The organism is Streptomyces sp. A0642 (assembly GCF_004795105.1).
GTDB lineage: Bacteria > Actinomycetota > Actinomycetes > Streptomycetales > Streptomycetaceae > Streptomyces.
Genome location: NZ_SSBL01000024.1, coordinates 1 through 111,038 on the forward strand (window position 1 = coordinate 1; position 111,038 = coordinate 111,038).

The following is a 111,038-nucleotide window of genomic DNA, read 5'->3' on the forward strand; positions in this document are numbered from 1 at the left end:
CGCGCTCACCCACCCGCATCTCGTCGGCGTCGCCGCGCAGCTGGTCTCCGGCACCGCGGAGCAGCGCATGTCCTGGGGCATCGCCACCCTGGTCAACGGCATCCGGGACACCCCGGTACCCGCCGCGGACGTCACCGAGGACGCGCACATCTGATCACCGGCCGCCCGCACCGAAACCGGCAGGCGGGCGGGCGCGCAGGCCCCTTCGACGCACGCGGCGGCCGGCATCGAGTCGATGCCGGCCGCCGCGTGCGTCCCTCCCTTACCGCGCCCCTCCCTTACCGCGCCCGCCCCTTACCGCGCGTGCCGGCCCCGTGCCTCACCACCCGCCCGGAGCCGGTGGCGGGACGACCACGGGCCGGTCGTCGCACGTGATCGTGTTGGGCAGCAGCCAGGGGGCGAGCCAGTCCCCGTCGTTGCCGCCCAGGTCCGTGAGGGAGAACTCCGAACCGGTCGCGGGGAAGTGGAAGGACCCGCAGTTGTTGACGCCGACCGCGCCGACGTGGCGCGCGTCCACGTTCTCGAAGCTCGCCCCGCCCGCCGCGCGGGCGCTCAGCACCGAGGTGCCCGTGCCGTCGACCCTGATGTCCTTGAAGTGGACGCCCTCGATGTCGTACTGGTCCTTCACGGCCCAGTCGGAGACGAGCATGATCGCGTTGTACGTGCTGTCGAGGTAGTGGTCGCCGGTGACCCGGATGTCGGCCGCGTCGATGCTCTTGTCCAGGGCGAAGACCCACAGCGCGCCGAGCCCGATCTTCCAGTTCAGCTCGTACGTACCGGCGCGCACCGTCGTGTTGTCGTGGAGGTCCAGCTTTCCGGTGAACGGTTCCGCGCCGAAGCGGGAGCCGATGTGCAGGGCGCTGCCCTCTCGGACCGGGTCGGCGACCAGGTTGTTCGACACGGTGTTGTCGGTGCCGCCGTAGAGCGCGATGCCGTTGGCGAGGACCGGCGTTTGAACGGTGTTGTGGTCGAAGATGTTGCGGGCGTTCGCGGTCTTCTCCGACCACAGGGCGAGGCCGTCGTCGCCCGAGTTGCGCACGAACGTGTTCGTGACCCGTGAATCGGTGACACCGGTATGGAAGTTGAGGGCGTCGGCGATCTGGTCGACGATCGTGGTGCCGCTGATCCGCAGGTTCTTCATCGGCCCGTCGAACCACATGCCGACCTTGGTGTGGCTGATGTGCAGCCCCTCGACGGTCGAGTCGCTCAGCGCGCCGCCGATGCCGTTGACCTGGTCGGTGTCGACGCGTTCGCGTACGTCGCCCTCGATGGCGAAGCCGGACAGGTGGACGTTGCGGCTGCCGCCGTCGGCGGCGGACTTTCCGTAGAACCCCACGCCGGTGTGGACCGATCCGTCGGCGGCCGGCTGAGCGAGCGTCACCTCGCGGCCCTTGATCTTCGTGTACCAGTCGCCCGCTCCGGTGATCGTGACGTCGTCGACGACGATGTGCCGGTCCACACGGTACGTACCCGGCGGGATGTACACCTTGAGGTGAGCCCGCCGGGCGAAGGCGATGGCCTTCTCGATCGCGCCCGCCGCATCGCGCCGACCGGTCGGGTCGGCCCCGAAGGCGAGGACGTCGGCGGCGCGGAGTTCGACGTGCGGACGCCCGACGAGCTCCGAGTCCAGCAGGTCGACGACGGTCCACGCGGCCCTGCTCCCGGCGGGGGCGGTGAGCCGTACGGTGTCGCCCGCGCGGTACGTCCGGCCGAGCAACAGGCGCTGCTCGTCATAGAAGTGGCTGGGCCGGAAGGGCTTGGCGAGGGCCGGTACGGGGGTCGTGGCGGCGGGCACGCAGGAGCACTCGGTGATCCACCAGTCGGGGTGGAGCAGCCCCGCGCCCGGGTCGTTGGAGAACGGGTACTGGTTGTACAGCCAGGAGAACTGCGAGGTCAGCGTCATCGTGGAACGCTTCTTGCCGTTCACCGCGACGTCCAGCGGCGCCGTGATCCCGCCGCCGCCCGGTGCGTCCGGGATGCTGTAGCGGACGGTGATCGCGTTGGCCGCGCTCGGCAGCGTGAACTCGACGTGCTCCCCGGGCTCCAGACGGACCGCCTGCCGGCCGGACGCCTCGGACGGGAGCGTGTACGCGGTGCGGTCGGGGCCGATGACCGTGCCGTCGGTGGCCGCGTTCTCGGCCTCCTGCTCGGCGAACGCCACCTTCGCGCCCCGGCCCGCGACGAGCGCCGGGTCGAGGGCGGCCCGGGTGACGACGGGGGCCGGGGCAGGGGGCACCGGGGCAGCGGGGCGAGCCCCCGCGGGCGCACCGGCCATCACCCCGAGGCCGACGGCGGCCGCGGTCATCGAGGCGACGGCGGCCGCGTACAGCCCCGTTCGCCGCGGTCTTCGCGCACTGGTCGCTCCGTAACCGCTGATCTTCCGTGACATCGCGGGCTCGTTTCTCTGAGGCGGTCCGAGGAGGTCCGAGGAGACCTGAAGAGCTCTGAGGAGGGGGCGAGGAGACCGGGGCGTCCGGGTGAGGCGGCCGCCGAGAAGGTGAGGCGACAGTAGGACGCGCACGACATGCCCCACAAGAGTTCTGCGAGCAGATTTCGAGAGACTGACGAATAACTGCGCTGCCTCATCGTCTTTTTGCGTCCAGCAGCGGCGTCATTGCGGCAGTCCGCCAGGGAGGGGCCGCACGGAAACCCGTGATCCGGGCAGGGTTGCACCAAGGAGCGACGTGCGGACGTAATCGGCTACCGCTGAGCCGGGGTCTGCACCGGGCCCTGGGCCGCGGCCCGCGCCGGGGCCTGGGACCGGGCGGGCCCGGAGGCGGACTCCCCGGACGGGGTGTCGCGCAGACCGAGCCGCAGGTGCTCGACGTGGAAGAGGGCCTGCCCCAGAAGTTCGGCGACATGGTTGTCGTACAGGGCGTAGACGATCGAGCGGCCCCGGCGCTCTCCGGTGACGAGTCCCAGGTTGCGCAGCAGGCGGAGCTGGTGGGAGCAGGCGGAGGCTTCCATGCCCACGGCCTCGGCGAGGTCGCCGACCGAGCAGGGCCCCTCCTGGAGCCGGGCCAGGATGTACAGCCGCGAAGGGGTGGCCAGGGCCTGAAGGGTGGCGGCGACGTCGGTGGCGCCCGCCGCGTCCAGGCGCTCGCGGGGCGTGGCGTGGTGCGTGTCGTCGACTCCGTGACCCATGATGTCCATCCTACCGGCGACACCTGAAAACCTGTTCAGATGTTCCTGTACGGTGGACGCGTTGCCGCCCTCCGCCCGAAGAGGTTGCCCTGCCATGCCTTCCGACCTGCTCCAGCGGCCCGAAAGGGCTGCTCCGGCCGCCGCACCCACGGCTCCGAGGCGGCGCACCCGGGTCTTCGCCCTCCCCGAGGCCCGCTGGGCCACGGCGGCGCTGGCGCTGTTCCTGCTCGCGCTGCCCCTCCAGCTGACCGGCGCACCCGGCTGGGCCTGGGGCCCGCTGTACGCCGCCGCCTATGTCACCGGCGGGTGGGAGCCGGCCTGGGCCGGGCTCGGGGCGCTGCGGGAGAAGACCCTGGATGTGGACCTGCTGATGATCGTGGCCGCGCTCGGGGCGGCGTCGATCGGGCAGGTGATGGACGGTGCGCTGCTGATCGTCATCTTCGCCACCTCCGGGGCGCTGGAGGCGCTGGCCACCGCCCGCACCCAGGACGCGGTGCGCGGTCTGCTCGACCTCGCGCCCGCCACGGCCACCCGGCTGGCCGACGACGGGAGCGAGTCGACCGTGCCCACCGGGGAGCTGGCGGTCGGCGACACCGTCCTCGTCCGCCCCGGCGAGCGGGTCGGTGCGGACGGCCACGTCCTCACCGGGACCAGCGAGGTGGACCAGGCCACCATCACCGGGGAACCGCTGCCCGTCGCGAAGGAGGCCGGGGACGAGGTCTTCGCCGGCACGCTCAACGGCACGGGAGCGCTGCGGGTGAGGGTCGGACGGGACCCGTCGGACTCGGTGATCGCGCGGATCGTGGCCATGGTCGAGGAGGCTTCCGGGACCAAGGCGCCCACGCAGCTGTTCATCGAGAAGGTCGAGCAGCGGTACAGCCTGGGCATGGTCGTCGCGACCCTGGCGGTCTTCCTGTTCCCGCTCGCGTTCGGCGCGGACCTGACCGGCTCGCTGCTGAGGGCGATGACCTTCATGATCGTGGCCTCGCCGTGTGCGGTGGTCCTGGCGACGATGCCGCCGCTGCTGTCGGCGATCGCCAATGCCGGACGTCACGGGGTCCTGGTGAAGTCCGCCGTGGTCATGGAGCGTCTCGGGCAGGTCGACGCGGTGGCCCTGGACAAGACCGGCACCCTCACCGAGGGGATCCCCCGCGTCACGGATATCCGCCCCCTGGACGGCTCCCGGCTGACCGAGGACGCGTTGCTGGCGCTGGCGGCCGCCGCCGAGCACCCCAGCGAGCACCCCTTGGCGCGCGCCGTCGTGGACGCCGCCCGCGCCCGGGGCCTGGTCCTCGCCGACGCGCGCGACTTCACCTCCACGCCCGGCGTCGGGGTCACCGCGACCGTCGACGGCCACCGGATCACGGTCGGCACGCCCGCCCGCCTGCCCGGCAGCCGGGACGGGAGGGGCGACGCCACCACGGCCCGCGTCGCGGCAGAGCTGGAGGACAGCGGCCGCACGGCCGTCCTGGTGCTGCGCGGCGACTCCCCCATCGGCGTCCTCGGCCTCGCCGACCGGCTGCGGCCCGACGCCGCCGCAACCACCGCGGCGCTGACCACCCTGACCGGCAGCGCCCCGATCCTGGTGACGGGCGACAACCCCCGCGCCGCCGCCCGCCTGGCCGCCGAGGCCGGCATCACCCGTGACCACGTCCACGCCGGCCTCCTGCCCCAGGACAAGGTCGAAGCCGTGCGGCGTCTGGAGGGCCGAGGGCGCAAGGTGCTGTTCCTCGGGGACGGCGTCAACGACGCCCCCGCCCTGGCCGCCGCCCACACCGGCATCGCCCTGGGCAGAGCCGGCTCGGACCTCGCGCTGGAGACCGCGGACGCCGTCATCGTCCGCGACGAACTCGCCACCGTCCCCACCGTGATCGCCCTCTCGCGGGCGGCCCGCCGCCTGGTGGTGCAGAACCTGGCCGTCGCCGCGGCGTTCATCTCCGGGCTCGTCGTCTGGGACCTGGCGGGCCACCTGCCGCTGCCCCTCGGCGTGCTCGGCCACGAGGGGTCGACCGTCATCGTCGGCCTCAACGGCCTGCGCCTGTTGCGCGATGCCGCCTGGAACCGCGCCGCGCAGGACATCCGGTGAGCCGCCGCACCAGGAAGGCAGCCTCCGGGAAGGCCACCTCCACGCCGCAAGCGCCCCGGCCCACCGTCACCGTCTGTCGCGGCTGCTGCTGCGGCACCCCGGAGAAGGTGCCGCACCTGGACCACGAAGCCCAGCTCGCCGACCTGCGCACCCTGCTGGCCGGGGTCGCGATGGTCCGTCGGACCGACTGCCTGGACGCGTGCGAGCGCGCCAACGTCGTCGTGATCCAGCCGTCCGCCGAAGGCCGCAGGGCCGGGGGACGCCCGGTCTGGCTCGGGCAGGTCAACGACCCCGACGCCGCCGCCGACATCGCCGCCTGGGTCCGAAACGGCGGCCCCGGCCTCGCCGAGCCGCCCGACGTCCTCGACCTGTACACGTTCGCCCCCTCCCGACGCGTCCGCCACGAGCTCGAGGACTGACCGCACCCCTTTCCGCGTCACCGAGGCAGCTGCCCCTCCCGGTTGACCTCCGTCACCCTCGCCCGCAGGACGAGCCCCGGCGGCGCCGGACTGACCCGGTCGGGCGGGCAGTCCCACTCCGCGCCGCCGCCGGGTGGCCGCAGCTGCACGTACGGGCCGACCCGCCCCATCACCCGGCCCACCCGCCCGTCCCGCTCATCGACCGCGAAGGAACCGGGCTCCGGCGTACACGCCTCCAGCCCACCGGCGTCAGCCACCATGCCCCGCCGCCTTGCCTTCGAGCACCTGGGTCAGCCGCAGAGCCGTATCGAGGTTGCAGCGGCCCAGGTCAAGGAGCACGACGGGATCGTCGCCCGCGAACGAGACCGGGTCGAGCCGCAGCGACGGCAGCACGATCCCCACCCCCGCGAACCCTCCCCGCAACCGCGCCACCAGCTCCTCGGCCTCCCGCACCCTGCCCGCTACCGCTTTGCGCCGCTCCGTAGTCGTCATGATCCATTCCTTCCACTCTGCGTAGTGTCAATGCATACCCAGCGTGGTCAATATCTCGTTAGCCTGGAAGAGGTGCCGTTCCAACAACCGCACGTGTGCCACAGGGAGTTGTCATGCCAGGTCCCAGAAAGCTCGACCCCTCCTCCTCTCCGCGCGCCCTTCTCGGCGCGGAACTCCGCCACCTAAGGGAGGACGCGGGCCTCTCCCAGGCCGAACTCGGCGCCCCGCTCTTCGTCAGCGGCTCGTTCATCGGGCAGCTGGAGTCCGGCGGATGCAGATGGACCAGGCGGAGAAGTTCGACGAGATCCTGGGCGCGGACGGCTTCTTCGTACGGAACTGCGCGGCGCTGAAGACGTCGAAGTACCCGGAACACTTCGCGGAGGCCGCCGAGGCCATTTGGGAGTACGCGCCTCAGCTCATCCCGGGGCTTTTGCAGACGGAGGCGTATGCGCGGGCGGTGTTCCGGGCGTACCAGCCGACAGCAGTGGAGAGCGCGATCGACGAGTTGGTGACGACCCGTCTGGAACGTGCCCGGATCCTCACCGATCCAACATCCCCACTGTTGTGGGTGGTGCTGGAGGAGGCGGTGTTACGCCGAGTGGTGGCGGGGCCGCAGGCAATGGCGGCGGCGCTCCGGCATATCGCGGGCCTGGTCAGACAGCGCCGGATCATCGCGCAGATTCTGCCATTCTCGGAGGGCGCTCACATGGCTCTGGAAGGGCCACTCAAGCTGATGGCGTTCCCGGACGCTCCCCCACTCGCGTACCTCCAGGGCTTGGGCACCGGACAGTTGCAGGACGATCCGGCCACAGTCGGCCAATACGAACTGACCTACGATTTACTGACAGCCAGTGCGTGCTCCCCGGCAGCATCCCTGGCCTTGATCGAATCGGTGGCGGAGGGTTACGACCATGAAACTCAGCAGCTCTGACTACGACCTTTCTACGGCGATCTGGCACAAGTCCTCGCACAGCGGCGGCGACGGCGGCGACTGCCTGGAGATGGGCACCTGGCGCAAGTCCACGTACAGCGGCGGAAGCGGCGGGGACTGCCTCGAAGTCCTCGACGGCGTGCCTGAGATCGTCCCCGTCCGCGACTCCAAGGTGACGGACGGCCCGGCGCTGGTGTTCCGCGCGGCGGCCTGGTCGACGTTCGTGGCCGGGCTGAAGAAGTAGACGCGCCCACCCTCCTCGGAGCTCGAGCGTCGGCACCCTGCTGTCGGACCCCTGTCACTACAGACGCACCTCCGCCGACCCTGATGAGGCCTGCCGATCGCATAAGCTCGGCTTGAACCAAGTCGCCTATACCGCAAGGCGGTTGCCCACCCAGTCGCCGCTGGGGGAGACTACTGGTGAGCCGAAAGCAGGTGCGCCCGTGCCAGCAGCCGAACCGGAGAACGTCGCCTGGATGAGCGAGAGGCAGCTGGCCCGAGCCTGGCCGACCATCCGGGCGACGTGCCTGGACGCCACCGCGAGGGCCAACGGCGTCCGCAACAACCACCACGTGTCACACTCCACGTGGGGCGAGCTCAGATGGCGCGGCTACCACCCCGCAGACGTCGCCCGGGTGGCAGCGGCGATCGCCGACGGCACCGCGGAGCTCCAGCCGCACTGGCGCAACGACACCCCCGAGGCCAAGTTGCTCGATAAGCGCCTCCGCAGGGAGAACCTGCCCGGCGCCATCGGGTGCGCCCTGCTCGTCGCGATCGGGGTGGCGATCGTCGTCACTTTCCTGGTTCTCACCTGGAACGCCTCCGGATCTGGTTCGTCTTCGCCCTCCTACTGGCACTGACCCGCTCGCGCTCCCGCCGAGGCCCGTCATCGCTCGGGGCTCAAGTGTCGAGATCCGAGCGCTCTTTCAGCGGAATGGATGGCGGGATTGATTCCCACCCACCCTCCCTGCCTGGCGGGTTGACTTTTCGCGACCGACTTGCGACGGAGGGTAGCGACGCTCTAGCGTCAGCCTCGACACGACGGCCCCCGCCGGTGCGCAAACACCGAGCAGGGGCCTGACCACGACGATCGAAAGAGCGATCTCATGGCTGCCGACCAGTTTAGTGCTGCCCCTGTTTCCCAGCCCTGCCCCGTGCCCACGCTCGACCATCCGATGGCCAATCCCGGATACGGCAAGCGTTCGGCACCGGATCAACGCCCCCGTGCCGGCCACGACTTCGCGCACCTGCTCCCCCGCGACGCGGCCATCGCCACGTACATCGACGGGCTGTGCGAGGGGGCCGACATCTCCGTGAAAACCCTCGCCAAGGTGCTGCCGTACGGGCAGTGCGCACTGCGGACGAGCCTGAACCGGCTCCAGGAGGCGGGGCATCTGCGCCGGGGCAGCGAATGCGTCGCGACCGAGGAAGCGCTGATCTGGGTCACCCGCACGTTCTTCTCCCGTACCGCGCGCGACGACGACTGGTGGGCGGCGTTCACCCGGGGCGACGTGCCGCAGGAGCGGCAACGGCCCACCCGGTCGCGGTCCTTCATCCTGCTCGCCGCCCTCGGGAAGGCAGCGCCAGCGCTGCAACTGCCCGAAGCGGGCTGTGTGCAACTGGAACCGCAGGTCAGCGAGTGGTTCGAGCGGGGCGCGACCGAGGCCGAGATCTTGTGCGCGCTCACCCAGGGACTCCCGGCCCAGGTGTACAGCCCCGTCGCGTTCGTCGGCCGCAGGCTGCTCGACAAACTGCCGCCCGCGCGCATCGCCGCCGTACGAGAAGTCGTCCTGCGGACTCTGGAATGCCGGGAGTGCCGGGCACCCGGCAGCCCAGAGGCGATGCGGGGCGGCGTGTGCGGAGCGTGCCGGGGCAAGCCCGGCGACACACCCAGGGGTCCGGCGGGCGCCGTGCCCGTACAAGGCGTGCGGGCCCGGATGAGCGCGGTGCGGGCGGGGCTGGTGCCCCGGAGGGAGCGGGCCGGGTCCTGACGGGCCGCGGGGCGGCGCGGGCCGGGCTTTGACGGCCGCGGGACGGGCCGGACGTCCTCGCCGGTGCCGTCCGCCACGGTCAGCTCGGTCGGCCTAGGTTCTGTCGTCAAATGTCACGCCCACATCAGGAGTGAGGCGAGGGTGGCGGCTGCTTCGTAGGACTCGACGGTCTTGTCGTACCGGGTGGCGATCCCTCGCCATTGCTTCAGGCGGTTGAAGCACCGTTCCACGACGTTGCGGCGTTTGTACGCCTCGCGGTCGAAGGCCGGCGGGCGGCCTCCGTGGCTGCCGCGCCGGGCCCGGTTGCGGACCTGGTCGGCCCGCTCCGGGATCGTGTGCGGGATGCCGCGGCGGCGGAGCCAGACGCGGATGGCCTTCGAGCTGTAGCCCTTGTCGCCCAGGACGTGATCGGGCCGGACGCGGGGCCGTCCCGGTCCGATCCGGGGCACCCTGATCGCTTCCATCACGGTGATGAACCGGGTGCAGTCGTTGGTGTTGCCGCCGGTGACGACGAAGCCGAGGGGACGGCCCCGGCCGTCGCAGGCCAGGTGGATTTTGCTGGTCAGACCGCCTCTGGAGCGACCGAGCGCCGGGTCGCGGAGCCCCCTTTTCGGGCCCCGGCCGCGTGCTGGTGGGCACGCACGACGGTCGAGTCGACCGCGACGAGCCATTCGACGTCACCCGCCGCATCGGCTTTCGCCTGGGCGGCCCGGAGCATCCGGTTGAACGTTCCGTCCATCGCCCACCTGCGGAAACGGGTACGGAGCGTGGCCCATGGGCCGTAGCGCTCGGGCACGTCCCGCCAGGCCGTCCCGGTCCGGAACTTCCACACGATCCCGTTCAGGACCTTGCGGTCGTCCAGCCGCCTCCGCCCCCGCAACGACTCGGGCAGCAACGGCCGGACGAACTCCCACTCGGCATCGCACAGTTCATGGCGACGTATCACGCCACTATGATCCCCAGGCAAGATCATTTGAAGACATCGCCTAGGGCCAGGTGCTCGCTCCGGCCGTGCGAACGTCCAGGGGGACGCCTCCGATGCGGTAGCCCTGTTCGTCGAGGAGATGGCCGCTGAGCTTCAGCGGCCACAGTGCCACGGCCCGGTCGGTGATCTCCAGGCCGGGAACGCGCTGGGCGAGTCGTACCTCGAAGCGCTGCACGTCGGTGAGGGACTTCACCCAGGCGATGATGAGGACGTTGTTCCGGCCGGTGACGCCGGCGCACAGCCGTACCTCCCGGGCACCGGTGACTCCGCGCGAGACGCGTTCCAGCTCGCCCGCGGCCGCCCGCCCCCATTGGATCACCGTGACCGGCCACTCCGACAGGGGGCGTGCGACCTCGCAGCGGGTCTGGATCATGCCGGCGGCAAAGAGCCGGCCGAGTCGTCGGCGGACCGTGTCCGGGCTCGCCCCGCAAGCGTCGGCGAGCGCGCGGTAGGTGGCGCGGCCGTTCATGGAAAGGGCAGCGATGAGGGCGTGGTCCAGGTCGGTGAGTGGGAATACGGGTGCCTCGGTGCGGGCGGTGTCGGTGTCGGCGAGGCGGGCGATCTGGGTGCGGTCGAGGGCGCGCAGCCGCCAGCGGCTGCCCTCTGTGTAGACGGTGCTCGCGAGGTGGGTGCGGCTGGCGACGACGCCCGGTATCGCGCCGATGCCGCGGGTCATCCAGTGGGTGAGTGCCGCGAGGTCCGGGGCCATCACGGTGAGCAGCAGGTCGCGGTCTCCGCTGACGTGTTCGACGGCAGTGACGTGGGGCAGCCGGGCGAGGGCCTGAGCCACGGCCAGCAGGCTGCCGCCGGCGCAGTCCACTTCGACGAAGGCGAGCAGTCCCTGTCCCGCCGAGGCGAGGGCGGGCGACGGGGAGCAGCTGATCCAGGCGGCGCCGGCTTCGGTGAGCCGGTGCCAGCGGCGGCCCACGGTCACGGCGTCGAGGCCGAGTACGGCGCCGATCTCGTTCCACCCGGCCCGCGGGGCGATCTGCAGTGCGTGCACCAGGGCCTGGTCGACGTCGTCGAGCGCCCGTACCACGCCGTGTGCGGAATGCTGCGTCATTCGATGCCCCTTGCGTGTTTCCTGCGATTCAGAGCCAACGTGAGGGTGAGTACTTCAGTCTTGCCCCACCGAAAGCCGGAACCGTACCAGGAGGTTGACGCAGCATGTCCGTACTGGAACGCGCCAGGGAACTCCAGCCCGATCTCGTGCGGCTGCGCCGCTCGCTGCATCGTGAGCCGGAGCTCGGTCTGCGGCTGCCGCGTACGCAGGAGAAGGTCCTCGCCGCGCTCGACGGTCTCCCGCTCGACATCACGCTCGGCCGGGAGCTGACCTCCGTCACGGCCGTGCTGCGAGGTGGCCGTCCCGGTGGGGCGGTCCTGCTGCGGGGCGACATGGACGCACTGCCGGTGGACGAGCTCACCGGGGTGGAGTATGCCTCCGAGGTGCCGGGCCGGATGCACGGCTGCGGGCACGATCTGCACACCGCCGGACTCGTCGGCGCGGCGACGCTCCTCGCGGATCGCCGGGAGAGCCTCCAGGGCGACGTGGTGTTCATGTTCCAGCCGGGCGAGGAGGGGCACAACGGCGCGGGCGCGATGATTGACGAGGGTGTCCTGGACGCGGCGGGCAAGCCCCTCAACGCGGCCTTCGCGCTCCACGTGTCGGCCAACCGCCTGCCCGGCGGCTGGGTCGCGTCCCGGCCCGGCACCGTCATGACGGCATCCGACGTCCTGCGGGTGACGGTACGGGGCGAGGGCGGGCACGGTTCGGCTCCGCACCACGCCAAGGACCCGGTGCCCGCGGTCTGCGAGATGGTGACCGCGCTGCAGAACTGGGTGACGCGCACCTTCGACATCTTCGACCCGGTGGTGGTGACCGTCGGACGGCTGCACGCCGGCACGCAGCACAACGTCATCCCGGACACGGCCGAGTTCGAGGCGACCGTACGCAGCTACTCGGAAGCCAACCACGAGCGGCTGGCCCAGGGGCTGCCGCGCCTGGTGCGCGGGATCGCGGCCGCGCACGGCCTGGAGGCGGAGGTGGAGTACGAGATGCTCTACCCGGTCACGGTCAACGAGCCGGCCGCGACGGAGTTCGCCCTTCAGACGGCGCGCGACCTGTTCGGCCCGGGCGAGGTGTGGCACGCCCCCCAGCCCGCGAGCGGTTCGGAGGACTTCTCCCTGGTGCTGAACAAGGTGCCCGGCGCGATGCTGCTCGTCGGCGCGGCACCCGAGGGCGTGAATGTGGAGAAGGCGCCGCAGAACCATTCCCCGCGGGCCATGTTCGACGACCGGGTGCTCCACCGCCAGGCCGCGCTGCTCGCCGAGCTCGCGGAGCGGCGGCTCGCCGCCGGGACATCCGCGTGAGGGCGCCTGGCGGGACGGAGGTGGCGGCGCCCCGGGTCACCGCCGTCGTGGGTCTGCTGGTCGTCTTCGAGCTGGTCAGTGGCTTCCTCCAGGGGTCGGGCCCGGCGCTGGTGCCCGCCGTGCAGGACTGGCAGTCCATCAGCGCGTCGCAGGCGCAGTGGTACATGGCGGTCCAGTTCCTGGCCGCCGCAGTGGGGGTGCCGGTGTTCGGGCGCCTCGGCGATCTGTACGGGCACCGCCAACTGGTCCGGATCGCGCTGATCTGTGTCGCGGCGGGCACCGTCCTGGTGGCCCTCGCACCCAATCTGACGGTACTGCTGGTGGGTCGAGCCCTGATGGGGCCGCTGGCGGCGCTGCTGCCGCTGGAGATCGGTCTCGTACGGGACCGGCTCGACCTCGAGGGCGCGCGGCGGGCCGTAGGGCTTCTCGTCGGCGCGCTCACCCTCGGCTCGCTCCTCGGCCACGGCCTGGCGGGCCCCCTGCTCGAACTCACCGGCGGCGTCCAAGCGACGCTCTGCGTCCTCGCCGCAATCGCCTGCGCCTGTGTGGCCCTTTCGTACTGCGCGATCCCCGAGTCCCGGACACGCGCGCCCGGCCGGATGGACTGGACAGGGGCACTGCTGCTCGGCATCTCGCTGCTGCTGTTCCTCGGCACGACGGCGCGCGGCCAGACCTGGGGCTGGACCTCACCGCTCACCCTGGGCGGCCTCGTCCTCTCCCTGTCCCTCCTCGCCTGGTGGATCCGGCTCGAACGGGACCGGCCGCACGCCCTGGTCGACGTCCGGGCAGTGGCCCACCCCCGGTCCGCGCCGTACTACGTCTCCGGTTTCGTCTTCGGCGCCGTGATGCTGGGCGGGCAGGCAGTCGCCATCTCCTACATCGCCGCATCGACGGTCGACGAGGGGTACGGATTCGGGCTCACCACCTGGGAGATCAGCGCGTGGGGCGCGGTGCCCCACGTCCTGGCCTTCGCCGGAGCGAGCCTCGTGGCCCGAGTGGCGGCCCGCACCGGCTACCGTCGCGTCCTGCTGCTCGCCTTCGCACTGATGGCCGCCGGCAACGCGGGAATGATCGCCGCCCACACCACGCTGCCGCTGTTCGCCCTCGCTTCCGCAATTTCCGGCTTCGGCATGGGCCTGGCCATGGGCGGCCTGCCCACCCTGATCGCGGAGCGCAGCACCCCGGACCGCACGGCGAGCGCGACCGCCGTCTACAACAACCTCAAGACCCTGGGCGGCAGCCTCGCGGGCGCGGGCTCGGCCGTCGTCCTCGGCACCCTGGTCGTCAGGGACACGGACGTCCCCGCGCTCTCCGCCTATCTGACGATCTGGGGACTGGGCTCCCTGCTGTGCGTGGGCGCGCTCATACTCCAAGTCCTGACCAATCGTCAGGCGGATGCCTCGGGTGCGGCGAAGAACCGCCGCTCGGATACGCGTACGCACAGCGACGCGGGCACGTCAGCCGGGGAGTAGCGGGCGATACCGGAGATCCATCCCGGCATCCGGACGAACAACTGCCGGGGCAACATCAGCGGCGGGCCCGACGACCACTGCGGGAAGAGCGAGGCCAACCTCACCTCGAAAGCTGACTGCCACCGCGGGGCCGACCACGGGAATGGACCCGCTGAACGCGATCCAGGCGGTCAGTGCGTGTGGAGCGGCGGCGCCCAGCGCCCTGGCGCCGTCGTCGGGGGTCTGTCTCCCGGAAGGTGGCAGACCTCGCAGTCCGCCGCACGTACCAGACAGCATGTATGGAAATTGAGCCCCGGCAGCCACTTACGGACGCGCCAGGTCCACGGCTCCGGGAGCGTCCGCGGGGGTGAGCCCCGTGGCCCAGACCCGGCCGTACACGGACAGGTCCCGCAGATGTGCGGTGATCTCCTCAGCGCTGTAGCCGGTGTCGCGCTCCACCCACCAGGACAGCAGGCCGATCAGTTCACCGGTCCAGGCGCGGGCGACGACATCGAGCGGGACGCGCGGCGTGACGCCGAGCTGCTCGGCGCGGGTACGGAAGACCCTCTCGGCCTGCGCGGAGATGATCCCGGTGAACTCGCGCAGCGCCCGTCCGTCGCCCTCACCGCGCAGGATGACCCGGTAGACGGGCCGCTCCTGCTCGGCATGCTGGAAAACGTACAGCACCGGCAGGCCGGTGAAGCCCTTGTCCTGGGCCTGTTCGACGGCCGGCAGGAGCCGCTCACGGTCCTCGGAGAGGTCCCGCACGATCCCCACGAGCAGGTCTTCCTTGTCGCGGTAGTGCGCGTAGAAGGTGGCGCGTCCGACGTTCGCGCGTTCCGTGATCTCCTCGACCGTGATCGCGTGGAACCCCTTCTCCAGGACCAGATCGACCAGCGCCGTGCGCAGGGCGGCACGGGTCCGGCGGACGCGCCGGTCGCCGACGGGCTTCGTTTCCACTGTGTCTCCTTCTCGTCCGGACCGTTGACCTGACCTTAACGCTGGCCTTACGTTGCTGAACACCAAGCTAGATATCAGACAGTCTGTTCAGTAACTCGGTGTGGAGTGACGATGAACCTGGGGCGCTACATCCGCCGGACAGCGGGCCACCAGCCCGATGCCGAAGCCGTGGTCTGCGGCACGAGTCGGCTCACGTACGCGGAACTGGACGACCACAGCGACCGGCTCGCGGTCGCGCTGCGCGGACTGGGCCTGCGTCAGGGCGAGCGCGTGGCGACACTCGCCGGCAACAGGGCCGAGTTGGTCGTGACAGAGATCGCCCTGTACAAGGCGGGATTGGTGCGCGTCCCGATCAACGCGCGGCTCGGCGCCCATGAGGTGTCCCACCTCCTCCGCGAGTCGGATGCGCGGGTGCTGCTCACGGACGCCGCCCACCTGGAGGATGTACGGGTCGCCGTGCCCGACACGGGAACGAGGGCCGTCATCGGCTACGACGGCCCTAGCGACCTCGGGCCCGCCTACCTGGACATGTTGTCTGGAAATGCTCCGCAACCTGTCGACGTCGAGTGCGCTGAGGGCGACGCCGCCGTTCTGCATTTCACCTCAGGCTCCACCGGCAAGCTCAAGGCCGCGATCCAGACGTACGGCAACCGTCTGGCCCTGCTGCGGAAGATGGTGATGAGCGCCGACACCCGGGTCGGCCCCGGCGACAAGAAGATCCTCGCCGGCCCCGTCACGCACGCCTCCGGCATGCCGCTGCTCGGTATCTTCTTCACCGGCGGCTGCGCGGTGATCCTGCCGCGCTGGGAGCCCGAGGAGTTCCTCGCCACCGTCCAGCGCGAGCGTGCCACCCATGCGTTCGTCGTCCCGACGATGGTCAACAGCGTGCTGGCGCTGCCCAACGCCCGCACCTACGACACCTCCAGCCTGCGTCAGCTGATCTACGGCGCCGCACCCATGTCCGCTCAACGCATCCGCGAGGCATGGGAGTTCTTCGGACCGGTGCTGTCCCAGGGCTACGGCTGCGGCGAGACGACCTCCGGGGTGCTGTTCCTGTCGACCGACGACCACCGCCGAGCCATCGAAGGCGAGGACGAGGAACTGCTGCTGTCCTGCGGGCGCCCGCTCGCCGAGGCCGAGGTGGCGATCCTCGACGAGGACGGAACCCCCCTGCCCGACGGGGAGATCGGCGAGATCGCCGTGCGCGGACCGGACGTCGTCCCCGGCTATCTGGGCGCGCCCGACCTGACCGCCGCCTCCTTCCGTGACGGCTGGTTCCTCACCGGCGATCTCGCCCGTCGCCGAGCGGACGGCTATGTCTTCATCGTCGACCGCAAGAAGGACATGATCGTCTCCGGCGGGTTCAACATCTACGCCGTCGAGGTCGAGTCCGTCCTGCACCAGCACCCCGACGTCTACGAGGCGGCCGTCGTCGGCGTCCCCGACGAGCAGTGGGGCGAGGCGGTCAAGGCGGTCGTCGTTCTGCGCGAGGGAGCCACGCCGGCCGAGTCCGACCTCGTCGACTTCTGCGCCGACCGGCTGGCCCGCATGAAGAAGCCGCGCTCGGTCGACTTCGTCGCCGCGCTGCCCCACAACCCCAACGGCAAGATCGACCGCCGCGCGATCCGCGACCACTACTGGGCGGGCGCCGACCGCCGCGTCAACTGAACAGAAAGCACCCTTATGACCTTCACCCTCGAACCCTCCTACGACGACAACCCCCGCCTTCAGGACCTCATCGTCCGCCTGCGCTCCTACCTGCGTGACGAGCTCATCCCGTACGAACTCGAGCACGGCATCACCGCCGAGACGAAGCTCGACCGCACCATCCTCGAACACATCTGGAAGCGCAGCGCGGAACTCGGCTTCTACGGCATCAGCCTGCCCCCCGAGCTCGGCGGCCAGGGCCTGAGCTTCTCCGAGCTGTGCGCGCTCAAGGAGGAGCTGACCGCCTCAGGAGCCGCCCTCTCCCACTCCGTCCTCGGCGACATGGGAGGCCCGCTGCGCGTCGGCGCGATCGTCAAGTACGCCACCGAGGAACAGCGGGAGCGCTACCTGATGCCCGTCGTCCGGGGCGAGCGGGCATGCTGCTTCTCCATCACGGAGGAGGACGCCGGCTCCGACGTGCGCCGGATGACGACCACCGCCACCCCGGACGGCGACACGTACGTTCTCAACGGCAAGAAGGTGTTCAGCTCCGCCGCCCCGTTCGCGGACTTCGCCATCGTCGTGGCCCGCATGGCCAGCACGGAGGAGGCGTACAGCGCCTTCCTCGTCGACCTGGACACCCCCGGCTGCCAGGTCCTGGACGGCGAAGTCCCCATGTCCGGACAGCAGATGGAGGGCGACCTGCTCTTCGAGGACTGCCGAATCCCGGCCGCCAATCTGCTGGGTGAGATCGGGCAGGGCTTGCGCATCGGCATCGGCCGCATCACCCTCAACCGCCTCCTGCACTGCCCGTCCCTGATCGGCGCGGCCCGTCGTGCCTGGGACCTGTCCCTGGACTACGCGATGAACCGCGCCGTCTTCGGTCAGCCCCTGCTCGCCCACCAGGCCATTCACCACAAGATCGCCGAGATGGCCACCGAAATCTACGCCGCGCGCTCGATGGTGATGGCGACGGCGGCGAAGGCCGACCGGGGCGACAACGTCTCCGTCGAGGCGAACATGTGCAAGCTGTTCACCTCCGAGGCGTGCTTCCGCGTCGCCGACCAGGCCGTCCAGATCCACGGCAAGGCCGGGCTGACCCGGGGTAACGAGGTCGAGCAGATCTTCCGCAGCCTGCGGATGTTCCGGATCGTCACCGGAACCACCGAGATCCACAAGAACGCCATCGCCAAGGGTCTGATCTGACCCCACCCCCTTGGTGTCCCAGGGCGGTGCCGCAGACCCTCGCAGGCGGGGGTTTGCGGCCCCACGGGATCCGCCCCTGTTTGCACGGCCCCCTGCCCCACCCGCACCCGCAGGAGTCGCCCATGACGCCCAACCCCTTTGCGCGCTCGGCCCGGCGCGAGAACGCCGCCCCCGCACCCGTTGGCCGCAGGGCCTGGCTGATCACGGCCATGATCGTGACCTTCATGGTGATCAACTTCGCCGACAAGTCCGTCCTCGGCCTCGCCGCCGTACCGATCATGGAAGAGCTGGACCTCAGCAACAGCACATACGGACTGGTCTCCAGCTCCTTCTTCTTCCTGTTCAGTCTCTCCGGACTGCTCGTCGGATTCCTCTCCACCCGGATCTCCAGCCGCATCCTGCTCTTCGGCATGACGCTGCTGTGGGCCGTGGCCCAGCTTCCGGTCCTGGCCGTGGCCTCGATACCCACCCTCATGGCCAGCCGCATCCTGCTGGGCGCCGCTGAGGGACCAGCGGCCTCGATGTCCATGCACGCCCTGTACAAGTGGTTCCCGCCCGAGCGCCGCGGCCTGCCCTCGGCCCTCCAGATCGGCGGAGCGGCGCTCGGCATGCTCCTCGCGGCACCCCTGGTCACCTGGCTGATCGAGGGCTTCGGCTGGCGCTCGGCCTACGCCGTCCTCGCCGCGGTCAGCGCGGCATGGGCGCTGGCGTGGTGGCGGATCGGGCACGACGGACCCTACGGCCACACGCGCGCCGGCTCCGTGGGCGGCCCCGGCCTCAGACTGCCGTACCGCAGGATCCTGCTGACCGGCACCGTCCTCGGCAGCGTCTCTAGCGCCTTCGGCGCGCAGTGGGCGCTGTCCCTCAGCCACGCCTGGCTGCCCACCTACTTCAGGAACCAGCTAGACATGTCGGCCGAGACCGCCGCCACCGTCATCAGCGTCATCTCCGGTTTCGGCCTGGTGCTTCTGTTGGCGGTCTCGCCCTTCGTGGACGCGCTGAAATCCCGGGGCGTGAGCAGTCGTTGGTCCAGCGGGGCGGCACAGGGCATCGCCGTGTGCGTGTCGGGCTGTGCGATGGCGGCGTTCCCGCTCGTCGATGCGTCCGGTCTGCGCCTCGCCCTGATCGCGCTGGCCTTCGGCGGGACCGCGATCGCCGTCCCCCTGCACTACATGACGACGGCCGAGGTCGTCCCGCCTGCACAGCGCGGCGCCGTCTTCGGCATCGTCGCCGCCACTGGCACCCTGCCCGGCCTCATCGCGCCATTCCTGACCGGGCACTTCATCGACGCGGCCGACAGCCCGGCCGCCGGCTACACCACCGCGTTCCTCACCGCCGCCGCGGTGATGGTCACCGCCGGCGCCCTCGCCCTGACGGCCATCCGGCCGGAGCGCGACGCACACCGCCTCGGCCTGGAGCACGCCGTGGCGGACACCGGCACTGATCCAGCGGACCCCGCCACACGTGTGGGACCACCGCACGCACGTCATATCGCGGAGCCGTGACCTGCGGCGCTGCAGACCGCCTCACAACGATGGCCAGGCCCCTGTCTCAGAACGGGGCCGTGAGCTGGTTGGCAACTTCGCCGCCGTCACCTTCTGGTGTTGCCGCCCGTCACGACGAAGGCGAGCGGACGGCCCCGGCCGTCACAAGCCAGGTGGATCGTGCTGGTCAGCCCGCCCCGGGACCGGCCGAGGGCCGGGTCGCGGAGCCCCCTTTTCGGGCCCCGGCCGCATGCTGGTGGGCCCGGACGACCGTCGAGTCGACCGACACCAGCCAGTCGATGTCGCCCGCCGCATCCGCCTTGGCCCGGGCGGCCCGCAGCATCCGGTCGAACGTCCCGTCCGCCGCCCACCTGCGAAAACGCCTATGCAGCGTGGCACACGGGCCGTAACGCTCGGGCACATCCCGCCAGGCCGTCCCGGTCCGGAACTTCCACACGATCCCGTTCAGGACCCGGCGATCGTCCAGCCGCTCCCATCCCCGCAACGACTCGGGCAGCAACGGCCGGAGGAACTCCCAAGCGGCATCGGACAGCTCATGGCGACGTATCACGACACCATGATCCACCAGCGACGATCATTTGAAGACACTGCCTAGTCCTGCGACGAGGACGGCGACCAGTCTGCGGGCGTCGTAGCGCGCGTCGCTGTCGGCGCCGATGCAGAGGTTCCCGATGCCGCGCATGAGCTGGTACGCGTCGAGGTCGGAACGGATCTCGCCGGACGCGGTGGCCGCGTCGAGGAGCTCGGTGCACACCGGGAGAAGACGGTCCAGGAAGTAGGTGTGCAGCGTCTCGAAGTCGGCGTTGCCGTTCCGCAGCGCGGCGGCGAGGCCGTGCTTGGTGACGAGGAAGTCGACGAAGAGGTTCAGCCAGCGCTCCAGTGCGGCATGAGGGGTCGGGCCGGTCGCCAGCAGGGCCGGGCCGGCCTCGGCGCAGGCGTCGACCTGGTGACGGTAGACGGCGATGATGAGATCCGCTCGCGTCGGGAAGTGGCGGTAGATCGTGGCCGTGCCCACGCCCGCCTCGGCCGCGATGTCGCGTACCGGCGCTTCCACGCCCGACGCGACGAAGACCATGGCGGCCGCATCGAGCAGGGTCTCCTTGTTGCGCCGGGCGTCCGCCCGTTGGGGCGGGGCCGAAGGCCCTGTGCCCGGGTCGCCGTCATGCATCGCGTCACTCTCTCCGTCGCCCATGCTTGCTAAACGGGACACCGTTCCGTATCTTCAAACGGGACAGCGTTCCGTTTCTCATGATGTCAGAGCAGGGGCCGGCAGCCAAGCCATGGCCGCCCCCCGCGCTGTCCCCACTCCACCAGCAACGGAGGAACATCGTCATGCAGTACCGCACCTTGGGCCGTACCGGTCTGCAGGTCAGCTCCCTCGCGCTCGGCGCGATGAACTTCGGCACGATGGGACGCACCACGCAGGACGAGGTCACCGCCCTCGTCGACGCCGCTGTCGAGAGCGGCGTCAACCTCATCGACACCGCCGACGTATACAGCAACGGAGAGTCGGAAGAGCTGGTGGGCAAGGCCATCGCCGGTCGCCGCGACGACATCGTGCTGGCCACGAAAGCGGGCCTCCCGATGGGCGACGAGCGCAACCACCGGGGCGGTTCGCGCCGCTGGCTGACCACCGCGCTGGACAACAGCCTGCGCCGTCTCGGTGTCGACCACGTCGATCTCTACCAGATCCACCGGTGGGACCCGCGCACCGGCGACGAGGAGACGCTGTCGGCGTTGACCGACCTCCAACGTGCCGGGAAGATCCGCTACTTCGGCTCTTCCACGTTCCCCGCCTACCGCATCGTGCAGGCCCAGTCGGCAGCTCGCGAGCACCACCTGAGCCGCTATGTCACCGAGCAGCCGAGCTACTCGATCCTGCAGCGCGGCATCGAAGGCGACGTGCTGCCCGTGGCCGAGCAGTACGGGCTCGGCGTGCTGGTGTGGAGCCCGTTGGCATCGGGCTGGCTGTCGGGCGCGATCCGCGAAGGCCGCGAGGTGACCACCAGCCGCTCCACGTTCATGCCGCAACGCTTCGACACCGCCATCCCCTCCAACCGGGCCAGGCTCGACGCCGTGGAGCAGTTGGCCACCGTCGCGGACGAGGCGGGCCTGACCCTGATCCAGCTCGCGCTCGGATTCGTGACCGCGCATCCCGCCGTGACCGGCGCGCTCATCGGTCCCCGCACCCTGGACCACCTGCACACACAGCTCGCCGCCGCCGATACCGTGCTCTCCGCCGACGTGCTGGACGCGATCGACGCGATCGTCGCTCCCGGCACCGACCTGGCCGCGCACGAGAAGAACGACACCCCGCCCGCGCTGCTCGACCCGGGGCTCCGACGCCGCTGACACCCCGCCCCGCCGGGCAACGCTCTCTGCCCCAAGGGACCTGGCCCCCTCCCGTACCCCCCGGGTATACAGGAAAGGTTCGCTCCGCCCAGCCCGGAAGGTCACCCGGATGCGCCCGCACGCCTCCAAGCCCGCCCACGACGGCGTCGAGACCGAGCGTCCGGCGGCGCGCAAGCCTCCGCAGGCGTCGGAGAGGGAAGGGAGCGCCGCCCCGCACGGGCTGTTCCCGCTTCCCCGGGCGGCGGGGAACGCGGCCCTGGTCCAGCTGCTGCGGCAGGCGGGCCACCCCGGGGCCGAGGAGGCGCATCAGCGCGAGGGCGGGCAGGTGTCCGGGCCGCCCGCCGCCGCCCACGACGTACAGCGTTCCGCCGTCCACGACGTGCTGCGCTCCGCCGGGCAGCCCCTGGACAGCGGGACCCGTACGGACATGGAGGCCCGGTTCGGCGCGGATTTCGCCGATGTACGCGTCCACAGGGACGGCGCGGCCCGCACCTCCGCCGCCGAGATCGGGGCCCGCGCGTACACCTCGGGGAACCACATCGTGCTGGGCGACGGCGGGGGCGACCGGCACACGCTGGCGCACGAGCTGACCCACGTCATCCAGCAGCGCCAAGGCCCGGTGAGCGGCACCGACAACGGCGGCGGTCTCCGGGTCTCCGACCCTTCCGACCGGTTCGAGCGCGAGGCGGAGGCACAGGCGAGGCGCGTCCTGTCCGGCAGTGCCCCGGTTCGTGAAGCGGCGGAGGCGACGACCGCCTCGCCCGGCTCCGGCGATCCGTCCGTGCAGCGGATGCGCAGCGACAACCCCCACGCCTCCGGCGGCGCGCACAACGGGTGGGAGCTGACCGCGCACCACGTCGTCGCGCACTCCCAGCTGACCGGGGCACTGGACTCCGTGGACCCCGGGAAGCGGGCGGTCCTGCTGCGCGAAGCCGTTCCCGAAGAGATCACCGACACGATGCTGGCGAATCTGAAGGTCGAGATTCCGCCGCACATGAACCGGGACGATTTCAGGAAGAGGTTCCGCGCCGCACTGGTCAAGCCGGGCGGGGGCGACAAGGCCGAGTTCCTGGGGAACAACCTCAACGAGATCCGCTACGCCTTCTACGAGTGGCAGGGCGGCAATCAGTTCCTCGGGCCCAACACCAGCATCCGCGCGGAACCGACCGGTCATGGGGAGGACACGGACTACGACGGCCAGGCCTTCTCACCGCTCGGCGACCGGTTCGCGGATCTCATCGCCCTGGGAGACGAGTTGAAGGCCGCGAACGCGGCCCGGGACAAGAAGAAGCAGACCCGGCTCCTGCACGACATCCTGCGCATCACCGTGAACGCCACCCCGCGCCCGTTCGACGCCTCGGCCTGGACCGAGGTGACGTCGGTGGGTGAAGTGGACCGGCTGGCCGTCGCATTGGGCCGGGACCACATGCGGGACTACACCTACTTCATGATGCGGATGGACGACGTCGCGAAGGGGAGGTACACCGGGATCTCCCAGAACGAGGAGAAGACGAAGTTCTTCTACTTCGGAGAGCCGATCAGCCCCTTGGAGATCAAGGGGTCGTTCCTCTACATCAAGCTGAACACGGCGCAGGAGACGGTCGTCACGAAGGACAAGGTGGCACTCGCCAAACTCCTGCCCAACGCCCAGGCGGTCGGCGGGGACGTGGAATTCGATCTGCCCGCGGGCGGAGAGTTCGACAACGGGTCCCTCACCCTGCCCGGGTACGCGGGATCGGTCCCCGCCGAGGAAACCGCGACCGGACGGTACCGGGTGAAGAAGAACATCTACCAGAACCGGAAGCTCGATACGGACGCCTCCGGAATGAAACTGTCGGACTACTGCCAGCAGGTCCGCGTCCCGACCTCCACCTTCCTCCCCCGCGTCGTCGTGGAGGCGCTGGGTTAGGGGTTCGTGGCCGCGCCGGGCGTCCTGGCGTTCCCGCCGGGGCCGCAGGTGCGGGTGGAACTCCTGAGGTTCCCGCCGGGGCGGCCGGAGCGGGTGAGCTCCTGACGTTCCCGCTGGGGCCGCAGGTGCGGGTGGAGCGGCATGGGGGCAGAGGGCCGCCTGACGGTGGGCCGTGCGGCGGCACAGGGGCGGAAGGCCGCCGGACGGTGGGCCGTGCCCGAGCGCGTCACCGTGAGCGCAACGTTCGACGACACCGGCCCCCGGGGACGCATCCCCGGGGGCCGGTGTCGTGAACTGCTGTGCGAGAACTACCGATCCGTCAGGATCAGAAGTCCATGTCACCGCCCGGCATGCCGCCCGGAGCGCCGCCGGCAGCGGCCTTCTCCGGCTTGTCGGCGATGACGGCCTCGGTGGTGAGGAAGAGCGCGGCGATGGACGCGGCGTTCTGCAGGGCGGAGCGCGTGACCTTCGCCGGGTCGAGAATGCCCTCGGCGATCATGTCGACGTACTCGCCGGTCGCGGCGTTGAGGCCGTGACCGATCGGCAGGTTGCGCACCTTCTCGACGACGACGCCACCCTCGAGACCACCGTTGACGGCGATCTGCTTGAGCGGGGCCTCCAGCGCCAGCTTGACGGCGTTGGCGCCGGTCGCCTCGTCACCCGAGAGCTCGAGCTTCTCGAAGACGGCCGAGGCCTGGAGCAGAGCCACGCCACCACCGGCGACGATGCCCTCCTCGACGGCGGCCTTGGCGTTGCGCACCGCGTCCTCGATGCGGTGCTTGCGCTCCTTGAGCTCGACCTCGGTCGCGGCGCCGGCCTTGATGACGGCCACGCCGCCGGCCAGCTTCGCGAGGCGCTCCTGGAGCTTCTCGCGGTCGTAGTCCGAGTCGGAGTTCTCGATCTCGGCACGGATCTGGTTGACGCGGCCCTGGACCTGGTCGCTGTCACCGGCGCCGTCGACGATCGTCGTCTCGTCCTTGGTGATGACGACCTTGCGGGCGCGGCCGAGCAGGTCGAGACCGGCGTTCTCCAGCTTGAGGCCGACCTCTTCGGAGATGACGGTGCCACCGGTGAGGATGGCGATGTCGCCGAGCATGGCCTTGCGGCGGTCACCGAAGCCCGGAGCCTTGACGGCGACGGACTTGAAGGTGCCACGGATCTTGTTGACGACCAGGGTCGACAGGGCCTCGCCCTCGACGTCCTCGGCGATGATCAGCAGCGGCTTGCCGGACTGCATGACCTTCTCGAGCAGCGGAAGGAGGTCCTTCACGTTGCTGATCTTCGAGTTCACGATCAGGATGTACGGGTCGTCGAGGGACGACTCCATGCGCTCCATGTCCGTGGCGAAGTACGCCGAGATGTAGCCCTTGTCGAAGCGCATGCCCTCCGTGAGCTCCAGCTCCAGACCGAAGGTCTGGGACTCCTCGACGGTGATGACGCCTTCCTTGCCGACCTTGTCCATGGCCTCGGCGATGAGCTCGCCGATCTGGGTGTCGGCGGCGGAGATGGAGGCCGTCGAAGCGATCTGCTCCTTGGTCTCCACGTCCTTGGCCTGCTCCAGGAGGGCGGCGGAGACGGCCTCGACGGCCTTCTCGATGCCCCGCTTGAGAGCCATCGGGTTCGCACCCGCGGCCACGTTGCGAAGACCCTCGCGGACGAGCGCCTGAGCGAGAACGGTGGCGGTGGTCGTACCGTCGCCGGCGACGTCGTCCGTCTTCTTGGCGACCTCCTTGACCAGCTCCGCACCGATCTTCTCGTACGGGTCCTCCAGCTCGATCTCCTTGGCGATGGAAACACCATCGTTGGTGATCGTGGGGGCGCCCCACTTCTTCTCAAGGACGACGTTGCGGCCCTTGGGGCCGAGGGTGACCTTGACGGCGTCGGCGAGCTGGTTCATGCCGCGCTCAAGACCGCGCCGGGCCTCCTCGTCGAAGGCGATGATCTTGGCCATATGAAGTGGTCCTCCCGGACAGGGGTGGATTTCTCCGGACCGAGAGGCGCCCGCGACGGACGGCCTGCGTGTCTGCCGGTTCCTTGCCCCGGAGACCTGCGGGCCTCACCGGCCCGGTCCAAGTTTCTGTCACTCTCACCCAGAGAGTGCTAAGCCAATAATTAGCACTCGACCCCCGAGAGTGCAAGCGTCGCCCTCGGAGTGTGGACAGCGGCCGAGCGGGACGCGCAAGCACCCGCGGACACGAGCACGCCCCCGCCGCGGCGCCCCCGGGACGCAGGAAGGGTCCGTACCCCAGGGGTACGGACCCTTCGTGCGTGAGTAGTGACGTCGGCCGGCTGTGCGGCGGCTGGCCGGGCTCAGCCGACGGCGAGCTTGACCATGTCGGCCTGGGGCCCCTTCTGGCCCTGCGAGATCTCGAATTCAACTCGCTGACCCTCTTCGAGGGTGCGGTATCCGTCCATCTGGATCGCGCTGTAGTGGACGAAAACATCCGCACCACCGTCGACCGCGATGAAGCCGTACCCCTTCTCCGCGTTGAACCACTTGACGGTGCCCTGAGCCATGCCTAACTCCCCTATTACTGGCCCTTGCACAGGACCGCACTTCGCGGGCCCGGGTCAGAACTCACCCTCCGACAGGAGAGGGCTCGTGCGCCGGAACGCGTCGACCGCGGCCGAATGTATCTGCCCAACTGCCCTCTGCAACAGGTCAATCGGACGAGAATTCTGAGCAGCATCGATCGCCCGAATGCGGGGAAGTGAGGGGATTCCTGGGCAAGTCGGGCCAGGCAAAGGTGACTTATGGCGCAAGGAGCTCAGCGACTTTGGCTGCATCTTGTCGTGGCCGGGCGCATTCTCATATGCGGGCGGCACGGGCAGCGGAGGGGACTTCCCACACTGTACCGCGCTCAACCATGCAGAATTGCCCCCTCCGCTTCTCTCGCAGAGGGGGCAACTCCGGTGACACGGTGAAGTCGGACCCGCCCCGTGAAGGGCAGGTCCTTTCGTCTGGATCAGGCCGGACCCCGCGAGCCCGGCCTGATCCGAACGAGAGGGTCTGCGCCCGCGGCTCAGCAGCCGCCGGCGACGGCCGGGATGATCGAGACGCCGGCGCCGTCCGGCGTGACCGCGTCAAGGCCCCCCTCGAAGCGCACGTCGTCGTCGTTGACGTACACGTTCACGAAGCGGCGCAGCTTGCCCTGGTCGTCCAGGACGCGGGCGGCGATGCCCGGGTGGTCCTTCTCCAGGGACTCGATGACCTGGGAGAGGGTCGCGCCCTCGGCCGGGACCTCGGCCTGGCCGCCCGTGTAGGTGCGGAGGATGGTGGGGATACGGACCTTGACGCTCATGGTGGGTGCCCTTCCTGGTGTCGGGTGGTCAGCTGGTGGCGAGGCCCGCGGCGCGGAAGGCCTCCAGGCTCGGGCGGATCGTGGCACTGGCCTGCGAGGTGGCCGCCACGGCGTCCAGCGTCTTGAGGCCGTCACCGGTGTTCAGGACGACGGTGGTGAGCGTCGGGTCGAGCACGCCGGCGTCGATCAGCTTCTTCGTCACGCCGACCGTCACCCCGCCCGCCGTCTCGGCGAAGATGCCCTCGGTGCGGGCCAGCAGCTTGATCGCGTCGACGACCTGCTCGTCGTTGACGTCCTCGACGGCGCCGCCGGTGCGGCGGGCGATGTCCAGGACGTACGGGCCGTCGGCCGGATTGCCGATCGCCAGGGACTTGGCGATCGTGTTCGGCTTCTGCGGCCGGACGACGTCGTGACCGGCCTTGAAGGCCGCGGAGACCGGGGAGCAGCCCTCGGCCTGGGCGCCGAAGATCTTGTACGGCCTGTCCTCGACCAGGCCGAGCTTGATCAGCTCCTGGAGGCCCTTGTCGATCTTCGTGAGCTGCGAGCCGGACGCGATGGGGATGACGATCTGGTCGGGCAGCTGCCAGCCGAGCTGTTCGCAGATCTCGTACGCCAGGGTCTTGGAGCCCTCGCCGTAGTACGGGCGCAGGTTGACGTTGACGAAGCCCCAGCCCTCGCCGAGCGGGTCGCCGATGAGCTCGGAGCAGAAGCGGTTGACGTCGTCGTAGTTGCCCTCGATGCCGACCAGCTCGCCGCCGTACACCGCGGCCATGACGACCTTGCCCTGCTCCAGGTCGTGCGGGATGAACACGCACGAGCGCAGGCCGGCCCGGGCGGCGGCGGCGCCCACGGCGCCGGCGAGGTTGCCGGTGGAGGAGCAGGAGAGGGTGGTGAATCCGAAGGCGCGGGCGGCCTCGACGGCGATCGCGACGACGCGGTCCTTGAAGGAGTGCGTCGGGTTCCCGGAGTCGTCCTTGACGTACAGGCCGCCGGTGACGCCCAGCTCGCGGGCGAGGTTGTCGGCCTTGACCAGCTTGGTGAAGCCGGGGTTGAGGTTGGGCTTGTCAGCGACGTCGGAGGGGACCGGCAGCAGCGGCGCGTAGCGCCAGATGTTGTCCGGTCCTGCCTCGATGCGCTTCTTCAGCTCGTCCGGGGAGCCGCTCGGCAGGTCGTATGCCACTTCGAGCGGCCCGAAACACGAGGCGCAGGCGAAAATGGGACCGAGTGCGAATCGCTCTCCGCATTCGCGGCAGGAAAGCGCCGCGGCGGGACCGAGGTCCACGGAAGATTCGGTGTGTGCTGCAACAGTCTCAACAGCCATGATGGCGAGGCCCTTTCTCCTCATCTTCCTCGCGACGCATTTCGTCACGAGACGGAATTGGCACCTTCCCCACCTGACCTCGCGGTCGGCGGGAGGGTTGCCGGGACTTCAACGGGCCGTTCCCTCTGTCCCTCTGGATGAGCGCTATGGCACTGGACCATGGATCCAGGCGTTTATCGGCGTACCGACCCCGGCATGCGAGGGTCGTCCGCGTTGTTCAGACTGTAACCGAAGCACCGGACTGTTGAGATAGTCGTCCGTACCGCGAGATGGATCACATACAGGGAGTATCGACCGTGCTCGAAGAGGTCGAACGCTGGCTGACCAGGCGTTCCTGGTCGGCCGACGACCGTCCGCTGGACCGTCTGCTGGACGCCAGGAACGAGGCGCACGGCTCGCGCGTGAGCGTGGTGCTGCCCGCGCTGAACGAGGCGGAGACGGTCGGGGACATCGTCACGACGATCCGGCGCGAGCTCATGGAGAAGGTCCGGCTGGTCGACGAGCTCGTGGTCATCGATTCCGGTTCCACGGACGCCACCGGGGAGGTCGCCCGCCGGGCCGGCGCCCGGGTGGTCCACCGGGACGCGATCCTGCCCCGCATACCCGCCGTCCCCGGGAAGGGCGAGGTGCTGTGGCGGTCACTCCTGGTGACGAGCGGCGACATCGTCTGCTTCATCGACGCGGATCTGAAGGACTTCTCGGCCGACTTCGTCTCCGGCACCGTGGGCCCGCTGCTCACCGATCCCCCGGTGCAGTTCGTCAAGGCGATGTACGACCGCCCGCTCGACGGAACCACTGCTCAGGGCGGCCGGGTCACCGAGATGGTGGCACGCCCGCTGCTCAATCTGCACTGGCCCCAGCTGGCCGGCTTCGTCCAGCCCCTCGGCGGCGAGTACGCCGTGCGCCGCTCGCTGCTGGAGCGCCTCCCGTTCCCGGTCGGTTACGGAGTGGAGTTGGGCCTGCTCGTCGACTCCCTGCACACCGTCGGCCTGGACGCCCTCGCCCAGGTGGACGTCGGCGTGAGGAAGCACCGCCACCAGGACGGCCAGGCGCTCGGCCGGATGGCGGCCACCATCTACCGGACCGCCCAACTCCGCCTCTCCCGCGGCCCTCTGGTCCGTCCGTCGATCACCCAGTTCGAGCGCGGCGAGCACGGCTTCGTCCCGCACACCTACCCGGTGGACACCGAGGAGCGGCCGCCGATGTGCGAGATCGAGGAGTACGTTTCACGCCGCGCGGCCTGAGCCGGTCTGACTTCGCACGTTTGGGCGGTTCGTGATCGGGCTAGATTCCGCCCATGGTCTCCGAGCACGCCCACACCCCCCAGCCCGCTGCCCAGGTACTCGTCGCGTCCAACCGCGGCCCCGTCTCGTACGCGCTGCGCGAGGACGGTTCCCTCGACGCCAAGCGCGGCGGGGGCGGACTCGTCTCCGGACTGAGCGCCGTGGACGACAAGATGTGGGTCTGCGCCGCCCTCGGGGAAGGTGACCGGGAGGCGGTGCGGCGCGGGGTCGGCGAGCCGGGCGTCCGGATGCTCGACATCGACGCGGACGTGCACGCCGACGCGTACAACGGCATCGCCAACTCGGTGCTGTGGTTCGTCCACCACCTGCTCTACCAGACGCCCGTCGAGCCCGTCTTCGACGCGGAGTTCCGCCGGCAGTGGGCGTCCTTCGAGACGTACAACCGGGCCTTCGCCGAGGCGCTCGCCGAGGAGGCGGGCGAGGGCGCGGCCGTCCTCGTGCAGGACTACCACCTGTCGCTGGTGCCCGGCATACTCCGCGAACTCCGCCCCGACCTGCGCATCGGCCACTTCTCCCACACCCCGTGGGCGCCCGTCGACTACTTCCGGCTGCTGCCCGACGACATCGCCGAGAAGCTGCTCCGCGGCATCCTCGGCGCCGACCGGGCGGCCTTCCTGACCCGCCGCTGGGCCGACGCGTTCATCGGCTGCTGCACGGAGATCCTCGGCGGCACCGGCCGCACCCGGATCGGGGTGCACGGCCTCGGCGCCGACGCGGACTTCCTGCGCCGCCGCGCCCACGAGCCGGATGTGGACGAGCGGATGGCGGCGCTGCGGGAGCAGGTGGGCCCGGGCCGGAAGACGATCGTGCGGGTGGACCGTACGGAACTCTCCAAGAACATCGTCCGCGGCCTGCACGCCTACCGGGCCCTGCTCGACGAGCGGCCCGAATGGCGCGGGCGCGTCGCCCACATCGCGTTCGCCTACCCCTCGCGGCAGGACCTGGCGGTCTACCGGGAGTACACGGCCGAGGTGCAGCGCGTCGCCGAAGGGATCAACAAGACGTACGGGACGGCGGACTGGACCCCGGTCGTCCTCCACGTCAAGGACGACTTCGCCCGCTCGCTCGCGGCGTACCGGCTGGCGGACGTGGCGCTCGTCAACCCGATCCGCGACGGGATGAACCTCGTCGCCAAGGAGGTCCCGGTCGTCTCCGACGCCGGCTGCGCGCTGGTGCTGTCGCGGGAGGCGGGGGCGTACGAGGAGCTGGGCGCCGACGCGATCACGGTGAACCCGTACGACGTGTCCGCCACCGCCGCGGCCCTCCACGAGGCGCTGACGATGGCGGACGACGAGCGGACGGCCCGCACGGAGCGGCTGGCCGCGGCGGCCACCGCGCTGCCGCCGCAGCAGTGGTTCCTGGACCAGCTAGAGGCGCTGCGCCAGGGCTGACAGGAACGCGACGACGGCTCCCGGGCCGGGCAGCGACAGGTCGGCGCGCTCGGCCAGTTCGGGCACTTCCGCGCCGCTGCAGACCAGCAGGCCGGGGGTGCCCTCGGGGCCCTCGGTGCGCAGTTTGTCGACGGCGGCGTACGCGGCGAGGTCGCCCAGGTCGTCGCCCGCGTACAGCACGGACGCGGCGCCGGTCTCCTGCACGTACCGGGTGAGGGCGACGCCCTTGTCCATGCCGGGGGGCCGCAACTCCAGAACCAGGCGGCCCGGTTCGACGATCAGCCCGTGGCGGGCGGCGAGCTCGCCCAGGGGGCCGCGCAGGGCGTCGAAGGCGGCCTGCGGGTCGGCGGCGCGGCGGGTGTGGACGGCGAGCGCCTGCCCCTTCTCCTCTATCCAGGTGCCGTGCCAGGAGTCGAACCTGTCCAGTACGCCGGGGAGTTCGGCCCGCGCGGCGGCGACGCCGGGGTGCGGGGCTGGGGCCTGGACGGTGCCGGAGACGGCGTCCCACCGTTCGGCGCCGTAGTGGCCCAGGACGACGAGCCGGTCCAGCCCCTCGACGCCGGCGAAGCCGCCGTAGCGGACCGCGACACCGGCCGGGCGGCCGGTGATCACGGCGATCGACGCCACCTTGGGGGCGAGCGCGGCCAGCGCCTCGACGGTGCCGGGGTGGGCGCGGGCCTGTTCGGGGTCGGGGACGATGTCGGCGAGCGTGCCGTCGAAATCGAGCGCGATGACGGCGCGGTCGGGCCGCGCGAGAAGCGCGGCGAGGCCCTCCTGGCCGGCGGGGGTGGTCGGAGCCGGCAGGGGCGGGGTGTGCGGAGTGCTGCCCATGCCCCGAGCCTATAGGCGGTGGCCTGGACGCGGTGCCGGGGCGGGGTGCGAGTGCGGTGCTCCCGGGGGGCGGTTACCCCCGGGAGGGGCGGGACCTTCCGGGCGCGGGTGCTCCCGGGGCGGGGGGCCGTCGGGCGCGGGTGCTCCCGGGGCGGGGGGCCGTCGGGCGCGGGTGCTCCCGGGGCGCTGCCCCGGACCCCGCTCCTCAATCGCCGGAGGGGCTTGAATTGGCCCGGCTTGGCTCTGGCCTGCCCCGCGCTTGGATTTACCCCGGCTGGGCCCGCCCCTGCCCGCATTTACCCCGCTGGGCCCGCCCCCGCCCGCGCCCGCATCTACCAGGCTGGGCTCTGCCCTGACTGCGCCGGTGTTGCCCGGCTGCGCTTGGGTTTGCCCGTATGGGGCTTGACGCACACCCGGCGGGCACCGCTGTGCGCGGTCGCCCACGACGCACCCAGCCCCGCCGGCGATTGAGGCGCGGGGTTCGGGGCGGAGCCCCGGGAGCTCCGGCGGCCGCGCCGCACCTCCCGAACCCGGCGCGCCGCAGCGTGCAGGGGCGCCGGCGGTCGCGCAGCGCCCCGAGGTCATCGGCGTCCGCGGCGGGCCTCACGCACGCGGCGCAGGCGGTTCACCGTCACCGGGTCCGCCTCCAGGGCGCGCCGGTCGTCCAGCAGGGCGTTCAGGAGTTGGTAGTAGCGGGTCGGGGACATGCCGAGCTGTTCCCTGATCGCCCGCTCCTTCGCCCCCGGCCCGGCCCACGACTGCCGCTCGACCGCCAGGACCGCGCGGTCCCGGTCGGAGAGTCCGGCGGGAGGGGCGGGCTCGTCGGGGCCGTTCGGGGGGAGGGCGGTCATATCAGCCAATATATGGCGCGGTCCGCGGGTCGTGGGGCGCCGGCCGGCGGACCGTGCCCGCGGGCCGCTACTCCGCGGTCTCCGCCGCCGTGGACTCCTGCGCGATGTGCTGGAGCACGCTCTCCGGGTTGGCGCCCGGCTCGACCGCCTTGCCGATGTTCTCCTTGATCGACTCGCTGGCCTGGGCCCAGGACGTCTTGCCGAACGGGTAGAACTCCGCGCTGGACAGCGCTGCCAGGAACTTCCGCAGCGGCTTGAACTTGGGGTCGCTCTCCATCGACGCCGAGGCGGAGTCGGTGACCGGCAGCAGGTCGTACTTGTCGGCGAACTCGATCACGTTCTTGTCGCTGAACATGAAGTCGAAGAACTTGCCCATCTCGATCCGGTGGCCGTTCTGCTTGAACCCCATGATCCAGTCGGCGACGCCCATCGACCCCTCGGTGGGGCCGTCGGCGCCGGGCAGCTTCACCATACCCACGTCGACGCCCTGCTTCTGGGCTTCTTCCATCAAGGTCGGGTGGCCGTTGAGCATGCCGACGTCGCCCTTGGTGAACGCCGCGAAGGCCTTGGCCCGGTCGAGCTTGCCGGGGGCGACGGGGCCGACGAGCCCCTTGTCGACGAGGTTCGACTTCAGCCAGTTGAACGTCCTGACGTTGTCGACCGAGTCGATGTCGTACGAGCCGACGTCGTCGGTGTAGCCACCGCCGCCGCTGAGCAGCCACATCAGGGTCTCGGCCTGGGACTCCTCCTGGCCGAGCGGCAGCGCGAACGGGTACTTCACCCCGCGCTGCTTGAGTGCCGCGGCGTCGGCGGCTATGTCGTCCCAGGTCTTCGGGGCCTTGATGCCCGCCCCGGCGAAGAGGTCCTTGTTGTAGAAGAGCAGCCGGGTGCTGGCCACGAACGGCAGCCCGTACTGGATGCGGCTCACCCGTCCGGCGTCCGCGAGCTTCGGCAGGAAGTTGGCCTGGGTCGGGATGCTGAGCATCTGGTCGGCGGAGTAGAGCTTGCCGGCCTTGGCGTAGTCCGCGTACGCGCCGATCTGCGCGATGTCCGGGGCGTTCCCGGCCTTCACCATCTCGGCGACCTTGCGGTCGACGTCCGTCCACGGGTAGACGGTCACGTCCACCTTGATCCCGGGGTGGGACGCCTCGAAGCTCCGGGCGACGTCGTCCCAGTACGTCTGCGACTTGTTGGCCTCACCGGTGCCGTAGTCGGCCGCGACCAGTTTGAGCGTGACGTCGCCCGAGCCGGCGCCGCCGCCACAGCCCGCCAGCGTGGCCGTCATCCCCAGTGCGGCGACAGCCGCCGTCAGTCCCAAGTAACGCCGCTGCACAGCTCAGTCCGTCCTCGTTGATTACGTCACCCGTGGCACCCATGTCCGCATGGGCCCTACGGGTGAGCTGCGATTTTGCACCACTCCGGGCAGGAGGTCTACACCACCGGGGTATCGCTTCCGCAGCACAGCAGCATTGCACGGGACGTGGAGCGACTGCTAAGGAGGTCTCGGCCGGGCAGCACCTGGCCCCGTCCCGCCCTGTTCCGTACCCCGTCTCCGCCCTGTCGGGCGCGTCCGCACGCACCCGGTGCCACCGGGCCGCCCCAGCCACCGCCCAGCCGCAAGGAGCCGTCCAGCATGTCCCGTACCGCAGCAGAAATCGCCACCCAGCCCAGCAGCTGGCGCCGCGCCGCAGAGGCGGGTGCGGCCTTCGAGGGGCTGCCGCGTCCGGGCGAGCGGGTCGCCGTGACCGGGTGCGGCACCTCCTGGTTCATGGCCATCGCCTACGCGGCGCTGCGGGAGGCGGCCGGGCAGGGCGAGACGGACGCGTACGCCTCGTCGGAGTTCCCCGCCGGCCGGACGTACGACCGGGTCGTGGCGATCACCCGCTCCGGTACGACGAGCGAGGTGCTGGCGCTGCTGGGGGAGCTGCGCGGCAGGACGGCCACCGTCGCGCTGACCGCCGACCCGAAGACGCCGGTCATGGAGGCCGCCGACACCGTGGCCGTACTGGACTGGGCGGACGAGGAGTCGGTCGTCCAGACCCGGTTCGCCACCACCGCGCTCGCCTTCCTGCGGGCCGGCCTGGAGGCGGCGGGACCGCTCCCGGCCGGAGTGAAGACGGTCGCCGAGGCCGCCGTCGACGCGGAGCTGGCGGTGACCGAGCCGCTGGACGAGGCGGTGGTGGCGGCCGAGCAGTGGACGTTCCTCGGGCGTGGCTGGACGTACGGCCTGGCACAGGAGGCCGGGCTGAAGATGCGTGAGGCCGCGGGCGCCTGGACGGAGTCGTACCCCGCGATGGAGTACCGGCACGGCCCGATCGCGATCACCGGCCCGAACCGGGTGGCCTGGGTCTTCGGCCCGCTGCCCGAGGGGCTCGCCGGTGAGGTCGCCGCGGTCGGCGGGACGCTCGTGGCCCACCGGTCGGCGGACCCGATGGCCGACCTCATCCGGGCGCAGCGGCTCGCCGTGGTCCTCGCGGAGTCGAAGGGCTACGACCCGGACCATCCCCGCAACCTGTCGCGCAGCGTGATCCTTCCGGAGTAGCGCCGTCGCCGGCGGGCGGCCCGTCGTGCCGCCGCCCGCCGGACTCCGGCGTCCTGCGCGGCCGCTCCGCACGGCGACGGGCGTCCTCACTGTCGCCGGTCGTGCCGGTTGGCCCCGGTAGCCGCCGGTTGCCACCGCTTGCCGCCGGTTGCGCCCCCGCTTTTGTATGGATGCGCAACAAACAGCGATAGTGGACTAGACCTTTTGCCTTCGCCGGGCGAAACTGTTTCCCGTGAAACACGTCATCGCCCTCGATGTGGGCGGCACCGGAATGAAGGCCGCACTGGTCGGGGCCGACGGCACCCTGCTGTACGAGGCGCGGCGCGCGACCGGCAGAGAGCGGGGCCCCGACGCCGTCGTGGAGTCGGTTCTCGGCTTCGCCGCGGACCTGCGCGCGTACGGCCAGGAGCACTTCGGCGCGAGCGCTCTCGCGGCCGGCGTCGCGGTGCCCGGCATCGTCGACGCCGTGAACGGGATCGCCGTCTACGCGGCGAACCTGGGCTGGCGCGACGTACCCATGCGCCGACTCCTCGGCGAACGGCTCGGCGGCGTACCCGTGGCCCTCGGCCACGACGTCAGGACCGGCGGGCTCGCCGAGGGCCGGATCGGTGCCGGCAAGGGCGCCGACCGCTTCCTGTTCGTGCCGCTCGGGACCGGGATCGCCGGAGCCATCGGCATCGCCGGCGCGATCGAGGCGGGCGCCCACGGCTACGCGGGCGAGATCGGCCACATCGTGATCCGGCCGGACGGCCCGGACTGCCCCTGCGGCCAGCGCGGCTGCCTCGAGACGCTGGCCTCCGCGGGCGCGGTCAGCCGTGCCTGGGCGGAGGCCTCCGGCGACGCGAAGGCCGACGCCGCCGACTGCGCCAAGGCCGTCGAATCGGGCGACCCGAAGGCCGTCGGGGTCTGGAGCGACGCCGTCGACGCGCTCGCGGCCGGACTCGTCACCGCGCTCACCCTGCTCGACCCCCGCACCCTCATCATCGGTGGCGGTCTCGCCGAGGCCGGGGAAACCTTGTTCACACCACTCCGTGCGGCCGTCGAGGAACGCGTCACGTTCCAGAAGCTGCCCCACATCGTCCCGGCGGCCCTCGGGGACACCGCCGGATGCCTGGGCGCAGGGCTGCTCGCCTGGGATCTTCTCTCCACGGAGGTATCCGCCTGATGGCCGGACGCGCAGACAGCACCGTTCTCGCAGGTGGCCGGGTGGTACTCCCCACCGGCACCGTCGAGAACGGCCGGGTGATCGTCGAAGGCGCCCGCATCGCCGGAAGCACGGCGGAGGGCGCCCCGGCCATCGACCTGTCCGGCCACTGGATCGTTCCCGGCTTCGTGGACATGCACAACCACGGCGGCGGCGGCGCGTCCTTCACCTCCGGCACCGTGGACGAGGTCCTCACCGGCGTCCGCACCCACCGCGAGCACGGCACCACCACCCTGGTCGCCTCCACCGTCACCGGCGAGATGGACTTCCTCGCCGAACGCGCCGGCATCCTCTCCGAACTGGTCGAACAGGGCGACCTGGCCGGCATCCACTTCGAGGGCCCCTTCATCTCCCCGTGCCGCAAGGGCGCCCACAGCGAGGGCCTGCTGCGCCACCCGGACCCGGCCGAGGTCCGCAAGCTGATGGACGCCGCGCGCGGCACCGCGAAGATGTTCACCCTCGCCACCGAACTGCCCGGAGGCATCGACTCCGTACGGCTGCTCGCCGAGCACGGCGTCATCGCCGCGATCGGGCACACGGACGCCACGTACGAGCAGACCGTCGAGGCCATCGACGCCGGCGCCACCGTCGCCACGCACCTGTTCAACGCGATGCCGGCCCTGGGCCACCGCGCACCCGGCCCCATCGCCGCCCTCCTGGAGGACGAGCGGATCACCGTCGAGCTCATCAACGACGGCACGCATCTGCACCCGGCCGCCCTGGAGCTCGCCTACCACCACGCGGGCGCGCACCGCGTCGCGCTGATCACCGACGCCATGGACGCGGCCGGTTTCGGCGACGGCCGCTACCAGCTCGGCCCGCTCGCCGTCGACGTGGAGGACGGCGTCGCCCGGCTCGTCGAGGGCGGCTCCATCGCGGGCTCCACCCTCACCCTGGACACCGCGTTCCACCGGGCCGTCACCATCGACCGGATCCCGGTGGGCGACGTGGTGCAGTCCATCTCCGCCAACCCGGCCCGGCTCCTCGGCGTGTACGACCGGGTCGGGTCCCTGGAGCCCGGCAAGGACGCCGACCTCGTCGTCCTGGACGAGGACTTCCGGCTCACGGGCGTCATGCGCCGGGGCGAGTGGATCGTCCGGCCGCCGCAGACCCGCTGAATCCGCACGTGTCCCCCGCGCTCCGCGTAACGAAGAGACGGCGGTTGACCCCGACGTCTGGGCCGACCGCCGTCTCTTTGGCATGATCACCTGGGAAACCAGCAGGGAAAGCGCGTTCTGGCAAGGGATCCGCGCTCCACACGGATCGAGGGGGCAGCCGAGGTGATCCTCACGGTCACGCTGAACACGGCGCTCGACCTGACGTACGGCGTGCCGGCGCTCGTCCCGCACACCAGCCACCGCGTCACCGACTTCTCCGAGCGCCCCGGCGGCAAGGGCGTCAACGTCGCCCGAGTCCTCGCCGCCCTCGGCCACGACAGCGTCGTCACCGGCTTCGCCGGAGGCACCACCGGAGCCGTCCTGCGCGAACGGCTCGCCGCACTCCCCTCCGGTCCCGCGGCCGTCACCGACGCGCTCGTGCCCGTGGCCGGCGACACCCGCCGCACCCTGGCCGTCGTGGACCGCGCCACCGGGGACACCACCCAGTTCAACGAACCCGGACCGCACGTCACCGCCGACGAGTGGGCCGTCTTCCTCAGCTCGTACGGCGAACTGCTCGGGGCCGCCGACGCCGTCGCCCTGTGCGGCAGCCTGCCGCCCGGCATCCACGTCGGCGCGTATGCCGAGCTGGTCCGCCTCGCCCGCGCCGCCGGGGTCCCCGCCCTCCTGGACACCAGCGGCGAACCGCTGCGCCGGGGCATCGCCGCCCGCCCCGACCTGATCAAGCCGAACGCCGACGAGCTCGCCCAGCTCACCGGCGCCCGCGAACCCCTGCGCGGGGCCCGGGACGCCCGCCGCCGCGGGGCCCACGGGGTCATCGCCTCGCTGGGGCCCGACGGCATGCTGGCGGTCTCCCCCGACGGCACCTGGCAGGCGAGCCCGCCCGCGGCCGTGAAGGGCAATCCGACCGGAGCCGGTGATTCCGCGGTGGCCGGGCTGCTGTCCGGACTCGTGGAGGGCCTGGACTGGCCCGACCGGCTGCGACGGGCGGTGGCCCTGTCGACGGCGACCGTGCTCTCGCCCACCGCCGGTGACTTCGACCGTGCGGCGTACGAGGAGCTGCTGCCGCGCGTCGGTATCGAGAAACACGCAGACGCGGCCTGAGAGCGCCGCGCCCCCAGCGGGACCCGCCCGCCGGGGCCCGAGGAAGCCACAGAGGTCAGCATGCCGCTCGTCAGCACCGGTGAACTCGTCTCCGCCGCCCAGGCGCGGGGACGCGGGATCGCCGCCTTCAACGTCATCACGCTGGAACACGCCGAGGCCATCGCCGCCGGCGCCGAGCGCGCCGGCGCCCCCGCCATCCTCCAGATCTCCGAGAACGCCGTGAAGTTCCACGGCGGCCGGCTCGCCCCCATCGCCGCCGCGGCCGCCGCCGTGGCCCGCGCCTCGGACGCCCCGCTCGCCCTGCACCTCGACCACGTCGAGTCCGTGGAACTGCTGCACCGGGCCCACGACGAGGGCTTCGGCTCGGTGATGTTCGACGCCTCCAAGCTGGGTTACGAGGAGAACGTGCGGGCCACCGCCGCGGCGGTCGCCTGGGGGCACGAGCGCGGCGTCTGGATCGAGGCCGAGCTCGGCAAGGTCGGCGGCAAGGAGGGCGAGGCCCCCCTCGACGCCCACGCCCCGGGCGTCCGCACCGACCCGGCCGAGGCCGCCGCGTACGTCCGCGCCACCGGCGTCGACGCCCTGGCCGTCGCCGTCGGCTCCTCGCACGCCATGACCGAGCGCACCGCCGCCCTGGACCACGAGCTGATCGGCCGGCTCCGCGACGCCGTCCCCGTCCCGCTGGTGCTGCACGGCTCCAGCGGCGTCCCCGACGAGGAGATCCGCCGGGCCGTCGCGTCCTCCGGCATGGTCAAGATCAACGTGGGAACGGCGCTGAACACCGCGTTCACCGGGGCCGTGCGCGCCCACCTGGCCGCGCACACCACGGGCGTGGACCCGCGCAAGTACCTCGCTCCCGGCCGCGAGGCGATGGCCGCGACGGTGGCCGGCTTCCTGGCCCTGATGGGCTGATCAACGGACCGGCCCCCTCGCCGCAGGGCGAGGGGGCCGGAACGCGCAGGCGTGAGGGCAGGACGGGTCAGCGCCCCTGGTGACCGGCCTTCAGGGACAGCTGGTCCAGGTTGGCGTCACACTGGTCGCCCTCGTTGCAGGAGATCATCAGAGTGTTCTGCCCCTTGGTGAGGTTGACGTAGGCGTACGTCGTCGTCCACCCCTTCTCCAGATCGCCCTCGGGCGCCTGGGCGAAGTTCGTCATGTTGATGGAGCGCGGGGCCTCGGCGTTGACGGTGAGGGACGTCTTGGCGTCCTTGCCGGGCACCCCGTACGTCACGAACAGCGTGTACTCGCCGGCCTCCGGCACGTCGACGGACCAGGTCGCGGACCTGCCCACGGCGTTGAGGTTGATGTACTGCCCGTTGTTGCTCTTGGCGCCCTTGACGGTGTTGTCGAGCGCCGCGTCGCCGCCGAGCTTCAGAGACGCCGCGTCCTGCTTCGGCAGTTCCGCCGGGGCGTCGGAGCTCGCGCTCTGCTTCGGCGTCGGCGACTGCTCCACCTCACCGGCCGGGCCGGAGGAGGACGTGGCCTCGGCCTTGTTCTTGTCCTTGCCGTCGTCGTCCGTCATCAGCGCGACACCGATGCCGATGAGCACGACCGCGACCACCGCGACCGCCGCGATCAGCAGGCCCTTGGTGTTGGGACCGCCCCGGCCGGGGTCGCCGCCACTGCCGCGGCCGCCCTGGTGCGGCACCTGCGCGGTGGCTCCACCGGGATACGTCTCCGGGGCCGCGTACTGGGCGCTCGGCTGGCCGTACGGGGCGCGCGGCTGACCGTACGGCGCCTGGGGCTGCCCGTACGCCTGCTGCGGCGGCACCTGGCCGTACTGGCGCTCACCGACGGTCCGCACCTGGTTGTACGAGGTCCGGGGCACTCCCGGCTGCGCGGCGGGTCCCGGGTAGCCGTAGCCGCCCTGTCCCGGCGGCTGCGCACCGGCTGCCTGCCCGTCCTCGTAGAGGTAGCCGAACGGATCGTCGTCCTCGGGTGTGCTCGCGCCGTTGTTCCCGGCCATCCCTGGGTCACTCCTCACCATGTCGCCAGCCGTCGCCGAATATCGCCAGTCGTCGCCGACCGGCCGAGCCTACCCCGAACGGAGCACGCCAAGAATTGCCGGAAGCGGGGACCCGAGGAGCCGCGTGCCCGCGGAACCACGGCGCGGCGAACGTCAGCCGGCTCTGCGGTGAACCTTGGAACGGGACCGTTTCTCGACGTACATCCGCTGGTCGGCGGAGCGCAGCACCTCTTCGGCCGTCATCCCGCAGGCCGCCCAGCCGATACCGAAACTCGCCCCGACGCGCACCGCCCGGCCGTCGACCCGAATGGGCGGAATGATGGCGTTACGCAGGCGTACGGCCAGGTCCGCGGCGTCCGCGTTCCCCAGACCGTCCGCGAGAACGACGAATTCGTCACCCCCGAGCCGGGCGACGGTGTCACCGTCCCGGACACACGTGGTGAGCCGACGGGCGACCTCGATGAGAACCGCGTCACCCGTGTGGTGCCCGAAGCGGTCGTTGATCGACTTGAAGCCGTCGAGGTCGCAGAAGAGGACCGCGAGCCCCTTCGAGCCGTCGTCGTTCCCCGTGTCCGGTGCGACGGAATGCACATGGTGGTCGTACGGTCCGACGCCCCGGCCGGCGTCGAAGCCCTCGGCGGGGTAGCCGTGCATCCGGGCCTCGTCCACATCGCCGTACGCCGCGTCCAGCGCCTGCACGTCGGTCGACGCCACCGCGTGCGGGCGCTCGCACAGCCGGGCGCTGAGCCGGGCCCGCAGTTCCGCGCTGTTGGGGAGCCCGGTCAGGGCGTCGTGCGAGGCGCGGTGCGCGAGGTTCAGCTCGTGCCGCTTGCGCTCCTCTATGTCCTCCACGTGCGTGAGGAGGAAGCGCGGGCCGTCCGCGGTGTCCGCGACGACGGAGTTGCGCAGGGAGACCCACAGATAGGTGCCGTCCCGGCGGCCCAGCCGGAGCTCGGCCCGGCCGCCCTCGGCGGAGGTGCGGAGCAGGGTGCCGATGTCCTCGGGGTGGACCAGGTCGGCGAAGGAGTAGCGGCGCAGGACCGAGGCGGGGCGGCCCAGGAGCCGGCACAGGGCGTCGTTGGTGCGCAGCAGCCTGCCGTGCTGGTCACCGCCCATCTCGGCGATGGCCATGCCGCTGGGGGCGTACTCGAAGGCCTGGCGGAAGGATTCCTCGCTGGCCCGCAGCGCCTGCTGTTCCCGCTCCAGGCGGACCAGGGCGCGCTGCATGTTTGCTCGGAGTCTGGCGTTGCTGATCGCAATGGCCGACTGGGAGGCGTACATCTGGAGGGCCTCACGGCCCCAGGCGCCGGGCCGGCGGCCGTTGCGGGGGCGGTCGACGGATATGACGCCGAGGAGGTCGCTGCCGCCGCCCGAGGCGTACATCGGGGCGTAGAGCCGGTCCTGCGGGTGCCACTCGTCCTCGAAGCGGGGCTCGGGGCCCTCGGTGTGCCACTGCGGGACGTCGTCGTCGAGGAGGACCCAGCCGTCGGTGTGGGGTATGAAGCGGAGCTCGTCCCAGACCTCGCCCATGGCCAGCCTGCGCTCCCAGGAGATACGGGAGCCGACACGGCCGGTGATGAGGGCCTCCGCGGCGCTGTTGCCGGCGAAGGCGGCGACGACGAGATCACCGTCGGGACGGACGAGGTTCACGCAGGCAAGCTCGTATCCGAGACCGGCGACGATTCCGTCGGCGACGGTCTGCAGTGTGTCGGCCAGGCTCCGCGCCGTGTTGAGATCGGCGACGGCCTGGTGCAACTGCCGCATCGTCGCAAGACGGACGTACGGCTCCGACTCGGCCTCCATTGCTCGCACTCCCCGAGACCTCGACAGCACTCCAGATTTCATATCGACGTACTTGACGTACTGACTGCAGTGTCACGGCCACTGAATCACAGTGAGCTGTGCACCCGGTACACAGGGTCAACAAATACTGCACTCTGTGACTTAAGTCACAACAGGTGATGAAGGGTCAGAAGTGCCACGCTTGAGCGGTCCGTCCTTTTCTTGAACGCAAAACGCAAATCCCCGCCGTCGTCGGCGGCCCGGGGCGACCGGTCCTAGGACCCGGCTGGTCCCTTGGCCCGATGCGGGGGACCACCGTACGCGGCTAGCGTTCCCGGTGTGTTGCAGACGAAGCCCCCCACCCCGCGTACCGAAGCCGTCCCCCATGCTGAGGGGGTGAGCAATGACGAGTTCCGCGGCGCCCTCGCCCGGCTGGCAGCCGGAGTGGTCCTGATCACCGCGCAGGAGCCCCCGCTCGACGAGCACGGACGCGGCGAGGACGTGGGCATGACGGCGACCGCCTTCATGTCGGTGTCGCTCGACCCGCCGCTGGTCATGGTGAGCGTGCGCAACGACTCCCGGATGGACGATTTGCTGGCGGAGCAGCCGCTGTGGGCCGTGTCCGTGCTCTCGGAGAGCCAGCGGCACATCGCGGGACGGTTCGCCATGAAGGGCCGGATCAGCGACCGGCTGCTCTTCGAGGACATCCCGTACGTACGGGGAGAGGTCACCGCCGCACCCCTGGTCGGCGGGGCGCTGGCGACGCTGGAGTGCCGCACGGAGCAGCGGATCACGGCGGGTGACCACACGCTGGTGATCGGCCGGGTGCTCGGCGCGCAGCTGCCGACCGGGGACGGCGGCCCGCTGACGTACTTCCGCGGGCGCTACCGCCAGCTGGACTGAGACCGACTGGCCGGCGTGCGGTGCGGTGCGGCGGCACTAAGAGTCCCGGCGCGAGTGCCTCGACTCCGGGCGGCGGGAGGCCAGAACCCCGGTCCCGGCCGGAGCGGCCTCGGCTCGGGGCGGCGAACGACTGCGGCCCCGGTCCCGGCGGCCTTGATGCAGGGCGGCGGGTGACCGCCGGCCGCGGCCGGAGCGGCCTCGGCTCCCACGCGGCGGGCGGCTACCAGTCCCTGCCGGAGCGGCCGCGCTTGGTGTCGCCGCGCTGCTTCTTCTCCCGCAGCCTGCGTTCGTTGATCCCGCGAGGGATCTTGCGCTTCACGCGCGCCTTGGGCGGCGGGGCGGTCGCCTCGGCCAGCAGGGCCGTGAGCCGCACGGCGGCCGTTTCCCGGTTGCGCCACTGCGAGCGGTGCTCCGAGGAGCGGACCGACACCACGCCGTTGACCAGCCGGTTCGCCAGCCGTTCCAGCGCGCGCTCCTTCCACACCTCGGGCAGCGACTCGGTCGCCGCCAGGTCGAAGCGCAGCTCCACCTGGGAGTCGCTGGTGTTGACGTGTTGCCCGCCGGGCCCGGAGGACCGCGAGAAACGCCACATGAGCTCGGCCTCCGGCAGGGAGACCGCACCGCGGATGACATAGGGCCCGGACATGACACCCATGTTCCCCGGCCCACCGGGGGTTCGTCACCTCCTTTTGACGCCGGCCCTTCCTCCGTCTGCCCGCGCACCGTCATCACTTCGGTAAAGAAAGTAAAGGCGGCAGGAACCTCGCGGGGCCCTGCCTGCGTTATGGACTGTGACGGTAGCTTCGTGATGGCACGAAGCCCGCACATGACAGATGAAAGGGACTTCCCATGGCAGTAAGCCTGTCCAAGGGCGGCAACGTCTCCCTCACCAAGGAGGCCCCCGGCCTCACCGCCGTCACGGTCGGCCTCGGCTGGGACGTCCGTACCACCACCGGCACCGACTTCGACCTCGACGCCTCGGCGATCGCGGTCAACGCGGCGGGCAAGGTCTTCTCCGACGCACACTTCGTCTTCTTCAACAACAAGGCGACGCCGGACCAGACCATCGTGCACACCGGTGACAACGTCACGGGTGAGGGCGAGGGCGACGACGAGCAGATCAACGTCAACCTGGCGGGCCTGCCGGCCGACATCGACAAGATCGTCTTCCCGGTGTCGATCTACGACGCCGAGACCCGCAGCCAGAACTTCGGCCAGGTGCGCAACGCCTACATCCGCATCCTCAACCAGGCCGGCGGCGCCGAGATCGCGCGCTACGACCTGAGCGAGGACGCCGCCACCGAGACCGCCATGGTCTTCGGCGAGCTGTACCGCAACGGTGCGGAGTGGAAGTTCCGCGCCGTGGGCCAGGGTTACGCCTCGGGTCTGCGCGGCATCGCGCAGGACTTCGGCGTCAACCTCTGACGCCCGACACCTGCGCTTGACACAGGAGCCCCCGGCCGAACGTCCTGCGGCCGGGGGCTCCCGCATGTCCTCGGGACCGTGTCCGCATACCACTGAGCGCGCCCAACGGGCCGCAGTACACGCGGCGTTGTCCGATCGATGGAATTTCGCCGGATAGCGAACACGAACGTCTTCCAGTCGGACAAGAAACGGTCAAAGAATTGTGAGGTAATTGTCGGCACACCGTCAAAATTAGTCATTCGGTGGCACGCTCCCTGCTCGTAACCCCCCACGGAACGAGCAACGGAGTACGCATGACCCCCCACATGAACACCCGTCGCGCCGCAGCCCTGGCCGCCGTGGCCGCGATGGTCGTCGTCGGAGTGCAGACCGGTGCGGCGAACGCCACCCCGGGCGCCTCGGACCACGGTTCCTCCGCCTCCCCCCGCTCCGCATCACCCGCCTTCAACAGCGCCTCCGCACGCACGACCGCCATCAAGTCGGCTCAGACCGAAGCCCCTTCGGCGGCCGGCTCGCTGGGGCTCGGCTCCCAGGAGAAGCTGATCGTCCGTGACGTGATCAAGGATGCCGGCGGCACGGTCCACACGCGCTACGAGCGCACCTACGCCGGCCTGCCCGTCCTCGGTGGCGACCTCGTCACCCACACCGCGAGCAGCGGCAAGCTCAAGGGCGTCACCAAGGCGACGAAGGCCCGGATATCCGTGCCGTCCACGACGGCGAAGATCAAGACGGCGGCGAACGCCCGCAAGGTGATCTGGGCGCGCGGCACCACGCCCGTGCTCGCCTTCGAGACCGTCAGGACCGGTGTGCAGAAGGACGGCACGCCCAGCCGGCTGCACATCATCACGGACGCCACCACGGGCAAGGAACTGCACAGCTACGAGGCGGTCGAGACGGCCGGTATCGGCAACAGCCAGTACAGCGGCAAGGTCGACCTCTCCACCACCGCGGCCGGTTCCGGCTTCGAGCTCACGGACGGCGACCGCGGCGGCCACAAGACGTACGACCTGGGGCAGGGCGAGAGCGGCACCGGCACCCTCGTCACCGACGACGACGACACCTGGGGCGACGGCACGGGCAACGACCGCCAGACCGCGGCGGTCGACGCCCACTACGGCGCCGCGAAGACCTGGGACTTCTACAAGTCGGCCCTCGGCCGCGACGGCATCGCCGGTGACGGCAAGGCCGCCTACTCCCGGGTCCACTACGGCGACGCGTACGTCAACGCCTTCTGGGACGACAGCTGCTTCTGCATGACCTACGGCGACGGCGCCGACAACAAGAGCGCCCTCACCGGCCTCGACGTCGCCGGCCACGAGATGAGCCACGGCCTGACCGCCGCCACCGCCAACCTCGACTACGCCGGAGAGTCCGGCGGCCTCAACGAGGCGACCAGCGACATCCTCGGCACCTCCGTGGAGTTCTTCGCCGACAACGCCACCGACGTCGGCGACTACCTCATCGGCGAGAAGATCGACATCAACGGCGACGGCACCCCGCTGCGTTACATGGACAAGCCCAGCAAGGACGGCGGCTCGGCCGACTACTGGAGCAGCGGCGTCGGCGACCAGGACGTGCACTACTCCTCCGGCGTCGCCAACCACTTCTTCTACCTGCTGGCCGAGGGCAGCGGCGCGAAGACCATCAACGGCGTGGACTACGACTCCCCGACCTCCGACGGCTCCACCGTCACCGGCATCGGCCGGGACAAGGCGGTCCAGATCTGGTACAAGGCCCTCTCCGAGTACATGACCTCGACCACCGACTACGCGGCCGCCCGGGTCGCGACGGAGAAGGCGGCGACCGACCTGTACGGGGCGGACAGCGCCGAACTCAAGGCCGTGGACGCCGCCTGGACCGGCGTCAACGTCAAGTAGCACCTGCCGTACGGAATGCGGAGCCGGGCAGCCGTCGCACTCGGCGGACCGGCTCCGCAGCACCGCCACCGGAGCCGGTCCGCCCTCGTCCACCGCGGGCCGGCTCCGCACGACGGCGCTCTGAGCCGGCCGGTCGTCCCTCGGCCGGCAGGCTCCACAAGGCGAACGCAGCCGGTCAGTCGTCCGCGGCCGGCCGGCTGCTGCCGTACAGCCAGTTCTTCCACAGGTCCGACAGGTCCTCGCCGGTCTCCTCCTCCACGTACGCGGTGAAGTCCGCCGTCGAGGCGTTGCCGTGCCGGTGCGCCTTCGTCCAGCCGGCGAGCAGCGCGAAGAAGTCCTCGTCGTCATCGACCACTTCGCGGATCTTGTGGATGACCATGGCCCCGCGTCCGTACACCGGCGACTCCGAGATGTCCGCCGCGCTCGGCGGATCGGCGGGCGGGAACGCCCAGTTGTCCTCGTCCTCGTACGCCTCGTCGAACGACTCCCGGGCCGGGACGTCCTCCTTCTCCTCGGCCCACAGCCACTGCGCGTAGGTCGCCAGGCCCTCGTTGAGCCACATGTCGCGCCAGGTCGCGGGCGTGACCGAGTCGCCGAACCACTGGTGCGCCATCTCGTGGACCAGCAGGTCCATGTCCGGCGGCCCCGGGAAGAACGGCCGGTTCTGCGTCTCCAGCGCGTACCCGGCGTCGTCCTTGCGGTCGATGATCGCGCCCGTCACGGAGAACGGGTACGGACCGAAGTGCTCCGCCTCCCACGCCACCACCTCGGGGACCCGGGCCAGCGTCCGCGCGCTCGCCTTCGCCGATTGCGGGTCCACGGCGGTGAACACCGTGATCCCGCCCGCCATCGTCGAGGCCTTCGTGGTGAACCGGCCGACAGCCAGGGTCGCGAGGTAGCTCGCCATCGGTTCGGCCGTGTGCCAGCGGTAGGTGGTGCGCTCCCCCGCCGTCGTCGGCGGTCCGGCGGGCACCCCGTTGGAGACCGCCGTCAGCCCCTTGGGGACGGTGACCTCCAGGTCGTACGCGGCCTTGTCGCCCGGGTGGTGATTGCCCGGGAACCAGGCCATCGAGCCGGCCGGCTCCCCGAGGGCGAGCGCGCCGTCGTCGGTGGGCAGCCAGCCCTCCTCGGACTCGTCGGCATCGGTGATGGTCTTCGGGGAGCCGGAGTAGCGCACGACCGTGCGGAACGTCTCGCCCTTGTGGAGCCGGTCCTCGACCTTCGCGTCCGTCCGCAGCGTCAGCTCGTTTCCCGCCCGGTTGACGGCGGCCGGACGCCCCTCCACGGTCGCCGAATCCACGGTCAGGCCGGCGAGGTCGAGGTTGAACGAACTCAGGTCCTGGGTGGCCCGCGCGGTGATCACGGCGGTCCCGCGCAGGGTCTGCTCGTCCGGGTCGACGTCGAGCGTGAGGTCGTAGTGCGTCACGTCGTAGCCGCCGTTGCCGAGCTTGGGGAAGTAAGGATCACGGACCCCGGAGGCGCCGGGTGTGCCCTCCACCGCGCCGGTGTCGGCCGTGCAGGCGGGGGCGAGGACGGCGAGGGCGAGAAGCAGCGCGGCGGCCCCGGCCGTTCGGCGGGGGGCGTGTGCGGTGGTGGGTGCGGTGCCGCTCGCCGTGTCGCTGGGCATGCCGTGTGCCGGGGGTCGGTGATCCACACCGGTGATCCTATGTGCGGAATGTCGGACTCCGCGGGCTCCGGGACCGGACACGGCGGCTCCGGCCGTCAGAGCACCGCGATGCCCGGCGGCCGCTCCCCCGTCAGGGCGCGGATTCACTGGAGCACCTCGCGACTCCGAGCAGGTGCCATCACTTCGCGGAAGGCGAGGGCGGCGAGCAGCGCGAGCAGGACGAGGAGCCCGCTGGCCCACAGTGGCCCACGGTTCCCGACCGTGCCGAGGGTGGCCGCGGCGACGAGAGGGCCGGCGGCGGCCCCGACATTGAGTGCCGCCGTGGCGTACGCCCCGGACATCGTGGGGGCTCCTGCCGCCTCGTAAAGGACCCGCGTGATCAACGTGCTGCCCACCGCGAAGGACAGCGCGCCCTGCACCAGTACGAGGGCGAACAGAGCGATCGGCGTTTCGGCGAGTACGGCGAGAGCCGGCCAGCCGATGAGCAGCAGGGGGCCGCCGACCGCGATGACCGGACCGGGGCGCTGGTCCGAGAACCGTCCGGCGAGAGTGACACCGACGAAGGAACCGGCCCCGAAGACCACCAGCGCGACCGAGATCCACGGCCGGGCCAGTCCGGCGTCGGTGACGAGGGGCGCCAGAAAGGTGAAGCTGCCGAAGGTCGCCGCGTTGATCAGCGCGGCGAGCAGCATGACCAGGAGCAGCCGCGGGCGCTTGAGCTGCGCGATCTCCGACCGCAGGGCCCGTGCGTCGGCTGCGTGCGGCTGTCCCGGACGGGTGGGGAGTCCCCTGAGGATGCCGAGGGCTGCGGGCAGGCAGAGGACGGCGACAGCCCAGAAGGTGGCCCGCCAGCCGAGCATCGTGCCGAGCAGGGATCCCCCCGGGACCCCGGCGACCGTGGCCACCGTCGTGCCGGACAGCAGGACCGCCAGCGCACGTCCCTTCCTGTCGGGGAGAACCAGCCCGGCGGCGGTGGTCAGGGCGATGGCGAGGAACCCCGCGTTCGCCACCGCGGCGACGACGCGGGTCGCGAACAGGACCGCGAAACTCGTGGTGAGGGCGCCCACGACGTGCGCTGCCGAGAACACGAGGACGAAGCCCGGGAGGCTGCTCCGCCCCGGCCTGTTCCGGGCGAGTGCGGCCACGAGGGGGGCGCCGACGATCATCCCGATCGCGAAGGCCGAGGTGAGGGTGCCCGCGGCCCCGACGGACACGTCGAGGTCGGAGGCGATGTCCGGCAAGAGACCGGCGATCATGAATTCCGAGGTGCCCATGGCGAAGACCACCAGGGCGAGCAGATACAGCGGGAGAGGCATCGAAAGGCTCCGGGACGAGGAGAAGCACGACAGGAAGACGTCTCGTCACCGCAGTCAGCGCCCACGGGCGCACGCGTCCGGCCGCGGAACGCGGCGGGACGACAGGGACTTCGAACTCAGTGGTTCAGGGAGCTGACGGCGTGACCGAAAGCCCCCGCCTTGGCTGCCTCAGGGCTCGACATGCGCCGCACGCTACCCGACCGGTCCCCGGCGAAGCACCCCGGTTTCGCGCACGCGCCGGTCCGTTTCACCGCCGTCGTGTTCCCCGGCAGCTGGGCCTGTTCGCCCTCTCAGATGTCTGACGGGGCTTTCTCCCCGCCGCGGACGACGAGCCGCGCCGCCGCCGACGGGGCGTCCGGCGCGGACGACGAGCGGCGTGACGGAGCGCTCCGTGCGGCGGCCGGGCTGTCCGGCGTGTCCGCGGGCTCCGTGGCGCAGCCGGCCGGCGCCGCCCCGGCGGCGAGCGCCTCGAGCACCGGCGCGACACGGCGGGCGGTCACGGGCCGTCCCGGCGGTCCGCGGCCTCCCGCAGCAGAGCGGCGATCTCCACGAAGCCACGGCGTTGCGCGTGCGCCAGGGCCGTGACGCCGTCGCCGTCCGGCAGCCCCGGTGTCGCCCCGGCGGCCAGCAGCAGTCCGACGATCTCCTGGTGCGCCCGCCCGCCGTCGCCGAGGATCACCGCCTCCAGCAGGGCCGTCCAGCCCAGCCGGTTGACGTGGTCGACGTCGATGTCGGTGACCCGGAGCAGCTCCCGTACGTAACCGACGTGGCCGCGCTCGCTCGCCGGGATCAGTGCGATGCCGCCGAACCGGTTGCGGAGCTTCAGGTCCGGCCCGGCCGGCAGCAGGACGTGGAGCATCGCGACGCTGCCCGTCACACCGGTGGCCAGCCAGGGGCTCTCCTCCCGGCTGTCCTGCGCGTCGGGGTCCGCGCCCGCCGCGACGAGCAGCCGGGCGGCCTCCACATGGCCGCCGTGGACGGCCAGGAGCAGCGGGGTGCGCAGTTCCTCGTCACGGACGTCCACCCGGGCGCCGCCCTCGACCGCCCTCTGCACGGCATCGGTGTCGCCGGTGCGTGCGGCGTCGAGCAGGTGCTGGTCGAGGGCCTTCATACCCGTCTCCCGTCCGTCGGTGCGACTACTTCGCGAGGGCGGCGACGCCGGCCCGGGCGAACTTCTCGTCGAGGTCCCCGCTGGGCGCGCCGGCCACACCGATGCCCGCCACCGGAGCGCCCTTGACCTGGACCGGGGCCCCGCCCGCGAGGAACAGGGTGCCGGGGATGTCCTTCAGGTTCGGGGCCTGGGCGAGCCGCCCGGCCAGGACCGAGGTCGGGGCGTTCCAGGAGACGGCGGTGTACGCCTTCTTCTCGGCCGACTCGTACGCCTGCGGGCCGGAGCCGTCACCGCGCAGCGTCACGATGGTGTTGCCGTTGCGGTCGACGACCGAGACGGCGACGCGCTGGTTCTCCTTCGCCGCGGCGTCGAGGGCGGCCTGCGCGGCCTTCGTGGCGGCGTCCACGGTCAGGTGCGTGGTCTGCTGGAGGTTGCCGTTCGCGGTGTCCGCCTTGACGGTGGTGGCGGGCGCGGCGGCCGGGGCGGAGGCGCTGGCGGACACGGCGCCGAAGGTACCGGCCCCGAGGGCGGCGGCGGCGACGGCACCGGTCAGGACGCGGGTGCGCAGCGACATCTTCTTCATGGCGGGCTCCTTGGTGCGGTGTGGGGTGGTGGTGGGCTGGTTGCCTCGTTCCGTCTTCCATCCTCGGGCCGGGTCCGGGCCCCTACGGTCGTCGTACCGGCTCGACGCCTCGCGCTGAACGGCTGACGGCCCCATCAGCCGATCGGTTGATGCGGGGCCGCCCGTTCGGGGCGACGATGAAGGTCCGCGCAGGTCAGGAGCAGGAGTACGAGGTGGAGCAGAGGTACGAGGCGAAGCGGCGAAGCCCCTCGCCGTCCGGCGCCGGACAGGTCGGCGACCCCGGCGCCCGAGGACTCGCGCTGCTCATGCACGCCGCGTTCTTCCTGCTGCTGGGCGCCTCGCTGACCCGGTTCCTGCTGCGGCACCCGGGCGAGACACGCACCCCGTGGATCATCGGCCTGTCCGTGGCCCTGGCCGCGCTGTACCTGCTCGGGCCCGTCCTCGGCTCCCGGCCGACACCGCGGAGCCTGGCCTGGCTCGGGGTGCTGGTCGCCGTGTGGATGGTGCTGGTCGTCCTCGCGCCGAGCTTCGCCTGGTGCGCGGTCCCGCTCTTCTACACCGGGCTGCGCATCCTGCCGCCGCGGGCCGCGCTCGCGCTCGTCGCGCTGCTGACGCTGTTCGTCGTCGCGGCGCAACTGCGGCTGGCCGACGGCTTCGACCCGAACCTGGTCCTCGCCCCGCCGGCCGTCGCCGCCGTCGCGACCGCCGTCTTCGTCCACATGCAACGCCAGGCCGCCACCCAGGACGAACTCATCGACGACCTGCTGCGCACCCGCCGCGAACTGGCCGCGACCGAACGGCGCGAAGGAACCCTCGCCGAACGCCAGCGGCTCTCCATGGAGATCCACGACACGCTCGCCCAGGGCCTGTCCAGTCAGCAGATGCTGCTCCAGGCCGCCGACCGCACCTGGGACACCGACCCGGCGACGGCCCGCCGCCACGTCCGCACCGCCACCGGCATCGCGGAACACAACCTCGCCGAGGCCCGCCGCTTCGTCCACGACCTGGCCCCCGCCGACCTCGCCGAGGGCGGCGGCCTGGAGGCGGCGCTGCACGCCCTCGCCGCCCGCGAGACCGTGCAGGCGCAGGGCCGGCTCACCGTCCGCTGCCACGTCGAGGGCACACCGCACGCCGCCCTGCCCGACCGCGTTCAGTCCGCCCTGCTGCGGATCGCCCAGGGCGCCCTGGCCAACGTCACCGAGCACGCGGGCGCCTCCGAGGCCGCCCTGACCCTCACCCACCTCGACGACCGGACCGTCCTCGACATCGCGGACAACGGCCACGGCTTCACCCCCGCCACCGGCACCGCACCGCCGGCCGGGGTGCGCGGACACGGGCTGCCCGCGATGCGCGCCCGGCTCCGGCAGCTCGGCGGCACCCTGGCCATCGAGTCCGCTCCCGGCGAGGGCACCGTGGTGACCGCCGCCGTCCCCGTCACCGCCGTCCCCGCCGCACCGGGCGGTCCCGGCGGCCCGGCGGCCCCGCTCACCGACCTGCCGGCGGGCGCCGGCACCCCGTTGCCCGGCACACCCGCCGGCTCCGGCACCCCCCTCACCCCAGAGGACCCCGCATGACGACCGCGCCCCCGCCCGTCCGGATCCTGCTCTGCGACGACCACGCGGTCGTCCGCGCCGGGCTCCTCGCCCTCCTCGGCAGCGAGCCCGACATCGAGGTCGTCGGCGAGGCGGGCAGCGGCGAGGAGGCCGTCGCCCTGGCCGCCAAACTGACCCCCGACGTCGTCCTGATGGACCTCCAGCTGGGCGAGGGCATCGACGGCGTCGAAACGACCCGCCGCATCGTGGCCGGAACCGACGGCGTCCACGTCCTCGTCCTCACCACGTACGACACCGACGCCGACATCACCCGGGCCATCGAGGCGGGCGCCACCGGCTACCTGTTGAAGGCGGAGCGCCCCGAGGAACTCTTCGCCGCGATCCGCTCCGCCGCCCAGGGCCGAACCACCCTGTCCCCGCCCGTCGCCAGCCGCGTCATGGCCCGCATACGCACACCCCGGCCGGCGCTCACCGACCGCGAACGCGACATCCTGGGCCAGCTCTCGCAGGGCCTCGGCAACCGCGACATCGCCCGCGCCCTCTTCATCAGCGAGGCCACCGTCAAGACGCACCTGGGCCGCATCTACGACAAGCTCGGCGTCGACACCCGCGCCGGTGCGGTGTCCGTGGCCAAGGAACAACGCCTGCTGCCCTGACACCCCGCCCTACCCCGCGCGCCCCACCCGCGCCACGGCTCCGCCCGGCGCACGCGCCTCCGGGCCCCCCGGCCCGCTGGGCGGGATCACTCGGCGGGGCCCGTCGTCCGCCCACGGCCCCGCCTCCGCATCCGCTGAGGCGGGAGCGGTCCGCCGGGCATGACACCATCGAACCGTGCTCGACATCGGCTACTCCCTCTCCCGACGCTTCCCCGATCCCCCGCAGACCGACTACCGCCGAGCGGACGTCCACGCGCTGCGCCACGATCTGTTCTCCGGGGACGTCTACCTCGCGGACACCAAGGAGGACCGCGAGGTATCCACAGCCTGGGGATGGGTGCCGGTGCTCGACTTCGCCTGGGCGCTGTGCGACATCGTCGAAAAGATCGACCAGGACCCCCGAGGCAATCGCTCGCACCGCCGCCAGTTCGCCGAACTCGACTTCACCGAGTCCTCCGACCGCATGCTCTTCGAGCGCCGGTTCGGCTGGGTCGACGTCGAAGCCGACTGGATGCCCGCCGAGGAACCGCCCCTCACCTTCAGCCACTCCCTGCTGCGCCGCGAGGCCCGCGACTTCCTGCACGACCTGATCGCCGACCTCGCCGACATGCACGAAGGCCTCGCCGACAACCCCACCATCTGGGACCTCCAGTCCCGCTTCCCCCGCCTCTGACCGGTCCCGCCCCCGGAGCCGGGGCGCCCGCCCGCCCTTGACCGGGGCGCGCCCGGATTCAGGCATCCCCCGTCCGGCCGGGCTGCACCCGGAGCCGGGGCGCTCGCCCGCGCCTGACCGGGCTGCCCCCGGACCTGGACGCCCCGCGCCCCCGAGCCCTCCGACCGGTAGCGCCGCCCCCGGATTCGGGCCTCACCCGCCTCCGACCGGGCCGCCCCCTAGGCCACCGGGACCCCCGCACCCCCCGGGACTTAGGCGCCCGTCCCCGCCCCGAGGTGCACCCCCCTCACGCCTCCACCCGCACCCCGATCTGCGCCGCGAACGCCGGAGCCAGCTCCATCAGCTGTGACGGGCTGATCACCGCACCCGCCAGCCGCTCCACACCCCGCGCGATGTCCAGCTCGGCGACCGTCCGCAGATCCACCGCCTCCATCCGCACCGCACTGAAATCGGCCCGCTTCAGCACACAGTCCCGGAACTCCACCCGGGCCAAATGCGCGCCCCCGAAATCCGGCTCCGAGAGCACACACCCCTCGAACACCACGTCCTTCAGGCGGGCCTTGCGCAGATTGAGGTAGTCGATCTTCCCGCCCCGGACCAGGACCCGCTCCAGGACCGCCCCGTGCATCTGCACCCCGCCCAGCCGCGCGTCCACGATCTCCACATCGCGCAACGACACCTCAGCGAGATCGGTGCCCACCCCCCGTACCCCCGTCAGCACGGAGTCGATGAACCGGGCCCTGACCAGATCCGTACGGTCCAGGGCGCAGCCGTCGAGAGCGCAGTCCATGAACCGGGCGCCCGGACCGGACGCGTCCGCCAGGTCCACCGCGTCGAACCGCAGGCCGTCGTAGTCCCCGTCCGGCTCCAGGCCGCCCCCCTCGAACGCCACCAGCGGCGGCAGCCGCACCTCCGGCCGCCGGGCCTCGGCGACACCGCCCTTGCCGCCCCTGCCCGTACCGCCACCACTACCGCCGCTGCGCACCATGCCCCCCATCGTGACGCACGCCACTGACAACGCCCGCCGCCGATGTCACATCCCGGCCCCCGCCGGCCGTCCCGTCACCAGAGACACCTCCAACGGAACCGAAGGAGACCGGGACCATGCAGCGCATCCACATCGTGGGCGGCGGCCTCGCCGGCTTCACGGCGGCGATCACCGCAGCCGAATCCGGCGCCCGGACAACCGTCCACGAGGCCCACCACACCCTCGGCGGACGGGCCAGAACCGCCGAGGGCCCCTACCGCACGAACCACGGCCCGCACGCCCTCTACCGCCACGGCCCCCACTGGACCTGGCTCCACCGGCGCAACCTGCTCGGCGACACCGTCACCGTGCCACCCCTCGAAGCCCATCGCCTCCGCTTCCGCCACCACGGCGCCCTGCGCCGCACCCCGCCGCTCGCCGTCCTGCGCCTCAGCCGCCGTGACGCCGCCCGGGCACCGGTCGACGCCGACTTCCACGCATGGGCCGTCACACAGGTGGGCGAGGAGGGCGCCCGCGCCGCCGCGCACTACGCCGCCGTCGCGCTCTACCACCACGACCCCGGCAGCCTCTCCGCCGCCTTCGTCCAGGAACGGCTCCGACGCGCCGCCGCCCTGCCCCCCGAGGCCCGCTACCCCGTCGGCGGCTGGTACCGGATCATCGACCGGATGGCCTCCCGCGCCTGGAACCTCGGCGTCCGCATCGAGACCACGTCCCGCATCGAACCGGCCGGCCTCGCCACCCTCGCCCGCACCGGTCCGGTCGTCGTCGCCACCTCGCTCGACGCCGCCCGCACCCTGCTCGGCGACCCCGCCCTCACCTGGCCCTCCGGCCGTACCGCCCTCGTCGACCTGGCCGTTCGCACCCGCCGCGGCGACGCGTTCGCCGTCTCCGACCTCGACGCACCCGGCTGGATCGAACGCTTCACCGCCCAGGACCGCACCCTCGCCCCCGCCGGCGAACAACTCGTCCAGGGCCAGTTCCCCGTGGCCCCCGACGAGGCCCGGGCCGCCGGCGCCACCCGCGCCGAGGCCCTCCTCGACCTGGGATTCCCCGGCTGGCGCGACCGCACCGTGTGGCGCCGCGACTCCCTCGCCTCCGGCCGTACCGGTGCCGTCGACCACCCCGGCACCACCTGGCGCGACCGCCCCGCCATCGACCGCGGCGACGGCGTCTACCTCGCCGGGGACCAGGTCGCGGCCCCCGGCCTCCTCAGCGAGGTGTCCTTCACCAGCGGCATCGAGGCGGCCCTCCTCGCCCTCGGCGCCCGCGCCACCGTCACCCCGTGAACCCGCAGGTCGGCCGCCGAGCTCCGCCAGCGCCGTCCGTCACCCGCAGAGCTCCGCCCACCCCCGTCCGTCACCCGCCGAGCTCCGCCAGCGCCCCGTCCGTCAGCCGGTACACCGTCCACTCGTCCTGCGGCCGCGCGCCCAGCGACTCGTAGAAGGCGATGGACGGGGCGTTCCAGTCCAGCACCGACCACTCCAGACGCTCGTAACCACGCTCCACACAGATCCGCGCCAGCTCCGTGAGCAGCGCCTTCCCGTGCCCGCCGCCACGGGACTCCGGACGCACGTACAGGTCCTCCAGGTAGATCCCGTGCACCCCGCGCCACGTCGAGAAGTTGAGGAACCACAGGGCGAATCCGACGATCTCGCCGTCGTCCGTCTCGGCAATGTGCGCGTAGGCCGCAGGGCGCTCACCGAACAGCGCCTCGTGCAGCTGCGCCTCCGTGGCCCTGACCTCGTCCAGAGCCTTCTCGTAGTCGGCCAGTTCCCGGACCATCCCGTGAATGGCAGGGACATCTGCAGCGGTAGCGTGACGAATCATGGAAGCAGCGTAAACAGCACCCTTCTGCCCGCCCGCGCGCTACCCCCGCCCCAGCAACAGCCGAGCCACCTCGGCCTGCTCCGGCGCCAGCCGCCGCTCACCCATCTCGGCGCCCCAGCACGCGTTCTGCAGCACCCGCCCCAGCGTCCACGCCCGCGCACGCCCCCGGTCCAGGCCGAGCGCCTCCGTCAGCAGATCGAACCGCCGCCCCACCCCCGCCGCGTCGAACCGGTCGACCAGCGCCGGCAACAGCTCGAACCCCGGATCGCCGGCCAGCGGCTTCGGATCGATCGCCACCCACTGCCCGCCGCGGCCCGCCAGCACATTGCCGAAATGCAGATCCCAGTGCAGCAACCGGTCCCCCGGCTCACCCGCCACCTCCCGCACCGCCGCCGCGCAGTCCCGCACCAGCCGCCGCTCCGCCTCGTCGGCCAGCGAGTCCGCCACCCCGGACGCCGCCCCCACCACCCGCGCCGCGACCTCCCCCAGCCCTCGCAGACCGCACCCCTCCGGAGCCCGCACCGCCGTCAGACCCGCCAGCAGCTCGGCGACCACCCGCACGGCCTGCCACACGTCCGCCACCCCGGACAGCGCACGCCGCCCGTCGAGGCGTTCCAGCAGCATCGCCCCCGTCGCCGCGTCGTGCTCCCACAGCTCCACCGCACCCGCCGACGCCTCCCCCCACACCCGCAGCGCGACCGGCTCCCCCGCCGTCTCCCCATCCACCGGCTGCAACTTCAGCACCGCCCGGCGCCCGTCCGCCTCCCGCACCACCGGAAGGACCAGCGCGCACACCCCGTAGAGAGGATCACCGTCCCGGGCCAGGCCCCAGCGCCCCAGGAAGTCCGCCGCCATCCCCGGCAGCGCGGCGATGAACGCCCGGCCGGCCTCGCCGTTGTACCTGGACTGTGTGGCGATCAGCGCATCCGGAATGTCAATCACGCCGCCGATCCTAGGAGCGTGCGTCAATCGGCTATGACCCCGAGCCATCCCGCCCCGCCCACACGGCCCCGCCCCGCACCCGCCGCGTGGATCCGCAGCGCCGGCTCATGGATCCGCAGCGCCCCCGGCACGTACCTCTGGCTGACCGCGCTCTTCGTCACCACGGTCATCGTCCACCAGATGTCACCCGCGTTCGAGGAGGAATTCCTCCGCCAGCGCTCCACCAACATCCACGAGCTCTCCCAGAACCCGGTCCGCGTCCTCATCAGCAGCGCCTTCTGGATCGACAGCGGGAAATGGCTGCCCTACGCCCTCCTCTACACCGTCTTCCACGCCCCCGCCGAACGCCGCCTCGGCACCCTGCGCTGGTTCATCGTCGTCGCCGCCGCCCACGTCCTCGCCACCCTCGTCAGCGAAGGGGTCCTCGCGTGGGCCATCCAGCACGGCCACGCCCAGGAGACCGCCGTCAACACCCTCGATGTGGGCGTCAGTTACTCACTCGCCGGAGTCGTCGCCGTCCTCACCTACTACATCGCGCACCCCTGGCGGTACGTCTACCTCTTCGCCGTCCTCGTCATCTACGCCGTCCCCCTCGTCACCGGCGCGACCTTCACCGACATCGGCCACTTCACCGGCGTACTGATCGGTCTCGCCTGCTACCCCCTGACCCGCACCCGCCCCGAGACGAAACCCACCCCCGCCCAGTAACCTCCCGCCACAACAGCCACACAGCCACCCGGCCACACGGACAAGCAGGGGCAACATGAGCACCGTCAGCACCGTCAACGGCGGCATATCCTTCTGGTACGCGCACCAGGGCACCCCGGCCCCCCGCGAACCCCTGCCCGGCGACAGCACCGCCGACGTCTGCATCGTCGGCGGCGGATACACCGGACTCTGGACGGCGTACTACCTCAAGAAGGCCGTCCCCTTCCTCAACATCACCGTGCTGGAAGCCAAGTTCTGCGGTTACGGCGCCTCCGGACGCAACGGCGGCTGGCTCTACAACGGCGTCGCCGGCCGCGACCGCTACGCGAAACTCCACGGCCACGACGCCGCCGTCCGCCTCCAGAAGGCGATGAACGACACCGTCGACGAGGTCGTCCGCGTCGCCGCCGAGGAGAAGATCGACGCCGACATCCACCGGGGCGGCGTCCTCGAAGTGGCCTGCACCCCGGCCCAACTCGCCCGCCTCAAGGACTTCCACGCCGTCGAGATCGCCTTCGGCGAGACCGACCGCACCCTGCACGGCGCCCGCGAGACCGCCGAACGCGTCCGCGTCAGCGGCGCCGTCGGCTCCACCTGGACCCCGCACGGCGCCCGACTCCACCCCGCGAAACTCGTCACCGGCCTCGCCGACGCCGTGGAAGCGCTCGGCGTCACGATCCACGAGTCGACCCCCGTCACCGAGATCAGGCCCAAGCACGCCGTCACGCCCTACGGCACCGTCCGCGCCCCCTACATCCTGCGCTGCACCGAGGGCTTCACCGCCGGACTCAAGGGCCAGAAGCGCACCTGGCTCCCCATGAACTCCTCCATGATCGCCACCGAGCCCCTCCCCGCCTCCGTCTGGGAGACCCTCGGCTGGGACGGCCGCGAAACCCTCGGCGACATGGCCCACGCCTACATGTACGCCCAGCGCACCGCCGACGACCGCATCGCCCTCGGCGGCCGCGGTGTCCCCTACCGCTACGGCTCCGCCACCGACAACGACGGCCGGACCCAGCCCGCCACCATCGAGGCCCTGCGCGAACTCCTCATCCGCCTCTTCCCCACCACCGCCGGCGCCCGCATCGACCACGCCTGGTCCGGCGTCCTCGGCGTCCCCCGCGACTGGTGCGCCACCGTCACCCTCGACCGCTCCACCGGCCTCGGCTGGGCCGGCGGCTACGTCGGCTCCGGCGTCGCCACCACCAACCTCGCCGCCCGCACCCTGCGCGACCTGATCCAGCAGGACTCCGGCCAGTCCGGCCCCACCGAACTGACCGCCCTCCCCTGGGTCAACCACCGCGTCCGCCGCTGGGAACCCGAACCCCTGCGCTGGCTCGGCGTCCACGGCATGTACGCCGCCTACCGGGCCGCCGACCGCCGGGAACGCACCTCGCCACGCCCCGCCACGGACGGCATCGCGAAGATCGCGGACCGGCTGTCCGGGCGGGGCTGAGCGGGGTCGGGAACAGAAGAAGTCCCAGGTCAGCAATACGCTGAACTGGGACTTCGAGCCGCCTGTCGGACTCGAACCGACGACCTATTGATTACAAATCAATTGCTCTAGCCAACTGAGCTAAGGCGGCAACACACGCGGTTGAAGCAAGCACGCGCGCGAGCCCTCACTCTACACAGCGCCCCACTCGCCGATCCAGGAAGTTCCTCCCGCCCCGTAACCGTCCGAGCACCCGTGCGTTAAAAACACTGACGTACTGATCCGGATATCGGACAGTCGGGGAAAGGAAGCATGAAGGACCTCGCAGACCAGCCGACACGCGTGAACGGCGACGAGGCCAAGCGGATCAAGCGCGAGGCACTGGGTATCGCCGACCGCAAGAAGCACCACGGTCGGGCGGCGACCGCCATGAAGGGCCGGGCCAAGGCGCCCGACACGCAGCAGCGCGTGTACCGGTACCGCTTTTACCCGACACCGTCGCAGGCCGAGCAGTTGGAGAAGACCTTCGGAGCCTGTCGCTGGGTCTACAACGAAGGGCTGGAGCTCCGGGTGGGGGCATGGGAGCGTCATCGGGTTTCGGTGGGGTTCGCCGAGTCGTGCCGGGCATTGACGGGGTGGCGGCAGTCGTCGGAGACATCGTGGTTGCGTGAGGTGTCGTCGACGGTGCTGCAGCAGTCGTTGCGGCATCTGGACGGTGCGTTCACACGGTTCTTCAAGCAGCTGGCGAAACATCCGCAGCGGAAGACGAAGCACCGCTCGCGGGATTCGGCGACATACGTCCGGACTGGCTTCCGGTGGGCGGAGAATCCGGAGCTGCCCGGTACGGGGCTGGTCACGCTGGCCATGCAGACGGTGCCGTTGGACGTGCGGTGGTCGCGGCCCTTGCCGGCCGGAGCCGAACCGGTGCGGGTGTCAGTGACACGGGACCGTGCGGGCCGCTATTTCCTCGCTGTGCTGGTGGAGGAACGGATCGAGCCGCTGCCCGCCGCCTTCGTACCGGGCGAACGGGCGCCGAAAGCGGTGGGGATCGATCTGGGACTGGCCGCGCTGGTAACGCTGGACGACGGAACGAAGGTGGATCACCCACGCCTGCTGAAGAAGTACGAAAGGGAACTCGCGCGGCTGCAGCGAGGGCTGCATCGCAAGACGAAGGGCTCCAAGAACCGGGAGAAGGCCCGACAGCGCATCGCTCGTCTGTACGCGCTGATCAGCGACGTGCGCAGAGACACGCTGGACCAGCTGACCACCCGCCTCGTGCGCGAGAACCAAGTGCTCGTGGTGGAAGACCTGGCCATCATGAATCTGCTCCGCCCGGCTGTGGGCAAGGGACGTCGGCGCAAAGCCCGGCTGAGCCGGTCGATCATCGACGCGGCCTGGGGTGAGCTGCTTCGGCAGCTCCGCTACAAGTGCGTCTGGTACGGGCGAACGCTGGTGATCGTGGACCGCTTCTTTCCGTCGACGCGTCGGTGTTCCGGCTGTCACGCGAAGGGGCCGTCGCTCGATGTGTCGGTACGTGAGTGGACGTGCGCTGAGTGCGGCGCTGTGCACGACCGGGACGTGAATGCGGCGCGGAACCTTCAGGAGGAAGGCATGCGGCTGTACTGGCTGGTGGCCTCCGCGCTCCCGCCGGGGCGGAGGCCTCCGTCTGTGATCAAGGCATCGGAGCCGGCAGACGTACTGCTGGCTGCATGAAGAAGTGAAGGACTGCGGTACGGACCGACGGGCCGTCGGCCGTCATGCCTGTGGAGCCCGCATAAGACCGGCCCGGTCCACCCCTCAGGGGTGTGCCGAGACGGCAGGGGCGTGGAAGCAGGAAGTGTCACAACAGTGACAAGGGTCAAAAGTGCGGTGCTCTGCCCCAGGGGCGAGCGAGTCGCTGTCCCGACCACACCCGACTGACTGCTGCGAGATTTTGCTCCCCCGGGAACTACTGACAGATCCCGAACCGCCAGGTAGCGTCGCTGAAGGTTCACCCAGGTGGACCAGACCACTCCCTTTACAACGGATCGTCCGGCACGTTCCTGCCGGTTGAGGAGAAGATTCAGCATGGCCAGTGTCACGTTCGACAAGGCGTCCCGCGTCTACCCCGGCTCCACGAAGCCGGCCGTCGACCAGCTCGAGATCGACATCGCGGACGGTGAGTTCCTCGTCCTCGTCGGTCCCTCCGGTTGTGGCAAGTCGACCTCCCTGCGCATGCTCGCGGGTCTCGAGGACGTCAACGGCGGCGCCATCCGCATCGGTGACCGCGACGTCACGCACCTGCCGCCGAAGGACCGGGACATCGCCATGGTGTTCCAGAACTACGCGCTCTACCCGCACATGTCCGTCGCGGACAACATGGGCTTCGCGCTGAAGATCGCCGGTATCAACAAGACCGAGATCCGCGCGAAGGTCGAAGAGGCCGCCAAGATGCTGGACCTCACCGACTACCTGGACCGCAAGCCCAAGGCGCTCTCCGGTGGTCAGCGTCAGCGTGTGGCGATGGGCCGTGCCATCGTGCGTGAGCCGCAGGTCTTCCTCATGGACGAGCCGCTGTCGAACCTCGACGCCAAGCTCCGTGTCTCCACCCGTACGCAGATCGCCTCGCTCCAGCGCCGTCTGGGCATCACGACCGTGTACGTCACCCACGACCAGGTCGAGGCCCTCACCATGGGCGACCGCGTCGCGGTCCTCAGGGACGGCCTCCTCCAGCAGGTCGACTCGCCGCGCAACATGTACGACCGCCCCGCGAACCTCTTCGTCGCCGGCTTCATCGGCTCCCCGGCCATGAACCTGGTCGAGGTCCCGATCACCGACGGCGGCGTGAAGTTCGGCAACAGCGTCGTCCCGGTCTCCCGCGAGGCGCTCACCGCCGCCGCGAACCGCGGCGACCGCACCGTCACGGTCGGCATCCGCCCCGAGCACTTCGACATCGTCGAGCACGGCGGCGCCGCCGCGAAGACCCTCACCAAGGACTCCGCCGACGCCCCGGCCGGCCTGGCCGTCTCGGTCAACGTCGTCGAGGAGCTCGGCGCCGACGGCTTCGTCTACGGTGCGGCCGAGGTCGGCGGCGAGCACAAGGACCTGGTCGTCCGCGTCGGCGGCCGTGCCGTCCCGGAGAAGGGCACCAAGCTCCACGTCGTGCCCCGCCCGGACGAGCTGCACGTCTTCGCCACGTCGACCGGCGAGCGTCTCACCGACTGATCGCTCACCAGCTGTACGGTGGCCCCGCACGTTCCGCGTGCGGGGCCACCGCGCGTCCGGGGGTTTGCGCGACCAGGCCGGATTCCCCGGCACAACGGGCATTTCACTCCGCGGCGTCAACACGGGATTCGAAAAGCACACTCGAACGATCCCTCGCGAGAGTGACGTAATGTCGCCGAATCATCACCGGCCGCTACGCTCGCTGCGTGACCCACACCGCGCGCCGTATCGGCCGAACTCTCGCTTTCGTACTGCCTGTCGTCATGGTCCTGTCCGGGACCCTCGCGGTCACCGCCGTGCCGTGGGCAGCTGACAACTCCGAGTCGACGATCCTCACCGCGTCGGCCCAGACCGTCTCCCAGCGCGCCAAGCCGCGCGCCCCGCAGGACATCCTGCGCGACAAGCTTCTCCTGGAACTCCAGGAGAAGGACCCCGGCGTCGCGCTGACGGATCTCCAGCGCGCCGTGGAGGGGCGCCCGTCGCTGGCGCGGCACTGCATGTCGATCGCGAAGGCGCTGGGCAAGGCGGCGGTCGCGCAGTACGGCCCGACGCGCGCGCACCGCTTCTCCCGCCCGGTCTGCGACACGTCGTTCGCCTCGGGTGTCGCGCAGTTCAGCTGACCGACCCGGCCGGGCACGGCATATCGTGCCTGGCATGCATACGTTTCCGACGCAGGCCGTGATCCTGGCGGGTGGCCAGGGGTCACGGCTGCGCCCGTACACCGATGACCGCCCCAAGCCGATGGTCGAGATCCCGGGTACCGGGACGCCGATCATCGGCCATCAGCTTGCCTGGCTGGCCGCCGAGGGCGTCACCGATGCCGTGGTGTCGTGCGGGCACCTCGCCGAGGTGCTGCAGGAGTGGCTGGACGCGGCGGTGCTGCCGCTGCGGGTGACGACGGTGGTGGAGTCCGAACCGCTGGGCCGTGGCGGCGGGCTGAAGTACGCGGCGGCCCGGCTGCCCGATCCCGGGGAGCCCTGGTACGCCACCAACGGCGATATCTGGTCCCGTTTCTCGTTGCGCGAGATGGCCGCGTTCCATGCGGAGCGCGATGCGACGGCGACGCTGGCGCTGGCCCGGCCGCGCATTCCGTGGGGTGCGGTGGAGACGGACGCGTTCGGGCACATCACGGACTTCATCGAGTCCCCGCCGTCGCCGTATCTGATCAACGCGGGTGTGTACGTCTTCTCTCCGGCGTTCACGACGATGCTGCCGGACCGGGGCGACCATGAGCGGACGACGTTCCCGAGGCTGGCGCGCGAGCGCAGGCTGGCCGGGTATCCGTTGCCGCACGGGGCGTACTGGCGGGCCATCGACACGGCGAAGGACCTGACGGAGGCGGCGAAGGAGCTGGACGGGCATTAGGCCGGCGCACGGCGCGTGAGGCGGAAGAAGGGGCGGGCCCCGGAGAAGTCTCCGGGGCCCGCCCCTTCCGTCTGGCGTGGTGCTGTCAGCCGAGGAGGCCGCCGATGGGGTTGCGACCGCCGCCCCCGCCGTCCCCGCCGCCGGTGCCGCCCGTGGAGCCGGTGCCGGGATCCGTGCCGCCGGTGGTGGATCCGCCGGTGGGGCCGGACGAGCTGGGGCCGGAGCTGCTGCTGGCGGGGGGCTGTTGGGGCGTGGTCCGGCGCGGGGTGCTCTGTCGGGTGCCCTGGGTCTGGCTGGGCTGTCCGGCGCCGGCGGCCTGGCCCGTCTCACGGACGCCTCCCGTGGCCGGGGTGGAAGACGTCTCGGCGGAGGGAGTGCGGGGCGCGGTGGTGCGGGAGGGGGTGGGGCGCTGTCCGCTCGGGGTGTGGTGGGAGGCCTTGCCGCTGCGGGACTGCTCAGGGAGCGGGGAGCCGGGAAGCTGGTTGGTCGGGATGCCGTCCGGTCCGGGGACGGTGACGACTTCGGAGGAGCGGACGGCGCCGCCGAGCACGGAGCCGATGAGCAGGGTCGTACCGACGACGACGGTGGCGACGATGGCACCGCGGCGCAGGACGCGGCGGCGGAGGTCCCAGATCTCGGAGCGGGGGCCGAGCTTCCGCCAGGCCTCGCCCGCGAGGCGTCCGTCGACGGAGTAGACGGGGGCGCCCGCGATGATCAGGGGGCTCCAGGCGGCGAGGTAGATGATGTCGGGCGCGTCGTAGACGGCGACGGTGCGCCAGCTGACGGTGACCAGGAGGGCGGCGGACAGGAGAGCCCCGATGGAGGCGGCGACGCGCTGCCACAGGCCGAGGACGGTGAGGACGCCGACGACGACCTGGAGGAAGGCGATGGTGAGGCCGGCGCCGACGGGGTGGGAGAGGGCGAAGTCGCGCAGGGGCTCCGCGAGTGCCCAGGGGTGGAGCGAGGTCAGCCACTTCACCATGGAGCCGCGGTCGCCGCCGTCGAAGTAGACGGGGTCGCAGAGTTTGCCCATGCCGGCGTAGATGGAGATGAAGCCGAGGAACACGCGCAGGGGCAGGAGGACGACGCCGAGGTTCATGCGGCGGCCCGGGTAGTACGCGTGCCGGACGCTGTCGCCGGAGCGCCGCTCGCGGGTGTCCGTGATGTCGTCGCCGTCGTAGTCGTCGCCGTCGTACGCGTCGGAGTCGTACGTGTCGGAGTCGTGGCGGCCGGGCTCGACCTGGTCGTAGGCGCCGACGGCCTGGCGCATCGGGGGCAGCAGCGGTCCGCCGGGGCGGCGCGGGGGCGGCGCGGTGATGACGGGGTTGGGCTGCGTCTCTTCGAGGCGCGGGACGAGCTGGGTGCCGGTGCCGTCGTTCCCGCTGTCGAACTCGTAGGAGGCGTACGGCTCGTAGGGGTCGTAGGCGGTGTCGGGGCGGGCCGCGGTGGAGTTCCGTACGGCCTGGAGGAGTCCGCCGGCGCCCGGGTCGCCGGGGGCGGACTTGCCGCTCCACACGACGGGGGCGCGTCGGCCGCGCCCGGCTCCGGCGCCGCCCATGGCGGGGATCCTGGGTGCTCCGGCGGGTGCCACACCGCGCAGCCGGCTGCGCTGGCCGGGGGCGAGCTGCACCCGGAAGCTGGCGTGGTTGACGATGACCTGCGCGGGGTCGCAGTCCACCTTGGCCATGCTCAGGGCGGGTTGTTCGTCGAACCGAGGCGTTCTGGTGTCCACACTCATCTAACCGAGTGATGTGTGTTTAGGACACTGCCTTGACGGTGCCGAAGTGTCCGAGGCCCGTCAACAGGTGGTGGCGGGGTGCGGCGGGGCGCGCGCGTGCGCGGGACGCGCCCCCGGACGGGGCCTGGGGAGGGCGGCGTCCGGTGGAGTCTCCTCCGTCGGACGCCGCCCTCGCGGGTGGTTCTGCGCGCCGGGGCGCGGGCCCCCGCCCCGTACCGGATCAGGCGCGCCGGCGCGCGACCTCGTACATCACGATGCCCGCGGCGACACCGGCGTTGAGGGATTCGGCGCCGCCCGGCATCGAGATGCGCACGCGGTAGTCGCAGGTCTCGCCGACGAGGCGGCCGAGGCCCTTGCCCTCGCTGCCGATGACGATGACGACGGGGCCGCCGAGGGCTTCGAGGTCCTCGACGGTGTGCTCGCCGTCGGCGGCGAGGCCGACGATCGCGATGCCTTCCTTCTTGTACGCCTCCAGCGCGCGGGTCAGGTTGGTGACCCGTGAGACAGGCGTGCGCGCGGCGGTGCCGGCGGAGGACTTCCAGGCTCCGGCGGTCATGCCGGCGGCGCGGCGCTCGGGCACGACGACGCCGTGGCCGCCGAAGGCGGAGACGGAGCGGACGATGGCGCCGAGGTTGCGGGGGTCGGTGACGCCGTCGAGGGCGACGATGAGCGGGTCCTCGCCGTTGTCGTAGGCGGCGGCGGTGAGGTCCTGCGGGTCCGCGTACTCGTACGGCGGGACCTGGAGGACGAGGCCCTGGTGGTTGAGGCCGTTCGTCATGCGGTCGAGCTCGGGGCGCGGGGCTTCCATCAGGTTGATGTTGCCGCGTTCGCCGGCGAGCTGGAGGGCCTCGCGGACGCGCTCGTCGTTGTCGATGTACTGCTGGACGTAGAGCGTGGTGGCGGGCACGCCGTCGCGCAGGGCCTCGAAGACCGGGTTGCGGCCGACGACCATCTCGGAGGTGCCCTTGACGCCGCCGCGCCGGGGGGCGGGGCGGCGGTTGGCGGCCTGCTTGGCCTTGGCGGTCGCGATGCGGTTCTTCTTGTGCTTCTTGCGGGCCTCGGCGGGCGGCGTCGGCCCCCTGCCTTCGAGGGCACGGCGACGCTGGCCACCGCTGCCGACCTGCATGCCCTTCTTGTTGGACGTGCGGCGGTTCCTGCGCTGGCTGTTCCCGGCCATGACCTACCTGTTTCGTTGCTTCAGACGTGCGTACGTATAAGTGAAAGTGTGCCGCCCGGGGGGCCGGGCGGCACGTGGGAGGACTACTGGCGCGGGCCGAGTGTCCACCGTGGTCCGGTGGGGCTGTCCTCGATGACGAGCCCGGACTGGTTGAGCTGGTCGCGGATGGCGTCGGCGGCGGTCCAGTCCTTGCGGTCGCGGGCCGACTGCCGCTGGTCGAGGACGAGGCGTACGAGGGTGTCGACGACGCCGTGGAGGTCGTCGCCGCGGTCGCTCTCGGCCGCCCAGTGTTCGTCGAGCGGGTCGAGGCCGAGGACGCCGAGCATGGCACGGACCTCGGCGAGGCGTGCGACGGCGGCTTCCTTGTCGTCGGCGGCGAGGGCGGAGTTGCCCTGGCGGACGGTGGTGTGGACGATCGCGAGGGCCTGCGGGACGCCCAGGTCGTCGTCCATGGCCTCGGCGAAGGCGGGCGGCACCTCGGCGGCGGGGGCGACGGTCTCGCCGGCCTTCTCGGTGACGCGCTGGACGAAGCCCTCGATGCGGGCGAACGCGGATTCGGCCTCGCGCAGGGCTTCCTCGCTGTACTCGATCATGGACCGGTAGTGCGGGGTGCCGAGGTAGTAGCGCAGCACGATGGGGCGCCAGGCCCTGACCATGTCGGCGACGAGGACGGAGTTGCCGAGCGACTTCGACATCTTCTCGCCGGCCATGGTGACCCAGCCGTTGTGCACCCAGTACTTCGCGAAGTCGTCGCCGTAGGCCTTGGCCTGGGCGATCTCGTTCTCGTGGTGGGGGAAGATCAGGTCGATGCCGCCGCCGTGGACGTCGAAGGCGGTGCCGAGGTACTTGTGCGCCATGGCGGAGCATTCGAGGTGCCAGCCGGGGCGGCCGCGCCCCCAGGGGGTCTCCCAGCTGGGCTCGCCGGGCTTGGACGCCTTCCACATCGCGAAGTCGCGCTTGTCGCGCTTGCCGGTCTCGTTGTCACCGGAGGGCTGGCGCAGGTCGTCGAGGTCCTGGTTGGAGAGTTCCAGGTAGCCGGGGAAGGAGCGGACGTCGAAGTAGACGTTGCCGTCGGCCGCGTAGGCGTGTCCGCGCTCGATGAGGCCGCGCATCATCTCGATCATCTCGGGGACGTGGCCGGTGGCGCGGGGCTCGTAGGTGGGCGGCAGGCAGCCGAGCGCGGCGTAACCGTCGTTGAACGCGCGCTCGTTCTCGTAGCCGATGGCCCACCAGGGGCGGCCCTGTTCGGCCGACTTCTTGATGATCTTGTCGTCGATGTCGGTGACGTTCCGGACGAACGTCACGTCGTAGCCGCGGTACTCGAACCAGCGGCGCATGATGTCGAAGTTCAGCCCGGACCTGATGTGCCCGATGTGCGGGGCGGCCTGGACGGTCGCGCCACAGAGGTAGATCGAGACGCAGCCCGCTGTGAGCGGGACGAAGTCACGGATCTGCCGGGCGCTGGTGTCGTACAGGCGAATAGTCACGCCTCAAGGGTAGTGGGCGCGCACCAGTGCCCAGCGACCCGTTGGGGTATTGCGTGCCAGTTGTTACGGCTCCGGGCGGGCCGGGGCCGTGAGCGGTGATCGTCCCGGGGGTTCAGAGGCGTCCGACGACCTTGCGGGGCGTGATCCGGACCACGACGCGGGGGTCGTCGTCGCCGGAGGCGGGGTTGAAGTCGGCGTAGCGCTTGCCGGTGTACTTCAGGGACAGCTCGTCGATGAGTTCCTGGCCGCCGTCGGTGGTGAGGGTGGCGGTGCCGCGGATCTCGGCGTAGGTGTACGGGGCGTCGAAGGGCTGGACGACGACGGAGACGCGGGGGTCGCGGGCGAGGTTCTGTTCCTTGCGGCGGCCGGTGGTGGTGGAGATGAGGACGTCGTCGCCGTCCCGCTTCACCCAGACCGGGGACACCTGGGGGCTGCCGTCGGGCTGGATGGTGGCGACCGTGACGAAGACCGGGGTGTCGAGCAGTGCCTTGAGTTCGGGGGAGAGTGCGGCGGTCATGGCGTACGTCCTCCTGAGCGGTTCGGTGGGGCTTCCACACCTACCCCAATCCCGGCGCGGTGGTCTTCCGCGGACTCCTGCCCCGTACGGCCGCTGTGGTGAGCGCGGCCAGGGCGCCGAGGACTGCGAGGGCGGTGGCGGGGGCGAGGACGGACCAGGGGGCGCGTTCGGCGTAAGGGAGGTTTTCGGAGAGCATGCGCCCCCATTCGGGTGAGGGCGGCGCGGCGCCGAGGCCGAGGAAGCCGAGGGAGGCGAGGGCCAGAGCGAGGGCGGGGACGCGCAGGGCGGCGTGGCGGGCGACGGGCGGCAGGACGCCGGGCAGCACGTGGCGCCGCAGCAGGTGGAGCCGTCCGGCGCCGAGCGCGCGGGCGGCCGCGACGTGCGGGGCGGCGCGTTCCTGGGCGTACAGGGCGGCGGTGTGGGCGGCGAGGGGGGCCCAGGCGACGGCGGTGACGGCCGCTGCGGCGCTCCAGGGGCCGGGGCCCGCGATGCCGGCGACGACGAGGCCGGTGAGGATCGCGGGGAGGGCGTTGGCGGTCTCGGTGAGTGCTCCGGCCCGTACGGCTCCGAGGGCGAGGCCCAGGAGCAGGGTGGCGGCGGATACCGCGACGGCGGTCAGGACGGTGCGGGCCGCTCCGTGTGCGAGGCGGGCGAGGATGTCGCGGCCGAGGGAGTCCGTGCCGAAGGGGTGGGCCGTGGAGGGTCCGGCGAGGCGGGCGGCGGCGTCGATGTGGAGCGGATCCCGCAGGAGTCCGGCGAGGACCACGGCGGCGAAGAGGGCGGCGAGGAGCGGGGCGCCGACGGCCGGGGACCGGCGTGCGCGGGCGGCGGGCGGGACGAGTGCGGGCAGGGCGCCGTCGTCGAGGGCCGGGCCGAGCAGGGTGCGGGAGGCGAGGCGGGCGGCGAGGCCGGCGGCCGTGCCGAGGAGGAGCAGGAGCAGGACGCAGCCCTGGAGGACGGGGAGGTCCTGGGCGAGGGCGGCGGCCAGGGCGGTGCCCCCGAGTCCGGGGATGGCGTAGAGGGTTTCGACGGCGACGGCTCCGCCGGTGAGGCCGACGACGATCAGGCCGAGCTGGGGCATCAGGCCGGGCAGGGTGCGGCGCAGGGCGTGGCGTGCGGTGCGGTGTCCGGGGAGGCCGGCGGCGGAGGCGGCGCGGGCCCAGGGTTCGGCGAACGCGGCGGGCAGTGCGTCGTCGAGGAGCCGGCCGAGGAGGGCGCCGGCGGGGACGCCCAGGGCGAGGGCGGGCAGCACGGCGTGTGCGGGGGTGCCCCAGCCGAGTGCGGGGAGCAGGTCGAGCCGGACGGCGACGACCGCGGCGAGGACGGCGGCGATGAGGAATTCGGGGAGTGCGGCGAGGACGGCGGCGGTGGTGCCGGCCCCGGCGGTCACGTTCCGGTGCCGGGCCCCGCGTCGCAGGGTGGGGGTGGCGAGGGCCGCCGCGACGAGCAGGCTGACGGCGAGGGAGGCGCCCATGAGGGTCAGCGAGACCCCGAGGGCGGATATCGCGTCGGGTGCGACGGGCTGCCCGGAGACCCAGGAGGTGCCGAGGTCGCCGCGCAGGAGCCGGGCCGGCCAGTCGGCGAGTGCGTCCAGGGGGCTGCCGTCGAGGCCGGTCTCGGCGCGGATGGCGTCGAGGGTCTCCGGGGTGGGCGGCCGGTCGGCGTAGCGGGCGCGCAGGATCGTGAGGGCGGGGTCGGTGCGGGTCAGCCGGGGCAGCAGGCCGATGGCGGCGACGACCGCGAGGAGCGCGGTCAGCCGGCCGGCGAGGTGTCTCACCGCGTCATCCGACGTGGGTGTCAGCGGTGATGAGGGTGCGTTCCAGGGGGTCGAGGGCGACGCCCTGGACGCGGCTGTCGTCGTATCCCTGGAGGAAGCGTTCGTGGAGCAGCGGTACGAGGGCGTCGGCTCCGAGGACGTCGGCCTCGGCGGCCGCGGCGGCGGCGTGGCGGGCGGCGGTCGTGGTGGCGCCGGCGGCCTCGGCCACGGCGGCGTCGACATTCCTGTCGCAGAGCTGGGAGATGTTGAAGCTGCCGTCGCAGGTGAAGTCGGAGGCCAGGTAGGAGACCGGGTCGGCGGTGTCGAGGAGGGTGTTGCGGGCCTGGATGAAGGCGTCGTACTTCCCGGCGAGGGCGTCGGCCTCCAGCTGGGCGTAGTCACGCACGACCTGCTTGACGGTGAAGCCGCGCCGGGTGAGCTGCTGCTGGACGACGGTGGCGGACTCGGGCAGTTCGGGCCGGTTGGTGTACGTGGCGAGGACGATCTCCTTCGTCCTCGCGACCTGAGCCTTGCCGGCGGCCTTCGCCCGGCCGGTGGGGGCGGTGCGTACGCCGGCGGCCCAGCGGACGCCGGGGCCGAGCAGTCCTCGCGCGGTGTCGGCCCGGCCTTCGTAGACGGACTCGACGAGCGCCTCGGAGTCGATGGCCTCGCGGGCGGCGGCGCGCATCGCGGGGTCGGCGAAGACGCCGCGCTCCGTGTTGAGGGAGAGGCCGTTGGTGCGGGCGGAGGGGAAGGCGTGGACGAGCCCGTCGCCGAGGAGGGACGCCTGGGAGACGGGTATGTATTCGGCGACGTCGACGGCCCCGGTGCGCAGGGCGTTGGCGCGGGCGGTGCCGTCGGCGACGAAGGTGACGTCGGCGCCGGGGGCCTTGGCCTTGGCGCCCCAATAGGTGTCGTTGCGTTCCAGGGTGGCGCTGACGGCGCCGTTGACCCGGGCGAGGGTGAAGGGGCCGGTGGCGTGTCCGGCCGGGTCGGTCCTGGTGCCGGTGTAGGCGGCGGCGGACAGGATCGTGAGGGAGGGATTGGCGAGGCGCTGGGGCAGCAGCGGGTCGGCCTCGTCGGTGACGATCCGTACGGTGTCGGCGCCCCGGGCCGTGGCGGTGAGGGCGGTGTCGGACAGGACGCGGGGCTTGGGCGACGCCTTCTGGGCCGCGGTCAGCGAGCGGACGACGGCGGCCGGGTCGACCTCGGTGCCGTCCTGGAAGGCGGCCCTGCGCAGGGTGAAGGTCCACTCCTTGGCGCTGTCGCGCTTCCAGGAGGCGGCGAGTGCGGGCTTGGCGGCGCCGTCGCGGTCGAGGGTGGTGAGGCCCTCGACGACCGCGAGCCGGCTGAGGGTGACGGCGTCGTCGCCGTAGGGGGACATCGCCTGGGCGGGCGGGAAGGCCATGACGACCCGCAGACGCTTTCCGCCGTCGGCCGCGCCCTTGGCGTCGGACGTGCCGCCGGAGCAGGCGGTGGCGAGCAGGACGAGGAGGGCGGTCGCGGACAGGGTCAGCGGCAGCGCGGAGCGACGGCGTCGGGGCGTGGGCATGGCAGCGACCTTATATGAAAACGATTGTCATTTACGAAACGGGGTGCCGGTGCCGCTTCCGGCCCCAGGGATCGCCAGTCCGGCCCCGGACAGCGGCAGCTCGAAGTGGACGATGCCCTGGCCGCCCGGCAGCGCGCGCTCGTCGCACACCTCCCGCGCCAGCGACCTCCAGAAGGGCTCGGCGCCCGGGACGGCCGGGTCGGTGTGCAGGTAGACCGCCTCGTATCCGCCCGCCCCGGCGACGAAGTCGCGGAGCTCGCGCACCATCCGCCGGGCGAGCCCGCGCCTGCGGTGTTCCGGCCGCACGTAGATCCGGCAGAGCTGGGCGGTGGTGCCGGAGGGGAAACGGTCCGCGACCCGCTGCGGGTTGGGCGGCGCCTGCGGGCCCCGGTCGCGCACGGCCCCGGTCGCGACGATCTCGCCGTCGCGCTCGGCCACCAGCAGCGTGCAGCGAGCGGGGCGCAGATAGGCGGCCTCGGGGTCGATGACGTCGGCGTGCCAGCGCGGTACGTACCCGGAGCGCAGGTCGCGGTAGACGGTGTCGAGCATGACGGCCCGCGCCCCGCCGATGTCCGCGGGCCCTGCGGTGCGCACGACATACCCGTCGCCTTCGGTCCGCACCGGAGCGGTCGTCGTCGTGCTCATCCCGGAGCTCCACCCTCCCTCGCCACCCACGCACATCATTGCCGCATGAGCGTACCTGCGCATGATGTGCAACAAGGTGGCGGGCCCCGGGGCCGCCGGGACGGACCCGTCGCCTCCGGGGCCCCGGGCGGCTCAGCGGGTGCGGTAGACCAGGGCCGTCGCGATGCCGGCGATGCCCTCGCCGCGGCCGGTGAAGCCGAGCCCGTCGGAGGTGGCCGCGGAGAGCGAGACGGGCGCGCCCACGGCGGCGGAGAGGACCTTCTGCGCCTCGTCCCGCCGCTTGCCGATCTTCGGCCGTACGCCGACGACCTGGACGGCCACGTTGCCGATCTCGAACCCCTCGGACCGGACGATCCTGGCCGCCTCGGTGAGCAGCGTGACGCCCGCGGCGCCCGACCACTCGGGGCGCCCGGTGCCGAAGTGCTGCCCGAGGTCGCCGAGACCGGCGGCGGAGAACAGCGCGTTGCACGCGGCGTGCGCGACGACGTCGGCGTCGGAGTGGCCCGCGAGACCGGGACCCTCGCCCTCCCACAGCAGGCCCGCGCACCACAGCGCGCGGCCCTCCTCGAAGGCGTGGATGTCGGTGCCGATCCCGACGAGCGGGATCACAGGCGCGGGGCCGGCTGCCTCAGAAGCCATCGTTCGCCCTCCTGCGTGCGAGTACCGCCTCGGCCAGGACCAGGTCCAGCGGCCGGGTCACCTTGAACGCCTCCTCGTGGCCGGGGACGACCACGACGGGCGCCCCCAGCTGCTCGACCATGCCGGCGTCGTCGGTCGCACCCTCGCCGCTGACGGCGACCTGCTCATGGGCGCGCACCAGCGTGGCGCGGTCGAAGCCCTGCGGGGTCTGCACCGCGCGCAGCCGGGCCCGTACCGGAGTGGAGAGCACCGGCTCGGGCTCCCCCGGCGCACCGGGCTCGACCTCCTTGACGGTGTCGGCCAGCGGCAGCGCGGGGACGACGGCGGGCGCTCCGTCGCGTACGGCCTCGATCACGGCGTCCACCGTGTCGACGGGCACGAGGGGGCGGGCCGCGTCATGGACGAGGACGGCGGAGACATCGGCGGGCAGCGCGTCGAGTCCGAGTCTCACCGACTCCTGCCGGGTCCCACCGCCGGGCACGACCACGAAATCGGTGCGCTCGGGCAGGGCGTGCTCGTCGAGCAGACGCCTCACCCCGGGCGCCCCGTCCGGCGGTGCGACGACCACGACCAGCGAGACGTGGCGGGAGGCCGCCATGGCCCGTACGGCGTGGATGAGCATGGGCGTCCCGCCCAGCGCGCGGAGCGCCTTGGGGGTGCCCGGGCCGAGCCGTACGCCGCGGCCGGCCGCGGGAATCACGGCGGCGGTGCGGTAAGGACGCGATTGATCAGACATCGGTTGCACTCCGAAGCATCGGCATGTTTGTCTTCACGGCCGGCGTGGGTATGGCCACAAGCGAGCCGGGCGCCACGCCATGACTCGACCGGGACCCTTTCCGTGCCCCCCGGCGAGACGGGTACCGCCCGGGCCGCTCGGGATCGGCCTGACACGTCGACTTCACAAGATCGCGAGCAAAGTACCGGGGGATCGTCGATGAGGCCAACGCATCGGCGCATCGGGGAGAACATCCGGATGCGTCGGGCCACGCCGCCCGGAGGCGTCCGCCGGCTGCGGCTCCCGGCCCGCGTTCCCCAGCACTGCGGGGCTTCCCGCGGGCGAGGCGGGCGCACGCAGGGGCGGTGAGCACGCCGGAGACCGCACCCGGGCATGCCGCAGCGCCCGACGACACACCGTGTATACGGCTGGTCAGCGGGCACCGCGGCACATTATTTACGACCGGTGCGATCCGGTTCAGGACGCGAGGACCTCGTCGAGAAGAGCCTCGGCCTTGTCCTCGTTCGTGTTCTCCGCGAGAGCGAGCTCGCTCACCAGGATCTGGCGAGCCTTGGCGAGCATGCGCTTCTCACCTGCGGAGAGTCCACGCTCGCGCTCACGACGCCACAGGTCGCGAACCACTTCCGCGACCTTGATGACATCGCCGGATGCGAGCTTCTCGAGATTTGCCTTGTAGCGTCGGGACCAGTTCGTCGGCTCCTCGGCATACGGTGCGCGCAGCACCTCGAAGACCCGGTCCAGCCCTTCCTGCCCGACCACGTCGCGCACACCCACGAACTCCGCATTGTCCGCCGGTACACGCACCGTCAAGTCGCCCTGAGCGACCTTGAGCACCAAGTAGGTCTTGTCCACGCCTTTGATCTGGCGAGTTTCGATAGCCTCGATCAGCGCGGCCCCGTGATGGGGATAGACCACGGTGTCGCCAACCTTGAACGTCATGTGACAGGTACCCCTTCCGTGGCTATCAAGAGTAACACGAGAACTGCTTCTCCTGAATGGCGTTTTCGCAGGTCAGGGCATATCTCGGGGCTTGACAACTGCAACACGGACGTGCTGCGGAAGGCTCCAGGAGGAGGGTATTCGCAGGTCGGAGCGGCTGTACGGGCGGGGAGAAACGCGGACGTTACACCTACCGGAACCCGCTCGGAAATGACGAGACGTCCCGTTTTGTCGGGTTCCAGGTGATGAACATTCCGTACTCCGTTCGGTGATCGATCACTCGTACGGCGGCAAGCGCGTCCGGCAATTGGGTGGTCCGGCCCCTCGGGGCCGGTGGCCAATGAAATTGATCAACGGCGGACGGCGTGCGGATTATGTGGCAATGAATGCGCCGCACGACCGTGAACAGGGGCGCGAAGCGCGGGGCGAACCCGCGGTGGAATTGATCAAGCGCGTTATGTGAACGGCGTGCGAAATGATCTCGCGGAAGAGGGTCCGCCGATCCCCGGGGCCGTCAGGGGCGGGTCGGGTGCGGGGCGGGGACCGGGGCTCGGTAACCTGGCCGCTGACAGACCCTTAGGGCGGCTTTACGCCGCTCGCCCGACCCGTCCGCACGTCCGCTCGTTCAAGGAGTTGCCGCCGCCGTGAGCCGCAGCCTTCGACACGGCGCTCTCGCCGCCACTGCCCTCGTGTTCTCCATCGCCACGCTTTCCGCATGCGGAGCCGGCAAGGACGCGCAGACGCTCGAAGTCAGGCCTGACAACGCCGCCACGTCGTCCGGCGACATCAAGATCCAGAACGCCAACGTGGTCACCCAGCCGGAGCGCGAGGCCAAGGGCCCGGCCGTCGTCACCGCCACGCTGTTCAACGGCGGCACCAAGGCCGAGACGCTCGACGCCGTCACCCTGGCGGGCGGCAGCGGCTCCGTGACGCTGCACCCCGCGAAGGGTTCGGGACCGCTGGTCGTGCCGGCCGGCGGCACGGTGATCCTCGGCGGCCGGGGCAATGCCGCCGCCGTGATCGAGAACGGCAGCGAGGCCACGCAGAACGGCAACGTGCAGACGCTGGTCTTCAAGTTCAGCCGGACCGGCGACATCGCGCTCGGCGCGACCGTCGTCCCCGCCGCCGGCTACTTCAAGGACTTCGGCCCGAGCACGCAGCCGGAGCCCCCGAAGAACCCGGAGAAGTCGAAGAAGTCGCCCGAGGCGACGCCGTCCGGTTCCGCGTCCGAGACCGCGGGCGCCACGACCGGCTCGGAGGCGGAGGGCGGCACGACCACCCCGAGCGACGCGGCGTCCGACTCCCAGCAGCCGGGCTGACCGCACCCCGCACGACACGCACACGCGGCCGAGGCCGCCTCCCTGCCGGGAGGCGGCCTCGGCCGTACCTTCTGTCCTTCTGGCTCCGGGCCGGTTTACGGCTCGAACTTGTACCCGAGGCCCCGCACCGTCACGAGGAACCGCGGGGCGCCCGGGTCCGGCTCGATCTTGGCGCGCAGCCGCTTCACGTGGACGTCGAGCGTCTTGGTGTCGCCCACGTAGTCCGCGCCCCAGACCCGGTCGATCAGCTGCATCCGGGTCAGCACCCGTCCGGCGTTGCGGAGCAGCATCTCCAGCAGGTCGAACTCCTTCAGCGGCAGGTCGACCTTGCCGCCGGAGACCGTGACGACGTGGCGGTCGACGTCCATCCGCACCGGTCCGGCCTCCAGCGCGGCCGGGGTGACCTCCTCCGGCTCCCCGCGGCGGCGCAGGACCGCGCGGATCCGGGCGACGAGCTCGCGGGAGGAGAAGGGCTTGGTCACGTAGTCGTCGGCCCCTATTTCCAGGCCGACGACCTTGTCGATCTCGCTGTCCTTGGCGGTGACCATGATCACGGGGACGTTGGACCTGCTGCGCAGCTGCCGGCAGACCTCCGTGCCGGGCAGGCCGGGCAGCATCAGGTCGAGGAGCACGAGGTCGGCGCCGTTGCGCTCGAACTCGTCCAGACCGTCGGGTCCGGTGGCCGCGATGGCGACCTCGAAGCCTTCCTTGCGGAGCATGTAGGACAGGACGTCGCTGAAGGATTCCTCATCCTCGACGACAAGCACTCGGGTCACGGAAGAGCCTCCGGGGCAGGGAATGAATCAAAGGTTTCGGGTGCGGCGTCCGGGTGGGACGCCTGGTCGCCGTTGACGATGAGGGGGCCGTGGGCGGTGCGGTCCCGTTCCCGCACGGAGCCCGCTTCGGGCAGCCGCAGGGTGAAGGTGGAGCCCTGTCCCTCCGAGCTCCAGACGGTGACCTCCCCGCCGTGCGAGGCGGCCACGTGCTTGACGATGGCGAGGCCGAGGCCGGTGCCACCGGTGGCGCGGGAGCGGGCCGGGTCGACGCGGTAGAAGCGTTCGAAGACCCGCTCGCGGTCCTTCTCCGAGATGCCGATGCCCTGGTCGGTCACGGCGATCTCGATCTCGTCGCCCCCGGACGCGACCACCCGGCGGGCGGCGATGCCGACGCGGGTGTGGGCGGGGCTGTAGTTGACGGCGTTCTCGACGAGGTTGCCGAGGGCCGCGGCGAGCTGGCCGCGGTTGCCCCATATGCGGAGTTCGGCGGTGCCGCCCGCGGCCATGGTGATCTGCTTGGAGCCGGCCTGCTGCCGGCAGCGGTCGATGGCCTCGGCGACCAGCTCGTCGACCCGGACCGGTTCGGCGTCCTCCAGCGGGTCGTCGTTCTGCACCCGGGAGAGGTCGATGAGCTCCTGTACGAGGTTGGTGAGCCGGGTCGCCTCGATCTGCATCCGTCCGGCGAACCGCTCCACCGCCTCCGGGTCGTCGGAGGCGTCCATGACGGCCTCCGAGAGAAGGGACAGCGCGCCGGTCGGGGTCTTGAGCTCATGGCTGACGTTGGCGACGAAGTCGCGCCGGACCGCTTCGATGCGGCGGGCCTCGGTGAGGTCCTCGACCAGCAGCAGCACCAGCCGGGAGCCCAGCGGGGCGACCCGGGCGGAGACCGCGAGGGCCTCGCCCCGGCCCGTGCCGCGCCGGGGCAGGTCCAGTTCGACCTGCCGTATCTCCCCGTCGCGGCGGGTGTCCCTGGCCATGTTCAGCATCGGCTCGACGGCCAGGCGCCCTCCCCTGACCAGTCCCAGCGCGTACGCGGCGGAGCTGGCCTTGACGACGCTGTCGCTCTCGTCGAGTACGACGGCGGAGGAGCTGAGCACGGACAGGACCGTGTCGACGCCGGGGGGAAGGGGGGCGCCGCTGTCGGGCCGCAGGGACGTACGCGTGGGCTTCTTCTGGTCGCGCTCGCTCCAGCGGAACGCCAGCATGGCGATCACACCGGTGCACACCCCGGCGATCGCTGCAGCTGCGGCGACCGCCGCGTTCACGTCCATGGCTCCAGGTTATGCGGCCCGACGGACACTCTCCCAGCCGTCCGGGTGCCTGTCCGAACACTCGTCGCCCAGAGTTCACCGAGGGGCAAGGGCCGGTTCACTTGGTCGGCCGGAACCCGACGCGTACGGCCGTCACGGTGGCACGGTGGGGTTCAGAGCGGCCCCGGACTCGGTTCAGGACTGGAGAGGGACTTCCCATGCGTGACGCGTACCACGAGGAACTCGACTCGATCGGCGAGGGCCTGGTCGAGATGGCCCGGCTCGTCGGGTCGGCGATCGGCCGGGCGACGACGTCCATGCTCGACGCCGATCTCAAGCTCGCGGAGACCGTGATCGCCGCGGACCAGAAGGTCGACGACCTCCAGCACGACCTGGAGGCCAGGGCCATCGCGCTGCTGGCCCGCCAGCAGCCGGTGGCGACCGACCTCAGGATCGTGGTCACCTCGCTGCGGATGAGCGCCGACCTGGAGCGCTCGGGCGACCTCGCCCAGCACGTCGCGAAGCTGGCCCGGCTGCGCTTCCCGCAGTCCGCGGTCCCCCACGACCTGCACGCCACCATCCTGGAGATGGGCCAGCTCGCGCAGCGCCTGATGGCCAAGGCCGCCGAGGTGATCATCACCAAGGACGTCGACCTGGCGCTCCAGCTGGAGCAGGACGACGACGAGATGGACCTGCTGCACCGCACGCTGTTCCAGCACCTGATGGACGACCGCTGGAAGCACGGCATCGAGACGGCCGTCGACGTGACCCTGCTCGGCCGCTACTACGAGCGGTTCGCGGACCACGCCGTGTCGGTGGCCAAGCGCGTCGTCTACCTGGTGACGGGCGAACACGCGGACGACCTCCAGCAGCCGACGCCGGTCGAGGGCGCGTAGGGGGCCGCAGCCGCGGGGGACGGACCCGGGGCATGGATTCGCACAGGCGTTCCTGCGCGTGTGCGCCGTTGATGCGCCCGTCCGGGTGGGCATGCAATGGGGTGGGGCGGCACGACCTTTCCGTACCGCCCCGGTCGTGGGCCCCGGGCGGGCGTGCGGCCTCTCGTACACCTTGAGGAGGAACCATGGCCGATTCCCCCACGACCGAACCCCAGCAGGAGACACCCGCCGACGTGGCGCACGGGGGCGTCCTCGGCGCCTGCGGCTGCGGCTCGGGCTGCGGGTGCGGCTGCCAGTCCGGTGCGCCGTGCCAGTGCGGCGGCTGCTCCGGCTGACGGGCGCGCGCAGCGACGGCGGCGCCCCGCGCGGAACCGTCCGCGCGGGGCGCCGCCGGACTCAGGCCGCCTTCTCCACCGCGGGTTCGGAACCCACGACCGGGCTGCCGCCCGAGACCGCGGGGGCCGACGCCACGTCGTCGCGAGGCAGATTGCGCATCAGCAGCCAGTACCCGAACGCCGCCGCGGTGCCGAGGACCGCGCAGGTCCCCCACAGCCACCCAGCCCCGAAGCGGTCGATCACCACACCGGACATCAGCGGGGCGACGAGCGCCGCCGCCGACCACGACAGGGCGTACATGCCCTGGTAGCGGCCCCGGCCGTGCACCGGTGAGAGCTGGACGACCAGCCCGTTCTGCACGGGTGCGTTGACGATCTCGGCGACGGTCCAGACGCAGATGGTCAGCGCGTAGACCCCCACCGAGCCGGCGAAGGCCGTCAGCCCGAACCCGTACCCGGCGAGCAGGGACGACACGATGAGCAGCCGGCGCGGGTCGCGGCTCTGGATGAACCGGGTGACGGGAATCTGCAGGACGACGATGAGGACGCCGTTGACGGCGACCGCCGCACCGAAGTCGGAGCTGCTGAACCCGTCGGCCCCCATGGCCACCGGCAGCCCCACGTACCCCTGCTGGAAGATCAGGGCGATCACGAACGACAGCCCGACGACGCCCATGAACCGTCCGTCGCGCAGCACCGTCCCCAGCCGTACGCCGTCGGCGGCCGTGGCGTCCGGCAGCGCGGAGCCGGCCTCCTGCGGCCTGGATTCGGGCACCTTCATGAAGACGACGACCGCACAGATCAGGGTCATCACCGCCTCGCCGACGAAGCCCGCGAGGTAGCTGTACTCGGCGACGAACCCGGCCCCGGCGGACGAGACGGCGAATCCCAGGTTGATCGCCCAGTAGTTGACCGAGAAGGCCCGCACCCGGTCCTTCGCCGGAACGATGTCGGCGATCATCGCCTGGACCGCGGGGCGGGAGGCGCTGCTCGCCATGCCGACGACGAAGGCGACGGCGGCGATCGCCACCGGGTGCACCATGAAGCCGAGCACAGCCACCGAGACGGCCGTCGAGAGCTGCGCGACGAGCATCGTGGGCCGCCGGCCGAAACGGTCCGTCATCACCCCGGCCACGAGCGAGGAAACCACCCCGCCGAGCCCGTGCAACGCCACGACCAGACCGGCGTACGAGGCGGAGTAGCCCCGGTCCAGGGTCAGGTACAGGGCCATGAAGGTGGCGACGAACGCCCCGAGGCGGTTGACCAGGGTGCTGGTCCACAGCCACCAGAACTCCCTGGGGAAACCGGAGACGGCTTCCCGGGCGGCCCGCCTGAGACCGGCGACAGACATGCGGTTTCCCCCCGGGGACGTCATGGTGCGGCATACAGGCGGTAAGTGGTCCGCCAACGGTCCGAACATTACGAATCCAGGGCTCGTCCCTGCCACTCAATTGACGCCTGCCGTCAATCGGCAGCCGCCCCGACCCCGGCGCGCCCCCCGCGCTGTCCGCCCTGTGGCCGGGCGCGCGCCGCCCTCACGGGTTCGATTACGCTCGGACCCATGGCCGACGCACCGTACAAGCTGATCCTCCTCCGCCACGGCGAGAGCGAATGGAACGCGAAGAACCTGTTCACCGGTTGGGTGGACGTAGACCTCACCGACAAGGGCGAGAAGGAGGCGGTCCGCGGCGGTGAGCTGCTCAAGGACGCCGGCCTGCTCCCCGACGTCGTGCACACCTCCCTCCAGAAGCGCGCCATCCGCACCGCCCAGCTCGGGCTGGAGGCCGCGGACCGCCACTGGATCCCCGCCCACCGCACCTGGCGCCTCAACGAGCGCCACTACGGCGCCCTCCAGGGCAAGGACAAGGCGCAGACGCTCGCCGAGTTCGGCGAGGAGCAGTTCATGCTCTGGCGCCGCTCGTACGACACCCCGCCGCCCGCCCTCGAGGACGGCACCGAGTTCTCGCAGAGCGACGACGCCCGCTACGCGACGATCCCCCCGGAGCTGCGCCCGCGCACGGAGTGCCTGAAGGACGTCGTCATCCGCATGCTGCCGTACTGGTACGACGGCATCGTCCCCGACCTGCTGACCGGCCGCACGGTCCTGGTCGCCGCCCACGGCAACAGCCTCCGGGCCCTGGTCAAGCACCTCGACGGCGTCTCGGACGCCGACATCGCGGGCCTGAACATCCCGACGGGCATCCCGCTCGCGTACGAACTGGACGAGAACTTCCGCCCGTTGAAGCCGGGTGGCACCTACCTCGACCCGGACGCGGCGAAGGCGGCCATCGAGGCCGTGAAGAACCAGGGCAAGAAGAAGTAAGCAGAACCGAAGAGGCCCCCCACCTGCGGGTTTTCCGCGTGGTGGGGGGCCGCCGTGTGTCCGGGGTCCCTGGGGGTCTCCGCCATTCCGGCGGAAACGCCGGGAGGGCGGAGACCCACGGACGGTCAGGGCAACGGACTCAGTACTGCATGTAGCCCGGGACGGTGGCGGGGCCGAAGAGGACCGCGCTCGTCTCATCGTGCTGGCGGCGGTGGCGGCCGTTCCTGCCCACCTCGGTGACCGGGGTGGCCAGCGTGAGCATGCCGTCGTCGGCGAGGGCCTGCACCCGGATCAGCAGCGCCCGCACGCTCACGCCCAGTTCGCTCGCCACCGTCTGCAGGTCGACGCCGGACTCCCAGCTCCACAGCAGTACGGAATCCATGCTCGGCGTCCAGGCGGCGGCCTCCATCGGGGCGTGCGGGACGGACGGCGTCATCTGGGGCGGCACCGGAGTCTGGTGGGGCGGGTCGGCGGCGGGGAGGGGCAGTTCCTCCCTGGGGTGGGGCAGGCCGTCCAGGGAGGGGGGTGGGCCGCCGGCGGGTTCCGGTTGTGGCTGTGGAGGGTTGCTCAGGAGGGATTCGGCAACCGATCGGGCGTCGTTGCGCCCCACGGTGCGGCGCGCCAGACGCACCTCGCGCTCGTTCAGGCCCAGCAGCTCGGCGATGGCCCCGTCGTCGCCCACCGTGACGGCGAACGCCGCGAGGGTACGGCTGCGCGCCGCCTGCGCTTCGTCGAGTACTTCCTGCGCCTGACGCATCTCCTCGTCGTTGGCGAGGAAGGCTTGCGCCAGGACGGTGTGCCGCTCCCAGAATTCACGTGGTTCCACGCCAGTCACAACGCCTCGACGCGTGCGGGGAACGGATACCGGGGACAAAAGGGTCCGACCAGCCTAATCAGCGACTTGCCGGATCTGACGATCATCTGCCTGGCGGTCCGGCACGTCAGTCCCCGTGGGGCCCTCCGGCCGCATCCCGCGAGCCGGGCCCGGACGGCTGCCATCCATGGGTCAGCAGGTCGAAGACCGCGTCGACGGCCGCGCGCGAATCCTGTCGTCCCGTAGCCAGCGCGGGGACCTCCAGGACGAAGCGGGCGAGGGCCGCACAGGTGATGTCGTCGGGCCCCCGGCCGAGTTCCTCCGCGATCGCCTCGCCGAGGGCCCCCGCGTGCCGCATCCACATGCGCTCCCCGTACTCACGCAGGGCGGGACTCCCGTCCACCAGCGCGGTGAACGAGGCCCGGCGGGGGTCCGAAGCGAGCCGCCCCCAGGACGTGAGCGCGTGAGCGCGGAGCGCTTCGACCACGTCCTGTCCGGCGGGCCGGTCCCTGACGGCTGCGACCAGCTCGGCCTCGACTTCCGCCTCGCGGTCGAAAACCAGCGCCTCCTTGCTCGGGAAGTGCGCGAAGAGGGTCGTCGTCGACACGTCGGCCCTCTCGGCCACCTCTCGGACGCTCACTCGTTCGAAACCGTGCTCCAGGAAGAGCTCCAGGGCGGCGTCGGCGATGGCCTGCCTGGTCGCGGCCTTCTTGCGCTCGCGGCGGCCAACGGCCGGGGTGTCGGACATGCCGTCACCGTATCCCATTACTGGAACGAAGCAGAAACTGGAACGGTTGCAGTTTCTTAGTCGTTTCTGCTTTGGTGGTTCCGGCGGGGCTGTCGCCCCTCGCGGCGGCACCCACCGCATCGCGGCATCGCCACGCCGGGGCGCCGTCAGCGCCCCGGCCCTCCACCCTCCGAAGGGGAACCACCATGAACGCTCCGACGCCCTCCAGCGCGCGCATCAGCATCATCGGGGCCGGCCCGGGAGGCTTGACCTGCGCACGCGTCCTTCAACGGCACGGCATCGCGGTGACCGTCTACGACCGCGACCCTGACGCCCACTCCAGGAACCAGGGAGGCTCACTTGATCTGCACGACGATGACGGCCAACTCGCCCTCCGCGAGGCCGGGCTGCTGGAGGAGTTCTTCGCGCTCGCCAGGTTCGAGGGCCAGGAGATGCGCCGCCTCGACCGGGCGGGGAATGTCCTGGACCACCACGTCCCGGACGAGGGCGAAACGGCCGCCCCCGAGATCGACCGCGGACAACTGCGCGACCTCCTGCTGCGCTCGCTCACCGAGGGAACGGTTCAGTGGGGCCGCCCGCTCGACTCGGTGAGCGGACCTGACAACGGGTCACGCACGCTGACGTTCGCGGACGGAGCGACCGTCGAGACCGACCTCGTGATCGGGGCGGACGGCGCCTTCTCCCGTGTCCGCCCCGCCGTGTCGCCCGCGACACCGGCCTACACGGGGGTCGGTTTCCTCGAGGCGTGGTTCGACGCCATGGAGACCGCACACCCCGAAGTGTCCGAACTGGTCGGGAAGGGCAGCGCCCACGCGGCCGACGGGAAGCGTGGCCTCTTCGCGCAACGGAATAGCGGCGGCCACATGCGCGTCTACCTCATGCAGTGCGTCCCCGCGGACTGGATCGCGGCGCACGGGCTCCGTCCCGAGGACACCGAGGCCATCCGCGCCCACCTGCTGAGGGAGTACGCGGACTGGTCACCGCGGATGCTCCGCCTGATCACCGACAACGACGGCCCCTACGTCGACCGACCGCTCCTCGCCCTGCCGGTGCCGCACACCTGGGAGCACTCCCCCGGCGTGACGCTCCTGGGAGACGCCGCCCACCTCATGCCGCCGCTGGGCGTGGGCGTCAACCTCGCCATGCTCGACGCGAGCGAACTCGCGCTCGCACTCGCGCACTCCGCCACCGTCGACGACGCCGTCCGCCGCTACGAAAGCGCGATGCTGCCGCGTTCGGCCGCGATCGCCCGGTCGCTCGAAGGCGGCGCCCAGTCCCTGCTCGACCTCCCCGACCCCGATGAGCAGGGCTTCGGCCCGGCCCGGCGCTGACACGCGCTCCGGGCCCCGGCCGCACCGCGACTGCCGTGACGATCCGCGCCGATGCGGATGCGGCGTGGCCGGGAGTGACGCCCCTCACGCCGCGTCGTACTCTGTGGCGCATGCGGGGAGAGCGGGGAGAGCAGCCATGAGTGAGCCCCTGAAGACCTTTGTCGGCGGCGCCGAGGTCGAGGTGCCCAACAGCATCCCGGCCATCCGCGACGCCCTGCCCGAGGCGCTGCGCGAGGAGTTCGACCGTGCCATCAACGAGGCCGGGGTGAACGAGATCCAGGCCGTGATGCGGCACTGGATGCTGGAGGCCGTACCCGATCCGGAGGCCGAACGGATCCTGGACCGGCTCGCTCGCGACGAGGCCGAGAGGCGGAGCGTCGCTTGAGTTTCCGGATCTCCTACGCGCCGCCCGCCGACGACACCCTGGCCAAGATGCGGGACGGCGAGACCTTCCGGGACGAGATGGCGCGCACGCTGGGGCGCGCGCCGTACGGGCACGGCTCGTCCGCCGTCAAGGACGAGCACGATCGCCGCGAGGCGACGGTCGCCGGGGCGATCGTGCTCTATTACGTCTCCAGGTCGGTCCTGACCGTCACCGTGGTGCGGCTGGTCCCGCTGCCCTGAGCGACCTTCACCGAGATGCAGCCGGTCCCACTGCCGTGAACAACGGCCCCGTGGTGCGGCTGGTCCCGCTGCCCTGACCGGTCGTCACCGTGGTGCGGCCGTCACGCCCGTGCCGGGCGCGCCCCAGCGCCCTGACCGGTCCTCAGCCGAGCTTCGCCGCCTGGGCGTCGATGACGGCGGTCGGCAGCTCGAAGTCCCCGCCCGCGCCGGACGCGCCGAGGTTGAGCGCGGTCAGCGAGGCGAGCGTGGTGCCCTTGCGGATCTCGATGAGCTTCATGGCGCTCTTCTCGCCTTCCGCCTCGACCGTCACCGTCCAGGCGACGGCTTCCTCGCCGCCCTTGACCGGCACCTCCGCGATCTTGAGGACCTTCTGCTTCGATCCGGCGGCGGTGAAGGTGAAGCCGGAGGCGCACCCGGTCGCGGCGGTGCGCAGGCCGGCCAGCGCCTCCTCGGCGCCCTTGCCGTCGTACGAGGACAACGTGTCGAGCGTCGTCGTGATGTCGAAGGCCGCCTTGAACGCCTCCGCCGGGTCGTCGCTCTCCTTGTCGCCGCCCTTCTTCGGCTGGTTGGCGATCCTGCGCTGCGTGGACGCGGCAGGCGTACCGGACTTGGCGCCCATCAGCGCGTCGGCGAAGACGTCGCAGGCGGCCTTGTCGGTGGTGACGGCGTCGCCGGTGATCGAGTCGGCGGGGCCGGCCTTGGCTACCTTGTGGCCCTTGACGTCACCCTGGGCCAGCGAGACCTTCTCCAGCTCGGCGGCGGTCAGCGCCTTGGCGGACGACGTGTCGCCGCCCTTGTCCGCGGGCTCGGCGGAGGAGGTGGCGCCCCCCTTGCCGTCGTCCTTGCCGGCGCTGTCCCCGGAGTCCGACCCGCAGGCCGCGGTGAGCAGCGCCAGGGACATCACGGTGGCGGCAACGGCGGTACGGCGTATGGCAGTGGGTCGCATGGCCCGTCCTTCTGTCTCAGGATGTTCCACCCGCACGAGAGCGGCCGCCGCCGGGTTCGGCGCGGCAATGAGGAATCGTGGGGTTTGCCAACTCTATGAGCCCGCTGTGGTTTGGCAATCCGTCATAGCGGGCATCGCCCGTGATCGTGACGACGTCGTGATCACCTCGTGAAGGCTCTGAACTGGGCAATTGCCCCAGATGGCAGCAACACGTCAGGGGGTGGCCGCTTGCGAAGGGGTCCTGATGGCGATGAGTTCCGCCCTGTCCGCCGTGCTCGGTTCCGTGGGCGTGGCTCCGGAGCTGGTCGCCTCGTGTGACGCGCTGGCCGGCGGCACCTACAACTCCGTCACCCGTGTGGCGCTCGCCGACGGCAGGCGGTGGGTGGTGAAGACGCCGCCGCCGGACGGTGAGCGTCTGCGGTATGAGCGCGATCTGCTGGTGAACGAGGTCGCGTTCTACGAAGCCGCGGCCACGCTCGCCGGGGAGTCCGCCGTCCCCGCCGTCGTGCACCACGGGCTCGACCCGGCCGCCCCCGGGGGCGCGTACGTGATCATGACGGAGCGTCCCGGGCGGCCCTGGCACGAGATCGCCGGCGTCCTGACCGGTGCCGACGAGCGCCGGCTGCGCGCGGAGCTCGGGCGGGTCGTCGGCCGGCTGCACACCGTGCCCGGGCCGGGCGGTTTCGGCTATCCCTCCACCGCCCTCGGCCCGTTGGCCGCCACGTGGCGCGAGGCGTTCACCGCGATGACCGATGCCGTGCTGGACGACGCGCGGGCGTACGGGGCGCGGCTGCCGCGTACGCCCGAGGACATCGCCCGCCGGCTCGGCGCCGCTTCGTACGTACTGGACGACGTCTCCCGGCCCGCCCTGGTCCACTTCGACCTGTGGCAGGGCAACGTCCTGGTCGCCGGGGAGCCGGGGGCGCGGCGGATCGGCGGGATCATCGACGGGGAGCGGATGTTCTGGGGCGACCCGGCCGCCGACTTCGTCTCGCTCGCCCTGTTCGGGAACGTGGAGCAGGACGAGGACTTCCTGAGCGGGTACGGGTCGGCGGCGCCGGGCGGACCGGTGCAGTTCGACGGTTCGCTGCGGCTGCGGCTCGCGCTGTACCGGGCCTACCTCTACCTGATCATGCTGGTGGAGACGGTGCCCCGGAAGACGTCCGGCGAGCAGCTGGAAGGGACGTGGAACGAGGTGGCACCGCGGCTCGAAGCGGCGCTCGACGACGTGGAGTCGGCGCTGCGGGCCCGGGGGTGACCGTGGCCCGCGGTGCCGGAGCCCTCTGAGGGCTGTCCCGCCATTCCTGGTGGATCAGCGCGCGGCGTCAGATGCGGTGCATCGCAAGACGGAGAGGCGCCCGCATACTGGATGTATGCGGGCGTTCCGACAACGCGGCGAGGTGCCGTAGCTGTCGTCGGGCGCCCGCCAGGAATCGCGGGACAGCCCTCAGATCCGGCGCGCCAAGGCCCGTTGGGCGTCGTGCAGGTTGTGCGGGCTCACGGCCTGCGGAGTTCCGTACGCCTCCAGGCGGGTGTGCAGGTCGCCGGTGAAGTCGGGGACGTCGGTCTGGTCGAACTCCTTCACCTCGCTCACCCCGACGGTCGCGCTGTACGGGGCGAGGCCGTCGATCCGCATCAGGCCGGCCCGGCCGTTGGTGACGCGGATGTTCCAGTGCGTGAAGCGGGCGCCGAACAGCGGTCCGGCGCTCGCGTCGCCGCCGTGGCGCCCGTTGTTGTTCACCGTGATGTCGGTGCGGACGTTCGCGAACGGCATCCCGCGGTGCGAGTCGAAGGTGCCCATCTCCATCACGCCGCGCGACCAGACGTTGTGGCTGGACAGTCCCTCGACGTTGATGCCGTGCAGCTGCGTCCCGGAGGGTGCCGGCACGGTGCGCTGCTCGATGGTGAAGTCCTCGATCAGGTTGTCGTGACTGCCCTCGCGGCAGTAGTACGGGTGGTGCGAGCCGCGCCCCGCGACCTTCGTGCGGCGCAGGGTGCAGGCGGACGCGCCGATGAGGCCGAAGCCGTTGTCGACGTGGCGGACGGTGACGTCGTCGGCCCAGCAGTCGTACGCGCACTGGAACGCGACGCCGTTGTAGCCCTGGTCGAGCAGGTGCGGCGACTGCGGGGTCTCCACCGCTTCGAGGGTGAGCCCTTCGACGCCCGAGCCGGTGAGCGGGGTGGCCAGGGTGGTGAGGCGCGGGTCCCACTCGGGGCGGACGTCGAGGGGGAGGGGCCGCTCCAGAGTGACCCGGCGGCCGTGCACGGCGGTGATGCGGACCGGCCACTCGTAGGGGACGTACGACGTCAGCTTGGTCTTGTCGTCCCAGTAGTACGCCGCGGCACCGGCGCCGCCGCCCGCCATGTGCTCCAGGAGGGTGTGGGCGGAGTCGTCGGCGAGGCGGAGGAGGACGAGTGCGCCGCGCTTCAGCCTCCGGGTGTCGTCGACGGTGATCGTGCGGTCGCCGAGCCGGGCGGGGGCGACGGTGGTCAGGGTCTGCCAGGCGTCGCGCCTGTTGCCCGTCCATCCTTCGAACGGCCAGGCCTTCGCCTTGATGGCGTCGGTGAGCGAGGTCCAACGGGCCTCGGGGCAGAGCCAGATGAGACCGCCCGCCCAGGACCAGCTGGACTTGTCACCTCCGTAGCGGCTGCCGTACACGCCGATGAGCTCGGTGAGGTTCTTCGTCGCGTGCAGCGTGGTGCGGCCGCTGCCGGCGCCGCGGACCACGACGTTGCTGTGGCCGATGCGGATGACGTCGTCGATGCGGTACGTGCCCTCGGGGATGAGGACCGTGCCACCGCCGCGTCGTCCGGCAGCGGCGATGGCACGGTTGATCGCGGGGGCGGCGTCGGCGGAGCCGTCCGGCTCGGCGCCGTAGTGCAGGACGTCGGCGGTGAAGCCGTGGCCGGGGCGGGGGCGGGGCAGCTCGGAGCCGGCGCGGTAGCCGGCCCGGCCGATGAACGGGATCTGCGGGTGGGTGAAGGGCGCTGCGGCGAACTCCCGCCACAGCGGCGTGAACCGGGCCCGGCCGCCGGCGGCGATCGTGTCGCCGCCCGCGGCGAGGGCCGTCCCGCCGCTCAGCGTTCCCGTCGCGGCGGCGGCGGCGACGGCCACCGCGCTGCCGAGCAGTCCACGCCTGCTGACGCTTCCCTGGGTCGCGTCGGTCCCCTTGGTCGCCATGAGCCCGGCCCACCTTCCTGTCCATCACGGATGTGAACGATGTTCATATCTGCGTCGGCGGTGAGCATGCCACGAGCCCGGTGCACGGCGAAAGGGTCGTGCACCGGGTAAATCCTCAGCCGGACTCGGCCGGTGGCGTGGGCGTGCTGCCCGTCAGTCCGCGGGGCGCTGGGTCAGATGGGTGAACGCTTCCAGGTTCCGTGTGGACTCGCCGCGCGAGACCCGCCAGGCATACTCCTTGCGGATCGCGCCGGCGAAACCGAGCTCCAGAAGGGGGTTGAAGGCGCCGTCGGCGGCCTCCAGCACGACACCGAGCAGCCGGTCCAGCTCGCCGGGCGTCACCACGGAGAGCGGCAGCTTGCCGACGAGGTAGACGTCCCCGAGCGAGTCGATCGCGTAACTCACGCCGAAGAGGCGGAGGTTGTGCTCCAGCAGCCAGCGGTGCACCGCCGCGTCGTTCTCGTCCGGGTGGCGGATGACGAAGGCGTTGAGGGACAGCGCGTGCGCGCCGACGATGAGCGAGCAGGTGGTGGCGAGCTTGCGGGTGCCGGGCAGTTGCACGACGTAATGGCCGGGCCCGGGGCTCTCCCAGTCGAGCCCGGCATCCTCCAGCGTCGCCTCGATGACCTGCGCGACCCGTGTGACCTGCGGCGTCGCCGCTTCCTCTGGTACGTCAGCCATGAGGCGAGCGTACGTCAGCGGTGGGCGGGCGTACGTCAGCGGTGAGGCAGGCGCACGCCACGGGTTCCGGCAGGCGCACGCCGGGGTCCCGGGCGGACGGCGCGGCAGGCGTCGCTCGCCCGCGCTCTCACCCGTGGTGCGTGCGCGCCCGGCGCCGGTGTTCCTGCACCGCCGCGGAGTACACGTCCGCGGTCGCCGCAGCCGCCGTGTCCCAGCCGAAGCGCTGCGCGTGCGCCGCGGCGGCGCCGCCCATCCGCTCGACGAGCTCCGGCGCGTTCGCGAAGCGCGCCAGCGCCTCCGCGTACGCCTCCGGGTCGTGCCCGGGGATCAGGAAGCCGCTGACCCCGTCCCGGACCGCCACCGGCAGACCGCCCACGGCCGCCGCGACGACCGGGGTGCCGGCCGCCTGGGCCTCTATGGCGACCAGGCCGAAGGACTCGCTGTACGAGGGCATGACCAGCACGGACGCGGCCCGGAACCAGTCGGCGAGCTGGTCCTGCCCGACCGGCGGATGGAACCGCACCACGTCGGCGACGCCGAGGCGGGCGGCCAGCTTCTGGAGTCCCTCCGGCTTGGCCAGCCCGCTGCCGCTGGGGCCGCCGACGACGGGCACGACGATCCGGGACCGCAGGGAGGGGTCCCGGTCCAGCAGGGCGGCGACGGCGCGCAGCAGTATGTCCGGGGCCTTCAGCGGCTGGATGCGGCCCGCGAAGAGCGGGATCAGGGCGTCCTGCGGCAGTCCGAGGCGGGCGCGGGCCGCGGCGCGGCCGTCCGCGGGGCGGAAGCGGTCCAGGTTGACGCCGGGGTGGACGACGGCGACGGCGCCCGGGTCCGCCTCGTAGAAGCGGACCAGTTCTCCGGCCTCTTCGGCGGTGTTCGCGATCAGCCGGTCGGAGGCGTGCACGATCTGGGTCTCGCCGATGACGCGGGCGGCGGGCTCGGGGGTGTCACCCTCGGCGAGCGCGGCGTTCTTGACCTTGGCCATGGTGTGCATGGCGTGGACGAGCGGGACGCCCCAGCGCTGGGCGGCGAGCCAGCCGACCTGGCCGGAGAGCCAGTAGTGGGAGTGCACCAGGTCGTAGTAGCCGGGGCGCTGTCCGGCCCACGCCTGCATCACGCCGTGCGTGAAGGCGCAGAGCTGGGCGGGCAGCTCCTCCTTGGCCAGACCCTCGTACGGCCCCGCGTCGACGTGGCGGACCAGGACGCCCGGCGCCATCTCGACGGCCGGAGGCAGGGCGCCGGTGGTCGAACGGGTGAAGATCTCGACCTCGATGTTGATCGCGGCCAGACGCTTGGCGAGCTCCACGATGTACACGTTCATGCCGCCCGCGTCGCCCGTTCCCGGCTGGTGCAGCGGGGAGGTGTGCACGGAGAGCATCGCCACGCGGCGCGGCTTGCGGTGTCCGCCGGGGAAGGAGCCGGTGAAGCCTGCGGGGAACCTGAGGCGCGGCGCGACCCGGCTGCTGCCGAGCCGGGAGACGTACTGGCTCACGTCGTCCGGTCCTCCTCGCTCATGGCCCTGGTACCGGCTTCGTTCAGACATTCGTTCAGGCATGGCACCGAAGGGGCGCGCGGTCCCTTTCGGAAGGCTGGAACAGCGGAACTCCTCCTTTCATTTCCGTTTTGCCAAATCATTACGGTACGACCCCGGCGCGCCGCGGGCGACGGCCGACGACTCGTGCGAGTGGTTACGCTCTGTGTCATGCGCCCGATCGGCACCGCGACCCGCGGGACCACCAACCCGAACCGGCTGCGCCGCATGGACCGCTGGATCGCCGCCACGCACGGCCCCGCCCTGCGCCGCGCCGACGCCCCCGTGGCGGTCGACCTCGGGTACGGCGCCGCGCCGTGGACCGCCGTCGAGCTGCTGGAGCGCCTGCGCACCGTCGAGCCCCGCACGTCCGTGGCGGGCATCGAGATCTCCCCCGAGCGGGTCGAGGCGGCCCGCCCGTACGAGCGCGAGGGCCTCACCTTCCTCCACGGCGGCTTCGAGATCCCGCTGCCCGGCCGGCCCGATCTGATCCGGGCGGCGAACGTCCTGCGCCAGTACGACGAGGACGAGGTCGCCGTGGTGTGGCGGCGCCTGTGCGCCCGGCTCGCTCCGGGCGGCCTGCTGGTGGAGGGCACCTGTGACGAGATCGGGCGGCGCCACGTGTGGGTGGCGCTGGGCCCGGAGGGCCCTCGCACGGTCACCTTCGCGACCCGGCTCGGCTCCCTCGGCCGCCCCTCCGACCTCGCCGAGCGGCTGCCCAAGGCGCTGATCCACCGCAATGTGCCGGGTGAGCCCGTCCACGCCTTTTTGCGCGACTTCGACCGGGCCTGGGCGGCGGCCTCTCCGTACGCCGCGCTGGGCGCCCGGCAGCGGTGGATCACCGCCGTACGGGCCCTGTCGGGCGAGTGGCCGCTGACCGACGGCGTACGGCGGTGGCGCCAGGGCGAGGTGACGGTGGAGTGGGATGCGCTGCGGCCCGCACGGTGACCCACACGCGGAGAACGCGGGGCCCCGGCACGCGGAGCGCAGGGTGAACTCCTCCGGCGACGGGAACGCCGGCACGGCATCGTTCGTCCCAGAACAGGGGGCCTGAACCAGGGCCGGACCCGGGGCCCTTCCAGGGGGCGGGCCCGGGTGCCGGGCCGAGGGGGCGGCCGGGCCCGGGGAGCGCTGCGGCGGTCCGGGGGCCCCGGAGATGTGTCTGCCTCTGTTGCTTTTCGGTAGGGCATGGCACGATCTCGTCGGCGCCATAAGTTACTGACGGTAAATCAGATTCCAGTCAGATCCACAGGATCCGTCCGGAGGGGGAGCTTCGTGTACCGACGCCACTGTGCCGCTGCCGCGATCACTCTGGTCTGCGCGATGGCGGTCCTGGCCTCACCGGTCCAGGCCCTTGCCGCACCCGCGCCCCCTTCACCCACGCCCCCCGCCACGGACCGGCCGGTGAAGAAGAGCCTCGAAGAGGTCCGTCAGGAGATCGACGCCCTCTACCGCGCCGCGGGATCGGCCACGGACGCGTACAACCTCGCCGAGGAGAAGGCCGAGAAGCAGTCGGGCGAGATCGTCAAGCTGGCCCAGGCCATCGTGGAGGGCCAGGCGAAGATCGCCGAGCTCAAGAGCCGGGCGGGCGCCCAGGCCCGCGAGGAGTACCGCAACGCCGGACTGCCGCCGGGCGCCCGCCTGATGCTCAGCGGTGACCCGAGCCTCTTCCTGGACGGGGTCAGCCGGGCCCGGCAGGGCCAGAAGGCCGCCAAGGGGCTCCTGGGGGAACTGAACAGGACCCAGCAGGACTTGGAGACGTACACGCAGGACGCGAGCACCAACTGGACCAAGCTCGAAGCCAATCGCGTCAAGCAGGCCAAGGCCAAGAAGAAGATCAACGCGCAGATAGCGGCGGCGAAGAAGCTGGAGTCCCAGCTGGAGAAGAAGGAGCGCGAACGGCTTCTCCGGCTGGAGCAGGAGGCGGAGTACGCGTCGCAGACCGCCTGGCTGGGTTCCGGTGCGCTGAAGGAGATCAACCGCGAGGCCAGCGCGACCGGCAGGAAGGCGGTGGCCTTCGCCACCTCCAAGATCGGCCTGCCGTACGAATGGGGGGCCGTGGGCCCCAAGTCGTACGACTGCTCCGGACTGACGTCCCGGGCGTGGGCGTCGGCCGGGCGGCCGATCCCGCGCACCTCGCAGGAGCAGTGGCGGTTGTTGCCGCACATCGCGATCAAGGACATGCGCCCCGGCGACCTGATCATCTACCACAGCGACGCCAGCCACGTGGGGATGTACATCGGGGACGGCGCGATCGTGCACGCCCCGCGCCCGGGCCGGAACGTCACGCTCGCGGGGGCGGGCTCGATGGAGATCCTCGGAGTCGTCCGCCCCGACCGGTAGGGGCGGGGGCCGGACTCTGCGTGCTCGTCACCACCGGCAGGGCGCGGAGCGGCCTCCGGGCGCTCGCCACGACCGGCGCGGAACGAACGGGGGCCGGCCTCCCGGTGCTCGCCACGACCGGCGGGCCGGCCCGGAGCCGGCTGCTCCCCCGCCCGGAACCGACCCTGCGCCCCCGCCCGCAGCCCGGCCGGGAGACCTCCGCGGGCCGCCCGGCCACGCACCGCGAACGCCCGCGGCACGCAACCGCGGCCGCCCGCGTGAGCGGCGCCACTCCGCCCCTGGCGGGTGGCGTGACCTTTGTCATGCCGCCCTGGACGCCCCCGGGCGCCGCATCGCGCCGGATCCGTGACCTGACGCGGCTTATGGCGGTGCATATGACGGAGGCCGGGTGCCGTGCACCATTCCGCTCCCGCGTCCCGTACCGCTATCGTCCCCGACTGGCGGGTCGTCGATCGTCGTCCCGCCGCGCCCTCGGGGGGAGGGAAGGAAACCCGAACCGATGCCCGTATCCGTACCCGTGCCGCAGCAGCGTCCCGTTTCCGCTGCGGAAACCAGCAGTGGGACCGACCTCACCCTGCTGGTGATCGAGGACGACCCGGCGGGCACCTTCAACGTCCCGGAGCTCTCCGCGGCGGCCGGTGCCCGGGTCCGTATCCGCGCCGCCCGCAACCTCACCGAGGCGGGCCGGCTCCTCACCGACGACGTGGACTGCATCCTGCTGGACCTGGCGCTGCCGTCCGGCGCCGAGACGCGCGGCGGACCGGACGCGGAGCCCGACGAGCTCGCCACCCTCAAGTACGTGCTGCGGATCGCGCCCCGGCACGCCGTGCTCGCCCTCACGGCCGAGGACGACGCCGAGCTGGCCGCCGAGGCCGTACGCGTGGGGGCGCAGGACTACCTCTTCCGCGGCGAGCTCGACGGCAGGCTCCTCAGCCGCGCCATCCGCTACGCCGTCGAGCGCAAACGCGCCGACGTCGCCCAGCACCAGCTCACCGAGTCCCGGCTGCGCGCCCAGGAGAACGCCCGCCTGGAGCGGGGACTGCTGCCCACCCCGCTGCTCGACGGCTCCGATCTGCGCTTCGCGGCCCGCTACCGCCCCGGCCGCAGCCGCGCGCTGCTCGGCGGCGACTTCTACGACACGGTCCGCACCCCCGACGGCACCGTGCACGCGATGATCGGCGACGTCTGCGGCCACGGCCCGGACGAAGCGGCACTCGGCGTGGAACTGCGGATCGCCTGGCGCGCGCTGACCCTGGCAGGGCTCTGCGGCGACGAACTGCTCTCCACGCTCCAGCAGGTCCTGGAGCACGAACGGCAGAGCGAGGAGATCTTCGCGACGCTCTGCACGGTCGACATCGCCCCCGACGGCCGCCGCGCGGGACTGTGCCTGGCGGGCCATCCCGCACCGCTGATCACCCGCCAGGGCCGGGCCGCGCACCTGCTTCCGTACGACGACGGCGGCCCGGCGCTGGGCCTGCTGCCGCGCGCCCGCTGGCCGCGCCGGCAGGTGGAACTGGGCGGCTCCTGGAGCCTGATGATGTACACCGACGGGCTGATCGAGGGCCGCGTCGGCGACGGCACACAGCGTCTCGGCCAGGACGGCATGGTCGCGATGATCAATCGTCAGCTGGCCGAGGGCCTGACCGGCGAGGACCTCCTGGAGGCGGCGGTCACGCACGTCCGCGACCTCAACGGCGGCGAACTCACCGACGACGTCGCGGTCCTGCTGCTCGACCGCGACCAGGACACCGTGCGCAACCGGACGCGCAACGGCGACCGGGGCCGGAGCATCCCGCGCCCCCGCCCCGGACAGGTGTCACCCGCAGGCGCTCAACGCCCGCCGTTGTAGGGCCCGTACGGACCGTCGCTGCTGGAGCCGCCCCGCCGGCGGCCGCCGCCCGACACGGCCCTGAGCGCGGGCCGTACGTCCACGAAGAACACGATGGACGCGATCAGCCCGGCGATCTGCAGGAAGAGCATCGGCACCCAGAGGTTCACCACCACCGCGATGCCGAGAATGATCAGCCAGAAGGACTTCTTCTGCTTGTCCGCGGCGCGGTAGGCGTCCTCACGGGCGATCGCGGCCATGACGAAGGCCACCACGGCGAGAACGGTCATGGCCGTGAAGATCAGCCCGAGGATGGAGTTGAAGCCTTCGAGCAACATGGGGTGCACCGCCTAGTGAGTGGATGAGCGCCTCGCGGCCAAGGTACCGGGACAACGACCGGAACACCCCGAAAGGTGCCCGCCCGCCGCCCCGGCACACGTGCCGGGCATCGTGGGGCTACTTGGCGGTGGGAGGCGTGGTCTTCTTCGCGGCGGGCTTGCGCAGGGGCGCCTTCTTGGCGGCCGCGGGCGACTGCTTGTCCTCGGCCTTGACGGTCCTGGGCGCGGGCTTGACGGCCGGCGCGGGCTTGGCGGCCACCGGCTTCGCGGCGGGCTTCGGCTCGGTCTTCGCCGTCTCCGGCTTCGACTCCTTGCGCGGCTCGACGACGACGGCGATCTCGACGATCTCGTCGGCCGTCTCGCCACGCCACGTCCGCACGCTCTGCTCGCCGCGCTCGGCGACCTTCTCGTACGTCTCCCGGGCCTTGACCGCGTACTCCGCGGCCACGCCGACGCCGCGCAGCGCCAGGTCCTGGGCACTCTCGCCCAGCTTCTTCAGGTCGGTGTCGAACGCGCCGATCACCTCGCTGACCTTGGCCTGAAGGGTGGCCTGCGCCTCCTTGGCCTGCTCGGCCACCTTCTCCTGCACGGCCTTGGGGTCGGTGTTGCGCACCGCCTCGATGCGCTCCGGCGCCTCGGCCCGCAGCTGCTCGATCAGGGCCGGAACCTTCCGGGCCTGCTTCACGGCGAGATCGGCCGTACCGGCGGCGAAGTAGAGGGGCGTGGGGTCGGTGAGGGTCTTGCGCAGGTCATCGGTGATGGCCATGACTGTGGTCCTCCCGGATCATCAGACTCAGTGTGAGGGTTTTGAAGGCTTGGAACCTGTATCTGTATCGGCAGCACCGCCGTCGGCACTGAAGGGCGCATCCGCACCGGACGCGCGCCCCTCCTCGTCCGCGGAGTCCACGGGCTCGTCCTCGAACCCGTTCTCCTTGCGGAAGGAGGCGTAGATCTGGAGCAGCACGCTCTTCTGCCGCTCGTTGATCGACGGATCGGCCAGAATCACCGCCCGCGTCTCCAGCTCCTCCCGCTCCCGCTCATCCAGGATCCCGGCCCGTACGTACAGGGTCTCGGCAGAGATCCGCAGCGCCTTGGCGACCTGCTGAAGGACCTCGGCACTGGGCTTGCGCAGCCCGCGCTCGATCTGGCTGAGATAGGGATTGGACACCCCGGCGGCCTCGGCGAGCTGCCGCAGCGACAGCTGCGCGGTACGGCGCTGCTCGCGCAGGTACTCGCCGAGATTGCCGACGTTGAGTGAGGCCATGTCCCGATGGTGGACCCCGTTGCTAACTTTTGCAAGCGCCTGCTTGCAAAAGTGTCTGGAACCACTCGGACGGGCGATGCGCGGAGCATGTTCGTAAACTTTAGTTTCCATCGACGACTGCGGAAACTATAGTTGCCGCATGCCTTCCTTCGAGATCACCCCGGACGAACAGACTGGACTCGCCAAGGCCCTGTACGACGCCTTGGATCCACTGGCCTCGGCGATTCGCTCCCGGCAGACCGGCCTGCCCGCGGACCGCATGTGGGAAGCGGATCCCATCGAGGTGACCCTGTCCGTGCTGGCCGCTTGGAAGGTGGTGGATGCCGAGGTCAAGCGGTTGACCGCACAGGCGGCGGCTACCGCCGGTTCCTACGGCGCCAGTTACGAGCAGATGGGGGCTGTCTGGGGAATCACCCGGCAGGGGGCCCGTAAGAAGTGGCCCGAGGCCGTCAGCCGTCCGGCGCCCGCGGCCGCCGGCCGGAGCGCGCTGGCGCTCTTCGGGGGGACCGCCGAGCTGGTGCAGGCGCCGTCCGGCGAGTGGAGTTGGGCAGGCGTGGGCGCTGACGGAGCATCCGCCGGGACAGGGGACGGGGCGCGCTGCGCGACCGCGGAGGAAGCAGCGGCCCATGCGGGCGCGTTCCTCAAGGAACACGCCCTCGACACCGCCGGGCCTTCCTGAGGCTGTCCCGCACTTCCTGCGGGAAAGCCCTTGGCCTCGGGCCGCGTTCGCCCTGATCATGGCCCTGCGGCGGCGTTCGCCGGCGGCGCCCCTGCTCCGCCGGCGGAAAGTCACTCGCTTCCCGTCCCACCCAGCGGTGAGACTTCCGGCATGACGCTGCATGAGAACGAGATCCCGGTCGACGAGACTCTGGTCCGGGCGCTGTTGCGGGCGCAGCGTCCGGAGTGGGCCGGCCTGCCGTTGTCGCCGGCGGGTGAGGGCACGGACAACACCATGTACCGGCTTGGCGACGAGCTCCTCGTACGGCTCCCGCGAACCGCCGACAACGGACGCTCCGTACGGAAGGAACAGGAGTGGCTTCCCCGCCTGGCACCCCTCCTGTCCTGTCCGATCCCCGAGCCCGTCCACGCCGGAACGCCCGCCGACGTCTTCCCGCTGGCCTGGTCGGTCCATCGCTGGATCGACGGGGACGAGGCCGGCCCCGACACCGTCCACGACTGGGCCGCCTTCGGTGCCGACCTGGCGGCGGTCGTGGGGGAACTCCACCGCATCGACCTCATGGGCGCGACGCGCGCAGACGGCCTCAGCTGGTATCGCGGAGGCGGGCTGGGGCCGTGCGACCAGTGGATCAGCACGTGTCTCGACGACTGCCGGGCCATCGTGGGAGCGGAGCTCGACATCGACACTCTGGAGCGCCTGTGGCGGGGCGCGCTCGCGCTCCCCGAGCCCGACGGGCCTCATGTGTGGCTCCACGGCGACCTCAAGCCGAGCAACCTCCTGGTCCGGGGAGGCCGACTGCACGCCGTCATCGACTTCGGAGGGCTGTCGGTCGGCTTCCCCGACGCCGAGCACTCCACGGTCTGGGACCTGCCGCCCCGAGCACGACACGCGTACTGGGACGCCCTGGACCTCGACGACGCGACCTGGACCCGCGCCCGCGCCTGGGCTGTCGCGGTGGGCGTCAGCGGGATCTCGTACTACCGGCACACCTTCCCGGCCTTCGTCGCCGAATGCCGGGCCCGGCTCCAGTCGATCCTCGCTGACGCCGCATCACGTGGAACGACGCCCACGGCGTCGCATGCTCAGCGCAGCTCCTGCGCCAGTCCGACGATGACGCCCTCCGGGCCGCGGACGTAGCAGAGGAGGTAGACGTCCTCGAACCGGGCGATCTCGCCGAGGAGTTCGGCGCCATGAGGGCGCAGGCGGGCCACGGTGTCCTCGATGTCGTCGACGGCGAACATGACGCGGTGCGTGCCCAGGATGTTGTGCGGCCGGTCGCGCGGGCCGTCGCTGGTCGCCGCGGGGGTGCGGTACCTCGACAGTTCGAGCCGGCTGTGACCGTCCGGGGTCCTGAGCATCGCGATGTCGCAGTGCACGCCGTCGAGTCCGGTGCACTCGTCGGCGACGAGGCCCTTGACCTCCGTCCTTCCCTCCAGCTCCATGCCGAGTTCCACGAAGTACGCGACGGCGGCGTCCATGTCCTCGACGACGATGCCGACGTTGTCCATCCGCTGAATGCCCATGCCGTTTCTCTCCCTGCTCCTCGTGCGGCCGGTGGCGGCCGCTTGCCGCCGACGTCCCTGGGACGGAGCCGGTGGCACGTTCTCGACATCCTCGGACCACCCGACTCCGGAAAACCGGATCGCACCGCCGCGAACCCCGCACCGCCGACGACGGAGTGACGGTCACCGGTCCCCGTACATCGCCACCCGGTAGAGATCCATCAGCGCGGCGTCGATCGGATGCGGCTGCGGCCGGCCCGTGGCGTCGAGCCTGTTCCACCTCTGCATGTTCACCGCGATCGCCATCTGGCGCCCGCCGTCGGCGCGGGTCATCGCCAGCGCACCGCCGCCCCAGACCGTCCCGCCGTGACCCCAGAAGGTGCGGCCGGGGTCTTCCGCCGGGCCTTCCATCGGGTGCAGGCCGAGACCGTACTCGATCAGCCTCCCCTCCTGGGAGACGACCGGGACGGTCCGGCGCATCTGCTCCAGCGACGACGGGCCGACGATCTGTCCGGCCAGCAGTGCGCCGTAGAAGCGGTTGAGGTCCGCGACCGTCGATATCAGCGAAGCCGACGGGCCCACCCAGGACATGTCGAAGACGCTGTAGTCGCGCGGCGGGTCGATCATGCCGAACCAGGACTCGTAGAGCCGGGAGTGCGGGCCCTCCACGTGCGGCCCGGTGGGGAGTCCGGTGTGCCGGAGCCCGGCGCGCTCGATGACGTTGCGGGTGATGTAGCGCTCGGCCGTGGTGCCCGCGGCCAGTTCCAGAAGCTGGACGAGCAGCAGGTAGTTGGTGTTGGAGTACACACCCGGCGTGCCACCCGGGGTCCCGACGGGAGGTGCGGCGACGCCCATCGCGATCAGTTCGAGCGGGTCGAAGCGGGTGAACCGGAGGTCGTCCAGACTCTCGGGCCCCGTCTCCGCGAGGACGGGGAACGCCTTGAGCGAGGGATAGGCGTACGGGAGGTACTCGGCGAGGCCGCTGGTGTGGTTGAGCAGCATCCGGACCGTGATCGCCTCACCGCGCTCTCCGGGCACCAGCTCCGGGAGGTACCGGCCGACGGGTGTGTCGAGACCGATCCGGCCGCTCTCGGCCTGCTGCAGGACCGCGGCGGCGGTGAAGGTCTTGGTGATGCTGCCGACGCGGTGCCGCATGCCGGTGGTGACGGGGCGGCCGGTCGACACGTCGGCAGTGCCCGCGGCGCCGCGCCAGACCTGCTCGCCGTCCCGCACCTCGGCGAACAGCCCGGGCATCCCGGCCCGGTGGACGTGGTCGAGGGCCGCACCCAGGGCGGCGGTGTCCAGTGTGTTCTTCACGTCATGCGTCCTTTCGGATGAGCCGGGACGAGTTTCCGCATCGATGGAAAGAGCCCGGCTGACAGGGCACGAGAGGCATGCGGTCCGCCTTCCCCCGACGTGCCGCACCCCCATGTCCTCATTATGCACGCGGTGCGTGCAACACCAAGTGCATACGTTAGGCTGAGCTTCTGCGAGAGGGGCGAAATGGCAGGCAGAAGGCGCTGGACGACCGACGAGATCCTGGACGCGGCGGCGGAACTGCTGCGCACGAGCGACGCGGACTCGTTCAGCGTGCGCAAGCTGGCGGCGGCCCTCGGGACCGATTCCTCCAGCCTCTACCGGCACTTCCGCAGCAAGACGGAACTGCTGCGCGCGGTCGCCGACCGGGTCCTGCTGGCCGCCATGGACGACCACCGCGCCGAGGGCGACTGGAGGCGGCGCCTCACGGCCCTGGCCCTGCACCTGCGCGAGGCATTCGGCCGGCAGCCCCAGCTCGCCGCGGTCTGGGGCCGGTACGCGTCGAGCGGCACCGGCTCCCGCATGGTCATGGAGGAGGTGCTGCAGGCACTGCGCGCGTCGGGACTGCCCGACGCGGAGATCCCCGTGCGCTACCACCGGATCGCGGTCCTCATCGCCGCGTTGATCGCCTCCGAGGCCGGGGCCGTCACGGTCGCCCCGGAAGAGCACGAGCAGGGCATGGAGCTGTTCCGCGTGGCGGTCCTGGGCGCCGACCCCGAACGCTTCCCGGCCCTGGCCCACTTCGCGCGCGACATCCACCCCCTGGGGGCGGACCGCCGGGCCGTGTTCGAGGAACTCCTCGCTGCCCAGCTCGACCAGATCGAGGGCGTGGTCCGCTCGCGTCAGGGTCGTACGGCATGACCGATACCGCCTACCCGCACTCCACGCGGGCGGCGTACGACACCGTGGCCGTGGACTACGAGAGGCTGCTGCGCGACGAACTCTCGCTCGACGTCTCCTGCCCTGGACGCCCCCCGAGCGCGTCGCACGCCTCCTGGGCGGGGCCGGGTTCGTCCCGACCGCCGAGCTGATCCGCGAACCGTACGAGAGCGAGAAGCCGCACCAGGGCCGACAGGCCTTCCTCATCCTCCGCAGGCCCGAGGCCGCCTGAACGAGCCCGATCCGGGCCGGAGGCCGGCCCCCGGCAGGGCTCGGAGCCGGCGTCGGGCGGGGCGGGCGCCGCGGTAGCCGGCCGGCGGGACGGCGACGCTCCGCTCGCACGGGCGCCGCGGCGTCATGGCGGTCCCCCTGCCGACGGCGTCCGCGACCCCCTCGACGCTTCCGTCGGCGGCCTCCCGGGCCGCGGAGCAGGACCTCGTTCCGGCCCTCCGGCGTCTCGCGCGGCGGGGACCGAAGCTCTCGTGCACCACGCCCCCGTCGAACGGCGGCCAACCACCGGCCTTCAGCAGCCCGGCAGTTGGCATGTCCGAAAGTGTGCGCATGCTGTCGGTTCGGACCATCACGGCCGGCCCCCGTCCGCGCCGAGACTGGAGTCCTCACCACACCAGGACGCCACATCACGTCACCACATCGAGACGCCCATCGCGTCGCGACATCGAGAGCGGGGAACCATGAGTACAGCGGCTGCGGTAGTGGTCTACGGGGCGACCGGGCACACCGGCCGGTTCGTCGTCGCCGAGCTGCGGCGGCGCGGGTTCACCCCCGTGGCCTCCGGCCGGGACGCGGCCCGGCTGGCGGCGGCGGCCGCCGAGTGGGGTGACGTGGAGGTGCGGCCGGCCGGCGCCGACGACCCGGCCGCGCTGGACCGGGCCCTCGCCGGAGCGGTGGCGGTCATCAACTGCGCCGGCCCCTTCGCGGTGACCGGTGGTCCGGTCGTCGAGGCGGCCCTGCGGGCGGGGATTCCGTACGTCGACGTCGCGGCGGAGATCGAGGCGAACGTCGCGATGTTCGCCGGCTACACGGAGGCGGCCCTGGAGGCGGGCACTCCCGTGGTCCCGGCGATGGCCTTCTACGGCGGACTGGGCGACCTGCTGGTCACCGCGGCCATGGGCGAGTGGACGGCCGCCGACTCGGTGGACGTGGCGTACGGGCTGAGCAGCTGGCGTCCGACGGCGGGCACCCGGGAAGCGGGGCGGGTGTCCCACGACCGCCGCGCGGGCAAGCGGGTGCGGTTCGCGGACGGTGAGTTGCGGTACCACGAGGACGAGGTGGCGCGGGACGAGTGGGTCTTCCCCGAGCCGCTGGGACGGCAGGCGGTCATCGCGGAGTTCACGATGGCGGATGTCGTGACCGTGCCCAGCCATGTGAAGGTGCCCGAGGTCCGCACCCACATGTCCGTCGAGGCCGCGGGCGACCTGGCCGGCACGGACACGCCGGCTCCGGAGGCGGTCGACGCGCTGGGGCGCTCGGACCAGACGTTCGTGGTCGACGTCCTGGTCCGCGCCGGCGGCGTCGAGCGCCGCGCCACGGCGCGCGGTCAGGACATCTACGCGGTCACCGCGCCCCTGGCGGTGGAGGCCGTCGCGCGCATCCTGACCGGCCGCACCAGGACCACGGGGGTGGCCTCCGCCGGCGCGATGTTCGACGCCGCGGACTTCCTCCGCGCGCTCGCCCCGCACGTGACGGTCGGCCTTCCGGCCGTCTGACACGGGGCGGACCGACCCCACGGACGAAGGGCCCGCCTCCCGGTCTCACGCCAGGAACGCCGACACCTCCGCCGTGAAACGCTCGGCGTCGTCGACCCACGGGCTGTGCCCCGCCCCCTCCTGCACGACGAGTGTCGCGTCGGGGAACAGCCCCGCGAAGGCGGCCGTCGAGCAGGGCGTGCTGTTCAGGTCGAACTGGCCGGCCAGCAGCAGGACGGGGGCCCCGAAGGCGGCCAGCGCCGCACGGGTGGCCGCCGGGTCGAAGGCGCCCTCCGCCCCGAACCCGGCGACGGCTTCCGGGTTCTCCGGCCGGCTCGCCGCGTGATGGTCCCGGGCCGCCCGGTCCCACCGGCCGTAGAAGAACGGGGCGACGGCCGACCAGTCGGCGTCCTCCCCCCGGGTGACGGCCTCCAGCGCGGCGAACGCGTCCGGGAACCACGGCTCGTCGCTCCGCAGCCGTGCGAGCTCGCGGCGCTCCTCACCGGTGGTCTCGATGCCGACGGCCCGCGCGCCGGGGGCGATCAGGGCGAGCCTGCCGACGCGTCCGGGGTGGCGGGCCGCGTACTGCGCCGCGACGTTCGCGCCCGCCGAGTGACCGAGCACGTCCGTACGGGGAAGGCCGAGGTGGTGGCGCAGCGCCTCGATGTCGTCGACGAGGCGGTCGCAGCGGTAGGTGGCGGGGTCGTCGGGGACCGCTGAGCGGCCGGTGCCGCGCAGGTCGGGGACGATCAGGCGGCGGTGGGCGGACAGGCCGCCGAGGTCGCCGAGGTAGCGGGAGTCCGCAGGACCTCCGGGGATGCAGACGACCGGTTCGCCCTCTCCGTACGTGCGATAGGCGAGCCGGGTTCCGTCGGATGCGCTGAAAGTGGCCATGCGGGCATCGTGACACCCATAACCCAGTTATACAACCTGGTTATTACGACGCTCTCCCGGTATATAACTGAGGTGTGGCAGCCGGAGACAACACCCAGCGGAACCAGGCACGCCCGCACCCCGCGGCGCTGACCGAGGAGCAGGCGGAGCGGATGCTCGCCGGGATGAACGACGTCATCCGGGCCGGCGAGGAAATGCGGAAGCTCCGCGCCGAGATGATCAAGGTGTTCATCGGCCTCGGCTGGACCCAGGACCGCATCGCCCGGCTCACGGACATGAGCCAGCCCGCCGTGTCCAAGCAGGTGACGAAGTACCGGGACGCCGATCCGGCGCCGCCGATGGACCTCTCCCTCGACCAGTCCGACACGCCGTGGCTCGAAGGGCGCCTGTGGGGTCTCGCCGAGGACCTTTCGGAGACGTACGGCGACTCTGCCCGCTGCACCCGGTGCGTCGGTGCGCTGGCCCGGGGGAAGAAGCCCTTCACTCCCGGGAACGTCGATGAGCTGCGCCGACTCGTCGAGGAGGACCTGCGCACGCACGCCGCCGAACTGCCCGGCGGGCACCGCCGGGCGTACGACGAGATCAGCCGCGGGCTCGACGTGCCGTCCGGGCGGGCCGCCGCCCCGGTGGGGAAGGCTTCCGTGCGCCGCGTCCTCGCCCACCGGATCCAGCGCGACCGGCTGACAGGCACGGCCTGAGGCCGGACTCGCGGACTCCGCCTCGGTCCGCCCCCGCGGCCGTACGCTCGGCGGCATGGATGAGCTGCTGCCGTTCCTGACGTTCACCGGCACTCTCGCCGCGGTCCTGGGCTGCTTCGCGTGGCTGGCCGCGCGCGTCCGCAAGCGCGGTCTCGCCGGGTCGGCGATGCGCGCCGCGATGGCGTCCTACGACGAGGCGTTCCGGGTGACGGCGCACGACTCGTACCACGAGATGCAGGCGCAGCGGGAGCGGCAGGCGCCGATGGCCTCCCCCGACGGCCCGTGGCGTCCGGCGCACGCCCGGGCGGCGGGCCGACCACGGCCGGGGAACGGGACGCGCGGGACCCGGCGCCCGCTGCGCGGCCTTCGCCGGTGGTGGGCGCGCGGACACTGAACCCGCCCGCCGTGCGTCGCGCCTCAGCGTCCGCCCACCGCGGCACCTGCCGCCCGCAGCGCCTGCCCGTCCCTCCCCATGAGCAGATCCGTGCTGTCCGCCCACTGGTCGACGACCCCCGTCAGCGGCAGGCCGCGCAGATACGGGTCCGTGAGCGAGGCGGCCAGCGGGCGGGCGAAGCGTTCCGCGTGCAGGACGAGGTAGGGACGGCCGTAGTACGAGCGCGGGGCCGGGTCCACCGGATCGGTCAGGCCGGTCGCGTTCTGGCGGATCGCCACCGCCTCGTACGCGGCACAGAGGGACCGCTCCCGCTCCGGATAGTCCGTCGCCGTCATCGCGCCGAGCAGAGACGGTGTCAGTGCCTCGGCCGCCTCCAGCCGGGCGAAGGCGCTGCCCAGCCATTTGCCGTACGGCGGATAGCGCCCCTCCAGCAGCAGGCTGAGCCTCATGAGGTCCCGGACCAGCCGTGCGGCGACGACGGCCGAACCCAGTGCGTCGCCGACCTCGGCGCAGCGCCCGACGAAGGCCTCCTCCTGGGAGATCCGCTGCCACTGGCAGGCCAGCACATAGCGCCAGAGCTGGTCGGGGTAGCGGGCCAGCCGCCGGCGTGCGGTGGTGAGGAGGCCGGGACCGTCGTGGAACACGGCGCCGCCCGTGATCGCGGCGAGCTTCTGCTGCGGCATGGCGAGCCAGTCCCGTACGCCCGGTTCGGCGGCGGTGGCGTCGAAGCCCGCCTCCTGGGTCAGCCAGGCGCCGATGTCGTGCGGGAACACGCGGTGGTCGACGGGACCGTCGGTCGCCGCCATGTGCGCGGCCGGGTCGAGCGGGTCGGCCGCCGGGCGGAAGTGGGTGGGCCAGCCCCGGATCTCCTTCGGCAGCCGATCCGCCAGCAGCCGCCGGATCGCCCCGCCGTGCGCCGCCGCGTCGTCCGGCGCGAGGAAGAGGTCCAGGCGCGGCCCCCAGTCGTGGTCGGCCGACCGGGCCGTGTCGAAACCGAGCACCTCCGAACCGGGGCCGATCCGCGCGGCGGCGTACGGCAGACCGGGAAAGGCGTCGTCGAGGACGGGCCGCACCGCCTCCTCGTACAGAATCCGGGAGAGCTCCAGACCGGGCAGGAAAGCGGGTTCGGCAGGGGTCATTCCGCCACTGTGCGGGTGCCGGGGACGGTCGGCCAGCGAATATTCCCGGCGCACGGGAGCGGCCGGGATCCAGAAGTCTGCTTGCGGACGATCCACCACAGACCGAATTGTTACGCTGGCGGACATGACCGCCATGGCGCCCACCCGCACCGCACCCGACCTCTCGTACCTCCTGGACCACACCAGCCACGTCCTGCGGACCCAGATGTCGGCGGCGCTCGCCGAGATCGGGCTCACCGCGCGCATGCACTGCGTGCTCGTCCACGCCCTGGAGGAGGAGCGCACCCAGATCCAGCTCGCCGAGATCGGCGACATGGACAAGACCACGATGGTGGTGACGGTCGACGCCCTGGAGAGCGCGGGCCTCGCCGAGCGCCGGCCCTCCAGCCGGGACCGCCGGGCGCGGATCATCGCCGTCACCGAACGGGGCGCCGCCCTCGCCGCGCGGAGCCAGGAGATCGTCGACCGGGTGCACGAGGAGGCGCTGAGCAGCCTGGCCCGCACCGACCGGGAGACCCTGCTGCGCGCCCTGAACCAACTGGCGGGTGAGCACCTGGCCACCCCGGCGGAGAACCCACGCCCGGTCCGGCGCGCGCGCCAGAGCCAGAAGTAGCAGCAGCCGCGTCTGCACACAGGCCCTTGGACGGCCGCAGACGCGAGACGGCCGGGTCCGGGGGCGTGCAGGGGCGTCCCCGCAGGACGACGAACATCGACCCGGGTCCGACTGCGTACCCGCCGCACGTTCGTCGTCCGAGGAGACGCCCCGGAGGGCCCCCGGACCCCCACCCACCGAGCCGGCGCACCTCGGGACCACGGAGCACCCGCACCACCCCAGCCCGTCCGGCGCTTGAGGACGGAACCCCGCGCCCCGGCAAGGGGCAACCACAACAAGGCACCGCACCCCGCAAGGGGAACCCGCATCATCCGCAGAAATTAGAACCGAAATAAATAGTCTGCAACAAAACCATCTGCTACGTTCTCTCTTGTCGAACCAACCGACAGGAGAGCCCGATGTCTGCCACCGCGTCCGCGCCCACCGTCCCCGTCCGGACCAGTCCCCCGGCCGCCGGCCGCTCCCGCCGTCTCGCCCTCGGCGTGATCGCCACCGGCCTGCTGATGACCGTGCTCGACGGCTCGATCGTGACGGTGGCGATGCCCGCCATCCAGAACGACCTCGGGTTCACGCCCGCCGGCCTCAGCTGGGTCGTCAACGCCTACCTGATCGCCTTCGGAGGACTGCTGCTGCTCGCCGGGCGCCTCGGGGACCTCCTCGGACGCCGGCGGATGTTCCTGGCCGGCACGGCGGTCTTCACCGCCGCCTCCGTACTGGCCGGGGCGGCCGGCTCCCCCGCCCTCCTCATCACCGCCCGCTTCCTCCAGGGAGCCGGCAGTGCCATGGCGTCCGCCGTCGGTCTGGGCATTCTCGTGACCCTCTTCACCGAGAACCGCGAACGGGCCCGCGCCATCGCCGTGTTCAGCTTCACCGGCGCGGCCGGCGCCTCGCTCGGCCAGGTGCTCGGCGGGGTCCTCACCGACGCCCTCGGCTGGCACTGGATCTTCTTCATCAACCTGCCGATCGGCCTGGCGGTGCTCCTCATCGCGGTACGCGTCCTGCCGGCCGACCGCGGGCCCGGCCTCTCCGCCGGGGCCGACGCCCTCGGGGCGCTCCTGGTGACCGCCGGCGTGATGCTGGGCATCTACTCCGTCGTCGAGGTCGAGTCGTACGGATGGCTGTCGGCGCACACGATCGGCCTCGGGGCCCTCGCGCTGGCCCTGCTCGCCCTGTTCGCCGTCCGGCAGGCCACCGCCGCCGCCCCGCTCCTGCCGCTGCGGATCCTCCGGTCGCGCAGTGTCGCGGGCGCCAACCTGGTCCAGATCCTCATGGTGGCCGCGCTGTTCTCGTTCCAGATCCTGGTCGCGCTGTACCTCCAGCGGGTCCTCGGTTACGGCGCCACCGCCACCGGACTCGCGATGCTGCCGGCCGCCGCGGTCATCGGCGCGGTCTCGCTCGGGATCTCGGCCCGGATGAGCGCACGGTTCGGCGACCGCAACGTCCTGGTGCTCGGGCTGGGCCTGCTGGTCGCCATGCTCGGCCTCCTGACCCGCCTCCCGGTCCACGCGCACTACGCCGTCGATCTGCTTCCGGTGATGTTCCTCGCCGCGGGATTCGGGCTCGCCCTCCCGGCGTTGACCGCGCTCGGCATGTCAGGGGCGGGCGAGGAGGACGCCGGTCTGGCCTCCGGACTGTTCAACACCACCCAGCAGATCGGCATGGCCATGGGCGTCGCCGTCCTGTCCACGCTGGCGGCCTCCCGCACGGACGCGCTGTCCGCCGCGGGCCGCGGCCCGGCCGAGGCACTGACCGGCGGCTACCACCTGGCGTTCACCGTGGGCGTCGGCCTGCTCGCAGCCGCCCTCCTCATCGCCCTCACGGTGCTGAGGCGCCCGACCCGCGCGACCACCGCCACCGCGTCCACCTGACCACACGCCCGGCCCGCGCCACCCCGTCCACCTGACCACACGCCCGCCCCGCCACCGAAGGACTGCCATGCCCGCACACCCCACCACTCCCGCCACCCCCACCACTCCCACCACCGCGACCGAGCCCCCGCCCGGCGCCGGCCCCGCCCCGCGCGTGCTCACCGGAGAAGAACTCTCCCGGCTGCTCGCGAACCAGCAGTTCGGAGTCCTCGCGAGCGTACGGAGCACCGGTCATCCTCACCTGACGACGGTGCTGTACTCCTGGGACGCCGAGGAGCGCGTGGTACGCGTCTCCAGCACCGCCGACCGCCTCAAGCCGCGGCAGCTGCGTACCGATCCGCATGCCGCCCTGCACGTCCAGGGCCCGGACCCGTTCTCCTTCGCGGTGGCCGAGGGTGAGGCGGAGGTGTCCGCCGCGGCCGCGGTACCGGGGGACGCGGTCAGCCTCGAACTCCTCTCCATGACACCCGGCTTCGAGGACCAGGACGCGGAAGCCGCCTTCCTGGCACAGGTGGTCGCCGACCGGCGCGTGGTGATCCGCATCCGGGTCTCGCGGCTGTACGGAACCGCGCTGGACATCCCCGCCACCGGCTGAGTGCAGGCGGCGGGGGCACACCGGGGCCATGTGCGCGGCAAGCGGAGGCTCTAGGATCCCGCCCATGGCTACCGACCCCGGCTACACCTGCTCCCGCTGCGGCGAACACCACACGGAACTTCCGATGGGGTACTCCACCATGGCGCCCGACGTCTGGGACGCGAGCCTGGAGAGCGACCCCGACAGCATGCTGTCGACGGACCAGTGCATCGTCAGGCACGAGCACTACTTCATCAAGGGCCTGATCGAGATACCCGTGATCGGCAGCCCGGAGCCGTTCTCCTGGGGCGTGTGGGTGTCCTTGAGCCGGGAGAACTTCGGCCGCGCCCTCGATGTGTGGGAGACGCCGGGCCGGGAGTCCGAGAAGCCGTACTTCGGCTGGCTCAGCACGGAGTTGGGGCTGTACACCCCCCGTACGACCAACCTCAAGACCAACGCGCACACCCGCCCGATCGGCCGGCGCCCGCTCATCGAGCTGGAGCCCACCGATCATCCGCTGGCCGTGGAACAGCGCACCGGCATCACCCTCGGCCGGGTCCGCGAGATAGCCGAGGCGGTGCAGCACGCCGAGGAGGGCCGCTGACGGTCCGGCCGGAGCGAAGTCCTGCCCCTGCTGTCCCTCCACCCGGCCCGAGCGGAGCGAGGTGCTACCGGCGCGGAGCGAGAGCTACCGGCGCTGCCCC

General features: G+C 71.7%; 106 protein-coding genes, 1 tRNA gene, 3 pseudogenes and 1 riboswitch (1 of these 111 running past the window's edge). Of the genes and pseudogenes, 55 read left to right on the top strand and 55 right to left on the bottom strand.

Going from position 1 to position 111,038, the window contains the following annotated elements; all coding sequences use genetic code 11:
- Positions 1–319: 319 nt before the first annotated feature.
- A complete protein-coding gene (locus E6R60_RS29380) occupies positions 320–2,389 on the bottom strand; it encodes a glycosyl hydrolase family 28-related protein (protein WP_136329728.1) in 2,070 nt (689 codons plus the stop codon).
- A gap of 311 nt (positions 2,390–2,700) precedes the next feature.
- Entirely contained in the window at positions 2,701–3,144 is a 444-nt protein-coding gene (locus E6R60_RS29385) for a metalloregulator ArsR/SmtB family transcription factor (protein WP_136329729.1), read from the bottom strand.
- Between the two features lie 94 nt (positions 3,145–3,238).
- Between E6R60_RS29385 and E6R60_RS29390 the strand changes: the two genes are divergently transcribed.
- Entirely contained in the window at positions 3,239–5,230 is a 1,992-nt protein-coding gene (locus E6R60_RS29390; RefSeq protein ID WP_136329730.1) for a heavy metal translocating P-type ATPase, read from the top strand.
- Positions 5,227–5,649: a (2Fe-2S) ferredoxin domain-containing protein gene (locus E6R60_RS29395; RefSeq protein WP_136329731.1), complete on the top strand. Its 423-nt coding sequence runs from the start codon at positions 5,227–5,229 to the stop codon at positions 5,647–5,649. Before E6R60_RS29390 ends, E6R60_RS29395 begins: the two co-directional genes overlap by 4 nt.
- A 17-nt stretch (positions 5,650–5,666) precedes the next feature.
- Here the strand turns inward: E6R60_RS29395 and E6R60_RS29400 are convergent, their stop codons facing one another.
- A complete protein-coding gene (locus E6R60_RS29400) occupies positions 5,667–5,909 on the bottom strand; it encodes a hypothetical protein (RefSeq protein ID WP_136329732.1) in 243 nt (80 codons plus the stop codon).
- Positions 5,899–6,141 (bottom strand): hypothetical protein, encoded by a 243-nt coding sequence (locus E6R60_RS29405; protein WP_136329733.1) that lies wholly within the window; start codon positions 6,139–6,141, stop codon positions 5,899–5,901. The genes E6R60_RS29400 and E6R60_RS29405 overlap by 11 nt, the downstream gene beginning before the upstream one ends.
- A gap of 113 nt (positions 6,142–6,254) precedes the next feature.
- On the opposite strand from E6R60_RS29405, the pseudogene E6R60_RS29410 reads away from it, so the two are divergent.
- The 4 genes and pseudogenes from E6R60_RS29410 (at position 6,255) to E6R60_RS29425 (ending at position 9,063) form a co-directional block, all read left to right on the top strand.
- A pseudogene (locus E6R60_RS29410) lies at positions 6,255–7,072 on the top strand (helix-turn-helix transcriptional regulator).
- Positions 7,053–7,316, top strand: a complete 264-nt coding sequence (locus tag E6R60_RS29415; RefSeq protein WP_136329734.1) for a DUF397 domain-containing protein — start codon at positions 7,053–7,055, stop codon at positions 7,314–7,316. Before E6R60_RS29410 ends, E6R60_RS29415 begins: the two are co-directional and overlap by 20 nt.
- 199 nt (positions 7,317–7,515) lie before the next feature.
- Entirely contained in the window at positions 7,516–7,932 is a 417-nt protein-coding gene (locus tag E6R60_RS29420; RefSeq protein ID WP_136329735.1) for a hypothetical protein, read from the top strand.
- Between the two features lie 315 nt (positions 7,933–8,247).
- Complete coding sequence (locus E6R60_RS29425) at positions 8,248–9,063, top strand: hypothetical protein (protein WP_136329830.1); 816 nt, start codon at positions 8,248–8,250, stop codon at positions 9,061–9,063.
- 113 nt (positions 9,064–9,176) lie between these two features.
- On the opposite strand, the pseudogene E6R60_RS29430 reads toward E6R60_RS29425, so the two are convergent.
- Together E6R60_RS29430 and E6R60_RS29435 are read right to left on the bottom strand one after the other, a co-directional pair.
- Positions 9,177–10,006, bottom strand: a pseudogene (locus E6R60_RS29430) (IS5 family transposase).
- Positions 10,007–10,049: 43 nt separating this feature from the next.
- Positions 10,050–11,111, bottom strand: a complete 1,062-nt coding sequence (locus E6R60_RS29435; protein ID WP_136329736.1) for an Lrp/AsnC family transcriptional regulator — start codon at positions 11,109–11,111, stop codon at positions 10,050–10,052.
- A 104-nt stretch (positions 11,112–11,215) separates the two neighbouring features.
- Between E6R60_RS29435 and E6R60_RS29440 the strand changes: the two genes are divergently transcribed.
- Both E6R60_RS29440 and E6R60_RS29445 read left to right on the top strand, forming a co-directional pair.
- Positions 11,216–12,418: a M20 family metallopeptidase gene (locus E6R60_RS29440; RefSeq protein WP_136329737.1), complete on the top strand. Its 1,203-nt coding sequence runs from the start codon at positions 11,216–11,218 to the stop codon at positions 12,416–12,418.
- Positions 12,415–13,890, top strand: coding sequence for an MFS transporter (locus E6R60_RS29445; protein WP_240802724.1), 1,476 nt, complete (start codon positions 12,415–12,417; stop codon positions 13,888–13,890). The genes E6R60_RS29440 and E6R60_RS29445 overlap by 4 nt, the downstream gene beginning before the upstream one ends.
- Positions 13,891–14,193: 303 nt before the next feature.
- On the opposite strand, the gene E6R60_RS29450 is transcribed toward E6R60_RS29445, so the two are convergent.
- Positions 14,194–14,829, bottom strand: coding sequence for a TetR/AcrR family transcriptional regulator (locus E6R60_RS29450; protein ID WP_136329738.1), 636 nt, complete (start codon positions 14,827–14,829; stop codon positions 14,194–14,196).
- A 111-nt stretch (positions 14,830–14,940) separates the two neighbouring features.
- Here E6R60_RS29450 and E6R60_RS29455 point away from each other — a divergent pair, with 111 nt between their 5' ends.
- The 3 genes from E6R60_RS29455 (at position 14,941) to E6R60_RS29465 (ending at position 19,187) form a co-directional block, all read left to right on the top strand.
- A complete protein-coding gene (locus E6R60_RS29455) occupies positions 14,941–16,497 on the top strand; it encodes a long-chain fatty acid--CoA ligase (protein ID WP_136329739.1) in 1,557 nt (518 codons plus the stop codon).
- Between the two features lie 15 nt (positions 16,498–16,512).
- Positions 16,513–17,682 carry an acyl-CoA dehydrogenase family protein gene (locus tag E6R60_RS29460; protein ID WP_136329740.1) on the top strand — a complete coding sequence of 390 codons (1,170 nt, stop codon included), beginning with the start codon at positions 16,513–16,515 and terminating at the stop codon, positions 17,680–17,682.
- Positions 17,683–17,804: 122 nt separating this feature from the next.
- A complete protein-coding gene (locus E6R60_RS29465) occupies positions 17,805–19,187 on the top strand; it encodes an MFS transporter (RefSeq protein WP_136329741.1) in 1,383 nt (460 codons plus the stop codon).
- Between the two features lie 98 nt (positions 19,188–19,285).
- Here E6R60_RS29465 and E6R60_RS29470 read toward each other — a convergent pair.
- Both E6R60_RS29470 and E6R60_RS29475 read right to left on the bottom strand, forming a co-directional pair.
- A pseudogene (locus E6R60_RS29470) lies at positions 19,286–19,737 on the bottom strand (IS5 family transposase); the annotation flags it as partial.
- A gap of 24 nt (positions 19,738–19,761) precedes the next feature.
- Positions 19,762–20,355 carry a TetR/AcrR family transcriptional regulator gene (locus E6R60_RS29475; RefSeq protein ID WP_136329743.1) on the bottom strand — a complete coding sequence of 198 codons (594 nt, stop codon included), beginning with the start codon at positions 20,353–20,355 and terminating at the stop codon, positions 19,762–19,764.
- A gap of 164 nt (positions 20,356–20,519) precedes the next feature.
- Between E6R60_RS29475 and E6R60_RS29480 the strand changes: the two genes are divergently transcribed.
- Both E6R60_RS29480 and E6R60_RS29485 read left to right on the top strand, forming a co-directional pair.
- Complete coding sequence (locus E6R60_RS29480; RefSeq protein ID WP_136329744.1) at positions 20,520–21,539, top strand: aldo/keto reductase; 1,020 nt, start codon at positions 20,520–20,522, stop codon at positions 21,537–21,539.
- 109 nt (positions 21,540–21,648) lie between these two features.
- Positions 21,649–23,448 (top strand): DUF4157 domain-containing protein, encoded by a 1,800-nt coding sequence (locus E6R60_RS29485; RefSeq protein WP_136329745.1) that lies wholly within the window; start codon positions 21,649–21,651, stop codon positions 23,446–23,448.
- Positions 23,449–23,773: 325 nt separating this feature from the next.
- On the opposite strand, the gene groL is transcribed toward E6R60_RS29485, so the two are convergent.
- The 4 genes from groL to thrC all read right to left on the bottom strand — a co-directional run bounded on the left by groL (position 23,774) and on the right by thrC (position 28,071).
- The gene (groL, locus tag E6R60_RS29490) at positions 23,774–25,399 is read right to left on the bottom strand and encodes a chaperonin GroEL (RefSeq protein ID WP_123524516.1); all 1,626 of its coding nucleotides are present in this window, start codon (positions 25,397–25,399) and stop codon (positions 23,774–23,776) included.
- 359 nt (positions 25,400–25,758) lie between these two features.
- Positions 25,759–25,965 (bottom strand): cold-shock protein, encoded by a 207-nt coding sequence (locus E6R60_RS29495; protein ID WP_003967346.1) that lies wholly within the window; start codon positions 25,963–25,965, stop codon positions 25,759–25,761.
- A gap of 506 nt (positions 25,966–26,471) precedes the next feature.
- Positions 26,472–26,750 (bottom strand): MoaD/ThiS family protein, encoded by a 279-nt coding sequence (locus tag E6R60_RS29500; RefSeq protein ID WP_136329746.1) that lies wholly within the window; start codon positions 26,748–26,750, stop codon positions 26,472–26,474.
- Positions 26,751–26,778: 28 nt separating this feature from the next.
- Complete coding sequence (gene thrC, locus E6R60_RS29505) at positions 26,779–28,071, bottom strand: threonine synthase (RefSeq protein WP_136329747.1); 1,293 nt, start codon at positions 28,069–28,071, stop codon at positions 26,779–26,781.
- Between the two features lie 17 nt (positions 28,072–28,088).
- A riboswitch (SAM riboswitch) is annotated at positions 28,089–28,215 on the bottom strand.
- 152 nt (positions 28,216–28,367) lie between these two features.
- Between thrC and E6R60_RS29510 the strand changes: the two genes are divergently transcribed.
- Both E6R60_RS29510 and E6R60_RS29515 read left to right on the top strand, forming a co-directional pair.
- Positions 28,368–29,315 (top strand): glucosyl-3-phosphoglycerate synthase, encoded by a 948-nt coding sequence (locus tag E6R60_RS29510; RefSeq protein ID WP_136329748.1) that lies wholly within the window; start codon positions 28,368–28,370, stop codon positions 29,313–29,315.
- Between the two features lie 53 nt (positions 29,316–29,368).
- Positions 29,369–30,766, top strand: coding sequence for a trehalose-6-phosphate synthase (locus tag E6R60_RS29515; protein WP_136329749.1), 1,398 nt, complete (start codon positions 29,369–29,371; stop codon positions 30,764–30,766).
- Here E6R60_RS29515 and otsB read toward each other — a convergent pair.
- From otsB to E6R60_RS29530, 3 genes are all read right to left on the bottom strand, one after another.
- Entirely contained in the window at positions 30,743–31,597 is an 855-nt protein-coding gene (otsB, locus tag E6R60_RS29520; RefSeq protein WP_136329750.1) for a trehalose-phosphatase, read from the bottom strand. The two genes, E6R60_RS29515 and otsB, sit on opposite strands and share 24 nt — an antisense overlap.
- 581 nt (positions 31,598–32,178) lie before the next feature.
- The gene (locus E6R60_RS29525) at positions 32,179–32,448 is read right to left on the bottom strand and encodes a DUF3263 domain-containing protein (RefSeq protein WP_136329751.1); all 270 of its coding nucleotides are present in this window, start codon (positions 32,446–32,448) and stop codon (positions 32,179–32,181) included.
- A 67-nt stretch (positions 32,449–32,515) separates the two neighbouring features.
- The gene (locus E6R60_RS29530; RefSeq protein WP_168713699.1) at positions 32,516–33,733 is read right to left on the bottom strand and encodes an extracellular solute-binding protein; all 1,218 of its coding nucleotides are present in this window, start codon (positions 33,731–33,733) and stop codon (positions 32,516–32,518) included.
- A gap of 348 nt (positions 33,734–34,081) precedes the next feature.
- On the opposite strand from E6R60_RS29530, the gene E6R60_RS29535 reads away from it, so the two are divergent.
- From E6R60_RS29535 to E6R60_RS29555, 5 genes are all read left to right on the top strand, one after another.
- Entirely contained in the window at positions 34,082–34,990 is a 909-nt protein-coding gene (locus E6R60_RS29535) for a sugar isomerase (protein WP_136329752.1), read from the top strand.
- 232 nt (positions 34,991–35,222) lie between these two features.
- A complete protein-coding gene (locus tag E6R60_RS29540) occupies positions 35,223–36,155 on the top strand; it encodes an ROK family protein (protein ID WP_136329753.1) in 933 nt (310 codons plus the stop codon).
- Entirely contained in the window at positions 36,155–37,312 is a 1,158-nt protein-coding gene (gene nagA / locus E6R60_RS29545; RefSeq protein WP_136329754.1) for an N-acetylglucosamine-6-phosphate deacetylase, read from the top strand. Before E6R60_RS29540 ends, nagA begins: the two co-directional genes overlap by 1 nt.
- 162 nt (positions 37,313–37,474) lie before the next feature.
- Positions 37,475–38,416, top strand: a complete 942-nt coding sequence (locus tag E6R60_RS29550) for a 1-phosphofructokinase family hexose kinase (RefSeq protein ID WP_136329755.1) — start codon at positions 37,475–37,477, stop codon at positions 38,414–38,416.
- Positions 38,417–38,476: 60 nt separating this feature from the next.
- Entirely contained in the window at positions 38,477–39,328 is an 852-nt protein-coding gene (locus E6R60_RS29555) for a class II fructose-bisphosphate aldolase (RefSeq protein ID WP_136329756.1), read from the top strand.
- Positions 39,329–39,395: 67 nt separating this feature from the next.
- Here the strand turns inward: E6R60_RS29555 and E6R60_RS29560 are convergent, their stop codons facing one another.
- Entirely contained in the window at positions 39,396–40,382 is a 987-nt protein-coding gene (locus tag E6R60_RS29560) for a carbohydrate-binding protein (protein WP_136329757.1), read from the bottom strand.
- A gap of 153 nt (positions 40,383–40,535) precedes the next feature.
- A complete protein-coding gene (gene cdgB / locus E6R60_RS29565; protein ID WP_136329758.1) occupies positions 40,536–42,185 on the bottom strand; it encodes a diguanylate cyclase CdgB in 1,650 nt (549 codons plus the stop codon).
- Between the two features lie 375 nt (positions 42,186–42,560).
- On the opposite strand from cdgB, the gene E6R60_RS29570 reads away from it, so the two are divergent.
- Positions 42,561–43,067: a flavin reductase family protein gene (locus tag E6R60_RS29570; protein WP_136329759.1), complete on the top strand. Its 507-nt coding sequence runs from the start codon at positions 42,561–42,563 to the stop codon at positions 43,065–43,067.
- Positions 43,068–43,287: 220 nt separating this feature from the next.
- Here the strand turns inward: E6R60_RS29570 and arfB are convergent, their stop codons facing one another.
- Positions 43,288–43,722: an alternative ribosome rescue aminoacyl-tRNA hydrolase ArfB gene (arfB, locus tag E6R60_RS29575; protein ID WP_136329760.1), complete on the bottom strand. Its 435-nt coding sequence runs from the start codon at positions 43,720–43,722 to the stop codon at positions 43,288–43,290.
- 194 nt (positions 43,723–43,916) lie between these two features.
- Between arfB and E6R60_RS29580 the strand changes: the two genes are divergently transcribed.
- Both E6R60_RS29580 and E6R60_RS29585 read left to right on the top strand, forming a co-directional pair.
- Positions 43,917–44,492 (top strand): TerD family protein, encoded by a 576-nt coding sequence (locus E6R60_RS29580; RefSeq protein ID WP_136329761.1) that lies wholly within the window; start codon positions 43,917–43,919, stop codon positions 44,490–44,492.
- 293 nt (positions 44,493–44,785) lie between these two features.
- Positions 44,786–46,369 (top strand): M4 family metallopeptidase, encoded by a 1,584-nt coding sequence (locus E6R60_RS29585; protein ID WP_136329762.1) that lies wholly within the window; start codon positions 44,786–44,788, stop codon positions 46,367–46,369.
- Between the two features lie 175 nt (positions 46,370–46,544).
- On the opposite strand, the gene E6R60_RS29590 is transcribed toward E6R60_RS29585, so the two are convergent.
- From E6R60_RS29590 to E6R60_RS29610, 5 genes are all read right to left on the bottom strand, one after another.
- Positions 46,545–47,996, bottom strand: coding sequence for a M1 family metallopeptidase (locus E6R60_RS29590; protein WP_136329833.1), 1,452 nt, complete (start codon positions 47,994–47,996; stop codon positions 46,545–46,547).
- A 143-nt stretch (positions 47,997–48,139) separates the two neighbouring features.
- Entirely contained in the window at positions 48,140–49,312 is a 1,173-nt protein-coding gene (locus E6R60_RS29595) for a Cmx/CmrA family chloramphenicol efflux MFS transporter (RefSeq protein ID WP_136329763.1), read from the bottom strand.
- A 290-nt stretch (positions 49,313–49,602) separates the two neighbouring features.
- A complete protein-coding gene (locus tag E6R60_RS29600; protein ID WP_136329764.1) occupies positions 49,603–49,812 on the bottom strand; it encodes a hypothetical protein in 210 nt (69 codons plus the stop codon).
- Entirely contained in the window at positions 49,809–50,423 is a 615-nt protein-coding gene (locus E6R60_RS29605) for an ankyrin repeat domain-containing protein (protein ID WP_136329765.1), read from the bottom strand. Before E6R60_RS29605 ends, E6R60_RS29600 begins: the two co-directional genes overlap by 4 nt.
- Before the next feature lie 25 nt (positions 50,424–50,448).
- On the bottom strand, positions 50,449–51,006 hold the full coding sequence (locus E6R60_RS29610; protein ID WP_136329766.1) for a heme-binding protein: 558 nt from the start codon (positions 51,004–51,006) through the stop codon (positions 50,449–50,451).
- 176 nt (positions 51,007–51,182) lie between these two features.
- Between E6R60_RS29610 and E6R60_RS29615 the strand changes: the two genes are divergently transcribed.
- The 3 genes from E6R60_RS29615 (at position 51,183) to E6R60_RS29625 (ending at position 53,888) form a co-directional block, all read left to right on the top strand.
- Positions 51,183–52,580, top strand: a complete 1,398-nt coding sequence (locus E6R60_RS29615) for a sensor histidine kinase (protein ID WP_240802726.1) — start codon at positions 51,183–51,185, stop codon at positions 52,578–52,580.
- Positions 52,577–53,215 carry a response regulator transcription factor gene (locus E6R60_RS29620; RefSeq protein WP_136329767.1) on the top strand — a complete coding sequence of 213 codons (639 nt, stop codon included), beginning with the start codon at positions 52,577–52,579 and terminating at the stop codon, positions 53,213–53,215. Before E6R60_RS29615 ends, E6R60_RS29620 begins: the two co-directional genes overlap by 4 nt.
- A gap of 175 nt (positions 53,216–53,390) precedes the next feature.
- Positions 53,391–53,888: a hypothetical protein gene (locus E6R60_RS29625; protein ID WP_136329768.1), complete on the top strand. Its 498-nt coding sequence runs from the start codon at positions 53,391–53,393 to the stop codon at positions 53,886–53,888.
- A 286-nt stretch (positions 53,889–54,174) separates the two neighbouring features.
- Here E6R60_RS29625 and E6R60_RS29630 read toward each other — a convergent pair whose 3' ends face one another.
- Positions 54,175–54,876 (bottom strand): pentapeptide repeat-containing protein, encoded by a 702-nt coding sequence (locus tag E6R60_RS29630; RefSeq protein WP_206309549.1) that lies wholly within the window; start codon positions 54,874–54,876, stop codon positions 54,175–54,177.
- 116 nt (positions 54,877–54,992) lie between these two features.
- On the opposite strand from E6R60_RS29630, the gene E6R60_RS29635 reads away from it, so the two are divergent.
- Entirely contained in the window at positions 54,993–56,162 is a 1,170-nt protein-coding gene (locus E6R60_RS29635) for an NAD(P)-binding protein (RefSeq protein WP_136329769.1), read from the top strand.
- Positions 56,163–56,232: 70 nt separating this feature from the next.
- Here the strand turns inward: E6R60_RS29635 and E6R60_RS29640 are convergent, their stop codons facing one another.
- Together E6R60_RS29640 and E6R60_RS29645 are read right to left on the bottom strand one after the other, a co-directional pair.
- Positions 56,233–56,703: a GNAT family N-acetyltransferase gene (locus E6R60_RS29640; protein WP_136329770.1), complete on the bottom strand. Its 471-nt coding sequence runs from the start codon at positions 56,701–56,703 to the stop codon at positions 56,233–56,235.
- A gap of 39 nt (positions 56,704–56,742) precedes the next feature.
- Positions 56,743–57,645 (bottom strand): aminoglycoside phosphotransferase family protein, encoded by a 903-nt coding sequence (locus E6R60_RS29645; protein ID WP_206309550.1) that lies wholly within the window; start codon positions 57,643–57,645, stop codon positions 56,743–56,745.
- Between the two features lie 33 nt (positions 57,646–57,678).
- Between E6R60_RS29645 and E6R60_RS29650 the strand changes: the two genes are divergently transcribed.
- Positions 57,679–58,353, top strand: a complete 675-nt coding sequence (locus E6R60_RS29650; protein ID WP_136329772.1) for a rhomboid-like protein — start codon at positions 57,679–57,681, stop codon at positions 58,351–58,353.
- Between the two features lie 55 nt (positions 58,354–58,408).
- Positions 58,409–59,809 (top strand): FAD-dependent oxidoreductase, encoded by a 1,401-nt coding sequence (locus tag E6R60_RS29655; RefSeq protein ID WP_136329773.1) that lies wholly within the window; start codon positions 58,409–58,411, stop codon positions 59,807–59,809.
- 56 nt (positions 59,810–59,865) lie between these two features.
- Here E6R60_RS29655 and E6R60_RS29660 read toward each other — a convergent pair.
- Positions 59,866–59,939, bottom strand: a tRNA-Thr gene (locus E6R60_RS29660).
- Positions 59,940–60,100: 161 nt separating this feature from the next.
- Between E6R60_RS29660 and E6R60_RS29665 the strand changes: the two genes are divergently transcribed.
- The 4 genes from E6R60_RS29665 to E6R60_RS29680 all read left to right on the top strand — a co-directional run bounded on the left by E6R60_RS29665 (position 60,101) and on the right by E6R60_RS29680 (position 64,357).
- Entirely contained in the window at positions 60,101–61,501 is a 1,401-nt protein-coding gene (locus E6R60_RS29665) for an RNA-guided endonuclease TnpB family protein (protein ID WP_136329774.1), read from the top strand.
- A gap of 354 nt (positions 61,502–61,855) precedes the next feature.
- The gene (gene ugpC / locus E6R60_RS29670; RefSeq protein WP_136329775.1) at positions 61,856–62,992 is read left to right on the top strand and encodes a sn-glycerol-3-phosphate ABC transporter ATP-binding protein UgpC; all 1,137 of its coding nucleotides are present in this window, start codon (positions 61,856–61,858) and stop codon (positions 62,990–62,992) included.
- Positions 62,993–63,198: 206 nt separating this feature from the next.
- Positions 63,199–63,612 carry a hypothetical protein gene (locus E6R60_RS29675; RefSeq protein WP_136329776.1) on the top strand — a complete coding sequence of 138 codons (414 nt, stop codon included), beginning with the start codon at positions 63,199–63,201 and terminating at the stop codon, positions 63,610–63,612.
- Positions 63,613–63,646: 34 nt separating this feature from the next.
- Positions 63,647–64,357 (top strand): nucleotidyltransferase family protein, encoded by a 711-nt coding sequence (locus E6R60_RS29680; protein ID WP_136329777.1) that lies wholly within the window; start codon positions 63,647–63,649, stop codon positions 64,355–64,357.
- A gap of 85 nt (positions 64,358–64,442) precedes the next feature.
- Here the strand turns inward: E6R60_RS29680 and E6R60_RS29685 are convergent, their stop codons facing one another.
- From E6R60_RS29685 to E6R60_RS29730, 10 genes are all read right to left on the bottom strand, one after another.
- Positions 64,443–66,095, bottom strand: coding sequence for a DoxX family membrane protein (locus E6R60_RS29685; protein ID WP_240802727.1), 1,653 nt, complete (start codon positions 66,093–66,095; stop codon positions 64,443–64,445).
- 220 nt (positions 66,096–66,315) lie between these two features.
- Complete coding sequence (gene rlmB / locus E6R60_RS29690) at positions 66,316–67,272, bottom strand: 23S rRNA (guanosine(2251)-2'-O)-methyltransferase RlmB (protein ID WP_136329778.1); 957 nt, start codon at positions 67,270–67,272, stop codon at positions 66,316–66,318.
- Positions 67,273–67,355: 83 nt separating this feature from the next.
- Positions 67,356–68,759, bottom strand: a complete 1,404-nt coding sequence (gene cysS, locus E6R60_RS29695) for a cysteine--tRNA ligase (protein WP_136329779.1) — start codon at positions 68,757–68,759, stop codon at positions 67,356–67,358.
- Positions 68,760–68,871: 112 nt separating this feature from the next.
- Complete coding sequence (locus E6R60_RS29700; protein ID WP_136329780.1) at positions 68,872–69,276, bottom strand: PPOX class F420-dependent oxidoreductase; 405 nt, start codon at positions 69,274–69,276, stop codon at positions 68,872–68,874.
- 40 nt (positions 69,277–69,316) lie between these two features.
- Positions 69,317–71,053, bottom strand: coding sequence for an ABC transporter permease subunit (locus tag E6R60_RS29705; protein ID WP_136329781.1), 1,737 nt, complete (start codon positions 71,051–71,053; stop codon positions 69,317–69,319).
- Between the two features lie 4 nt (positions 71,054–71,057).
- Positions 71,058–72,584, bottom strand: coding sequence for an ABC transporter substrate-binding protein (locus tag E6R60_RS29710; RefSeq protein ID WP_136329782.1), 1,527 nt, complete (start codon positions 72,582–72,584; stop codon positions 71,058–71,060).
- A gap of 27 nt (positions 72,585–72,611) precedes the next feature.
- Positions 72,612–73,229 carry a GNAT family N-acetyltransferase gene (locus E6R60_RS29715; protein ID WP_136329783.1) on the bottom strand — a complete coding sequence of 206 codons (618 nt, stop codon included), beginning with the start codon at positions 73,227–73,229 and terminating at the stop codon, positions 72,612–72,614.
- A gap of 132 nt (positions 73,230–73,361) precedes the next feature.
- Complete coding sequence (ispF, locus tag E6R60_RS29720; protein ID WP_136329784.1) at positions 73,362–73,868, bottom strand: 2-C-methyl-D-erythritol 2,4-cyclodiphosphate synthase; 507 nt, start codon at positions 73,866–73,868, stop codon at positions 73,362–73,364.
- The gene (gene ispD / locus E6R60_RS29725) at positions 73,858–74,604 is read right to left on the bottom strand and encodes a 2-C-methyl-D-erythritol 4-phosphate cytidylyltransferase (RefSeq protein ID WP_136329785.1); all 747 of its coding nucleotides are present in this window, start codon (positions 74,602–74,604) and stop codon (positions 73,858–73,860) included. Before ispD ends, ispF begins: the two co-directional genes overlap by 11 nt.
- Before the next feature lie 456 nt (positions 74,605–75,060).
- On the bottom strand, positions 75,061–75,543 hold the full coding sequence (locus E6R60_RS29730) for a CarD family transcriptional regulator (protein WP_006380568.1): 483 nt from the start codon (positions 75,541–75,543) through the stop codon (positions 75,061–75,063).
- 644 nt (positions 75,544–76,187) lie between these two features.
- On the opposite strand from E6R60_RS29730, the gene E6R60_RS29740 reads away from it, so the two are divergent.
- Positions 76,188–76,862 carry a copper chaperone PCu(A)C gene (locus E6R60_RS29740; RefSeq protein WP_136329786.1) on the top strand — a complete coding sequence of 225 codons (675 nt, stop codon included), beginning with the start codon at positions 76,188–76,190 and terminating at the stop codon, positions 76,860–76,862.
- Positions 76,863–76,957: 95 nt separating this feature from the next.
- Here E6R60_RS29740 and E6R60_RS29745 read toward each other — a convergent pair whose 3' ends face one another.
- Positions 76,958–77,638 carry a response regulator transcription factor gene (locus E6R60_RS29745; protein ID WP_136201434.1) on the bottom strand — a complete coding sequence of 227 codons (681 nt, stop codon included), beginning with the start codon at positions 77,636–77,638 and terminating at the stop codon, positions 76,958–76,960.
- Entirely contained in the window at positions 77,635–78,909 is a 1,275-nt protein-coding gene (locus E6R60_RS29750; protein ID WP_136329787.1) for an ATP-binding protein, read from the bottom strand. Before E6R60_RS29750 ends, E6R60_RS29745 begins: the two co-directional genes overlap by 4 nt.
- 197 nt (positions 78,910–79,106) lie before the next feature.
- Between E6R60_RS29750 and phoU the strand changes: the two genes are divergently transcribed.
- Both phoU and E6R60_RS36865 read left to right on the top strand, forming a co-directional pair.
- Entirely contained in the window at positions 79,107–79,784 is a 678-nt protein-coding gene (gene phoU, locus E6R60_RS29755) for a phosphate signaling complex protein PhoU (protein ID WP_136329788.1), read from the top strand.
- A gap of 185 nt (positions 79,785–79,969) precedes the next feature.
- Positions 79,970–80,119, top strand: a complete 150-nt coding sequence (locus E6R60_RS36865; RefSeq protein WP_168713697.1) for a hypothetical protein — start codon at positions 79,970–79,972, stop codon at positions 80,117–80,119.
- 61 nt (positions 80,120–80,180) lie between these two features.
- Here E6R60_RS36865 and E6R60_RS29760 read toward each other — a convergent pair whose 3' ends face one another.
- On the bottom strand, positions 80,181–81,470 hold the full coding sequence (locus E6R60_RS29760; protein WP_136329789.1) for an MFS transporter: 1,290 nt from the start codon (positions 81,468–81,470) through the stop codon (positions 80,181–80,183).
- A gap of 210 nt (positions 81,471–81,680) precedes the next feature.
- Here E6R60_RS29760 and E6R60_RS29765 point away from each other — a divergent pair, with 210 nt between their 5' ends.
- Positions 81,681–82,442 (top strand): phosphoglyceromutase, encoded by a 762-nt coding sequence (locus E6R60_RS29765; RefSeq protein ID WP_136329790.1) that lies wholly within the window; start codon positions 81,681–81,683, stop codon positions 82,440–82,442.
- Positions 82,443–82,581: 139 nt separating this feature from the next.
- On the opposite strand, the gene E6R60_RS29770 is transcribed toward E6R60_RS29765, so the two are convergent.
- Together E6R60_RS29770 and E6R60_RS29775 are read right to left on the bottom strand one after the other, a co-directional pair.
- Complete coding sequence (locus E6R60_RS29770) at positions 82,582–83,268, bottom strand: hypothetical protein (protein WP_136329791.1); 687 nt, start codon at positions 83,266–83,268, stop codon at positions 82,582–82,584.
- A 115-nt stretch (positions 83,269–83,383) separates the two neighbouring features.
- Positions 83,384–84,004, bottom strand: a complete 621-nt coding sequence (locus E6R60_RS29775) for a TetR/AcrR family transcriptional regulator (RefSeq protein ID WP_136329792.1) — start codon at positions 84,002–84,004, stop codon at positions 83,384–83,386.
- A 185-nt stretch (positions 84,005–84,189) separates the two neighbouring features.
- On the opposite strand from E6R60_RS29775, the gene E6R60_RS29780 reads away from it, so the two are divergent.
- From E6R60_RS29780 to E6R60_RS29790, 3 genes are all read left to right on the top strand, one after another.
- On the top strand, positions 84,190–85,335 hold the full coding sequence (locus E6R60_RS29780) for an NAD(P)/FAD-dependent oxidoreductase (RefSeq protein ID WP_136329793.1): 1,146 nt from the start codon (positions 84,190–84,192) through the stop codon (positions 85,333–85,335).
- Between the two features lie 136 nt (positions 85,336–85,471).
- Positions 85,472–85,720, top strand: a complete 249-nt coding sequence (locus E6R60_RS29785) for a hypothetical protein (RefSeq protein WP_136329794.1) — start codon at positions 85,472–85,474, stop codon at positions 85,718–85,720.
- A complete protein-coding gene (locus E6R60_RS29790; RefSeq protein ID WP_136329795.1) occupies positions 85,717–85,959 on the top strand; it encodes a hypothetical protein in 243 nt (80 codons plus the stop codon). The genes E6R60_RS29785 and E6R60_RS29790 overlap by 4 nt, the downstream gene beginning before the upstream one ends.
- A gap of 142 nt (positions 85,960–86,101) precedes the next feature.
- Here the strand turns inward: E6R60_RS29790 and E6R60_RS29795 are convergent, their stop codons facing one another.
- On the bottom strand, positions 86,102–86,905 hold the full coding sequence (locus tag E6R60_RS29795; protein WP_136329796.1) for a hypothetical protein: 804 nt from the start codon (positions 86,903–86,905) through the stop codon (positions 86,102–86,104).
- Between the two features lie 244 nt (positions 86,906–87,149).
- Between E6R60_RS29795 and E6R60_RS29800 the strand changes: the two genes are divergently transcribed.
- The gene (locus E6R60_RS29800; RefSeq protein ID WP_136329797.1) at positions 87,150–88,163 is read left to right on the top strand and encodes an aminoglycoside phosphotransferase family protein; all 1,014 of its coding nucleotides are present in this window, start codon (positions 87,150–87,152) and stop codon (positions 88,161–88,163) included.
- A 189-nt stretch (positions 88,164–88,352) separates the two neighbouring features.
- Here E6R60_RS29800 and E6R60_RS29805 read toward each other — a convergent pair whose 3' ends face one another.
- The 3 genes from E6R60_RS29805 to mshA all read right to left on the bottom strand — a co-directional run bounded on the left by E6R60_RS29805 (position 88,353) and on the right by mshA (position 92,259).
- Positions 88,353–90,086 carry a glycosyl hydrolase family 28-related protein gene (locus E6R60_RS29805; RefSeq protein WP_136329798.1) on the bottom strand — a complete coding sequence of 578 codons (1,734 nt, stop codon included), beginning with the start codon at positions 90,084–90,086 and terminating at the stop codon, positions 88,353–88,355.
- A 153-nt stretch (positions 90,087–90,239) separates the two neighbouring features.
- Entirely contained in the window at positions 90,240–90,767 is a 528-nt protein-coding gene (locus E6R60_RS29810) for a YbjN domain-containing protein (protein ID WP_136329799.1), read from the bottom strand.
- Between the two features lie 127 nt (positions 90,768–90,894).
- Positions 90,895–92,259 carry a D-inositol-3-phosphate glycosyltransferase gene (gene mshA, locus E6R60_RS29815; RefSeq protein ID WP_136329800.1) on the bottom strand — a complete coding sequence of 455 codons (1,365 nt, stop codon included), beginning with the start codon at positions 92,257–92,259 and terminating at the stop codon, positions 90,895–90,897.
- Between the two features lie 210 nt (positions 92,260–92,469).
- Here mshA and E6R60_RS29820 point away from each other — a divergent pair, with 210 nt between their 5' ends.
- The 3 genes from E6R60_RS29820 (at position 92,470) to E6R60_RS29835 (ending at position 96,490) form a co-directional block, all read left to right on the top strand.
- Positions 92,470–93,246, top strand: coding sequence for a class I SAM-dependent methyltransferase (locus tag E6R60_RS29820; RefSeq protein WP_136329801.1), 777 nt, complete (start codon positions 92,470–92,472; stop codon positions 93,244–93,246).
- A 327-nt stretch (positions 93,247–93,573) separates the two neighbouring features.
- Positions 93,574–94,641 carry a C40 family peptidase gene (locus E6R60_RS29830; protein WP_136329802.1) on the top strand — a complete coding sequence of 356 codons (1,068 nt, stop codon included), beginning with the start codon at positions 93,574–93,576 and terminating at the stop codon, positions 94,639–94,641.
- A 499-nt stretch (positions 94,642–95,140) separates the two neighbouring features.
- Positions 95,141–96,490 (top strand): response regulator, encoded by a 1,350-nt coding sequence (locus E6R60_RS29835; protein ID WP_136329803.1) that lies wholly within the window; start codon positions 95,141–95,143, stop codon positions 96,488–96,490.
- Here the strand turns inward: E6R60_RS29835 and E6R60_RS29840 are convergent.
- The 3 genes from E6R60_RS29840 to E6R60_RS29850 all read right to left on the bottom strand — a co-directional run bounded on the left by E6R60_RS29840 (position 96,472) and on the right by E6R60_RS29850 (position 98,071).
- Positions 96,472–96,807, bottom strand: coding sequence for a DUF2516 family protein (locus E6R60_RS29840; protein WP_136329804.1), 336 nt, complete (start codon positions 96,805–96,807; stop codon positions 96,472–96,474). The two genes, E6R60_RS29835 and E6R60_RS29840, sit on opposite strands and share 19 nt — an antisense overlap.
- Before the next feature lie 118 nt (positions 96,808–96,925).
- Positions 96,926–97,573: a hypothetical protein gene (locus E6R60_RS29845; RefSeq protein WP_136329805.1), complete on the bottom strand. Its 648-nt coding sequence runs from the start codon at positions 97,571–97,573 to the stop codon at positions 96,926–96,928.
- A 27-nt stretch (positions 97,574–97,600) separates the two neighbouring features.
- Positions 97,601–98,071 carry a helix-turn-helix transcriptional regulator gene (locus E6R60_RS29850; RefSeq protein WP_136329806.1) on the bottom strand — a complete coding sequence of 157 codons (471 nt, stop codon included), beginning with the start codon at positions 98,069–98,071 and terminating at the stop codon, positions 97,601–97,603.
- 139 nt (positions 98,072–98,210) lie between these two features.
- On the opposite strand from E6R60_RS29850, the gene E6R60_RS29855 reads away from it, so the two are divergent.
- Positions 98,211–98,750: a hypothetical protein gene (locus E6R60_RS29855; RefSeq protein ID WP_136329807.1), complete on the top strand. Its 540-nt coding sequence runs from the start codon at positions 98,211–98,213 to the stop codon at positions 98,748–98,750.
- Between the two features lie 150 nt (positions 98,751–98,900).
- A complete protein-coding gene (locus E6R60_RS29860) occupies positions 98,901–99,887 on the top strand; it encodes an aminoglycoside phosphotransferase family protein (protein ID WP_136329808.1) in 987 nt (328 codons plus the stop codon).
- Here E6R60_RS29860 and E6R60_RS29865 read toward each other — a convergent pair.
- Together E6R60_RS29865 and E6R60_RS29870 are read right to left on the bottom strand one after the other, a co-directional pair.
- Entirely contained in the window at positions 99,833–100,273 is a 441-nt protein-coding gene (locus tag E6R60_RS29865) for a VOC family protein (RefSeq protein WP_136329809.1), read from the bottom strand. The two genes, E6R60_RS29860 and E6R60_RS29865, sit on opposite strands and share 55 nt — an antisense overlap.
- 162 nt (positions 100,274–100,435) lie before the next feature.
- Positions 100,436–101,569, bottom strand: coding sequence for a beta-lactamase family protein (locus E6R60_RS29870; protein ID WP_240802728.1), 1,134 nt, complete (start codon positions 101,567–101,569; stop codon positions 100,436–100,438).
- Between the two features lie 186 nt (positions 101,570–101,755).
- On the opposite strand from E6R60_RS29870, the gene E6R60_RS29875 reads away from it, so the two are divergent.
- The 3 genes from E6R60_RS29875 (at position 101,756) to E6R60_RS29880 (ending at position 104,175) form a co-directional block, all read left to right on the top strand.
- Entirely contained in the window at positions 101,756–102,430 is a 675-nt protein-coding gene (locus tag E6R60_RS29875; protein ID WP_136329811.1) for a TetR/AcrR family transcriptional regulator, read from the top strand.
- Positions 102,427–102,600 (top strand): hypothetical protein, encoded by a 174-nt coding sequence (locus E6R60_RS36870; RefSeq protein WP_168713698.1) that lies wholly within the window; start codon positions 102,427–102,429, stop codon positions 102,598–102,600. Before E6R60_RS29875 ends, E6R60_RS36870 begins: the two co-directional genes overlap by 4 nt.
- A 540-nt stretch (positions 102,601–103,140) precedes the next feature.
- Positions 103,141–104,175, top strand: coding sequence for a saccharopine dehydrogenase NADP-binding domain-containing protein (locus tag E6R60_RS29880; RefSeq protein WP_136329812.1), 1,035 nt, complete (start codon positions 103,141–103,143; stop codon positions 104,173–104,175).
- A 45-nt stretch (positions 104,176–104,220) separates the two neighbouring features.
- On the opposite strand, the gene E6R60_RS29885 is transcribed toward E6R60_RS29880, so the two are convergent.
- Positions 104,221–105,048 (bottom strand): alpha/beta hydrolase, encoded by an 828-nt coding sequence (locus E6R60_RS29885; protein ID WP_136329813.1) that lies wholly within the window; start codon positions 105,046–105,048, stop codon positions 104,221–104,223.
- A 74-nt stretch (positions 105,049–105,122) separates the two neighbouring features.
- Between E6R60_RS29885 and E6R60_RS29890 the strand changes: the two genes are divergently transcribed.
- Positions 105,123–105,746 (top strand): sigma-70 family RNA polymerase sigma factor, encoded by a 624-nt coding sequence (locus tag E6R60_RS29890; protein WP_136329814.1) that lies wholly within the window; start codon positions 105,123–105,125, stop codon positions 105,744–105,746.
- A gap of 55 nt (positions 105,747–105,801) precedes the next feature.
- Positions 105,802–106,140, top strand: coding sequence for a hypothetical protein (locus E6R60_RS29895; protein WP_136329815.1), 339 nt, complete (start codon positions 105,802–105,804; stop codon positions 106,138–106,140).
- Between the two features lie 23 nt (positions 106,141–106,163).
- On the opposite strand, the gene E6R60_RS29900 is transcribed toward E6R60_RS29895, so the two are convergent.
- Positions 106,164–107,279: a DUF4037 domain-containing protein gene (locus tag E6R60_RS29900; protein WP_136329816.1), complete on the bottom strand. Its 1,116-nt coding sequence runs from the start codon at positions 107,277–107,279 to the stop codon at positions 106,164–106,166.
- Between the two features lie 124 nt (positions 107,280–107,403).
- Between E6R60_RS29900 and E6R60_RS29905 the strand changes: the two genes are divergently transcribed.
- From E6R60_RS29905 to E6R60_RS29920, 4 genes are all read left to right on the top strand, one after another.
- Positions 107,404–107,892, top strand: coding sequence for a MarR family transcriptional regulator (locus tag E6R60_RS29905; protein WP_136329817.1), 489 nt, complete (start codon positions 107,404–107,406; stop codon positions 107,890–107,892).
- Positions 107,893–108,290: 398 nt separating this feature from the next.
- Positions 108,291–109,760, top strand: coding sequence for a DHA2 family efflux MFS transporter permease subunit (locus tag E6R60_RS29910; RefSeq protein WP_136329818.1), 1,470 nt, complete (start codon positions 108,291–108,293; stop codon positions 109,758–109,760).
- A 67-nt stretch (positions 109,761–109,827) separates the two neighbouring features.
- The gene (locus E6R60_RS29915) at positions 109,828–110,355 is read left to right on the top strand and encodes a TIGR03618 family F420-dependent PPOX class oxidoreductase (RefSeq protein WP_136329819.1); all 528 of its coding nucleotides are present in this window, start codon (positions 109,828–109,830) and stop codon (positions 110,353–110,355) included.
- A gap of 124 nt (positions 110,356–110,479) precedes the next feature.
- A complete protein-coding gene (locus E6R60_RS29920; RefSeq protein ID WP_240802731.1) occupies positions 110,480–110,938 on the top strand; it encodes a DUF2199 domain-containing protein in 459 nt (152 codons plus the stop codon).
- An 84-nt stretch (positions 110,939–111,022) separates the two neighbouring features.
- On the opposite strand, the gene E6R60_RS29925 is transcribed toward E6R60_RS29920, so the two are convergent.
- On the bottom strand, positions 111,023–111,038 hold the 3' end of the coding sequence (locus tag E6R60_RS29925; RefSeq protein ID WP_136329821.1) for a TetR family transcriptional regulator. Its footprint extends 701 nt past the window's final position; the window shows 16 of its 717 coding nt (coding positions 702–717); its start codon lies off the right edge, out of view; its stop codon occupies positions 111,023–111,025.

Bases quoted from the DNA above. Each gene is read 5' to 3' on its own strand.
- E6R60_RS29380 (WP_136329728.1), bottom strand. From the start codon at position 2,389: ATGTCACGGAAGATCAGCGGTTACGGAGCGACCAGTGCGCGAAGACCG.
- E6R60_RS29385 (WP_136329729.1), bottom strand. From the start codon at position 3,144: ATGGGTCACGGAGTCGACGACACGCACCACGCCACGCCCCGCGAGCGC.
- E6R60_RS29390 (WP_136329730.1), top strand. From the start codon at position 3,239: ATGCCTTCCGACCTGCTCCAGCGGCCCGAAAGGGCTGCTCCGGCCGCC.
- E6R60_RS29400 (WP_136329732.1), bottom strand. From the start codon at position 5,909: ATGGTGGCTGACGCCGGTGGGCTGGAGGCGTGTACGCCGGAGCCCGGT.
- E6R60_RS29405 (WP_136329733.1), bottom strand. From the start codon at position 6,141: ATGACGACTACGGAGCGGCGCAAAGCGGTAGCGGGCAGGGTGCGGGAG.
- E6R60_RS29415 (WP_136329734.1), top strand. From the start codon at position 7,053: ATGAAACTCAGCAGCTCTGACTACGACCTTTCTACGGCGATCTGGCAC.
- E6R60_RS29425 (WP_136329830.1), top strand. From the start codon at position 8,248: ATGGCCAATCCCGGATACGGCAAGCGTTCGGCACCGGATCAACGCCCC.
- E6R60_RS29435 (WP_136329736.1), bottom strand. From the start codon at position 11,111: ATGACGCAGCATTCCGCACACGGCGTGGTACGGGCGCTCGACGACGTC.
- E6R60_RS29440 (WP_136329737.1), top strand. From the start codon at position 11,216: ATGTCCGTACTGGAACGCGCCAGGGAACTCCAGCCCGATCTCGTGCGG.
- E6R60_RS29455 (WP_136329739.1), top strand. From the start codon at position 14,941: ATGAACCTGGGGCGCTACATCCGCCGGACAGCGGGCCACCAGCCCGAT.
- E6R60_RS29460 (WP_136329740.1), top strand. From the start codon at position 16,513: ATGACCTTCACCCTCGAACCCTCCTACGACGACAACCCCCGCCTTCAG.
- E6R60_RS29465 (WP_136329741.1), top strand. From the start codon at position 17,805: ATGACGCCCAACCCCTTTGCGCGCTCGGCCCGGCGCGAGAACGCCGCC.
- E6R60_RS29475 (WP_136329743.1), bottom strand. From the start codon at position 20,355: ATGCATGACGGCGACCCGGGCACAGGGCCTTCGGCCCCGCCCCAACGG.
- E6R60_RS29480 (WP_136329744.1), top strand. From the start codon at position 20,520: ATGCAGTACCGCACCTTGGGCCGTACCGGTCTGCAGGTCAGCTCCCTC.
- E6R60_RS29485 (WP_136329745.1), top strand. From the start codon at position 21,649: ATGCGCCCGCACGCCTCCAAGCCCGCCCACGACGGCGTCGAGACCGAG.
- groL (WP_123524516.1), bottom strand. From the start codon at position 25,399: ATGGCCAAGATCATCGCCTTCGACGAGGAGGCCCGGCGCGGTCTTGAG.
- E6R60_RS29495 (WP_003967346.1), bottom strand. From the start codon at position 25,965: ATGGCTCAGGGCACCGTCAAGTGGTTCAACGCGGAGAAGGGGTACGGC.
- E6R60_RS29500 (WP_136329746.1), bottom strand. From the start codon at position 26,750: ATGAGCGTCAAGGTCCGTATCCCCACCATCCTCCGCACCTACACGGGC.
- thrC (WP_136329747.1), bottom strand. From the start codon at position 28,071: ATGGCTGTTGAGACTGTTGCAGCACACACCGAATCTTCCGTGGACCTC.
- E6R60_RS29515 (WP_136329749.1), top strand. From the start codon at position 29,369: ATGGTCTCCGAGCACGCCCACACCCCCCAGCCCGCTGCCCAGGTACTC.
- otsB (WP_136329750.1), bottom strand. From the start codon at position 31,597: ATGGGCAGCACTCCGCACACCCCGCCCCTGCCGGCTCCGACCACCCCC.
- E6R60_RS29525 (WP_136329751.1), bottom strand. From the start codon at position 32,448: ATGACCGCCCTCCCCCCGAACGGCCCCGACGAGCCCGCCCCTCCCGCC.
- E6R60_RS29530 (WP_168713699.1), bottom strand. From the start codon at position 33,733: ATGACGGCCACGCTGGCGGGCTGTGGCGGCGGCGCCGGCTCGGGCGAC.
- E6R60_RS29535 (WP_136329752.1), top strand. From the start codon at position 34,082: ATGTCCCGTACCGCAGCAGAAATCGCCACCCAGCCCAGCAGCTGGCGC.
- nagA (WP_136329754.1), top strand. From the start codon at position 36,155: ATGGCCGGACGCGCAGACAGCACCGTTCTCGCAGGTGGCCGGGTGGTA.
- E6R60_RS29555 (WP_136329756.1), top strand. From the start codon at position 38,477: ATGCCGCTCGTCAGCACCGGTGAACTCGTCTCCGCCGCCCAGGCGCGG.
- E6R60_RS29560 (WP_136329757.1), bottom strand. From the start codon at position 40,382: ATGGCCGGGAACAACGGCGCGAGCACACCCGAGGACGACGATCCGTTC.
- cdgB (WP_136329758.1), bottom strand. From the start codon at position 42,185: ATGGAGGCCGAGTCGGAGCCGTACGTCCGTCTTGCGACGATGCGGCAG.
- arfB (WP_136329760.1), bottom strand. From the start codon at position 43,722: ATGGGTGTCATGTCCGGGCCCTATGTCATCCGCGGTGCGGTCTCCCTG.
- E6R60_RS29580 (WP_136329761.1), top strand. From the start codon at position 43,917: ATGGCAGTAAGCCTGTCCAAGGGCGGCAACGTCTCCCTCACCAAGGAG.
- E6R60_RS29585 (WP_136329762.1), top strand. From the start codon at position 44,786: ATGACCCCCCACATGAACACCCGTCGCGCCGCAGCCCTGGCCGCCGTG.
- E6R60_RS29590 (WP_136329833.1), bottom strand. From the start codon at position 47,996: ATGCCCAGCGACACGGCGAGCGGCACCGCACCCACCACCGCACACGCC.
- E6R60_RS29595 (WP_136329763.1), bottom strand. From the start codon at position 49,312: ATGCCTCTCCCGCTGTATCTGCTCGCCCTGGTGGTCTTCGCCATGGGC.
- E6R60_RS29605 (WP_136329765.1), bottom strand. From the start codon at position 50,423: ATGAAGGCCCTCGACCAGCACCTGCTCGACGCCGCACGCACCGGCGAC.
- E6R60_RS29610 (WP_136329766.1), bottom strand. From the start codon at position 51,006: ATGAAGAAGATGTCGCTGCGCACCCGCGTCCTGACCGGTGCCGTCGCC.
- E6R60_RS29615 (WP_240802726.1), top strand. From the start codon at position 51,183: ATGAAGGTCCGCGCAGGTCAGGAGCAGGAGTACGAGGTGGAGCAGAGG.
- E6R60_RS29620 (WP_136329767.1), top strand. From the start codon at position 52,577: ATGACGACCGCGCCCCCGCCCGTCCGGATCCTGCTCTGCGACGACCAC.
- E6R60_RS29630 (WP_206309549.1), bottom strand. From the start codon at position 54,876: ATGGTGCGCAGCGGCGGTAGTGGTGGCGGTACGGGCAGGGGCGGCAAG.
- E6R60_RS29635 (WP_136329769.1), top strand. From the start codon at position 54,993: ATGCAGCGCATCCACATCGTGGGCGGCGGCCTCGCCGGCTTCACGGCG.
- E6R60_RS29640 (WP_136329770.1), bottom strand. From the start codon at position 56,703: ATGATTCGTCACGCTACCGCTGCAGATGTCCCTGCCATTCACGGGATG.
- E6R60_RS29650 (WP_136329772.1), top strand. From the start codon at position 57,679: ATGACCCCGAGCCATCCCGCCCCGCCCACACGGCCCCGCCCCGCACCC.
- E6R60_RS29655 (WP_136329773.1), top strand. From the start codon at position 58,409: ATGAGCACCGTCAGCACCGTCAACGGCGGCATATCCTTCTGGTACGCG.
- E6R60_RS29665 (WP_136329774.1), top strand. From the start codon at position 60,101: ATGAAGGACCTCGCAGACCAGCCGACACGCGTGAACGGCGACGAGGCC.
- ugpC (WP_136329775.1), top strand. From the start codon at position 61,856: ATGGCCAGTGTCACGTTCGACAAGGCGTCCCGCGTCTACCCCGGCTCC.
- E6R60_RS29680 (WP_136329777.1), top strand. From the start codon at position 63,647: ATGCATACGTTTCCGACGCAGGCCGTGATCCTGGCGGGTGGCCAGGGG.
- E6R60_RS29685 (WP_240802727.1), bottom strand. From the start codon at position 66,095: ATGAGTGTGGACACCAGAACGCCTCGGTTCGACGAACAACCCGCCCTG.
- rlmB (WP_136329778.1), bottom strand. From the start codon at position 67,272: ATGGCCGGGAACAGCCAGCGCAGGAACCGCCGCACGTCCAACAAGAAG.
- E6R60_RS29700 (WP_136329780.1), bottom strand. From the start codon at position 69,276: ATGACCGCCGCACTCTCCCCCGAACTCAAGGCACTGCTCGACACCCCG.
- E6R60_RS29710 (WP_136329782.1), bottom strand. From the start codon at position 72,584: ATGCCCACGCCCCGACGCCGTCGCTCCGCGCTGCCGCTGACCCTGTCC.
- E6R60_RS29715 (WP_136329783.1), bottom strand. From the start codon at position 73,229: ATGAGCACGACGACGACCGCTCCGGTGCGGACCGAAGGCGACGGGTAT.
- ispF (WP_136329784.1), bottom strand. From the start codon at position 73,868: ATGGCTTCTGAGGCAGCCGGCCCCGCGCCTGTGATCCCGCTCGTCGGG.
- ispD (WP_136329785.1), bottom strand. From the start codon at position 74,604: ATGTCTGATCAATCGCGTCCTTACCGCACCGCCGCCGTGATTCCCGCG.
- E6R60_RS29730 (WP_006380568.1), bottom strand. From the start codon at position 75,543: ATGACGTTCAAGGTTGGCGACACCGTGGTCTATCCCCATCACGGGGCC.
- E6R60_RS29750 (WP_136329787.1), bottom strand. From the start codon at position 78,909: ATGGACGTGAACGCGGCGGTCGCCGCAGCTGCAGCGATCGCCGGGGTG.
- phoU (WP_136329788.1), top strand. From the start codon at position 79,107: ATGCGTGACGCGTACCACGAGGAACTCGACTCGATCGGCGAGGGCCTG.
- E6R60_RS36865 (WP_168713697.1), top strand. From the start codon at position 79,970: ATGGCCGATTCCCCCACGACCGAACCCCAGCAGGAGACACCCGCCGAC.
- E6R60_RS29760 (WP_136329789.1), bottom strand. From the start codon at position 81,470: ATGTCTGTCGCCGGTCTCAGGCGGGCCGCCCGGGAAGCCGTCTCCGGT.
- E6R60_RS29765 (WP_136329790.1), top strand. From the start codon at position 81,681: ATGGCCGACGCACCGTACAAGCTGATCCTCCTCCGCCACGGCGAGAGC.
- E6R60_RS29775 (WP_136329792.1), bottom strand. From the start codon at position 84,004: ATGTCCGACACCCCGGCCGTTGGCCGCCGCGAGCGCAAGAAGGCCGCG.
- E6R60_RS29780 (WP_136329793.1), top strand. From the start codon at position 84,190: ATGAACGCTCCGACGCCCTCCAGCGCGCGCATCAGCATCATCGGGGCC.
- E6R60_RS29785 (WP_136329794.1), top strand. From the start codon at position 85,472: ATGAGTGAGCCCCTGAAGACCTTTGTCGGCGGCGCCGAGGTCGAGGTG.
- E6R60_RS29795 (WP_136329796.1), bottom strand. From the start codon at position 86,905: ATGCGACCCACTGCCATACGCCGTACCGCCGTTGCCGCCACCGTGATG.
- E6R60_RS29800 (WP_136329797.1), top strand. From the start codon at position 87,150: ATGGCGATGAGTTCCGCCCTGTCCGCCGTGCTCGGTTCCGTGGGCGTG.
- E6R60_RS29805 (WP_136329798.1), bottom strand. From the start codon at position 90,086: ATGGCGACCAAGGGGACCGACGCGACCCAGGGAAGCGTCAGCAGGCGT.
- E6R60_RS29810 (WP_136329799.1), bottom strand. From the start codon at position 90,767: ATGGCTGACGTACCAGAGGAAGCGGCGACGCCGCAGGTCACACGGGTC.
- E6R60_RS29820 (WP_136329801.1), top strand. From the start codon at position 92,470: ATGCGCCCGATCGGCACCGCGACCCGCGGGACCACCAACCCGAACCGG.
- E6R60_RS29835 (WP_136329803.1), top strand. From the start codon at position 95,141: ATGCCCGTATCCGTACCCGTGCCGCAGCAGCGTCCCGTTTCCGCTGCG.
- E6R60_RS29840 (WP_136329804.1), bottom strand. From the start codon at position 96,807: ATGTTGCTCGAAGGCTTCAACTCCATCCTCGGGCTGATCTTCACGGCC.
- E6R60_RS29845 (WP_136329805.1), bottom strand. From the start codon at position 97,573: ATGGCCATCACCGATGACCTGCGCAAGACCCTCACCGACCCCACGCCC.
- E6R60_RS29850 (WP_136329806.1), bottom strand. From the start codon at position 98,071: ATGGCCTCACTCAACGTCGGCAATCTCGGCGAGTACCTGCGCGAGCAG.
- E6R60_RS29855 (WP_136329807.1), top strand. From the start codon at position 98,211: ATGCCTTCCTTCGAGATCACCCCGGACGAACAGACTGGACTCGCCAAG.
- E6R60_RS29860 (WP_136329808.1), top strand. From the start codon at position 98,901: ATGACGCTGCATGAGAACGAGATCCCGGTCGACGAGACTCTGGTCCGG.
- E6R60_RS29865 (WP_136329809.1), bottom strand. From the start codon at position 100,273: ATGGGCATTCAGCGGATGGACAACGTCGGCATCGTCGTCGAGGACATG.
- E6R60_RS29875 (WP_136329811.1), top strand. From the start codon at position 101,756: ATGGCAGGCAGAAGGCGCTGGACGACCGACGAGATCCTGGACGCGGCG.
- E6R60_RS36870 (WP_168713698.1), top strand. From the start codon at position 102,427: ATGACCGATACCGCCTACCCGCACTCCACGCGGGCGGCGTACGACACC.
- E6R60_RS29880 (WP_136329812.1), top strand. From the start codon at position 103,141: ATGAGTACAGCGGCTGCGGTAGTGGTCTACGGGGCGACCGGGCACACC.
- E6R60_RS29885 (WP_136329813.1), bottom strand. From the start codon at position 105,048: ATGGCCACTTTCAGCGCATCCGACGGAACCCGGCTCGCCTATCGCACG.
- E6R60_RS29895 (WP_136329815.1), top strand. From the start codon at position 105,802: ATGGATGAGCTGCTGCCGTTCCTGACGTTCACCGGCACTCTCGCCGCG.
- E6R60_RS29900 (WP_136329816.1), bottom strand. From the start codon at position 107,279: ATGACCCCTGCCGAACCCGCTTTCCTGCCCGGTCTGGAGCTCTCCCGG.
- E6R60_RS29905 (WP_136329817.1), top strand. From the start codon at position 107,404: ATGACCGCCATGGCGCCCACCCGCACCGCACCCGACCTCTCGTACCTC.
- E6R60_RS29910 (WP_136329818.1), top strand. From the start codon at position 108,291: ATGTCTGCCACCGCGTCCGCGCCCACCGTCCCCGTCCGGACCAGTCCC.
- E6R60_RS29915 (WP_136329819.1), top strand. From the start codon at position 109,828: ATGCCCGCACACCCCACCACTCCCGCCACCCCCACCACTCCCACCACC.
- E6R60_RS29920 (WP_240802731.1), top strand. From the start codon at position 110,480: ATGGGGTACTCCACCATGGCGCCCGACGTCTGGGACGCGAGCCTGGAG.